At 72.6% G+C, this 115,343-nt stretch carries 92 protein-coding genes and 3 pseudogenes (2 of these 95 only partly in view); 45 read left to right on the top strand and 50 right to left on the bottom strand.

Annotated elements, in window-relative coordinates:
* The 4 genes in view from IE94_RS0105755 to IE94_RS0105770 are tightly spaced (at most 32 nt apart) and all read left to right on the top strand, a layout consistent with a single transcriptional unit that may run on beyond the window.
* Positions 1–897, top strand: the 3' portion of a protein-coding gene (locus IE94_RS0105755) for an aliphatic sulfonate ABC transporter substrate-binding protein (RefSeq protein WP_030179120.1). 207 nt of this gene lie to the left of the window's left edge; the window shows 897 of its 1,104 coding nt (coding positions 208–1,104); its start codon lies beyond the left edge, outside the window; its stop codon occupies positions 895–897.
* A 32-nt stretch (positions 898–929) separates the two neighbouring features.
* A complete protein-coding gene (locus IE94_RS0105760) occupies positions 930–1,724 on the top strand; it encodes an ABC transporter ATP-binding protein (RefSeq protein WP_030179122.1) in 795 nt (264 codons plus the stop codon).
* Positions 1,711–2,631, top strand: a complete 921-nt coding sequence (locus tag IE94_RS0105765) for an ABC transporter permease (RefSeq protein ID WP_030179123.1) — start codon at positions 1,711–1,713, stop codon at positions 2,629–2,631. The genes IE94_RS0105760 and IE94_RS0105765 overlap by 14 nt, the downstream gene beginning before the upstream one ends.
* An 8-nt stretch (positions 2,632–2,639) precedes the next feature.
* Positions 2,640–3,386 (top strand): sirohydrochlorin chelatase, encoded by a 747-nt coding sequence (locus IE94_RS0105770; RefSeq protein ID WP_030179124.1) that lies wholly within the window; start codon positions 2,640–2,642, stop codon positions 3,384–3,386.
* A 26-nt stretch (positions 3,387–3,412) separates the two neighbouring features.
* Here the strand turns inward: IE94_RS0105770 and IE94_RS0105775 are convergent, their stop codons facing one another.
* On the bottom strand, positions 3,413–3,961 hold the full coding sequence (locus tag IE94_RS0105775; RefSeq protein ID WP_030179128.1) for a DUF1697 domain-containing protein: 549 nt from the start codon (positions 3,959–3,961) through the stop codon (positions 3,413–3,415).
* A 25-nt stretch (positions 3,962–3,986) separates the two neighbouring features.
* Here IE94_RS0105775 and IE94_RS38975 point away from each other — a divergent pair.
* Positions 3,987–4,157, top strand: a pseudogene (locus IE94_RS38975) (MMPL family transporter); the annotation flags it as partial.
* 138 nt (positions 4,158–4,295) lie between these two features.
* Here IE94_RS38975 and IE94_RS0105780 read toward each other — a convergent pair.
* From IE94_RS0105780 to IE94_RS0105800, 5 genes are all read right to left on the bottom strand, one after another.
* On the bottom strand, positions 4,296–5,501 hold the full coding sequence (locus IE94_RS0105780; RefSeq protein ID WP_030179130.1) for a glycosyltransferase: 1,206 nt from the start codon (positions 5,499–5,501) through the stop codon (positions 4,296–4,298).
* 47 nt (positions 5,502–5,548) lie between these two features.
* Complete coding sequence (gene erm(O) / locus IE94_RS0105785) at positions 5,549–6,331, bottom strand: 23S rRNA (adenine(2058)-N(6))-methyltransferase Erm(O) (protein WP_030179132.1); 783 nt, start codon at positions 6,329–6,331, stop codon at positions 5,549–5,551.
* Positions 6,332–6,643: 312 nt separating this feature from the next.
* Complete coding sequence (locus IE94_RS0105790) at positions 6,644–7,936, bottom strand: ABC transporter substrate-binding protein (protein WP_030179134.1); 1,293 nt, start codon at positions 7,934–7,936, stop codon at positions 6,644–6,646.
* On the bottom strand, positions 7,936–8,769 hold the full coding sequence (locus tag IE94_RS0105795) for a carbohydrate ABC transporter permease (RefSeq protein ID WP_030179137.1): 834 nt from the start codon (positions 8,767–8,769) through the stop codon (positions 7,936–7,938). The genes IE94_RS0105790 and IE94_RS0105795 overlap by 1 nt, the downstream gene beginning before the upstream one ends.
* On the bottom strand, positions 8,766–9,716 hold the full coding sequence (locus tag IE94_RS0105800; RefSeq protein ID WP_030179139.1) for a carbohydrate ABC transporter permease: 951 nt from the start codon (positions 9,714–9,716) through the stop codon (positions 8,766–8,768). The genes IE94_RS0105795 and IE94_RS0105800 overlap by 4 nt, the downstream gene beginning before the upstream one ends.
* 150 nt (positions 9,717–9,866) lie before the next feature.
* Here IE94_RS0105800 and IE94_RS0105805 point away from each other — a divergent pair, with 150 nt between their 5' ends.
* Complete coding sequence (locus tag IE94_RS0105805; RefSeq protein WP_030179144.1) at positions 9,867–10,733, top strand: phosphotransferase enzyme family protein; 867 nt, start codon at positions 9,867–9,869, stop codon at positions 10,731–10,733.
* 28 nt (positions 10,734–10,761) lie between these two features.
* Here the strand turns inward: IE94_RS0105805 and IE94_RS0105810 are convergent, their stop codons facing one another.
* Complete coding sequence (locus IE94_RS0105810; RefSeq protein WP_030179147.1) at positions 10,762–11,496, bottom strand: 3'-5' exonuclease; 735 nt, start codon at positions 11,494–11,496, stop codon at positions 10,762–10,764.
* A gap of 114 nt (positions 11,497–11,610) precedes the next feature.
* Positions 11,611–12,858 (bottom strand): SAV2148 family HEPN domain-containing protein, encoded by a 1,248-nt coding sequence (locus tag IE94_RS0105815; RefSeq protein WP_030179149.1) that lies wholly within the window; start codon positions 12,856–12,858, stop codon positions 11,611–11,613.
* Between the two features lie 365 nt (positions 12,859–13,223).
* On the opposite strand from IE94_RS0105815, the gene glgX reads away from it, so the two are divergent.
* The gene (glgX, locus tag IE94_RS0105820; RefSeq protein ID WP_030179152.1) at positions 13,224–15,332 is read left to right on the top strand and encodes a glycogen debranching protein GlgX; all 2,109 of its coding nucleotides are present in this window, start codon (positions 13,224–13,226) and stop codon (positions 15,330–15,332) included.
* A gap of 85 nt (positions 15,333–15,417) precedes the next feature.
* A complete protein-coding gene (gene treY, locus IE94_RS0105825; RefSeq protein WP_030179155.1) occupies positions 15,418–17,814 on the top strand; it encodes a malto-oligosyltrehalose synthase in 2,397 nt (798 codons plus the stop codon).
* A gap of 120 nt (positions 17,815–17,934) precedes the next feature.
* Here treY and IE94_RS0105830 read toward each other — a convergent pair whose 3' ends face one another.
* Together IE94_RS0105830 and IE94_RS0105835 are read right to left on the bottom strand one after the other, a co-directional pair.
* Positions 17,935–19,260, bottom strand: a complete 1,326-nt coding sequence (locus IE94_RS0105830) for a M14 family zinc carboxypeptidase (RefSeq protein ID WP_030179157.1) — start codon at positions 19,258–19,260, stop codon at positions 17,935–17,937.
* A 238-nt stretch (positions 19,261–19,498) separates the two neighbouring features.
* Entirely contained in the window at positions 19,499–20,050 is a 552-nt protein-coding gene (locus IE94_RS0105835) for an FHA domain-containing protein (protein WP_030179158.1), read from the bottom strand.
* 176 nt (positions 20,051–20,226) lie between these two features.
* On the opposite strand from IE94_RS0105835, the gene treZ reads away from it, so the two are divergent.
* A complete protein-coding gene (gene treZ / locus IE94_RS0105840; RefSeq protein WP_030179160.1) occupies positions 20,227–21,972 on the top strand; it encodes a malto-oligosyltrehalose trehalohydrolase in 1,746 nt (581 codons plus the stop codon).
* Positions 21,973–22,022: 50 nt separating this feature from the next.
* On the opposite strand, the gene IE94_RS0105845 is transcribed toward treZ, so the two are convergent.
* Positions 22,023–22,964 carry an aminoglycoside phosphotransferase family protein gene (locus IE94_RS0105845; RefSeq protein WP_030179163.1) on the bottom strand — a complete coding sequence of 314 codons (942 nt, stop codon included), beginning with the start codon at positions 22,962–22,964 and terminating at the stop codon, positions 22,023–22,025.
* Between the two features lie 65 nt (positions 22,965–23,029).
* Positions 23,030–24,160, bottom strand: coding sequence for an aminopeptidase P family protein (locus tag IE94_RS0105850; protein WP_030179168.1), 1,131 nt, complete (start codon positions 24,158–24,160; stop codon positions 23,030–23,032).
* Positions 24,161–24,332: 172 nt separating this feature from the next.
* On the opposite strand from IE94_RS0105850, the gene IE94_RS0105855 reads away from it, so the two are divergent.
* On the top strand, positions 24,333–25,088 hold the full coding sequence (locus tag IE94_RS0105855; protein ID WP_030179171.1) for a metallophosphoesterase: 756 nt from the start codon (positions 24,333–24,335) through the stop codon (positions 25,086–25,088).
* Positions 25,089–25,128: 40 nt separating this feature from the next.
* On the opposite strand, the gene IE94_RS0105860 is transcribed toward IE94_RS0105855, so the two are convergent.
* From IE94_RS0105860 to IE94_RS0105875, 4 genes are all read right to left on the bottom strand, one after another.
* Entirely contained in the window at positions 25,129–25,740 is a 612-nt protein-coding gene (locus IE94_RS0105860) for a PDZ domain-containing protein (protein ID WP_030179173.1), read from the bottom strand.
* A 75-nt stretch (positions 25,741–25,815) separates the two neighbouring features.
* Complete coding sequence (gene cyc2, locus IE94_RS0105865; protein ID WP_030179175.1) at positions 25,816–28,026, bottom strand: germacradienol/geosmin synthase Cyc2; 2,211 nt, start codon at positions 28,024–28,026, stop codon at positions 25,816–25,818.
* A gap of 146 nt (positions 28,027–28,172) precedes the next feature.
* Positions 28,173–29,390 carry a damage-control phosphatase ARMT1 family protein gene (locus tag IE94_RS0105870; RefSeq protein ID WP_030179177.1) on the bottom strand — a complete coding sequence of 406 codons (1,218 nt, stop codon included), beginning with the start codon at positions 29,388–29,390 and terminating at the stop codon, positions 28,173–28,175.
* Between the two features lie 17 nt (positions 29,391–29,407).
* The gene (locus IE94_RS0105875; protein ID WP_030179178.1) at positions 29,408–30,055 is read right to left on the bottom strand and encodes a ScbR family autoregulator-binding transcription factor; all 648 of its coding nucleotides are present in this window, start codon (positions 30,053–30,055) and stop codon (positions 29,408–29,410) included.
* A 410-nt stretch (positions 30,056–30,465) separates the two neighbouring features.
* Between IE94_RS0105875 and IE94_RS0105880 the strand changes: the two genes are divergently transcribed.
* The 5 genes from IE94_RS0105880 to IE94_RS0105900 all read left to right on the top strand — a co-directional run bounded on the left by IE94_RS0105880 (position 30,466) and on the right by IE94_RS0105900 (position 35,467).
* The gene (locus IE94_RS0105880; RefSeq protein WP_030179179.1) at positions 30,466–31,479 is read left to right on the top strand and encodes a substrate-binding domain-containing protein; all 1,014 of its coding nucleotides are present in this window, start codon (positions 30,466–30,468) and stop codon (positions 31,477–31,479) included.
* Positions 31,480–31,548: 69 nt separating this feature from the next.
* Complete coding sequence (locus IE94_RS0105885; protein ID WP_030179180.1) at positions 31,549–34,092, top strand: sensor histidine kinase; 2,544 nt, start codon at positions 31,549–31,551, stop codon at positions 34,090–34,092.
* The gene (locus tag IE94_RS0105890; protein WP_003972853.1) at positions 34,089–34,508 is read left to right on the top strand and encodes a roadblock/LC7 domain-containing protein; all 420 of its coding nucleotides are present in this window, start codon (positions 34,089–34,091) and stop codon (positions 34,506–34,508) included. The genes IE94_RS0105885 and IE94_RS0105890 overlap by 4 nt, the downstream gene beginning before the upstream one ends.
* A gap of 1 nt (position 34,509) precedes the next feature.
* On the top strand, positions 34,510–34,869 hold the full coding sequence (locus tag IE94_RS0105895) for a DUF742 domain-containing protein (protein ID WP_030179184.1): 360 nt from the start codon (positions 34,510–34,512) through the stop codon (positions 34,867–34,869).
* A complete protein-coding gene (locus tag IE94_RS0105900) occupies positions 34,856–35,467 on the top strand; it encodes a GTP-binding protein (RefSeq protein ID WP_030179186.1) in 612 nt (203 codons plus the stop codon). Before IE94_RS0105895 ends, IE94_RS0105900 begins: the two co-directional genes overlap by 14 nt.
* A 21-nt stretch (positions 35,468–35,488) precedes the next feature.
* Here the strand turns inward: IE94_RS0105900 and IE94_RS0105905 are convergent, their stop codons facing one another.
* From IE94_RS0105905 to IE94_RS0105920, 4 genes are all read right to left on the bottom strand, one after another.
* Positions 35,489–36,451, bottom strand: a complete 963-nt coding sequence (locus IE94_RS0105905) for an ABC transporter substrate-binding protein (protein ID WP_030179189.1) — start codon at positions 36,449–36,451, stop codon at positions 35,489–35,491.
* Positions 36,452–36,525: 74 nt separating this feature from the next.
* Positions 36,526–37,191: an ABC transporter permease gene (locus tag IE94_RS0105910; RefSeq protein ID WP_030179191.1), complete on the bottom strand. Its 666-nt coding sequence runs from the start codon at positions 37,189–37,191 to the stop codon at positions 36,526–36,528.
* Complete coding sequence (locus tag IE94_RS0105915; RefSeq protein ID WP_030179194.1) at positions 37,188–37,889, bottom strand: ABC transporter permease; 702 nt, start codon at positions 37,887–37,889, stop codon at positions 37,188–37,190. Before IE94_RS0105915 ends, IE94_RS0105910 begins: the two co-directional genes overlap by 4 nt.
* Positions 37,886–39,040: an ABC transporter ATP-binding protein gene (locus IE94_RS0105920; protein ID WP_037921825.1), complete on the bottom strand. Its 1,155-nt coding sequence runs from the start codon at positions 39,038–39,040 to the stop codon at positions 37,886–37,888. Before IE94_RS0105920 ends, IE94_RS0105915 begins: the two co-directional genes overlap by 4 nt.
* Positions 39,041–39,269: 229 nt before the next feature.
* Here IE94_RS0105920 and IE94_RS0105925 point away from each other — a divergent pair, with 229 nt between their 5' ends.
* Positions 39,270–41,408 (top strand): ATP-binding protein, encoded by a 2,139-nt coding sequence (locus IE94_RS0105925; RefSeq protein WP_037921829.1) that lies wholly within the window; start codon positions 39,270–39,272, stop codon positions 41,406–41,408.
* Here IE94_RS0105925 and IE94_RS0105930 read toward each other — a convergent pair.
* Together IE94_RS0105930 and IE94_RS0105935 are read right to left on the bottom strand one after the other, a co-directional pair.
* Positions 41,402–41,863, bottom strand: coding sequence for a hypothetical protein (locus IE94_RS0105930; protein WP_030179202.1), 462 nt, complete (start codon positions 41,861–41,863; stop codon positions 41,402–41,404). The two genes, IE94_RS0105925 and IE94_RS0105930, sit on opposite strands and share 7 nt — an antisense overlap.
* Positions 41,860–43,119, bottom strand: coding sequence for a hypothetical protein (locus tag IE94_RS0105935; RefSeq protein WP_030179204.1), 1,260 nt, complete (start codon positions 43,117–43,119; stop codon positions 41,860–41,862). Before IE94_RS0105935 ends, IE94_RS0105930 begins: the two co-directional genes overlap by 4 nt.
* A 277-nt stretch (positions 43,120–43,396) precedes the next feature.
* Here IE94_RS0105935 and IE94_RS0105940 point away from each other — a divergent pair, with 277 nt between their 5' ends.
* From IE94_RS0105940 to IE94_RS41670, 3 genes are all read left to right on the top strand, one after another.
* Positions 43,397–46,624 carry an AfsR/SARP family transcriptional regulator gene (locus IE94_RS0105940; RefSeq protein WP_030179205.1) on the top strand — a complete coding sequence of 1,076 codons (3,228 nt, stop codon included), beginning with the start codon at positions 43,397–43,399 and terminating at the stop codon, positions 46,622–46,624.
* 175 nt (positions 46,625–46,799) lie between these two features.
* The gene (locus IE94_RS0105945) at positions 46,800–47,552 is read left to right on the top strand and encodes an outer membrane protein assembly factor BamB family protein (RefSeq protein WP_167343940.1); all 753 of its coding nucleotides are present in this window, start codon (positions 46,800–46,802) and stop codon (positions 47,550–47,552) included.
* A gap of 412 nt (positions 47,553–47,964) precedes the next feature.
* Positions 47,965–48,087: a hypothetical protein gene (locus tag IE94_RS41670; protein WP_342450745.1), complete on the top strand. Its 123-nt coding sequence runs from the start codon at positions 47,965–47,967 to the stop codon at positions 48,085–48,087.
* 358 nt (positions 48,088–48,445) lie between these two features.
* On the opposite strand, the gene msrB is transcribed toward IE94_RS41670, so the two are convergent.
* The 4 genes from msrB to IE94_RS0105975 form a co-directional block, all read right to left on the bottom strand.
* Complete coding sequence (gene msrB / locus IE94_RS0105960; protein ID WP_030179214.1) at positions 48,446–48,853, bottom strand: peptide-methionine (R)-S-oxide reductase MsrB; 408 nt, start codon at positions 48,851–48,853, stop codon at positions 48,446–48,448.
* A 19-nt stretch (positions 48,854–48,872) separates the two neighbouring features.
* Positions 48,873–50,261: a UDP-N-acetylmuramate--L-alanine ligase gene (gene murC, locus IE94_RS0105965; RefSeq protein ID WP_030179220.1), complete on the bottom strand. Its 1,389-nt coding sequence runs from the start codon at positions 50,259–50,261 to the stop codon at positions 48,873–48,875.
* Between the two features lie 63 nt (positions 50,262–50,324).
* Positions 50,325–50,798 (bottom strand): indole-3-glycerol phosphate synthase, encoded by a 474-nt coding sequence (locus tag IE94_RS0105970; RefSeq protein ID WP_209441029.1) that lies wholly within the window; start codon positions 50,796–50,798, stop codon positions 50,325–50,327.
* A 217-nt stretch (positions 50,799–51,015) separates the two neighbouring features.
* A complete protein-coding gene (locus tag IE94_RS0105975; RefSeq protein WP_030179226.1) occupies positions 51,016–51,819 on the bottom strand; it encodes a pyrimidine reductase family protein in 804 nt (267 codons plus the stop codon).
* Positions 51,820–51,949: 130 nt separating this feature from the next.
* Between IE94_RS0105975 and zapE the strand changes: the two genes are divergently transcribed.
* The 13 genes and pseudogenes from zapE (at position 51,950) to IE94_RS0106035 (ending at position 64,253) form a co-directional block, all read left to right on the top strand.
* The gene (gene zapE / locus IE94_RS0105980; RefSeq protein ID WP_030179229.1) at positions 51,950–53,062 is read left to right on the top strand and encodes a cell division protein ZapE; all 1,113 of its coding nucleotides are present in this window, start codon (positions 51,950–51,952) and stop codon (positions 53,060–53,062) included.
* 188 nt (positions 53,063–53,250) lie between these two features.
* Positions 53,251–53,649 (top strand): hypothetical protein, encoded by a 399-nt coding sequence (locus tag IE94_RS0105985; RefSeq protein WP_030179233.1) that lies wholly within the window; start codon positions 53,251–53,253, stop codon positions 53,647–53,649.
* A gap of 80 nt (positions 53,650–53,729) precedes the next feature.
* Positions 53,730–53,903 (top strand): annotated as a pseudogene (locus tag IE94_RS41675) (carbonic anhydrase); the annotation flags it as partial.
* Positions 53,895–54,164: pseudogene (locus IE94_RS41810) on the top strand (SulP family inorganic anion transporter); the annotation flags it as partial. The pseudogenes IE94_RS41675 and IE94_RS41810, both read left to right, overlap by 9 nt.
* Positions 54,165–54,278: 114 nt before the next feature.
* The gene (locus IE94_RS0105995) at positions 54,279–55,067 is read left to right on the top strand and encodes a slipin family protein (protein ID WP_030179241.1); all 789 of its coding nucleotides are present in this window, start codon (positions 54,279–54,281) and stop codon (positions 55,065–55,067) included.
* Positions 55,068–55,155: 88 nt separating this feature from the next.
* Entirely contained in the window at positions 55,156–56,538 is a 1,383-nt protein-coding gene (locus tag IE94_RS0106000; RefSeq protein ID WP_030179245.1) for a PhoX family protein, read from the top strand.
* Positions 56,539–56,609: 71 nt separating this feature from the next.
* Positions 56,610–58,133: an FAD-dependent oxidoreductase gene (locus IE94_RS0106005; RefSeq protein ID WP_030179249.1), complete on the top strand. Its 1,524-nt coding sequence runs from the start codon at positions 56,610–56,612 to the stop codon at positions 58,131–58,133.
* A 105-nt stretch (positions 58,134–58,238) separates the two neighbouring features.
* Entirely contained in the window at positions 58,239–59,111 is an 873-nt protein-coding gene (locus IE94_RS0106010) for a polysaccharide deacetylase family protein (protein ID WP_030179252.1), read from the top strand.
* Between the two features lie 18 nt (positions 59,112–59,129).
* Positions 59,130–59,348 carry a hypothetical protein gene (locus IE94_RS0106015; protein WP_030179254.1) on the top strand — a complete coding sequence of 73 codons (219 nt, stop codon included), beginning with the start codon at positions 59,130–59,132 and terminating at the stop codon, positions 59,346–59,348.
* 119 nt (positions 59,349–59,467) lie between these two features.
* Positions 59,468–60,211, top strand: a complete 744-nt coding sequence (locus IE94_RS0106020) for an aminoacyl-tRNA hydrolase (RefSeq protein WP_030179256.1) — start codon at positions 59,468–59,470, stop codon at positions 60,209–60,211.
* An 89-nt stretch (positions 60,212–60,300) separates the two neighbouring features.
* A complete protein-coding gene (locus IE94_RS0106025) occupies positions 60,301–61,617 on the top strand; it encodes an MbnB/TglH/ChrH family RiPP precursor modification enzyme (RefSeq protein WP_030179258.1) in 1,317 nt (438 codons plus the stop codon).
* Between the two features lie 117 nt (positions 61,618–61,734).
* Positions 61,735–62,532 (top strand): TIGR04222 domain-containing membrane protein, encoded by a 798-nt coding sequence (locus IE94_RS0106030; protein ID WP_030179262.1) that lies wholly within the window; start codon positions 61,735–61,737, stop codon positions 62,530–62,532.
* Between the two features lie 119 nt (positions 62,533–62,651).
* Positions 62,652–64,253: an alpha/beta hydrolase gene (locus tag IE94_RS0106035; RefSeq protein WP_030179265.1), complete on the top strand. Its 1,602-nt coding sequence runs from the start codon at positions 62,652–62,654 to the stop codon at positions 64,251–64,253.
* Positions 64,254–64,370: 117 nt separating this feature from the next.
* On the opposite strand, the gene hemQ is transcribed toward IE94_RS0106035, so the two are convergent.
* Together hemQ and hemG are read right to left on the bottom strand one after the other, a co-directional pair.
* Complete coding sequence (gene hemQ / locus IE94_RS0106040; RefSeq protein WP_030179268.1) at positions 64,371–65,102, bottom strand: hydrogen peroxide-dependent heme synthase; 732 nt, start codon at positions 65,100–65,102, stop codon at positions 64,371–64,373.
* Positions 65,103–65,106: 4 nt separating this feature from the next.
* Positions 65,107–66,591, bottom strand: coding sequence for a protoporphyrinogen oxidase (hemG, locus tag IE94_RS0106045; protein WP_030179271.1), 1,485 nt, complete (start codon positions 66,589–66,591; stop codon positions 65,107–65,109).
* 194 nt (positions 66,592–66,785) lie between these two features.
* On the opposite strand from hemG, the gene IE94_RS0106050 reads away from it, so the two are divergent.
* A complete protein-coding gene (locus IE94_RS0106050; RefSeq protein ID WP_051777286.1) occupies positions 66,786–67,790 on the top strand; it encodes a DUF4349 domain-containing protein in 1,005 nt (334 codons plus the stop codon).
* 15 nt (positions 67,791–67,805) lie between these two features.
* Positions 67,806–69,203, top strand: coding sequence for an FAD-dependent oxidoreductase (locus tag IE94_RS0106055; RefSeq protein WP_030179276.1), 1,398 nt, complete (start codon positions 67,806–67,808; stop codon positions 69,201–69,203).
* A 324-nt stretch (positions 69,204–69,527) separates the two neighbouring features.
* Here the strand turns inward: IE94_RS0106055 and IE94_RS0106060 are convergent, their stop codons facing one another.
* Positions 69,528–69,872, bottom strand: a complete 345-nt coding sequence (locus IE94_RS0106060) for a hypothetical protein (protein ID WP_030179279.1) — start codon at positions 69,870–69,872, stop codon at positions 69,528–69,530.
* A gap of 135 nt (positions 69,873–70,007) precedes the next feature.
* Between IE94_RS0106060 and IE94_RS0106065 the strand changes: the two genes are divergently transcribed.
* Positions 70,008–70,826, top strand: coding sequence for a rhomboid family intramembrane serine protease (locus IE94_RS0106065; protein ID WP_030179282.1), 819 nt, complete (start codon positions 70,008–70,010; stop codon positions 70,824–70,826).
* 18 nt (positions 70,827–70,844) lie between these two features.
* Here IE94_RS0106065 and IE94_RS0106070 read toward each other — a convergent pair whose 3' ends face one another.
* Genes IE94_RS0106070 through IE94_RS0106090 form a run of 5 tightly spaced genes read right to left on the bottom strand, consistent with a single transcriptional unit; the run spans position 70,845 to position 76,246 of the window.
* Positions 70,845–72,074, bottom strand: coding sequence for an MFS transporter (locus IE94_RS0106070; RefSeq protein WP_030179285.1), 1,230 nt, complete (start codon positions 72,072–72,074; stop codon positions 70,845–70,847).
* 6 nt (positions 72,075–72,080) lie between these two features.
* Entirely contained in the window at positions 72,081–72,650 is a 570-nt protein-coding gene (locus IE94_RS0106075) for a GNAT family N-acetyltransferase (RefSeq protein WP_030179293.1), read from the bottom strand.
* Entirely contained in the window at positions 72,643–73,851 is a 1,209-nt protein-coding gene (locus IE94_RS0106080) for a type III PLP-dependent enzyme domain-containing protein (protein WP_037921949.1), read from the bottom strand. The genes IE94_RS0106075 and IE94_RS0106080 overlap by 8 nt, the downstream gene beginning before the upstream one ends.
* Before the next feature lie 5 nt (positions 73,852–73,856).
* The gene (locus tag IE94_RS0106085; RefSeq protein WP_030179304.1) at positions 73,857–75,182 is read right to left on the bottom strand and encodes a DUF6271 family protein; all 1,326 of its coding nucleotides are present in this window, start codon (positions 75,180–75,182) and stop codon (positions 73,857–73,859) included.
* The gene (locus IE94_RS0106090; RefSeq protein ID WP_030179306.1) at positions 75,164–76,246 is read right to left on the bottom strand and encodes a phytanoyl-CoA dioxygenase family protein; all 1,083 of its coding nucleotides are present in this window, start codon (positions 76,244–76,246) and stop codon (positions 75,164–75,166) included. Before IE94_RS0106090 ends, IE94_RS0106085 begins: the two co-directional genes overlap by 19 nt.
* A 414-nt stretch (positions 76,247–76,660) precedes the next feature.
* Here IE94_RS0106090 and IE94_RS0106095 point away from each other — a divergent pair, with 414 nt between their 5' ends.
* Positions 76,661–78,181: a glycoside hydrolase family 3 protein gene (locus IE94_RS0106095; RefSeq protein ID WP_030179309.1), complete on the top strand. Its 1,521-nt coding sequence runs from the start codon at positions 76,661–76,663 to the stop codon at positions 78,179–78,181.
* A gap of 187 nt (positions 78,182–78,368) precedes the next feature.
* Here the strand turns inward: IE94_RS0106095 and hemE are convergent, their stop codons facing one another.
* A complete protein-coding gene (gene hemE, locus IE94_RS0106100) occupies positions 78,369–79,436 on the bottom strand; it encodes a uroporphyrinogen decarboxylase (protein WP_030179311.1) in 1,068 nt (355 codons plus the stop codon).
* Positions 79,437–79,631: 195 nt separating this feature from the next.
* Here hemE and IE94_RS0106105 point away from each other — a divergent pair, with 195 nt between their 5' ends.
* The 5 genes from IE94_RS0106105 (at position 79,632) to IE94_RS0106125 (ending at position 86,359) form a co-directional block, all read left to right on the top strand.
* Complete coding sequence (locus IE94_RS0106105) at positions 79,632–80,321, top strand: DUF3000 domain-containing protein (RefSeq protein WP_037921844.1); 690 nt, start codon at positions 79,632–79,634, stop codon at positions 80,319–80,321.
* A 289-nt stretch (positions 80,322–80,610) separates the two neighbouring features.
* Entirely contained in the window at positions 80,611–81,273 is a 663-nt protein-coding gene (locus IE94_RS0106110) for a response regulator transcription factor (protein WP_003972894.1), read from the top strand.
* A gap of 206 nt (positions 81,274–81,479) precedes the next feature.
* Positions 81,480–82,766, top strand: coding sequence for a ribonuclease D (locus tag IE94_RS0106115; protein ID WP_030179316.1), 1,287 nt, complete (start codon positions 81,480–81,482; stop codon positions 82,764–82,766).
* A gap of 249 nt (positions 82,767–83,015) precedes the next feature.
* The gene (locus IE94_RS0106120) at positions 83,016–84,233 is read left to right on the top strand and encodes a thiolase family protein (RefSeq protein WP_030179318.1); all 1,218 of its coding nucleotides are present in this window, start codon (positions 83,016–83,018) and stop codon (positions 84,231–84,233) included.
* Positions 84,230–86,359 (top strand): 3-hydroxyacyl-CoA dehydrogenase NAD-binding domain-containing protein, encoded by a 2,130-nt coding sequence (locus IE94_RS0106125; protein WP_030179320.1) that lies wholly within the window; start codon positions 84,230–84,232, stop codon positions 86,357–86,359. Before IE94_RS0106120 ends, IE94_RS0106125 begins: the two co-directional genes overlap by 4 nt.
* Before the next feature lie 85 nt (positions 86,360–86,444).
* Here the strand turns inward: IE94_RS0106125 and IE94_RS0106130 are convergent, their stop codons facing one another.
* The 5 genes from IE94_RS0106130 to IE94_RS0106150 all read right to left on the bottom strand — a co-directional run bounded on the left by IE94_RS0106130 (position 86,445) and on the right by IE94_RS0106150 (position 96,697).
* Positions 86,445–89,186 (bottom strand): bifunctional glycosyltransferase/CDP-glycerol:glycerophosphate glycerophosphotransferase, encoded by a 2,742-nt coding sequence (locus tag IE94_RS0106130; RefSeq protein ID WP_030179322.1) that lies wholly within the window; start codon positions 89,184–89,186, stop codon positions 86,445–86,447.
* A 50-nt stretch (positions 89,187–89,236) separates the two neighbouring features.
* On the bottom strand, positions 89,237–90,712 hold the full coding sequence (locus IE94_RS0106135) for a glycosyltransferase family 2 protein (protein WP_030179324.1): 1,476 nt from the start codon (positions 90,710–90,712) through the stop codon (positions 89,237–89,239).
* A gap of 21 nt (positions 90,713–90,733) precedes the next feature.
* Positions 90,734–93,487, bottom strand: coding sequence for a bifunctional glycosyltransferase/CDP-glycerol:glycerophosphate glycerophosphotransferase (locus tag IE94_RS0106140; protein ID WP_030179326.1), 2,754 nt, complete (start codon positions 93,485–93,487; stop codon positions 90,734–90,736).
* Complete coding sequence (locus IE94_RS0106145) at positions 93,484–95,274, bottom strand: stealth family protein (RefSeq protein ID WP_030179329.1); 1,791 nt, start codon at positions 95,272–95,274, stop codon at positions 93,484–93,486. Before IE94_RS0106145 ends, IE94_RS0106140 begins: the two co-directional genes overlap by 4 nt.
* Positions 95,275–95,569: 295 nt before the next feature.
* Entirely contained in the window at positions 95,570–96,697 is a 1,128-nt protein-coding gene (locus tag IE94_RS0106150) for a PLL family lectin (protein WP_030179331.1), read from the bottom strand.
* A gap of 340 nt (positions 96,698–97,037) precedes the next feature.
* Here IE94_RS0106150 and IE94_RS0106155 point away from each other — a divergent pair, with 340 nt between their 5' ends.
* Positions 97,038–98,147: an LCP family protein gene (locus IE94_RS0106155; RefSeq protein WP_209441030.1), complete on the top strand. Its 1,110-nt coding sequence runs from the start codon at positions 97,038–97,040 to the stop codon at positions 98,145–98,147.
* Positions 98,148–98,217: 70 nt separating this feature from the next.
* Here the strand turns inward: IE94_RS0106155 and IE94_RS0106160 are convergent, their stop codons facing one another.
* Positions 98,218–99,243, bottom strand: a complete 1,026-nt coding sequence (locus IE94_RS0106160; RefSeq protein WP_030179339.1) for a DUF8189 domain-containing protein — start codon at positions 99,241–99,243, stop codon at positions 98,218–98,220.
* A gap of 108 nt (positions 99,244–99,351) precedes the next feature.
* On the opposite strand from IE94_RS0106160, the gene IE94_RS0106165 reads away from it, so the two are divergent.
* Positions 99,352–99,729 carry a PIN domain-containing protein gene (locus tag IE94_RS0106165; protein ID WP_030179341.1) on the top strand — a complete coding sequence of 126 codons (378 nt, stop codon included), beginning with the start codon at positions 99,352–99,354 and terminating at the stop codon, positions 99,727–99,729.
* A gap of 64 nt (positions 99,730–99,793) precedes the next feature.
* Here IE94_RS0106165 and IE94_RS0106170 read toward each other — a convergent pair whose 3' ends face one another.
* Entirely contained in the window at positions 99,794–101,305 is a 1,512-nt protein-coding gene (locus tag IE94_RS0106170) for an amino acid permease (protein WP_030179344.1), read from the bottom strand.
* Between the two features lie 151 nt (positions 101,306–101,456).
* Positions 101,457–103,385 (bottom strand): 1-deoxy-D-xylulose-5-phosphate synthase, encoded by a 1,929-nt coding sequence (gene dxs / locus IE94_RS0106175; RefSeq protein WP_030179347.1) that lies wholly within the window; start codon positions 103,383–103,385, stop codon positions 101,457–101,459.
* Positions 103,386–103,753: 368 nt separating this feature from the next.
* Here dxs and IE94_RS0106180 point away from each other — a divergent pair, with 368 nt between their 5' ends.
* The gene (locus IE94_RS0106180; protein ID WP_030179350.1) at positions 103,754–105,277 is read left to right on the top strand and encodes a chitinase; all 1,524 of its coding nucleotides are present in this window, start codon (positions 103,754–103,756) and stop codon (positions 105,275–105,277) included.
* A 93-nt stretch (positions 105,278–105,370) separates the two neighbouring features.
* Here IE94_RS0106180 and IE94_RS0106185 read toward each other — a convergent pair whose 3' ends face one another.
* From IE94_RS0106185 to ngcE, 7 genes are all read right to left on the bottom strand, one after another.
* Entirely contained in the window at positions 105,371–106,675 is a 1,305-nt protein-coding gene (locus IE94_RS0106185; RefSeq protein ID WP_030179352.1) for a sugar ABC transporter permease, read from the bottom strand.
* Positions 106,672–107,463 carry an ATP-binding cassette domain-containing protein gene (locus tag IE94_RS0106190; protein WP_030179354.1) on the bottom strand — a complete coding sequence of 264 codons (792 nt, stop codon included), beginning with the start codon at positions 107,461–107,463 and terminating at the stop codon, positions 106,672–106,674. The genes IE94_RS0106185 and IE94_RS0106190 overlap by 4 nt, the downstream gene beginning before the upstream one ends.
* 161 nt (positions 107,464–107,624) lie before the next feature.
* The gene (locus IE94_RS0106195) at positions 107,625–108,728 is read right to left on the bottom strand and encodes an ABC transporter substrate-binding protein (protein ID WP_030179356.1); all 1,104 of its coding nucleotides are present in this window, start codon (positions 108,726–108,728) and stop codon (positions 107,625–107,627) included.
* Positions 108,729–108,861: 133 nt separating this feature from the next.
* Positions 108,862–110,073: an ROK family transcriptional regulator gene (locus IE94_RS0106200; RefSeq protein WP_030179358.1), complete on the bottom strand. Its 1,212-nt coding sequence runs from the start codon at positions 110,071–110,073 to the stop codon at positions 108,862–108,864.
* 202 nt (positions 110,074–110,275) lie between these two features.
* Complete coding sequence (locus tag IE94_RS0106205) at positions 110,276–111,199, bottom strand: carbohydrate ABC transporter permease (RefSeq protein WP_030179363.1); 924 nt, start codon at positions 111,197–111,199, stop codon at positions 110,276–110,278.
* Positions 111,200–111,202: 3 nt separating this feature from the next.
* The gene (locus IE94_RS0106210) at positions 111,203–112,129 is read right to left on the bottom strand and encodes a carbohydrate ABC transporter permease (RefSeq protein ID WP_030179364.1); all 927 of its coding nucleotides are present in this window, start codon (positions 112,127–112,129) and stop codon (positions 111,203–111,205) included.
* 85 nt (positions 112,130–112,214) lie between these two features.
* Positions 112,215–113,663: an N-acetylglucosamine/diacetylchitobiose ABC transporter substrate-binding protein gene (gene ngcE / locus IE94_RS0106215; RefSeq protein ID WP_030179368.1), complete on the bottom strand. Its 1,449-nt coding sequence runs from the start codon at positions 113,661–113,663 to the stop codon at positions 112,215–112,217.
* A gap of 437 nt (positions 113,664–114,100) precedes the next feature.
* On the opposite strand from ngcE, the gene IE94_RS0106220 reads away from it, so the two are divergent.
* Positions 114,101–115,343, top strand: partial view of a GH92 family glycosyl hydrolase gene (locus IE94_RS0106220; protein ID WP_030179371.1) — the beginning only. 2,561 nt of this gene lie beyond the right edge of the window; 1,243 of the gene's 3,804 nt are visible here — the first part of the coding sequence; the start codon lies at positions 114,101–114,103; its stop codon lies off the right edge, out of view.

Genomic DNA, 115,343 nt, shown 5'->3' on the forward strand with positions numbered 1-115,343 from the left:
CAGAAGGGCTTCTTCCAGAAGTCACTGGGCGCCACCGAGGCCAAGTACGCGGTCTTCAACGCGGGCCCGTCCGAGATCGAGGCGCTGAACTCCGGCTCCATCGACATCGGCTGGATCGGCCCCTCGCCCTCGATCAACGGCTACACCAAGTCCGACGGCAAGAACCTGCGCATCATCGGCGGTTCGGCCTCGGGCGGCGTGAAGCTCGTGGTGAACCCGGACAAGATCAAGTCCCTGAAGGACGTCAAGGGCAAGCGGATCGCCACCCCGCAGCTGGGCAACACGCAGGACGTGGCGTTCCTCAACTGGATCGCCGAGCAGGGCTGGAAGGTCGACGCCCAGAGCGGCAAGGGCGACGTGACGGTCGTCCGCAGCGACAACAAGGTCACCCCGGACGCCTACAGGTCCGGCTCCCTGGACGGCGCCTGGGTGCCCGAGCCCACCGCCTCCAAGCTGGTCGCCGAGGGCGGCAAGGTGCTCCTGGACGAGTCGACGCTGTGGCCCGACAAGAAGTTCGTGATCACGAACATCATCGTGTCGCAGAAGTTCCTCAAGGAGCACCCGAAGGCCGTGGAGGCGGTGCTCAAGGCGTCGGTGGACACCAACGAGTGGATCACGGCCCACCCGGACGAGGCGAAGGCCGCGGCGAACGCCCAGCTGAAGAAGGACTCCGGCAAGGCGCTGCCCGCCGACGTGCTGGACCCGGCCTGGGAGTCGATCAAGCTGACCGACGACCCGCTGGCCTCCACCCTCGACGCCCAGGCGGAGCACGCCGTGAAGGCCGGTCTGCTGGACGAGCCCGACCTGAAGGGCATCTACGACCTCACGCTGCTCAACAAGGTCCTCAAGGCCAAGGGCAGGCCCGCGGTCGACGACGCCGGTCTCGGCGTCGAGTAAGCCCGGATCCGACCACCCAGGAGGTGACGACCATGGCCACGACCACGACCCTCGCCAAGGCCGCCGACGGCACCGAACCGGCCGCGTACGCCGCCCGGATCGAGCACGTCTCGAAGTCCTTCGCGGGCCCCGCCGGGCAGCAGCTCGTCCTGGACGACATCACCCTCGATGTCGCTCCCGGCGAGTTCGTCACCCTCCTGGGCGCCTCCGGCTGCGGCAAGTCCACGCTGCTGAACCTGGTGGCGGGGCTGGACAGGCCCAGCGCCGGCGGCATCAGCACGGACGGGCGGCCGGCCCTGATGTTCCAGGAACACGCCCTGTTCCCGTGGCTGACCGCGGGCAAGAACATCGAACTCGCCCTCAGGCTGCGGGGCGTGCCCAAGGCCGAGCGCCGCGACAAGGCGGAGGAGCTGCTCGGGCTCGTCCGTCTGAAGGGCGCGTACGGCAAGCGGGTGCACGAGCTGTCGGGCGGTATGCGTCAGCGGGTCGCGCTGGCCCGGGCGCTCGCCCAGGAGAGCAAGCTGCTGCTGATGGACGAGCCGTTCGCGGCGCTGGACGCCATCACGCGGGACGTGCTGCACGACGAGCTGACCCGCATCTGGCGCGAGACGAAGCTGTCCGTGCTGTTCGTGACGCACAACGTCCGCGAGGCCGTGCGACTGGCCGAGCGGGTGGTGCTGCTGTCCTCGCGCCCCGGGCGCGTGGCGCGCGAGTGGACGGTCGGCATCCCGCAGCCGCGCCGCATCGAGGACACCGCCGTGGCGGAGCTGTCCGTCGAGATCACCGAGGAACTGCGTGGGGAGATCCGCCGACATGGCCAGCACTGACACGACCGACACGACGCGTCCCGCCGGGGACCGGGCCGCCAAGGACGGCGGCGACCTCGCCGGTCTGGAGGCGGGCCTGGACGCACTGGAGTCGGTGCAGCAGGGACGCACACCGCTGCGCCAGACCCTGGTCGAGAAGGTCCTGCCGCCCACCGTCGCGGTTCTGCTGGTCCTCGCGGTGTGGCAGGCCCTGGTCTCCTTCGAGATCGTCGACGACCCGAGCAAGCTGCCCGCCCCGTCCGACGTGTGGGACGTGCTCCAGCAGTCCTGGCTCCAGGGCGAACTGCTCGGCTACATCTGGACCAGCGTCTCGCGCGGCCTGCTCGGCTTCTGCTTCGCGCTGCTCATCGGCACCCCGCTGGGGCTGCTGGTGGCGCGGGTGAAGTTCGTGCGCGCGGCGATCGGCCCGATCCTGTCCGGCCTCCAGTCGCTGCCGTCGGTGGCCTGGGTGCCGCCTGCCGTGATCTGGCTGGGCCTGAACAACTCGATGATGTACGCCGTCATCCTGCTCGGCGCGGTGCCCTCCATCGCCAACGGCCTGGTGTCCGGCGTCGACCAGGTCCCCCCGCTCTTCCTGCGCGCGGGCCGCACGCTGGGCGCCACGGGGCTCAAGGGCACCTGGCACATCGTGCTGCCGGCCGCGCTGCCCGGCTACGTCGCCGGTCTCAAGCAGGGCTGGGCGTTCTCCTGGCGCTCCCTGATGGCCGCCGAGATCATCGCCTCCTTCCCCGACCTCGGGGTGGGTCTCGGTCAGTTGCTGGAGAACGGCCGCAACGCCAGCGACATGGCCATGGTCTTCGAGGCCATCCTGCTGATCCTGGTCGTCGGCATCGCCATCGACCTGCTGATCTTCAGCCCGCTGGAGCGGTGGGTGCTGCGCAGCCGCGGTCTGCTGGTGAAGGGCTGAGGTACGCCATGTCCACGCCGGTCCGCCCCGTCCTCCTGGTCGTCGCCCACGGCAGCCGCGACCCGCGGCACGCCGCGACCGTGCACGCCCTGGTCCGCCGGGTCAGGGCGGTGCGCCCGGACGTACGAGTGGAGACGGGCTTCCTCGACTTCAACGTGCCCTCGGTGCGGGGGGTCCTGGAGTCCCTGGAGACGGAGGGCGTGCGGGACGTGGTGGCCCTCCCGCTGCTGCTGACCCGCGCCTTCCACGCCAAGGCGGACATCCCCGCGGTGCTCGCGGCGGCGCCGCCGCGCCTGAGGATCCGGCAGGCCGAGGTGCTCGGCCCCTCGCCGCTGCTGCTGTCGGCGCTGGAGCGGCGTTTGTACGAGGCGGGCCTGACGCCCGCCGACAAGTCCTCGACCGGGGTCGTGCTGGCCTCGGCGGGGTCCTCCGACCCGGAGGCGATCGCAGTGATCGCTGACATCGCGCGGGAGTGGCGGCACACCGGTTGGTGCGCCGTGCGGCCTGCGTTCGCCTCCGCATCCCTGCCGCGCACCGAGGACGCGGTGCGGCAGCTGCGCGAGCTGGGCTGTGCGCGCGTCGCCGTCGCCCCGTACGTCCTGGCGCCCGGGTTCCTGCCGGACCGTATCGCGCGCGGCGCGGCCGGCGCGGACGTGCTGGCGGACGTGCTGGGCCCCGCGCCGGAGGTGGCGCGGGTCCTGCTGGAGCGGTACGACGCGGCGCGGCTGCCGGTGGCACTGGCGGTCGGGGCCTGAGAGGTCGACAACCCGTCAGGGGACCGTCAGGGGCCCGTCAGTTCCACGAGTTTGGTGACCGTGTTCCAGTTGCGGCTGGTGGCGATCAGCCCCTTGTTGACGCGGGGCCTGCCGAGGGCTTCGGCGAGCTTGGAGCGGCCCAGCCCGTCCGGTGCGTAGAGGTACAGGGCGCGGTCGCCGAGGCGGAACTCCTCGGGGTGGAAGGCCGGTGCGTCGATCGCCGCGAAGCGGTCCGCGTCGACGGGGGCGGAGAAGTAGGTGACGTGCAGCTGCCTGGCCTCCAGCTCGGCCGCCGGGAAGGGGCACGCCTCGACGATCCCCTTCAGGTAGGCGTGGTCGCGCACGATCACGTCCACCGGGAAGCCGAACCGCTTCTCGATCGCCGCCGCCAGCTCCGCGGCCAGGGAGTCCTCGTCGCCGTGGGCGGAGGCGAAGACGGCCTGGCCGCTCTGCAGATGGGTGCGTACGGCGTCATGGCCGAGGGAGGTCAGCAGCGCGCGCAGGTCGGCCATCGGGACCTTCCTGCTGCCCCCCACGTTGATCCCGCGCAGCAGCGCCGCGTACATCGTCGTCATCGGCACACCATAGAACGGCCGTCGGCCGCTGTTCCCCTTCGTGATCCTGTTCGGCCTGTCGACGGACCACCACGTGTTCGTGGTCTCCCGGATCCGCGAGGCGCGGCGGCGCGGTCGCTCCGGGCGGGACGCGATCCGGCACGGGGAGGTCACCAGGGCGGGAGTCGTCACCAGCGCCGCGGTCATGACGGTCGCGTCGCCGGAGCGGGACGGCGAGCGCGGACAGCGAGGAGAGCCGGTCGGTGTCCGACCGGCTCCGGCCGGAACGCCACCATCGCCGAAGGGCCCGTCGGTTCCGGGGGAATCGACGGGCCCTTCGGCGTACTGTGCCGGGTCAGCCGCGCGGCGCGGCGAGTTCGGCCTCGATGAGGTCGGCGGCCCGCCGGGTGCCGCCCTCCTCGGCCATCCCCGCCCGGACCTCCTTCAGGCGCCCCGCCACCTCCGGGTCGTCGACCAGGGCGAGGGCGGCGGTGCGCAGCGCCTCGGCGGTGGCCTCCTCGGTGAGCAACTTCCGGGCGACGCCGAGGCCCTGGAGCATGTCGGCGTTGCCGAACTGGTCCGCGGCCTGCGGTACGGCGATCATCGGCGTGGCGGCAGCCAGGCCCTCCTGGCTGCCGCCCGCACCCGCGTGGGTGACGAACAGGTCGGCCTGCTGGAGGATCGCCAACTGCGGCACCCAGGCGCGCACTTCCACGTTGTCCGGTACGTCGCCCAGCTCGGCGGGGTCGATGTGCCGGCCGATCTGGAGCACGGTGTGCCAGCCGGGCAGCTCGCCGAAGGCCCGCACGCACTCCCGGTAGAACGCCGGCTGCTTGGTGAAGGCGGACCCGAGGGAGACGAGGACGACCCTCTCGACGCCCTCGGGACGCGTCCAGTCGCCCTCGGCGGAGCGGTCTCCCTGGCAGGCGCCGACGAAGGTGCAGGCCGTCTCGTCCACCCGGTCGGCGTTCGGCTGGAGCGCCTTGGGGATCAGCACCAGGGAGCGGTCGGGGCGGCCGACGAAGGGGTCGGGGTGGTCGGTGATGCCGTTCTCCTCCAGCCAGGCGTGGAAGCGGGCGTAGTACGCCTGCCCGCGCTCGGTCTTCAGCGGCTCCTCCCACATGGGCTCACCGACCTCCTGCTCGTACCCCTCCCAGGCGACCATGCAGGGCGACAGGGAGATCACGGGCACGTCCCAGCGGCGGCCGAGCACGCGGGCGGCGTAGGAGGCGATGTCGTGCAGGACCAGGTCCGGCTCGTCCCCCTCGTACGCCTGGGCGAGCTGGGGGAGCGACTGGATCGCGTCGTCGAGGAAGGGCTCCACGTTGTCCAGCAGGGTGCTCCCCCACGCCTCCGGGTCGGCGTCGGGGCCGGGCAGCGTGCTGTGCCAGAGCCTGGGTTCGGCGCCCGCCCCGGCGACCTTGTCCGCGAGGAGCGGCGGGATCGCGTACGTCACCCGGTGCCCCCGTGCGACGAGTTCGCGGATCACCTCCAGGCTGGGGTTCACGTGGCCGTGGGCGGCGATGGAGAACATGGCGATGTGCGCGGGGCGACTGGTCATGCCCGCACCGTACGCGAGACGAGACGTCTCGTACAACCGATTTCGCCTCACGCCGTCAGCTCCTCGTGCAGCCGCAGCCACCGCTCGGGCGCGACCTCGCCGACGAGCACGCCGGGATCCAGCCGGGCCGCCCGGAACGCGGCGTCCACCCGGCGGCGCGGGTGGGCACGGCGCAGGGAGGCGTGCAGCGAGCCGCCGACCCCCGAAAAACCCAGCTCGACCAGGTCCGCCCAGGTCCGGCGGGCGGCGGCGCCGGTGAGCAGCGGCGTACGGCGCCGTGCGACGCGGAGGATGCCGGCGTCGACGCGCGGCGCCGGGCGGAATCGGTGGCGGCCCACCCGGCCCACCAGCCGCCACTCGTGGCCCGGCCAGGTCAGGATCGTGAGCAGGCTCCAACGGCCGTAGTCGCCGGTGCGTTTGCGGGCGTACTCGAGCTGGGTGACGAGGGTGGCGTCGGTGAGGCCGGGGGCGCCCAGGCACCAGTCGACGATGTCGGCGGTGCGCGAGAAGGGCACGTTCCCGGCGACCGAGAACGGCGTGCGCGGGGGCCGGGCGGTGAGGAAGTCACCGGCGACCACGTGGACGTGCGGGGTGCGCGCGAAACGGGCGCGGAGCGCGGGGACGAGCCGGGGGTCGATCTCGTAGGCGTGCAGTTCGCGGCTGCGGCGGGCGAGCGGCTCGGTGAGGGCGCCGTCGCCCGCGCCCACTTCGAGCAGGAGGGGCGGGCGCCGGCGGTCGGGGACGGCGAGCCGCGCGACCCGTTCGGCGGTGGCGCGGTCGGCGAGGAAGTGCTGCGAGAGCGTGCGGGCACGCGGGGTGGGGCGGGCCATGGCCTGCGGTCCTTGTCTTCCGTGACAGGAGGGGAAAAGGGCAGCCGAAGGCCCTGACCGGAAGACGAAGACGAAAGGGGATGCGAAGGCTCAGCCCCGCCGCACGCGCGTCGGACGCGTCGGACGCGTCGAGCGCGTCAGCGGCGGGGGGACCCCGGGCCGGTCAGGGCTCCGGGGCCGCGACGCATCCTGATGGAGTACGTCGCGCCCCGGCCGAGACCGGAGTTGAAGATCGCGTTGAAGGCTGCCACGGAGGCGACGCTAGGCGGGCGGGTGCCCGGCGGGCAAACCCTTTTCGCGCGGCGCCCGCCGTCAGCGCTGGTACCGGGCGAGCACCAGGTTCCCGTCCTCCTCCAGTCTGTGGCGCAGCTCGTCCATGCCGATGGCGCCGCTGTAGTACTCCTGGAGTGCCGGTGTCGCCACCTTGTCCTTCCACTCGGCGTACCCCCGCACGGACTGCGCGGGCGCGGAGCGCAGGTGTCCGGCGAGGGCGGTGCCGGTGGCCCAGCCGTGCTCGGCCGTGTGCAGGGCGGGGTCCTTCAGGGCCTGCTCGCCGGTGGGCAGCATCCAGTCGCCGAGGGCGAGGCGCACCATGCTGTCCGGCTGGAGGAGGAAGTCGAGGAACGCGGCGGCTTCCTTCTTGTGCGGGCTGTCCTCGGCGATCGACAGGGTCTGCGGACTGACCCCCTGGGCCGGCCCGTCGGCACCGGCCGGGGCGGGCAGCACCTGCCAGTCGAAGCCCTCGGGCGCCTGCTGCTCGATCTGCTGGCGGTAGGAGAAGCCGAGCGGCACCATCGCGTACTTGCCCGCGAAGAAGCCGGGCAGGGTGTCGGAGCCGCCGCTGCCCAGGGTGGTGGGCGGGGCGCTGCGATCGGTGCCGACCTGGTCGTGGATGGTGCGGGGCACCACCTGGTCGCCGTCCTCGAAGCGGACCGTCACCCTGCCGTCGGCGCCGCGGTGGAACAGCTTGCCGCCGGTGGACAGGGAGAGGTTGAGCGTGGCGGACACGGGCTCCTTGAGCGGCCAGGCCACCCCATAGGTCCCGTCGCCGCTCAGCTCCTTCGTCACCCGCCGGAACTCCGCCCAGCTCCAGGGGTCCGCGGGTGTCGGAACGCGGACGCCGGACTTCCCGAGCAGGGTGGCGTTGGCGATCAGCACCCGTGGCTCCTGGAGGAAGGGCACGCCGTAGACGCCGTCGCCGAAGCTGACCGTCTCCCAGCTGCGCTGCGGAATGTCCGACTTCAGCCGCGCGGGCAGGAGTTCGGTGAGGTCGGCGAGGTGGCCGCCGTAGGCGAAGTCGGCGAGGTCGTCGGAGGCGTCGTGGACGATGTCGGGTGCCTCGCCGCCCTCGAAGGAGGTGAGCAGCTGGTCGTGGACGCTGTCCCAGCTGCCCTGGACGTATTCGACGCGCACGTCCGGGTGGGTGGCGTTCCACTCCCGCACCAGTTCCCTGGTGGCCTTCACGGACTCGTCCTGCCAGGCCAGGGACTGGAAGCGGAGGGTGACCGCGCCGTCGTCCGCACCGTCGCCACCGCCCGAGCAGCCCGCCAGCAGCAGGACGGCACAGGTGAACAGGGTGAGGAGCTTCGTGGGCGTGCGCGTCATCAGCTCTTCACCGCCCCGGCGAGCATGCCGCCCGTGATCCGCCGCTGGATGAGCGCGAAGACCACCAGCGAGGGCAGGGTGGCGAGGAAGGCCGCCGCGGCGAGCGGTCCGAGGTCGGCGACGCCCTCGGCGCCGATGAAGTGGGTGAGGACCACGGGCAGGGTCTGTTTCTCCGGCGTTTTCAGCAGGACCAGCGCGAAGAAGAACTCGTTCCACGCGGTGATGAACGCGAACAGGGCCGTCGCCACGATCCCCGGGGCGAGCAGCGGCGCGGTCACCGAGACCAGGGTCCGCAGCCGCCCCGCGCCGTCGACCGCGGCCGCCTCCTCCAGCTCGCGCGGGACGGCGCGGACGTATCCGGCGAGCATCCACAGCGCGAACGGCAGCGACCAGACGACGTACACCATGACCAGGCCGGGCACGGAGTTGATCAGGCCGAGGTTCTTGAGGACCAGGAACAGCGGGATGATCAGCAGGACGAAGGGGAAGGCCTGGCTGACCACGACCCACCCGGTGGCCGCCTTGGCGAGCCGGCCGCGGCGGCGGGCCATGACGTAGGCCGTCGGGGTCGCGATCAGCACCGCGATCACGGCGGCGCCGAGCGCGGCGAGCAGGGAGTTGAGCCCGGCGCGCAGCAGCGGCTGCTCGTCGAAGGCCTGCCGGAAGTTGTCGAGGGTGGGGTCCTCGGGGATCCAGGTGGGATGCAGACTGGCCAGCTCGCGCGGCGGCTTGAACGCGATGGAGACCAGCCAGAGGAACGGGAAGGCCAGGAAGCACAGATAGGCCAGCAGCGCCGCGTACTGGCCCGTGCGGGCCGCGGTCGAGGTCCTCACGCCTCGTCACCTCCCTCGAAGTCGTCCCCCCGGAGCCGGCCGACGAGGAAGACGGCCAGCAGGATCGAGATCACGGCGACCATGACGCAGCCCATCGCCGCCGCGTAGCCGAACTGGCCGTAGCGGAAGGCCTCCTCGTAGGCGAAGAGCATGGGCAGCCGGGTGCGGCCGCCGGGGCCGCCGTTGGTCAGCACGTAGACCAGGGCGAAGGAGTTGAAGTTCCAGATGAGGTTGAGCGCGGTGATGGCGAGTGCGACGGGTCTGAGGGCGGGCCAGGTGACCGTGCGGAAGCGGCGCCAGGCTCCCGCCCCGTCCACCGCGGCCGCCTCGTGCAGTTCGCGCGGGGTGTTCTGGAGTCCCGCGAGCAGGGCGACCGTCGTCTGCGGCATACCGGCCCAGACGCCGACGACGACGACGGCGGGCAGGGCGGTGCCGAGGCCGCTGAGCCAGTCGTGGCCGCCGCCGAGGCCGAGGTCGCGCAGGGTCTCGTTGAGGATGCCCGCCTCCGCGTTGTAGACCAGCCGCCACATGATGCCGACGACGACCTCGGGCATCGCCCAGGGGATGATCGCCAGGGCCCGGGCCGCCCAGCGCATCCGGAGGTTCTGGTTGAGCAGCAGGGCGAGACCGAGGGCGAGCAGGAACTGCGGCACGCTCACCCCGACGGCCCACACCAGGCCGATCCGGAACGACTCCCAGAACAGCGTGTCGTGCAGCAGGTCCTGGAAGTTCAGGGTGCCGGTCCACCGGGTGGGCTCGGTGCGGCCCGACTGGGCGTCGGTGAACGCCAGCAGGACGCCGTAGAGCAGCGGCCCCACGCTGAGGACCAGGATCGGGATCAGCGCGGGCAGGACCAGGAACCAGGCGCCGTGGTCCGGCGTGCCCCGGGGGGCGTCCGGGCCGGGCGCACGGCGCGCCGGCCTTCTCGGCTCGGTCACCAATGTCACGTAATCAACCCCTTTGCGCGGCTCGGACGGGCCTGGTCATGGTCGTGAAGTGACCGCGTCCCGTCAAGGGGCCCGGACACGGTCCCACCTGTGCGAATGGGACACTGGCCGACGGACGGCGGGACGGTACGGACACGGAGGCGCGGGACGATGGACGAGGCACGGGCGCGGGAGGTGCTGGCCGAGGCGGGTGTGCTGCCGGGCCCGGCGTCGGGGGCGCGGCTGCTGGCACTCGGCGAGAACGCGGTGTTCGCCGCCGGGGACCTGGCGGTCAAGGTCGGCCGCGACGCCGAACTCCTCGGGCGGGCGCGCCGCGAACTGGCCGTCGCGCTCTGGCTGGAGGAGGCGGGCGTCCCGGCGGTGCGGGCGGCCGAGCCGACGGCGCTGTTCGTCGACGGCCACCCGGTGACCGTGTGGCGGCGGCTGCCCGAACCGGTGCGGCCCACCGAGCCCCGGGACGTGGCGGCGCTGCTCCGGCTCGTCCACGAACTGCCCCTCCCCTCCTCCTTCGAGCTGCCGCCCCGCGAGCTGCTGGGCGGGGTGGAACGCTGGCTGCGGCTGGCCGGCGACGTGATCGACCCCGCGGACGCCGCGTACCTGCGTGAGCGCCGGGACGGCTTCGCCGCGGCCGCCGCCGCGCTCACCCCGCACCTGACGCCGGGCCCCATCCACGGCGACGCGCTGCCCCGCAACGTGCACGTCGGTCCCGGCGGGCCGGTCCTGATCGACCTGGAGACCTTCTCCGCCGACCTGCGCGAGCACGACCTGGTGGTGATGGCGCTCAGCCGGGACCGCTACGGGCTGCCCGCCGAGGCCCACGACGCCTTCACCGCGACCTACGGCTGGGACGTGCGCGAGTGGGACGGCTGCGCGGTCCTGCGCGGCGCGCGGGAGACCGCGAGCTGTGCGTGGGTGGCCCAGCACGCGCCGAGCAACCCCAGGGCACTGGCGGAGTTCGAACGCAGGGTGGCGTCGCTGCGGGACGGGGACCCGACCGTGCGGTGGTATCCCTTCTGACCCGGCGCGACCGCCCCGGGAGGGAGCCTCAGACCCGCTCGTCGGCCGGCTCCCCGGCCAACTCGCGCAGGGGCCATCTCCCGTCGACGACGGCCGTGGCGTCGCCCTTGCGGCGCAGGAAGCTCTGGAAGTCCGCCGCCCACTCGGCGTACCACTCGATCTGGCGGCGGTGCAGGTCCGCCGGGCCGAGGGCCGCGACCTTGGGGTGGCGGCCGGCTATCGCGCAGGCCAGCCGGGCGGCGGCGAGGGCGTCGGCCGCGGCGTCGTGGGCGGCGTCGAGCGGGACGCCGTACTCCCGGCAGACCGCCTCCAGATTGCGCTTGCCCCGGCGGTAGCGGTCGACGGAGCGGTCGATGGTGTAGGGATCGATGACCGGGGCGGGGTCCAGGCCGCCCAGGCGCTCGCGCAGGGACGGCAGCCCGTGGCGCCGCAGCTCGGCGGAGAGCAGGGTGAGGTCGAAGGCCGCGTTGTAGGCCACGACCGGGACGCCCGCCTTCCAGTGGTCCGCGAGGACGTCGGCGATGGCGTCGGCGACCCGGTCGGCGGGCCGGCCCTCACTGGCCGCGCGTTCGTTGCTGATGCCGTGCACCGCGACCGCGTCCGCCGGGATCTCCACTCCGGGGTCGGCCAGCCACTCCCGCCGGCCGAGCGGCTCCGAGCCCCTGACCTCGATCACCGCTCCGGTGACGATGCGCGCCTCGCGCGGGTCGGTGCCCGTCGTCTCCAGGTCGAAGCCGATCAGCAGCTCCCGGTGCCAGCCCATGGGCGGTCCCCCTTCTTGGTGGTGCTTTCCCCCAGTGGTCTCCACCTTCCCACGGGCCACTGACAATCAGAGGATCGCATTCCGCTTACGCCCGCTCCGACCCCGGGGCGATGTTCAGGACACCGGGCGCGAATCCGCCCACATCAGCTCGAACTCCTCACGGTAGGTGGGGAAAAGTCCGCCTTCGTCGAGCCGGTCCGACTTCACGACCTTTCCCCCGTTCCGCCCGTTGCGCAGGACGAGGACCGGAGCCTCCATGCCCCGGGTGCGGCGCAGGTAGGACTGCACCACCGCGATGCCGTCGGCGCCGTCCCCGTCGACGAGGTAGGCCGTGAAGCGGGGCGTCTCGTCGAAGACCTGGATCTCGAAGGCGCCCGGGTCCCGCAGCCGGGCCCGCACGCGGCGCATGTGCAGGATGTTCATCTCCACGGCGCGGCTCAGCTCGCCCCGCTTGATGCCCAGTTCGCGCTCGCGGCGCTTGATCGCACTGGAGGCCGGGTTCAGGAAGAGCAGCCGCACCCGGCCACCGGCCTCGGCCATCCGCAGCAGGCGGCGGCCGGAGAAGTTCTGCACGAGCAGGTTGAGGCCGATGCCCAGGGCGTCCACCCGGCGGGCGCTGCCGAACAGGTCCTCGGCGGGGAACTGGCGCAGCAGCCGCACCCGGTCCGAGTGCACGGCGACCACGTCGGCGTAACGGTCCCCGACCAGGTCCTCCACGGCGTCGACGGGCAGCCGGCGCGCGGACGGCACGTCGCTGCCCGCGCCGAGGATCTCCAGCAGCCGGGCCGAGGCCCGCTCGGCCTGGTTCAGGACCGCCTCGGACAGGGCACGGTTGCGGGAGACGACGTTGCGGGTCACCTCCAGCTCGTCCAGGGCCAGTTCGACGTCGCGGCGCTCGTCCACGTAGGGCTCGAAGCAGGGCCAGTGCTGCACCATCAGCTCGCGCAGCTGGGGCAAGGTGAGGAAGCTGAGGACATTGTCGTCGGCCGGGTCGAGCAGATAGCCCTTGCGGCGGCTGACCTCGCGTACCGCGACGGCGCGCTGCACCCACTCCTGGCCCGCGGGACCGGCGGCGGCGACCACCCAGTCGTCGCCGTGGACCGGTTCGTAGACGGGCCGCAGGACGGCGGCCACGACGGCGCGCAGCCGCTGCTCGACGAGGTTCAGCCAGATGTAGGCCCGGCCCGCCCGCTGCGCACGCGTGCGCACCTCGTGCCAGGCCTCGGCGTCCCAGTCCAGCTCCGGACCGATCGCGCCCGCGTTCATCGGCCGCGCCAGGGACACCGCACCGGGCGGGACGTCCGTGGAGTTCCCCTCGTGACCGTCGTCACCAGGGGGCAGCTCCAGCCCTCCCGAGCCCACCCGAGTACCGCCTTCCGCTCCCCCGGACCCTGCCGGGGACTCCCCGTCCCAACGATCAAGGAAGGGTACTCCGGGAGCGGTCCGCGGTGCAGCCCGATGGACGGGCCGGTTTTGCCAACTTGCTTGATCCACAAAGGTGTTCCGGCCGTGCTCACACCGAGGAGTGAGCGGATTCATAGCGGTGACGCGGAAGGGGTACGGCGAAGGGGGCCGGGCGACTGCCCGGGGCTCGGACGGAGCAGATCGCCCAGGGGTGGGTAAGAGGACGTACGTGCTAGGTGGTCGCCTCACTTTCGGGGAGACTTCCGGGGGACTCGCAGCCAAGGCGTCCGCACCGGCGCCCCACACCTGAAAGAGTCGTGTTCATGCAGGTCTGGCCTGGAGAGGCGTATCCACTGGGTGCCACGTACGACGGCGCCGGCACCAACTTCGCGGTCTTCACGGAGGCCGCCGACCGAGTAGAGCTGTGTCTGCTGCACGACGACGGCTCGGAGACCGCGGTCGAACTGCGGGAGAGCGATGCCTTCGTGCGGCACGCGTACGTACCGGGCGTGATGCCGGGGCAGCGGTACGGGTACCGCGTGCACGGCCCGTACGCCCCGGAGCGCGGGCTGCGCTGCAACAGCGCCAAGCTGCTCCTCGATCCGTACGCGCGTGCGATCAGCGGGGCGGTCCAGTGGGGCGAGGAGGTGTACGGCTACCACTTCGGCGAACCCGAACGGCGCAACGACCTCGACTCGGCCCCGCACATGATGACGTCGGTCGTGGTCAACCCCTACTTCGACTGGGGCGACGACCGGCGCCCCCGGACGGAGTACCACCACACGGTGATCTACGAGGCCCATGTGAAGGGTCTCACCATGCGGCACCCGGGCCTGCCCGAGGAACTGCGCGGCACCTACGCGGCCCTCGCGCACCCGGCGCTCATCGAGCACCTCACGGGGCTCGGCGTGACCGCGCTCGAACTCATGCCGGTCCACCAGTTCGTCAACGACCACCGGCTGGTGGACATGGGCCTCAACAACTACTGGGGCTACAACACGGTCGGCTTCTTCGCTCCGCACAACGCGTACGCCTCCTGGGGCGACCGCGGGCAGCAGGTGCTGGAGTTCAAGTCGGCGGTCAAGGCGCTGCACGAGGCCGGGATCGAGGTGATCCTGGACGTGGTCTACAACCACACCGCCGAGGGCAACCACCTGGGCCCGACGCTGTCCTTCAAGGGCCTGGACAACCCCTCGTACTACCGGCTGGCCGACGACCCCCGCTACTACATGGACACCACGGGGACCGGGAACTCGCTGCTCATGCGGTCCCCGCACGTCCTCCAGATGATCATGGACTCGCTGCGCTACTGGGTCACCGAGATGCACGTCGACGGGTTCCGCTTCGACCTCGCGGCCACCCTGGCCCGGCAGTTCCACGAGGTGGACCGGCTGTCCTCGTTCTTCGACCTGGTGCAGCAGGACCCGGTGGTCTCCCAGGTGAAGCTGATCGCCGAACCCTGGGACGTGGGCGAGGGCGGCTACCAGGTGGGCAACTTCCCGCCGCTGTGGACGGAGTGGAACGGCAAGTACCGGGACACGGTGCGGGACCTGTGGCGCGGCGAGCCGCGCACGCTGGCGGAGTTCGCGTCCCGGCTGACGGGCTCCTCCGACCTCTACCAGGACGACGGGCGCCGCCCGCTGGCCTCGATCAACTTCGTGACCTGCCACGACGGCTTCACCCTGCACGACATGGTGTCCTACAACGACAAGCACAACCAGGCCAACGGCGAGGACAACCGGGACGGCGAGAGCCACAACCGCTCCTGGAACTGCGGTGTCGAGGGCGACACCGACGACCCGGCGGTGCTGGAGCTGCGGGCGCGGCAGATGCGCAACTTCATCGCCACCCTGCTGCTCTCCCAGGGCGTCCCGATGATCAGCCACGGGGACGAGTTCGCCCGCACCCAGCGGGGCAACAACAACGCCTACTGCCAGGACAACGAGCTGGCGTGGGTGGCCTGGCCCGAGGACGACCACGACCTGTTGCGGTTCACCCGCGCGATGGTGTGGCTGCGCAAGGACCACCCGGTGCTGCGCAGGCGCCGCTTCTTCCACGGGCGTCCGGTGCAGGGCACCCACGACGAGCTGTCGGACATCGCCTGGTTCACCCCGGAGGGTGCGGAGATGACCCAGCGGGACTGGAACTCGGCACGGGCGTCCGCGCTCACGGTGTTCCTGAACGGCAACGCGATCTCCGAGCCCGGCACGCGCGGGGAGCGGATCGCCGACGACTCCTTCCTGCTGATGTTCAACGCCGCGCCGAAGCCGCTGGACTTCGTGGTGCCGGTCGACCACGGCAGGCAGTGGGAGGTGGTCGTCGACACCGCCCTGGCGACCGGGGTGCCCGCGGGCACGGGCCCGAAGGTGCAGGCCGGGGACCGGCTGACCCTGGTGGACCGGAGCCTGACGGTGTTGCAGCGGCCGGTGTAGCGCGGCCGGCCGCCGCGGGCCGTCCCCCTGCACCCGTCAGGGGGACGGTGACAGGAAAGGCGGCGGGGCGGGTACGTAGGTTTCCATGACACCTGAGCGACCGGACCCCGCCTCCCCCGCCTCCGTCCCCTCGGCCACCTACCGGCTCCAGCTTCAGCCGTCCTTCCCCTTCAAGGCCGCTGCGGCGGCCGTGCCGTACCTGGCCTCGCTCGGCGTGTCGCACCTGCACCTGTCCCCGGTCCTGGAGGCGGTCCCGGGCTCGTCGCACGGCTACGACGTCGTCGACCACGCGCGCGTGCGTGCCGAACTGGGTGGTGAGGAGGGGCTGCGGGCGCTGTCGCGCACCGCGCGGGAGCACGGTCTGGGCCTGGTGGTGGACATCGTGCCCAACCACATGGCGATGTCGCCCCGCCACAACCGGGCCCTGTGGGAGGTGCTGCGCGAGGGGCCCCGCTCGCCCTACGCGCGGTGGTTCGACATCGACTGGCAGGCGCAGGACGGCCGGCTGCTGCTGCCGGTGCTGGGCGCCCCGGTCGGCGAGGTGCTGGCCGACCTCCGGGTCGACGGCGACGTGCTGCGCTACCACGAGCACGCCTTCCCGCTGCGGGACGGCACGGCGGACCTGCCGCTGCCGCGGCTGCTGGACGCGCAGTGGTACCGCCCGGTGTGGTGGCGGCTGGCCCGCACCGAGCTGAACTACCGGCGCTTCTTCAGCATCTCCGAGCTGATCGGCGTACGGGTGGAGGACCCGGAGGTGTTCGAGGCGACGCACGGCACGATCCTGCGGCTGCTGCACGAGGGCGTGGTCGACGGACTGCGCGTCGACCATCCCGACGGCCTCGCCGACCCCGACGCGTACCTGGATCGGCTGCACCGGGCGAGCGGCGGCCGGTGGACGGTGGTGGAGAAGATCCTCGCGGACGGGGAGCGGCTGCCCGCCGCCTGGCCCGTCGCCGGTACGACCGGCTACGACGCCCTGCGGCACGTCGACGGGCTCTTCGCGGACCCCGACGGGTACGGGCAACTCCTCGACCACTACCGCCGGTTCGCCGCCCCGCGGGGGGACGGGGGCGGGGACTGGGCAGCGACGGTGCGGCGCGCGGCGTACGGGGTGCTCACGCACGAGCTGGCCACCGAGCTGGACCGGCTGACCCGGGTGGCGCACCGCCTGTGCGCCGCCGCGCCCGACCCCGCGCTGCGCGATCGGGCGCCCTGGGCGCTGCGGACGGCACTGCGGGAGCTGCTGGTGCGGCTGGAGGTGTACCGGCCCTACACCTCGGTGGACGCGGCGACGGTCGTCACCGAGGAGGCGGCGGCCGAGGCGCGGCTCGCCTTCGCGGTGCCCGAGGAGGCGGGCGCGGTGGACGTCGTACGGGGTCTGGTGCTGGGGCGGTACGGGGACGGTCCCGATCACGCGGAGTTCCGGACGCGGTTCGCGCAGACCGCGTCGGCGCTGCGCGCCAAGTCCGTCGAGGACACGGCCTTCTACCGCTACGTGCCGCTGCTGTCGGCGACCGAGGTGGGCGGCGACCCCGGCCGTCCGGCCGTGTCGCCGCAGGAGTTCCACGCCTACTGCGCGCGCGTGCAGCGCGACTGGCCCGCCACGGGCACGGTCGTCTCCACCCACGACACCAAGCGCAGCGCCGACGTGCGCGCCGCGCTGGCGGTGCTCACCCAGTGCCCCGCGCGGTGGGCGGACGTGCTGGGGGAGGTCACGGAGCTCACCGGCCCGGACGAGGGTCCCCCGGACGGGCAGCTGGCGTGGGCGGCCTGGCAGACGGTGTTCGGCCTGGGCCCGGCGGACGGGGAGCGCGTGCGGGAGGCGCTGCTGAAGCATGTGCGCGAGGCGGGGACGCACACCAGCTGGACCGAGCAGGAACCCGCGTACGAGGAGGCGGTGGCGCGGTTCGTGGCGGCGGGTCCGTGCGGCGCGCCGGGCGGGCGGGTGGCCGCCCTCCGCGAGGCGCTCGCCCCGCACATCCGGGCCAACGTGCTCGGCACCGCGCTGGTCCACCTCACGATGCCCGGCGTACCCGACCTCTACCAGGGCACCGAGCACGAGTACCTGGCGCTGGTGGACCCGGACAACCGCCGCGCGGTGGACTTCCCCGCCGCCGGGGACGAGGGCTGGGCCGGGGGCCCCGGGGAGAAGGCGGCGGTGACCCGGTCGGCGCTGGCGCTGCGGGCACGGCGGCCCGGCACCTTCGGTGACGCGGGGACGTACGAGCCGCTGCCCGCCGAGGGTCCGGCGGCGGCGCACTGTGTGGCGTTCGTCCGCTCCGGCCGGGCCCTGACGGCCGTGACCCGGCTGTCGCTGCGGCTGGCGGAGGCGGGAGGCTGGCGCGGCACCACGCTCCCGCTGCCGCCCGGCAGGTGGGCGGACACGCTGGCCCCCGGACGGGAATTCACGGGGCACGCGCGCGTGGAGGACCTGTTCGCGGACACGCCCGTGGCACTGCTGGAGCGGGTGGACACGGCGTAGGCCGCAGGCCGTAGGCCGCAGGCCGCAGGCCGCAGGCCGCAGGCCGCAGGCCGCAGGCCGCAGGCCGCAGGCCGCGCAGGGTATGCCGAGGACACCCCCCGGGGGGGGCAACCCCGCGCGTCAGTCGTGGTGCATCGGCAGCGCGGCCTCGGCATCCCGGTCGGGGTCGCCCGCGCGGGAACCGGTGCCGATCCGCCGTCCGGCCAGTTCGAACGCGGCGAGCACCACTCGGGTCTGGTACTCCACCTGACGCCCGACCGGTATCCAGTGCGCCGCGCAGCCGTCGCGGTAGTCGGCGCAGCCCTCGTCGACGAGCCGGTCCACCTCGGACAGCACGCCCGCCGGATCGCCCCCGGTCCGGGTGACCAGCTGGTGCAGCAGGCCCGCGGTGCGCAGCGACAGGCGCCGGCCGGCCAGCCGCAGCGCGACCAGGTGGGAGGTGTTCATCGGCGGCAGTGAGCGGCCCGTCCCATCGTCGGTGTCCGGGTCCCACGCGTCGGCGAGCCGGGGGCAGACCAGCAGGTAGTCGTCGACCGGCGCGAGCAGGTGCGCCGCCTCGGGCACATCGGCGAGGTGGGGCCTGAGCCGGGCGAGGACGCGGTGCAGGCGCCGGGTGTCGTGGCGCAGGGTGCGGCTCACGGTGCGCAGCACCGCGTCGCGGTCGGCCGGGGACGAGGCGTCGGCGACGGCCGCCACTCCCCACATGGGCGCCTCGACGACCGCCGTGACGGTGCCGTGCCGCCTCGGGTGGCACCAGGTCGAGTCGACGGCGGCCTCGGTGATGGCGGCGGTGAGGTCGCCGCGGCGGGGCGGCGGGATGCGGTAGACGGCGGGTCCGAGGTCGGGCCAGTACAGGGTGTCGTAGGCGCCCAGTTCGCGGGGTATGCCGAGCCGGGCCGCGGTGTGGGCGATGCGCTGGGCGAGGCCCGGCAGGTCGTGGGTCAGCTCGACGAAGCCGCCGCCGACGTCCACGCCGTGCAGGGAGCACTGGAGGAAGGGCCGCAGCTCGTCCTGGAGCGCGAGCAGGGTGCGGGTCTCGGGGAGCGTGGCGCGGGCCGGGCCGTCGGGCAGCCACTCGGGCTGCTCCAGGAAGCCGGGCCGGAAGAAGTTCCGGGCGTAGCGGCCCAGGGTGTACGGGCCGGTGAGCCAGCCCTCGTTGCGGCGCAGACCGTCGGGGTCGACGCACAGCAGCAGGTTCCAGGTGGCGTCGGCGCCCTCGGTGAGCCGGGGGTCGGCGACGGCCCGCTCGGCCAGCCGCAGGGCGGTGGCGCCGCCCACGGGCTCGTTCGCGTGCGGCCCTGCGACGACGAGGACCTGGCGGCTGCCGTGGCCGACGGAGAGCAGGAGCAGCGGGCTGCCCGCGCGGGAGGTGCCGACGCGGCGCAGCCGGGCGTGTCGGGGATGCCGGGCCGCGAGTGCGGCGGCCCTGGCCCCCAGCTCGTCCACGGTCGGGTAGCGCAGGAGGGGCGGCAGGGCACACCTCCACGAAGCGGGCCGTCGTTTCACCTGGCGTGCGCGGTGTACGCACAGTCAGTCACGACTTGCGGGGTACGTCAACACCGCGAAAAGCAAAGGGGTTTGCGCCACAAAGACGATCGCGACTCCGAGTGAAGCGCGGGCCACGGATCTACCCGTCCGGCGCCGGACAGCCCGGCTCCGCGCCCCCGGGAGGGAGCCGGTCGCGTCAGTTCGCCGCGAGGCGGAAGGCCATCCCGCCGAAGCCGATCTGATCGCCCTCGCGGACGACGGCCGCGCCGATCACCCGCCGCCCGTTGACCGTGGTGCCGTTGGTGGAGCCCAGGTCACGCAGCACCCACATGCCGCCCTGGAGGGTGAGTTCCGCGTGCACCCGGGAGACCGTCTCGTGACTCAGCCGCAGCCCGCTGTCGGGGTCGCGCCCTATCCGCAGCGGATGCCCGGCGCCGGGGTGGGGCAGCAGCAGCTTGGGCAGCCGCTCGGCCCGCCACGCCCGGCCGAGCCGTACGCCGAACCCGGACACCGCTTCGACGGTGCCGAAAACCAGCCGCGACAGCCTGCTCTCGGTGGGCAGGTCGGCGGTGAGCACGGCCAGCTCCTCCAGCCGGCGGGCGGCGAGCGCCAGCTCCATCCGGCGGATGAACGTGTCGTGCGACAGGCGCCCCATGGCGACCCCGTCCCGGAGCACGTTCAGCGCCTTGTCGCGCTCCGCGTCGGACAACCGCGCGGGATACGTCTGGAACTCGAAGGACGACGTCACGCAGCTGATTGTCGGTCAGCGGCGCCGGGGTGTCCAGAAAACGGGAAAACGACGGCCGCCCCGCGCGCGTGCGGACGCGACACTCGCCCGGAGCCGGGCAATCCCCGGCGGAACGATCCCCGGTGGAGGACCATGGACCCGCTACATCACGGTGAGCAGACGAAGGGGAACCGTCCGTGCAGTTCGAGGTGTGGGCACCGCAGGCCGGCCGAGTGACGTTGCAGTGCGACGGCGCCACGCGCGCGCTGGAGCGCGATCCGGAGCGGCCGGGGTGGTGGTGCGGTGAGGCGCGGGCGCGGGACGGCTCGCGGTACGGCTTCGCGGTGGACGACGGGCCGGTGCTGCCGGACCCGCGCTCGCGCCGCCAGCCGGACGGTCCCGACGGGCTGAGCGCCGTCGTCGACCACGGGCGGTACACGTGGCGTGCCCCGTGGGCGGGGCGTCCGCTGCCCGGCGGGGTCCTGTACGAGCTGCACGTGGGCACGTACACGCCCGAGGGCACGCTCGACGCCGCCGCCGAACGGCTCGACCACCTGGTGCGACTGGGCGTCACCCACGTCGAGTTGATGCCGCTGTGCCCCTTCCCCGGGCGGCACGGCTGGGGGTACGAGGGGGTCTCCCTGTGGGCGGTGCACGAACCGTACGGCGGGCCCGAGGCGCTGAAACGGTTCGTCGACCGGGCGCACGCGCTCGGCCTCGGCGTGGTCCTGGACGTGGTGCACAACCACCTGGGCCCGTCCGGCAACTACCTGCCCGCCTTCGGCCCGTACTTCACCGACACCCACCACACGCCCTGGGGCGTCGCGGTGAACCTGGACGCGCCCGGCTCGGACGAGGTGCGGGCGTATCTGGTGGACAGCGCGCTGGCGTGGCTGCGGGACTACCGGCTGGACGGCCTGCGCCTGGACGCGGTGCACGCCCTGGCCGACACGCGCGCGTGCCACTTCCTGGAGCAGTTGTCGGCCGCCGTGGACGACCTCGCGGCCGATCTGGACCGGCCGCTCTTCCTGATCGCCGAGTCCGACCTGAACGACCCGCGGATCATCACCCCGCGCGCGGAGGGCGGCCTTGGGGTGCACGCGCAGTGGAACGACGACTTCCATCACGCGCTGCACACCGCGCTGACCGGGGAGTCGCAGGGCTACTACGCCGACTTCGCACGCGATCCGCTGGCGGCGCTCGCCAAGACGCTGACCCGGGGGTATTTCCACGACGGCACCTACTCCAGTTTCCGGGGCCGCTCGCACGGCCGTGCGCTGGACCGCGGGCGGGTCGCCGCGCACCGGCTGACCGGCTACAGCCAGACCCACGACCAGGTGGGCAACCGCGCCCAGGGAGACCGCCTGGCGTCCCTGGTCTCCCCCGGGCTCGCCGCCTGCGCGGCCACCCTGACGCTGACCGCGCCGTTCACGCCGATGCTGTTCATGGGCGAGGAGTGGGCGGCGGGCACGCCGTGGCAGTTCTTCACCGACCACACCGACCCGCAGCTCGCCGAGGCGGTGCGGCGGGGCAGGCGGCGGGAGTTCGCCGCGCACGGCTGGCGGGAGGAGGACGTGCCCGACCCGCAGGACCCGGCGACCCGCGAGCGCTCCTGCCTGGACTGGTCGGAGCCGGAGCGCGAGCCGCACGCGCGCGTACTGGACTGGTACCGGCGGCTGATCGCCCTGCGCGCCGAGCAGCCGGACCTGACCGACCCGGACCTGGCCGACACCAGGGTGGCGTACGACGGCACGGCGGGCTGGCTGGCCTTCCGGCGCGGTGACATCAGGGTGGCCGTCAACCTGGGCACCGAACCGGCGGCGATCCCCCTGGGCAACCGTCCCGCGCGGGTGCTCGCGGCGTGGGAGCCGGTCGAGGGGCCGGGCGCCAACGGGATACTGCGGGTGCCGGGCGAGTCGAGCGTGGTGCTGGTCCAGGAGTGAAACGGTCAGGCACGGACGGGCCGGGAACCGGGTCAGCCCGGAGGGCACGCTCAGGGGGCGGCGTCGTCCGGGTCGTCGTCGCGCAGTTCCGTCACGCGTTCCAGGAGGATCGGTTCCCAGGCGCGTCGCAGTCGCGTCCTGAGCGGGGGCAGGGGCGGCGGCGCGCCGGACCGGTCGGCGAGTGCCTCCGCGAGGTCCACCACCGCGTCGCAGCGGGCCAGCCACAGGCCCCGCAGGCACGGCCGGGCGCCGTAGCCGGCGAGGGTGGCGGCGCGGACGGCGGCCGGTGAGCCCACGGAGAGGGCGAGCCGCGCGATGTCCTCGGCCGGGTCGCCGAGGACCGCGTCGCTCCAGCCGAGGACGCCGCGCACCCGCCCGTCGGCGCTGACCACCAGGTGCCCGCCGGTCAGCCCGTGGTGGACGAGGACCGCCGCGCCCGCCTGGACGCCGAGCTGGGCCGCCGCCTCCCTGGTGAGCCGCTCCGGCCGCGCGGCGTCGAACTCGTCGGCGGCGGCGAGGCGGCGGGCGGCACGCTCGGCGGACTGCCGCAGGGCCTCCAGGGAGCGCGGGGCCGCCCGCGGCACGCCGAGCGTCTCCGCCTGGCGGACCGGCACCTCGCGCAGGCCGGTGAGCACCGCCGCGAGGTCCGCCTCGCCCAGCGCGGACACGTCGTGGTCCGCGCCCGACCCGCCGGCCACCCTGGCGTCCAGCGTGTACGTCAGGCCCGGTGCCCACTCGCCGTGCGCCACGCTCGTGGGCAGCGCGACCGGGACGTACGGCCGCACCAGTTCGCGCAGGCGCACCTCGCGGCGTCTGCGCACCGCGGTCTCCCGGTCCGCGGCCAGCCGCAGGACGTGCCGGGTGCCGACCCACCACGTGCCGCCCTCGGCGCCCTCGGCGACGGGCCGGACGTCGGGTTGCGTGCTGCCGCCCAGCAGGGAGCGGACCAGTCGGCGGACGGTGTCCGCGGTGGGTGTCGGTGCCTGGGTCATCTCGCGCCGTCGTCTTCCGGGTCTGCCGGGTCTGCCGGGGGCGTTGGGGGGCGGTCCGTCACCGGTCACTCGACGACGACCATCTCCCGGGTGGTGTCGTTGAGCCGTCGGCCGCCGTCCGCGGTGACCGTGACGATGTCCTCGATGCGTACCCCGAACCGGCCGGGCAGATAGACGCCGGGCTCGACGGAGAAGCACATGCCGGGCATCAGGGGCTGCTCCTCGCCCTCGATCATGTACGGCGGTTCGTGCGTGGTGACGCCGATGCCGTGCCCGGTGCGGTGGATGAAGTACTCGCCGTACCCGGCGTCGGCGATGACCGCGCGGGCGGCCCGGTCGACGTCCTGGCAGGCGGCGCCCGGCCGCACCGCGCGGAAGCCCGCCTCCTGCGCCTCGCGGACCAGGTCGTGCACCCGGCGCTCCTCGGCGGTGGGTTCGCCCACGTGGACGGTGCGGGAGGTGTCCGAGCCGTAGCCGTCCTTGAGGCCGCCGAAGTCGAGGACGACCATGTCGCCGTCCTCGATCGCGCGGTCGCCGACCTCGTGGTGCGGGTTGGCGCCGTTGGGGCCCGAGGCGACGATGGTGAAGTCGACCTGGGAGTGTCCGAAGCGGCGCAGCGAGTCGGCCAGGTCGGCGGCGACCTCCGACTCCCGGCGGCCGCCGAAGCGGACCTGCCGGATCTCCTCGAAGGCGGCGTCCGCGGCCGCGCCCGCCGCCGCCAGCAGCTCCAACTCCGCCGCGTCCTTCACGGCGCGGAGCATCGGCAGCGCCTCGGTGAGGGAGGCGTAGGACGTGTCGGGCAGGGTGCGCTGGAGGGCCAGCAGGTGCATGGCCCAGGCGTTGTCGCTGATGCCGAGGCGTCCGGTGCCTTCGAGGAGGGCGGCGGTGGCCGCGTAGGGGTCCTTGCCGTCGGTCCAGTCGCGCAGCGTCAGGGCGGGCGCGCCGGCCGCCTTCGCGGCGTCGGGGGCCTCCAGGGCCGGGACGACGAGCACGGGGTCGCGTCCCGGGGCGAGGACGAGCAGGGTGAGCCGCTCGGTCTCCGCCGTGGGCGCGTACCCGGTGAGCCACACCAGGTCGGGGCCCGGGGCCACCAGCAGCCCGGCCAGCCCGGCGTCGGCGGCCGCACGCGCGGCGCGCTCCATGCGGGTCCGGTAGTCGTCGGCGGTGAAGGGAGCAGCGGGCCTGCTGCCGGTCATCCGGGCCTCCCGGGGCGCAAGGGTGAAGGGACCACGGGCAGCATCCTGCCCCCGGGGCGGGGGCGACGCGAGCCGATTGGCGGGGAGCAACCCCGGAAACTAATGATTAGATGCCTTCCAAGCATTAGCAACGGGGCGTCCGCGGCCCGGACGCCCGGAGGAGGCCGACAGCGTGCTCGTACTCGCACACATCAGCGATCTGCATCTGGACACCGGCCCGCGGGCGACGGAGCGCGCCGAGCGGGTGCGCGACCTGCTCTGGCGGCTGCCGGGACGGGTGGACGCGCTCCTGGTCACCGGCGACATCGCGGACCACGGCACCGAGGCGGAATACGAGGAGGCCGCCGCCCTGCTCGGACTGCGCGACGGCTCCGCGCCGTTCCCCGTGCTCACCTGTCCGGGCAACCACGACAGCCGCGCGCCCTACCGCAAGGCCCTGCTCGGCCGTCCCGCGGCCGACGGCCCGGTCAACGGCATGCACGTCTTCGACGGCGGCGCGGTCCTGATGTGCGACTCCAGCATCCCGGGCAGCGACGAGGGCGAGCTGGACGAGGAGACGTACGCCTGGATCGAGGCGTCGCTCGACGGACTCGACGGCGACCGGCCGGCCCTGCTCGCCTTCCACCACCCGCCCACGCCCGTGCACCACCCGCTGCCCGACTCCTACCGGCTGCGCCACCCCGAGCGGCTCGCCGCGCTGCTGGAGCGAAGGGCCGGGATCGCCGGGCTGATCACCGGTCATGCCCACACTCCCGCAGCCACCGTGTTCGCCGGGCGGCCGCTGGTGATCGGCCCCGGGGTGACGTGGACGCTGCGGCTGCCCTGGGAGGGCGAGGAGGTCGCCGACCGGGACGCGCCGGTCGGGCTCGCCTTCCACGTGCTGGACGACGCGGGACGACTCACCAGCCATTTCCGTACGGTCGCGTGACGGCACGGTGGCGTGAGGGCACGGTGGCGTGAGGGCGGTGTCAGGTGACGACGCCCGGTACGACCGTCAGCTGCTGGTAGCCGCCGCTGCCGTGGCGCACCGTCAGCTTGACCTTCTTGCCGGGGCGGGCGCGGGCCACGGCGCGGGCGAGGTCGGCGGCCGAGTCGACGCGGGCCCGGCCGAACGCCAGCAGGACGTCGCCCCGCACCAGCCCCGCCGTGTACCCGGGGCCCGGCACGTGGACGCCCACGACCCGGGCGCCGGGCCCCTCGTCGTCCACGGCCTCCACCCCGAGGGTCGCGCCGACCGGCGCCGGTGAGGAGGACGGACCGGCCGACGGGTGCGCCGGGGCGGCCCGGGTGCCCGTCGCCCCTCCGGCGCCCCCTCCCGCACCCGCCGCGCCGCCCGGCCCCGCCGCCCCGGCCTGCTGCTGCAGTTCGGCCAGCTTGCTCATGCCGATCACCGTGGCGCCCACCGTGCCCAGTCCCACGCCCGCGAGGAGAAGGACCGCCGCGGCGAGCCCGCCGAGCAGCAGGGTGGTGAGCCGCCGGCGACGCCGCCCGGTGTGCGGACGCCGGGCGGGGCCGGGCTCGGTGCCGGGCCCCGGGTCCCGGCCGGGCATCGGCTTGGGACGCAACGCTGTCTGTTCCATGGATCGCCTCCGGCAGGTGCTCTACCCGGCGCACCGGCGCGTGACGAGCCACGAAAGAGTGAGACTGAAGCCCGCTCAGGGCGTCGGAACGGGGCTGCGCCTCCCCACGGGGACCTGCGCGGCGGCCCACGGGGACACCGGCGCGGCCGGGATCCGGTCCGGGAGGAAGCCATGGGTGCGGCTCGCCAGGTACTCGGCCTTGTAGCGCGGGACGCTCCGGTGCCAGTTGAGGATCCCGGCCATCCAGTTCTGCAGGTCGGTGACGTACCCGTGCATGACGGTCCGCGCCTCTTCGGACAGCTGGAAGTCGTCGTAGACGACGGGGAGTTCGTGCGCGACGACGTGTTCGAACTGGCGCATGCGCTGGTTCATCAGGTCCTGTACGACGCCCAGGGCGGCCGGGTAGTCGACGCCGAAGAAGTTCTGCACGACAAGGACGGCGTTGTGCACCTCGCCCTCGTACTCGATCTCCTTCTGGTACGAGAAGACGTCGTTGAGCAGGCAGGCGTAGTCGATCGCCGCGTTCTCCAGGGAGCGGACGGGTCCGCTGCGGTAGACCTCGGGCGGCACCGCCGGGCCGTGTCCGGCGCGGCACAGGCCGAGGGTGAGGTCGGAGCCGAAGGTGGCGCGCCGCATCTCCAGGTAGTCCACCGGGTCGGGGACCCGGTTCTGCATCTGGTTGGACAGCTCCCACACCCAGGCCTCGGTCATCGTGTCGACGGCCGTCCTCAGCGGGCGCCGCTCCTCCGGTGTCATAGCGGCCGTCGTGCGCGTCCACAGGTCGATCAGGGAGCGCTCCATGGCGTTGGCCGGCGGCGGGGCGGGCTCGCCGTCGAGCGGCATGCAGGCCGACAGCCGGGCGGTGGTCAGCCGGGCGGCGGCGAGGTCCCGGCGGTGGCCGTAGACGAGCGGGTAGTAGTCGTCGCCGTAGGTGCCGAAGGCCAGCCAGCCGGAGGCCAGGTCGAGTTGGTCCTGGGTGGCGTCCGGGTCGAGGCCGGCGGCGCACAGGGCGAGGTCGCAGCTCGCGAGCTTGTCCTCGTCCCAGACCCCCTCGCTGAGGATGCCCATCCGCGCGCACCACTCGGACAGGTGCCGCCGGGCGCCCTCCAGGGCGGGGCTCAGCTCCAGCGGGTAGGGCATGCGGATGTCGGGGATGACGGACGGGCCGACCTTCTGGAAGGGCACGTTGGTGTAGGCGCGGGCCCGCTGGGCGACCGCCGTGGCGAGCAGCGCGCCGACTTCCGCCGCGGAGGTGCCGGGGCCGGTCAGCGTCTGCCAGCCGGCCGGGGGGCGCTCGCCCTTGTTCATGTAGCGGCTGGAGCGCATGTGCCATTCGTGGCCGCCGGACTGCCAGTCCTGGAGGCCCTTCGTGTAGGCCGCGACGGCGGCGACCTCCGGCGGGGTCAGGCCGCTCTCCAGGGCGACGGCGGGCACCTCGGTGAAGGCGGTGTGCTCGAACTGGTGCAGGCGTGAGGTGAGGACGTCGTTGACCAGTTCGGCGGCCTCCTGGGTGGTGCAGCCGAAGAAGGTCTCCAGGACCAGCACCCCGTTGCTCAACTCGCCCTCGTCCTCGACCTCCCGCTGGTAGGAGAAGAGGTCGTTGCGCAGGTGCACGGCGTCGGAGAAGGTCTCCATGAGCACCCGCAGCGGCCTGGTCCCGGCGACGGCGGCGGGCACCTCGGCCGTCGCGTACTCCACGAGCCCGGCCGACCAGGGAGCGCCGCCGACCTTGCGCCGCATCTCGATGTACTCGACGGGGTTGGCGACGCGCCCCTCGTTGATGTTGGACAGCTCCCACAGGGACTCGTTGAGCAGGTGCTCGGTGGCGACGGCGAAGCGGCGGCGCCAGTCGGCCGACATCGCGGGCACCGTGCGGCTCCACAGGTCGGCGAGGCCGGCCTCCACCGGATTCTGCGGCTCGGGCATGCCGGTGGCGTCGTCGAGCGGCATGAACAGGGGGAGCCGGTCCAGGTGGGCCTTGCCGGCGAGGCGGTCCTGGCTGCGCTTGAACTTCTCCAGGAAGTGGTCGTCGAAGAAGAAGACCCACACGTACCAGTCGGTGACGAGGGAGAGCGCCGGCCCGTCGCAGTCGGGGTGGGTGTAGGCGCAGAGCAGGCCGTAGTCGTGGGCGTCGAGGTCGGACTGCTCCCAGACCCCTGAGCCCTCCAGCATGCCCATCTCGCGCGCCCACGTCGTCGAGTGGGCGCGGGCCTCGTCGAGATGCGGGTTGAGCCGCGCGGGGTGCGGCAGGTAGAAGTGCGGGAGTTGGAAGGGCTGTTGCGTCATGGCCGGGCCCTACCCGCGGCCCTGCGGACACATCCGCCGGGCCGCACATGATCACACCATCGCGTGAATCAGCCCGGAATGCGGGAACTTCTCCCGCGACACCCGACCCGGCTCGGCACCTCACCCGGCTCGGCACCCGACCCGGCTCAGCACCTCACCTGGATCAGCGCGTGCGTTCCGCTCGTCCGCCAGCGCCGCTCGCCACTCGCCTCCAGCGCGGCCTCGGTCTTCGCGTCGAGTCCGGTGACCACGTCGGACTTGAGGGTGCGCAGCGCGGCGACGGGGCCGGGGAAGTACGCCGTGACGTCCGCGAAGGAGGTGGTCGGCGGCCACCACCGGTCGCCCACCAGACGCCGGTAGTTGAGGTCGCCCTTGAGGACGGTGACGGTGGCCGCGGCGAAGTCTGCGCGCAGGTCGTCGGGCATGTCCGCGTACGGCAGCGGGGCGCAGGAGAAGGGGTGGGCGCGGACGGTGACGCGGCCCTCGGTCAGCGCGGACCAGAGCCGCTCGCCGTGGGCCGCCGCCGCGCCGCCCGCCGTGGCGAGCCGGCGCAGGGCGTCGAGCACGTCGGTGGGCGTGGCGTCGGAGACGTAGTACGGGTACGGCTTGACGTGCAGGACGGCCCGGTCGACGCGGCCCTCGGTGAGCAGGTGCGAGAGGAGGAGCAGGTCGGGGACGAGTTCGCGGCCGGCGTTGTCGGCGACGAGGCACAGCGTGGCCGGTCCCCGGCCCGGGGCGCGCGTGCCGGGCGCCGGGAGCAGGGACCAGAGCACGTCGCTGTCGTCGGCGACGAGGGCCGCCACCTCGCCCCCGGTGACCCCGCCCCCGTCGGAGAGGCGGAAGCCGAGGTCGGCGCGGTTGCCCCACAGCGAGCCGTGCAGCAGGGCCCGGGTCCGCTCGTCGGCGGGCAGGCGGTCGAGGCCGTCCAGCGCGGCCAGTTCCTCGTCCGTCTCCGGCGCGTCGAGTTCGGCGAGCTTGGCGGGCCGGAAGGGGTCGACGCCCTGCCATGCGCCGGGGCCGAAGTAGCCGACGGCGTCGAGGAGCCGGCGGTAGAAGTGGCTCTCGGCCCACAGCCAGGGCACGTCGTACCAGGAGCGGCCGGCGTAGGCGTCCATGCCCCACCGTGCCCAACGGTCCCGGTCGCGGCCGGTGGGGTCGGCGTCGGCGGGCAGCGGCTCGATGACGCCGTCGGCGCAGCTCGCGAGCAGCGCGTCGAGGGCGCGGCGCCGTTCGGGGTCGAGGGGGAAGGCGTCCCGCACCTGCCGCACGACGGCGGGGTGCCGCTCGGCCAGCACGCCGTGCGGGAAGGAGCCGGGTTCGTCGCCGAGGATGACCGGCGCGGGCGCGGACGGGGTGTCGGGCATGCACGTCACCGTACCGGTCAGGCGGTGACGGTCTCCCGTTCCAGGCGCGCCGCGAGGGTGAGGTAGCGGGCGCGCCTCGTCACCGGGACCATGCCGCGGATCAGGATGTGCCACATCTCGGCGAGGCGGCGGGGCTGGCGCCCGGCCGGTTCCAGGGTGCCGCTGACGACGCGGGTGCCGACGACGGAGCAGACGAGGGTGTGGGCGACGGAGTCGACGTCGATGTCCGGGTGCACGTCGGACTGCCGTACGGCGCTCAGCAACCGGGACGTGGCGATCTCCCGCCACTCGGTGAAGGGGTGCGGCAGCGGCGGCCGTACCGGCACCCCCGCGGTGGCGAGCCGCAGCCCGGCCCGCAGCACCGGCCCCTCCTCGCAGAGCCGGGCCATGCCGAAGGCGAGGCGCATCAGCGCCTCCAGCGAGGAGTACCCCCGCCCGTCCAGGTCGCTGGCCAGCCGGCGGATGGTGCGGGACTGGATCTCCATGATGGCGTGCGCGAGGTCTTCCTTCGCCGCGAAGTGGAAGTACAGGGCGCCCTTGGTGACCCCGGCGTGGGCGACGATCTCACTCAGGCTGGTCGACTCGTAGCCGTACCGGTCGAACAGGTCGGCCGCCGCGCCGACGATCGTCGCACGGGTCTGCTCGGCGCGTAGCTGCCTCGCCATCGGCTGGTCTCTCCTGGGCTGGAACTCGACAGACCGTGTCGCCTGCCTTTACCCCCTGTACACGATAACTCACTGACTAACTGCCCATCAGATCAGCCCCCGTGGAACCCGTGTACGCCGCGAAGACCACCACGCAGCGAGCACCCGGCCGACCGCGCGGCCGACCGTGGAGCCACCGCTGATCCGCCGGGCATACCGCCCGGCATTCCGCTTCGGCCCGCTTTAGCCTCCCTGTTCATCACGATGCGGCACCGACAACTCACAGCAGTTCGCTGGTCACTTGACTACCAGCGGTCACACACGGTTTGCTCCGGCCAGGCGAGTTTCACCCGGTTGGCGTACTGACCCGCGACTCCGGGCGCTCGCTCCGTTCCTCCTGCTCGGCCGCACAGCGAGGTGCCCCCGCCCCCATGAGTACAGCTCCCCCACCCACGCGCTCCCCCGGACCCCTGCGCGCCGCGGCCCTCGCCACGGCCGTCATTCTGCTGGTGGCCGGCTGCTCCGCCCTCGGCGGGGGCGAGGACGGCTCGGCGGCGGACGCCGCGGGCGGGTCCGGCGGCGACCGGATGAAGATCGTCATGGTCACCCACGGCGGTGAGGGCGACGCCTTCTGGGACCAGGTGCGCAAGGGCGCCGAGGCGGCGGCGGTCAAGGACGGCGTCGACCTGACCTACGCCGGGGACGCCGACACCGCCGACCAGGCCGACCTGGTGCGGGACGCGATCCGCGACAAGGCCGACGGCATCGCCGTGACCCTGGCCAAACCGCAGGCGATGAAGGCGCCGGTCGCCGAGGCCAAGGCCGCCGGCATCCCCGTGGTCGGCCTCAACTCCGGTATCGACGCCTGGCGTCCCACTGGGCTCCTGGAGTACTTCGGGCAGGACGAGAGCGTCGCGGGCCGGGCCGTCGGCGACAAGCTGAACGACCTCGGGGCCGAGCACGCCCTGTGCGTCATCCACGAGCGCGGCAACGTCGCCCTGGAGGCCCGCTGCGCCGGGGTGAAGAAGACCTTCCGGGGCGAGACCGAGATGCTCTACGTCGAGGGCACGGACATGAAGGCGGTCGGCGCGGCCGTCACGGCGCGGCTGCGGCAGAACCCCGGCATCGACGAAGTCGTCATGAACGGCGCGGCGTTCGCCCTCACCGCCGTCGAGTCGGTCGACGAGGCGGGCAGCAGCGCCCACGTCGCCACGTTCGACCTCGACGAGGACCTGGTCGCCGCGGTCAAGCGCGGGGACGTCCAGTTCGCCGTGGACCAGCAGCCCTACCTCCAGGGCTACCTCGCCGTGGACGCGCTCTGGCTGTACCGCACCAACGGCAACGTCAGCGGCGGCGGGGTGGCCCCCGTGCTGACCGGCCCCGCGTTCGTGACCCGGACCAACGCCGACTCGGTCGCCAGGTTCGCCGCGGGCGGCACCCGGTGACCGGGCCCGGCGGCCGACGGCGTCCGCCCGCCCCCGCTCCCCTCCCTCCACTGACCGCCTAGGACGACGATGTCTGCACGCAAGACACCCAGGGCCCGTCAGACGCGGCGCAAGGGCGTCCGGCGCCGCCTCGGCTCCATACGTCTGTCCCTGATCCTCCTGGCCCTGGTGCCCGGCGTCACCCTCGCGGCCGTCTGGGGCGTCACGACGATCCAGATGCTCTCGGAGGGGCTGCGGCTGCGCGCGCAGACGGAGCTGAGCCGCGACACCGGTGCCATGGGCACCGAGGCCGCCCTCGCCCTGCAGAAGGAGCGCAGTCTGTCGGCCGCCTGGCTGTCCGCGCCGAACGGCGACCGGGCGGAGCTGGACGCGCAGCGCAGGAAGACGGACGAGGCGGTCGCCCAGCTCGTGGGTCAGTCGGACGCGATCGAGAGCGCCCCCGCCCGGATCTCGGACCGGCTGTACTCGGTGCTCGGTTCGGTGGGCAGCCTGGAGTACTACCGCGACCAGGTGGACGACCCCAGCGACATCACCGCCGAGCAGGCGCTCGACCAGTACACCTCGATCGTCGACGAGCAGATCCACGCCTTCCAGGAGCTGTCCCAGGTCGACGACGGGGATCTCACCTCCCGGGCCGGTCCGCTGGTCGCCCTGGAGCACGCCGCCGAGCTGGCCTCCCAGGAGGACGCCCGGCTCACCCTGGCCTGGCCGTCCGACCGGATGGGCCAGGAGCAGTGGACGGACTTCGCCCAACTGGTGCACACCCGCCGCTGGCTGGTGCAGGACCAGATCCTTCCCTCCCTGACGGGCAGCGCGAAGACGCAGACCGAGCGCATCCTCGCCAGCTCCGAGTGGAAGTCCCTGCAGGACGTCGAGGACCAGGTGCTGGAGGCCCGTTCGGCGGGCGGCGACGAGCGCATCGACCTGCCGGACGCGCGCCAGCGCTGGAACACCGCCTTCGACGCGATCTCCGCCCAGTACACCCAGCTCGTGCGGCAGCAGACGGACGGTCTCCTGGACCGCAGCGCCGAGGAGGCCCGGGGCCTGCTGATCAAGTCCGGGATCCTCAGCGCGGGCGGCCTGATCGCGCTGGTGCTCTGCATCGTGATGTCCTGGCGCATCACCCGCTCGCTGTCCCGGCGGCTGCGCGGGCTGCGGCTGGCCACCCTCAGCCTGGCCGAGGAGCGGCTGCCCGACGTGGTGGCCCGGCTGGAGCGGGGCGAGACGGTCGACGTGGAGTCGGAGACCCCGCCGCTGGACTACGGCCAGGACGAACTCGGCCAGGTCGCGCAGGCGTTCAACACCGCGCAGCGCACCGCCGTGCACACCGCCGTCGAACTCGCCGACACCCGGCGCGGCTTCCAGAAGGTCATCCTGGGCATCGCGCGGCAGAGCCAGAACCTCGTCAACATGCAGCTGGGCAAGCTGGACGCCCTGGAGCGCGAGCACACGGACCCCGAGATCCTCAAAGGACTCTACGAACTGGACTCCACGGCCAGTCAGTTGCGGCGCTACGAGGAGAACCTCGTCATCATCAGCGGGGAGCAGCCGCGGCGCACCTGGCGCGAACCCGTGTCACTGGTCGACATCCTGCGCAGCGCGGTCGGCGAGGTCGCCGAGTACCAGCGGGTGGAGCTGCACGCCGACGAGGAGGTGGCCCTCGCCCCGCCCGCGGTGGCCGACGTGATCCACCTGCTGGCCGAGCTGATCGACAACGCGACCGCGTACTCCCCCGCGCCCAACCCGGTCGGGGTGCGGGCGGCGCTGGTGGCCAAGGGACTGGCCGTCGAGATCGAGGACCGCGGGCTCGGCCTGTCGGAGGAGGACTACGCGTCCTTCAACGCCCAGTTGGCGGTGGCTCCGCAGTTCGACGTGGTGGCGCTCGCCGACGACCTGCGGCTCGGCATGTTCGTCGTCGCCCGCCTCGCGCACCGGCACGGCATCACCGTCACGCTGCGCCCCTCGCCGTACGGCGGGACCACGGCGATCGTGCTGATCCCGCACGAGATCGTGGTGCGCGAGCCGGTCGGCGGGGCGGGCGGCACCGACGCCGCGATGGCCGGCGCGTGGGACCGCCGGGTCGCCGGGGCCACCGCGGGAGACTCGGCCGGCCAGGTCGCGCTCGCCGATCGGGCCGCCCCGGTCACCGCTGCCGAGGGAACCGCCCCGGCCGACCGGTCCCCCGCGTCCTTCGGGCCGGAGGGGGACCCGCCCGGCGGTGAACGGTCCCTGCGGCCCGTACGGGCGTCCCGGCCGGCGCCCGCGAACGGGTCCGCGTCCGCGGCGGGCTCCGCCGGCGACTCCCCCGGCGAGCACGGCGGCCCCGCGCCGCTGCCCCGCCGGGTGCCGCAGACCAGCCTCGCCGCCGAGCTGCGCGACGAGGACCCGGGTGGCCGCCGGAACGGCTCTCAGGGCGCCGTCGACGACTACGCCGACTTCACGGCCGAGCGCGCCGCCTCGTCCCTCGCCGGTTTCCAGCGCGGCACGCTGCGGGCCCACACCGACGAGGGCCGGGACGACGCCGACGCCGACGCCGACGGGCCCCTGCTCTCCTCCGCCGCCCCCACGACCCCGACCGCCGACCGCAGACCGCCGACGAAGGACACCCGATGACCCGACCCTCCCCCGCCACGCACACCGAGCTGGACCAGTTGCTCACCGGACTCGTGGAGCGGGTCGCCGACGTGAACCAGGCCGTGGTGCTCTCCGAGGACGGACTGGTCGTCAGCAAGTCCACCGGGTTCCTGCGCGACGACGCCGAGCGGCTGGCGGCGACCGCGTCGGGCCTGATGAGCCTCAGCAAGGGCGTCAGCATGGACTTCCGGGGCGGCCCGGTGCGCCAGGCGCTGATCGAGATGGCCAACAGCTACCTGATACTCACCTCCGCGGGCCCCGGCGCGCACCTGGTCGTGCTCACCGGTCCGAACGCCGACGTCGGCGTGGTGGCGTACCAGATGAACATGCTGGTGAAGAAGATCGGCGAGCACCTGAGCGCGGCACCGCGGGCCACCGCCGGCCCCGGCGAGTGACGTGACCGGAGGCGACGCGGGGGGCCGGCTCGTGCGGCCGTTCACCCTGACCGGCGGCCGGACCCGGCCCAGCCGCGCCGACTTCACCCTCATCACGACGGTGACGGCCCTCGACCCGCAGCCCACCCGGGCGGCACGTCCGCAGCCCGAGCACCTGCGGATCCTGCGGCTGTGCGCCCGTCCCCTCGCCGTGGCGGAGGTCGCGGCCCGTCTCGACCTGCCGGTGAGTGTCGTCGTCATCCTGCTCTCGGACCTGCTGGAGGCCGGCCGTATCACCGCGAGGCCGCCGCATCCCGTCTTCCGCGCGACCGAGGATCTGGACCTGCTGCAGAAAGTGAGGGACGGCCTTGGCCGGCTCTGAGCGCGTCGCCGAGACGCCCACGGCATCCGCCCGCTCCACCGCGCCCGAGGCGGTGAAGATCCTCATTGCCGGCGGTTTCGGCGTCGGCAAGACCACCATGGTCGGGTCGGTCAGCGAGATCGCCCCGCTGCGCACCGAGGAACCGCTGACCGCGGCGGGTTTGGACGTCGACGACCTGGCCGGCATCGAGGAGAAGCGGGCCACGACCGTGGCCCTGGACTTCGGCCGGATCACCATCGGCGGGGACGTGGTGCTGTACCTCTTCGGTACGCCCGGTCAGCAGCGCTTCTGGTTCATGTGGAACGACCTGGCGATCGGGGCGCTCGGCGCGGTGGTCCTGGTGGACGTCCGCAGGCCCGAGTCGAGTTTCGCCGCGATCGACTTCTTCGAGCGGCGGGGCATTCCGTTCGTCGTCGCCGTCAACGGCTTCCACGGCCGCCACCCGTACCCGGCGGCGGAGATCCGCGAGGCCCTCGCGCTGCCCGAGCACGTGCAGGTGCTGCTGTGCGACGCGCGGGAGCGGACCTCCAGCCGGGACGTCCTCATCGCCCTGATCGACCAGCTGATCGACGCCGCGACCGGGGCCGCGGCGTCGTGACCGGCCCTCCTCGGGCGCCCGTCAGAGCAGACCCGCGGACTCCAGCCAGGCCTTGGCCACGTCCAGCGGGTCCTTCTTGTCCAGCTGGACCTGTGCGTCCAGGTCGAGGAGCGTCTCGGTGTCCAGCTTGGCGGAGAGCGCGTTCAGGGCGGCCACACCCTCCTTGTTCAGCCCGTCCTTGGCGACCAGCGGGGTCACGTTCGCGTGGCCGAAGAAGGTGTCCGGGTCCTTCAGGACGACGAACTTCTCCTTGATGATGGTCGGGTCGGTGGTGAAGATGTTCGCGGCCTGCACGTCGTTCTTGGTAAGTGCCGACTGGGTCAGCGGGCCGCCGGCGTCGAGGGCCTTGAACGACTTGAACTTCAGCCCGTACAACGACTCCAGCCCCTTGAGCCCGTGCTGCCGCGTCTGGAACTCGGGCGGTCCGCCGATCACCAGGTCCGGTGCGACGTCCTTGAGGTCGGCGAGGGTCGACTCGGCGGTGAGGCGGTACTTCTTCGCGGTCTCGGCGTTGACGCTCACCGAGTCCTTGTTCTCGGCCGGTGACGACTCCAGCAGCGTCAGCTTCTTGTCGAGCTTGGCCTTCGCCGCCTCGTTCACTTCCTCGACGGACTTCTGCTCGGCCTTCGGGTCGAGATAGGCGAGCAGCGAGCCGTTGTACTCCGGCAGCACCGTGACGGAACCGTTCTTCAGCAGTCCGTACGTCGTCTCGCGGCTGCCTATGTTGTGCTGGTAGGTGACCTTGAGGCCCTTGGCCTTGAGCGCCTCTCCGTAGATGTCGGCGAGCAGCGTGCTCTCGGCGAAGTTGTTCGAGCCGACGACGACGGTGCCGGCCTCCGCCTTGTCGCCCGCGAGGGGGTTGTCGGAGGTGTCGTCGGAGTCGGAGGAACAGCCCGCGAGAAGCGCCGCGGCGGCGGCGAGCGCGAGGGCCGCCACGCCGGTGTGCCTCGTCCTGGATCTGCTGTTCTTCGCGGTGAAAGTCATCCGTCGATCCAAACGATCCGGTCGCCGCTCAGTCAAGAACGGCCTGGTTACGGTTTTTCCGCCCCGGTGCGCCGTCACCGTCGGCGCACCCCCGGCGAGACGGCCAGCCGCCCCGCCGCCCAGAACACCGCGAGGGTGACGAGCGCCATCAGGGCGACCAGCGTGGCGCCGCCGACGACCTTCTCGAAGTCGCGCTGGTAGAGGCCGTCGATGATGTAGCGGCCGAGTCCGCCGAGACTGACGTACGCGGCGATGGTCGCCGTGGACACGACCTGGATGGCGGCCGAGCGCAGCCCGCTGAGGATCAGGGGGAGGGCGACGGGCAGTTCGACCCGGAACAGGATGCCCCTCTCGTGCATGCCCAGGCCCCGCGCGGCGTCCACCGGGGAGGGGTCGACGGAGCGGACGGCCTCGTAGGTGGTCACCAGGATCGGCGGGACGGCGAGCACGACCAGCGGGATCATCACGGGCAGCAGGCCGATGCCGACGGCGACGGCGATCAGCACCAGCAGGCCGAAGCTGGGCAGGGCGCGGGCGGCGGTGGCGACGAAGGCGACGGCGTTGCCGCCGCGTCCGGTGTGCCCGGTCAGCAGCCCGGCGGGCAGCCCGACGGCCGCGGCGAGACCGAGGGCCAGCAGGGTGTACTGGACGTGTTCCAGCAGGCGGGCGGGGATGCCGTCGTAGCCGTGCCAGTGGGCGCTGTCGCTGAAGAAGGCGTTGACGAAGTGGAGCACGTTCACCGGGCCGCCACCTCCTCCGGCTCGGGCCGCGCGGCGGCTTCCTTCGGGCGTTGCCGCCTGCCCCGCGGCATCCACGGGGTCAGCAGGTTCCGGAGCAGGACCAGGAGCGCGTCGCACAGGATCGCCAGGACGGCGGTGGTGAGGACGGAGTTCACCGCCAGCTCCGGCCGGCCGTACTTCTGGGCGTCCGCGAGCAGGTTGCCGAGGGCGCCCTGGTTGCCGATGAGGGCGCCGACGCTGACCAGGGAGATGCTCGCCGACACGGCCACCCGCAGCCCGGCGAGGATCGCGGGCACGGCGATCGGCAACTGCACCTGGAGGTAGCGCCGTACGGGGCCGAAGCCCATGGCGGTGGACGCGGCCAGGGTCTCCTCGGGCACCGAGCGCACACCGTCGACGATGGCCGGGACGAGCACCACCAGGCTGTACACGGCCAGCGGGATCATCACGGTCAGTTCGGTCTGGCCGGTGTAGTCGATGAGGACCACGAAGACGGCCAGCGAGGGGATGGCGTAGAAGACGGTCGTCACCCCGAGCACCGGCGGGTACAGCCAGCGGAAGCGCACGCACAGCTGGGCCAGGGGCAGTGCGGCGAGCAGGCCGGCCAGGACCGGCAGCAGCGCCTCGCGCAGATGCAGGCCGATCAGGCCGAAGTAGGTGTTGTCGAGGTCGCTCGGTATGTCGAAGAAGCCGTTCACGGGGCGACCTTCGTGCCGTCGGCGGGCTCCTCGGCCCGCGTCTCGGCGGGGCCCGCCGCGCCGTGCGCGGAGCGGATCGCCTCGCCGATGGTCTGCTGGGAGACGACGCCGGTCACCCGGCCCTCGCCGTCCACGGCGACGGCCCAGCCGGTGGGCGAGAGCACGGCGCAGTCGAGCGCGGCCCGCAGCGAGTCGGCGCCGGGCACGAACGGCCGCCCGTGGGACAGCAGCCGCGCGCCCGCGAGGTCCCCCGCGGCCAGGTCGCCCGGCTCGGCCCAGCCCAGCGGCCGGTCGTCCGCATCGGTCACCAGGAGGTGGGGGGCGCCGTCGGCGGCGGCGAGCTGCTCGGCGGTGGCGTCGGCGCGCACGACGGGTCCGGTGGTGGTCTCCAGGGCGGCGGAGGAGAAGAAGGAGAGCCGCCGGATGCCGCGGTCGGCGCCGAGGAAGTCCTCCACGAAGTCGTCCGCGGGGGCGGACAGCAGCTCGGCGGGGGGTGCGAACTGGGCGAGCCGGCCGCCGGTGCGCATCACCGCGACCATGGTGCCGAGTTTGATGGCCTCGTCGATGTCGTGGGTGACGAAGACGATGGTCTTGCCCAGTTCGTCCTGGATGCGCAGAAGTTCGTCCTGCAACCCCTTGCGCACGACGGGGTCGACGGCGGAGAACGGCTCGTCCATGAGCAGGACGGGCGGATCGGCGGCGAGCGCCCGGGCCACCCCGACGCGCTGCTGCTGACCGCCGGAGAGCTGGTACGGGTACCGCTTGGCGAGGGAGGCGTCGAGGCCCACCCGCGCCATCAACTCGGCGGCCCGCTCGCGGGACTTCTGCTTGCCCCAGCCGATCATGCGGGGCACGGTGGCGATGTTGTCGAGGATGGTCCGGTGCTGGAAGAGCCCGGCGTTCTGGATGACGTACCCCATCGACCGGCGCAGCGTGGTGACGGGCTGCTGCTGGAGGTCCTCGCCGTCGAGCAGGATCGTGCCCTCGCTGGGCTCGACCATTCTGTTGATCATCCGCAGGGTGGTGGTCTTGCCGCAGCCCGAGGGACCGACGAGGACCGTGATCGAGCGGTCGGGTATCTCCAGTGACAGCCGGTCGACCGCCACGGTGCCGTCCGGGTACCGCTTGGTGACTGAGTCCATCCGTATCAAAACGCCGAATACCCTTCGGGTCTGGCAGAAGCTGCCCGCTCCGGCCGCGGTCGGTGGGGCCGTCGCCGGTCGAGTGTAGACGGCTGCTCCGCGGGGCCCGACGTTGCTCCGGGGCGACTCCTTCCCGGTGCTCGGGCGTTCACACCGTGGTTTTCGGGGATATCGGCGGGCCCGCGCGGAAAGGATTCGTCGAGGAACCGTTACTCACACGCACGGGGCGGGGGCGCGGGTGCGCGGCGGCGGGCAGGAGTCGAGCAACGAGCTGAGCGGCACGGTGCACGGACCCGTCGTCCAGGCGGGTTCCGTGTACGGCGGCATCCACATCGCATCCCGGCCGGACGGGGCCGAGCGGACGCCCTGGCAGTTGCCCCCGCTGGTGCGGGTGATCGACCGGACCCGGGAGCTGGCGGTGCTGGAACGGCACCGTGTGCGTGCCGCGCGGGAGGACCGGCCCGTGCTGGCCGCACTGAGCGGGCTGGGCGGCGTCGGCAAGACCACGCTCGCCCTGAGCTGGCTGTACGCCCTGCGCTCCCGGTTCCCGGGCGGGCAGCTCCACGCGGACCTCGGGGCCCAGTCGGCGGACGGGCCGGAACACCCGGCCGAGGTGCTCGCCCGGTTCCTGCGGGCCTTGGGCGTTCCGGCCCAGCAGGTCCCCGCGCGCCTTGCCGAACGGACGGCGCTGTACCGGTCGCTGACCGCGATCCGACGCCTGGTGGTCCTGCTCGACGACGCGGCGACCGCGGCCCAGGTGCGGCCGTTGCTGCCCGCGGGTGGCAGCGTGACCGCGGTCACCAGTCGCAGACGGCTCCCGGGTCTGACGGTCGACGGCTGCTGTCCCGTCCATCTGGAGCCGCTGGCCCCCGAGGCGGCGGTCGAACTGCTCGCGGACACGCTGTCGGACGGCCGGGTGGACGAACAGCCCGAGGACGCGCGTGCCCTGGTCGAGCTGTGTGCCGGGCTGCCCCTGGCGGTCCGGGTCGCCGGTGCCCGGCTGGCCACGCGTCCCGGGCGGCGCATCGGCACGATGGTCCGCGCGCTCGGCGAGGAGCGCCGAAGACTGGAGGCCCTGGCCATCGACGGCGACCACGACGTCCTGGCGACGCTCGACGTGTCCTACCGGGCCCTGCCCGGCCCGGCTGCCCGGCTCTACCGGCTGCTGGGGCTGCACCCGGGCCGGGAGTTCGACGGTTCGGCGGCTGCCGCGCTGTGCGCGCCGGACGGGGCCGCGGCCGCGCACCTCGACGTGCTCCACGACGCGAGCCTGCTCGTCGAGGCACCGGGAGAGCGTTCCCGCTTCCACGACCTCGTACGACTGCACGCGGCGGCGAAGGCCGAGGAGGACGAGCCGGCCGGCGAGCGGACGGCGGCGGTGCGGCGGCTCGCCGACCACTACCTCGCGAGCGCCACCCGCGCCGAGGAGATCCTCGACCCCCAGCACCGGACCATGGCGCGGGACTACGGTCCCACCCCCGTGGTGGTCGCGGAGGTGGGCCCGGGGCCCGAAGCCGCCCTGGACTGGCTGGAGCGGGAGCTGCCCACGCTGATGGCGGTGCTCCAGCAGGCGTCCGGCGCGGGCTCGCCCACCGTGTGCTGGCAGCTCGCCGACGCCCTGTGGCCGCTCTTCCTGCGCCGCAAGTTCCACGCGGAGTGCGCCGCCGCGCACCGGGCGGGGCTGACGGCGGCGCGGGAGCTGGGGGACGCGGTGGCCGAGTGCCGGATGCTCACCTCGGGCGGAGTGGGGGAAATGGGCGCCGGAAACCCCGGTCGCGCCCTGGAGATGTTCGAGCGGGCCGCGCGCCTGTTCCTCTCGGCCGACGACCCACTCGGTCATGCCCGCACCCTCAACTACCGGGGCCTCGCCCTCCAGCGGCTCGGACGCCCGCGCGGGGCCGCGGAGTTCTTCCGGCGCGCCACCGCCGAACTGCCGGTGCACGGAGACCGCCGGGCGGGCGGACTGGCCGCGCTCAACCTCGCCGCCCTCGCACTGGACGAAGGGCGCGCCGAGGAGGCCCTCCGGCACGCCGGTGCCGCCCGCGGAACGCTGGACGAGTCGGGCGACACGTACAACGCGGCGCGCGCGGCCACCTGCGTGGGCCGCGCGCACCTCGCCCTGGAACGGCTCGGCCCGGCCGAGGACGCGCTGACCGCGGCGTTGGCGGCGCTGCGGGACGTGTCGGCGTACGAGGCCGCGCGTGCCCTCGGCGCCCTGGCCGAGGTCTCCGAGCGGCAGGGACGGCGCGACCTCGCCCGGGAGCGCTGCCGACAGGCACTGGACCTGTACGCCTCGGCGGGCCGGTCGGGGTCGAAGGACGCCGAGGCGCTCCGGCGCCGGCTCGCCGCCTTGGAGCACGAGGAGTCGGCTCAGTAGTCCGGCCCGGCCCCCGCCCGGCCCGGGAGGACGCCCGCCGGCCCCAGGTGCGTGAGCGGCAGCCCCGCCACCAGGCACGAGTGCGCCAGCGAGGCGAGCCGGTCCCACCTGCCGTGCGGGCGCCCCGGCCCCCGGGCCTCGAAGAGCAGCACCGGACCGAGGGGGCCCGACCGCAGCCAGCACCGGGTGCCTCGGTGCACCGCCACGACCAGCGCCCCCGGACAGGAGCCGGCCAGCCGGGCCGCCCCCCGGGCTCCGGAGCCGGGCGCGACCAGCACGTCGCCCAGCGCCGTCCACCCGGTCGGCGCGGAGCACCGCACCCTGACGTGCTCGTCCACGGACAGCGTCCCGGACTCCGGGTGCAGCAGCACGGTGCGCACCCGGTGGGCCTCGGCGTCGCCGCCCTCCACCGCCAGGGTCAGCGCCGTCAGGGACACCACCGCCGGGGGCGTCATCGCGACACCCCCGCGCCGGGGTCGTCGTACCGCACCGTCACCGGCAGGCTCGCGGGTTCCACGGCGGGGCACCGTGCGGCGGGTGCGCGCAGGCGCAGCTTGCGGTAGAGCAGCGCGCGCATCCGGCGCCCGAACCGGCCGGGCTCCGAGGTGATCCGGGCCGCCACCCGCTCGTACCGGTGCGCACGACGGAGTACGGAACTCCGTCTGAGCTGCTGCGGCACCGGGCGGTCGTCGCGCCACCGGGGCGCGAAGGACATCAGCTCGGCCATCGGGGAACTCGGGTCCAGGGCGGCGTCGGAACGGCCGGCCATCAGTACCGGTGCCCCCGTCATCGCGCCGTAGAGCGAGACCGAACCGTGGTCCCCCACGATGTGGTCGGCGGCCACCACCGCCCCCGTCCAGTCGGCGTGCGGGCTGAGCAGGAGCAGGCCCGCGCGCACCAGTTCGGCGAGCCAGGCGCGGACCTGCCAGTCGCCGTGGGCGTTCCAGACGTGCGGGTGCAGCAGCGCGGCGATCCGGTACTCGTCCTTGGGGACCTCGGTGACCAGGCGTTCCAGGGTGTTCCACCCGTGTCCCAGCAGCGAGTCGGGCCCCCAGGTGGAGCAGGCCAGGACCAGGCGCCGACGGCCCTTGACGCCCAGGGCCTCCCGGTACAGGGCCCGGAAGGGCAGGCTCGCCGCCATGCGGTCGAAGCACGGATCGCCCACCACCTCGGCGGCCGGCACGGCTTCGGGACAGTCCCGTCCGAGCCGGGCCAGCTCCTCCTGGTGGGCCAGCACGATCGCCTCGGGCACCACGGTGCCGTCCCGCATCAGGCGCTGCCTGCTGAACCCGTGGGCGCCGGCGCGCGCCGGCGGGTGGGCGCCCGGCAGCACCGGGACGACCTTGTTGTGTCCGGCGCCGTGCGGGAGCACCACCACGGGCGCCTGCACATCGTGCAGGTTGCCGTGACCGGCGGCCAGTGCGAGGTCGAAGTGCGTCTGCACCGCCTGGCTCCAGGGCAGCACGAGGCCGCCCAGCCGTTCGAGGAAGGCGCCCACCCCGTTGCTGAACACGTCGGGCGCCTGGGTGAAGAAGGTCTGCACTCGGGTGTCGCCTTCGAGCGGGCGTATCGCGTCGAGCAATCGCTGGCCCGTGACGACGGTGTGCACCACGACCAGGAGCCGGCGGCGGCTGCGGTGCGTGGCCCAGCGTTGGACGTCCAGACGCACCGGCACGTGCCGCGCGTGCGGCTCCGGCACTGTCAAGCTCATCGTTGAGATCCCCCGGTCCTTCCGTATGGTCTTCGCGGCCGGTCTGCACGGCGGCGCCACGGCGCCGCCGGTACCGGGGTAATGCCCGGGCGGCTGGACGGCGGGCTTGCAGGAATCCTGCACTCCCGTGGGAATCGGCCGCCTCGTCCGTGCGCCCCGTCGCTGCTCCCGTGCGCCCGCGGCTCCACCCCTGACTCCTCCGCGCGACCGTAGAACAGTGGTTCGCATCACACCCTTGCCATGACCGTGGGAAGCGGCGCACCCATCGGGGGAGACGGTGGAACTTCTCGTTCTGGGACCTCTTGAGCTCTGGCACGACCAGCGGCAGCACGAACTGGGATCGCTGAAGGAGCGCTGTGTGCTGGCCGTGCTGCTGCACGCCCGTGGTGAGCCGGTCGCGGTGGACACGCTGGTGGATCGGGTCTGGGACGGTGAGCCGCCCCCGAGCGCGCTGGACACGCTGCACAGCTACCTCTCCAGGCTGCGGGGCAGGCTGCGGCGTGCGGTCGGGGACGAGCTGGTGCGGGTGGTCCGGCCGTCGTCCCGGCAGTACCAACTGCGTGCCGACCCCGACGACATCGACCTGCTGCGTTTCGGCCGACTGCGCTCGGAGGCGGTGGCCGCGGCCGCGCGCAACGACCGCGAGTTGGCCGTGGGGCTGCTGCGCACCGCCGAAGCCCTGTGGCGCGGCGAACCGCTGGCCGAGTTCGCCGACAACTCCTGGGCGCAGACGGCCCGGGTACGGCTGGCCGAGGACCACCGCCGGGTCCGAGAGGAACGGATCAGCCTGGAAATGGAGTTGGGGCGGCACGCGGACCTGGTGGGTGAGCTCCAGGAGCTCGCCTCGCAGAACCCGTTCGCCCAGCGGGTGATCGGCTCCCTGATGCTGGTGCTGTACCGATCCGGTCGCCACGACGAGGCACTCGCCGTCTTCCGGGACACCCGCACGCGCCTGCACCGCAGTCAGGGCATCGAACCGACCGCCGAGCTCCAGCGGCTCCATGTGCGCATGCTCGAACAGGATCAGGCACTCCTGCGGAGCGAGGCCGCGCCCCCCGCTCGCCTCGTGCCTTCCTCCTCACCGGCCCCTTCGGCCGCTCCCCCGGCTCCCGACCGGTCGGCGGAGCCCCGCAACTGCCTGCCCCGCGACACCCCGGACTTCGTCGGCCGGGTGAGCGAGCTGCGGATCCTGCTGGCCGAGGCCGCGACCGGCGACGACGCGCGCACCGCGCTGCCGGTCACCGTGATCCACGGGATGCCCGGCATCGGCAAGACGGCCCTGGCCGTGCACACGGCGCACCTGCTGACCCCCGCCTACCCGGACGCGCAGCTCTACGTCGACCTGCGCGGACACAGCGGTCAGCGGCCGCTGGAGCCGGCCGACGCCCTGGCCGGCCTGCTGCACGCCACCGGCCGGCCCGGTGAGCTGCCGACCACGGTGGACGAACGGGCCGCCCGTTGGCGCGAGTGGACCGCCCGGCGTCGTGCGCTGGTGGTCCTGGACAACGCACGGGACGCCGCCCAGGTGGCCCCGCTCCTCCCCGGCTCCCCCGCGTGCCGCGTCCTCGTGACGACGCGGAACCGGCTCGCCGGGCTGGAAGGGGCCGCGTCGCTGTTGCTGGACGGCCTGTCGGGGCAGGAGGCGGCGTCCCTGTTCGCCCGGGTCGCCGGGGCGTCGCGGGTGGCCGCCGAACCGGAAGGGCTGGAGCGGGTCGCGGACGCCTGCGCCCGCCACCCCCTCGCGCTACAGGTCCTGGCGAGCCGTTTCCGGCACCGTCAGGCGTGGGACGTGCAGCATCTGCTCGACCGGCTGACGCGCGCGAGCCGGCCCCTCCAGGAATTCGACGCGCTGATCGACGCCGTCTTCCACTTCTCGTACACGGAGCTCAGCGCCCGGACACAGGAGTTGTTCCGGCTGCTGGCCCTGCACCCCGGGCCGGACCTCACCCTGTCCGCGGCCGCCGCGCTGGCCGGCCCGGACTTCGGCGGCGGACCCGCCCACCTCGAACGGTGCGTCGAGGAACTGCTCGACTGCAGCCTCCTGGAGGAGCCGGTGCGCGGCCGCTACCGCCTGCACGACCTCACCCGCTCGTACGCCGCCCAGGTCGGCGTGGACACGGATGCCGAAGGGGTCCGGCGGTCCGCGACCGACCGCCTCGCCGCCCATTACCTGGCCACGGCACACCGGGCCGACCGGCTGGCCCGCCCGCACCGCCGCGCCGTACCCCTGCCGCTGCCCCAGGACACCGGGACCTGGTCCGGAGCCGCCGTCGCCCTCCGCGACGCGGACGAGGCCTCGGTGTGGCTGACCGTGGAACGCGCCAACCTCACGGCGGTCGCGCGTCTGGCCGCGGCGGAGCACCCGCGGTACGCGGTGCTCTACCCCTGCGTCCTGGCACGGAGCCTCAAGCTGTGGGGAGCGTGGGGCGTCGCCTCCGAACTCTTCGAGGCGGCACTGCCCGCCCTGCGCGCGACCGGCGACCGTGCCCTGCTCGCGCAGACCCTGACGGCCCGAGCCGATCTCCTGGCACAGCGCAACCACGGCGAGGCCCTGGAGTGTGCGACCGAGGCCCTCTCGATCCACGAGGAACTGCGCGACGCGCACGGCCGTGCCGAGGCCCTGTTCCAGTCCGGCCGCGCCCGGCTCGCGGCGGGCCACGGCGACACCGCGCTGCCCGTCCTGGACCAGGCGCTCGCGCTGTACCGCACCGTCGGCGATCCCGCCGGGGAGGCCGACTGCCTCAACGTGCAGGGGGCGGCCCTGTCCTACGCGGGGAGGTACGACGAGGCGCTCGGCAAGGTACAGCGCATGGAGGCGATCTACGAGCGGCTGCCCGATCCGCACGGGCTGGCCCAGGCGCTGAACAACCGGGGCGAGCTGCACTTCCTGAAGGGGCGCTACGAGGAGGCCCGGGACTGCTACGAGCGGTCCCTGGTGCTGATGCGGCAGTACGGCGGCCGGGTGGACCTGGCGATCCTGTCGACCAATCTGGGCGGTGTGCACCAGGCGATGGGCCGCACGGACGAGGCGCTCACCCACTTCGAGCGGGCCCTCGCCGCCCACCGCGCCAGCGGCGACAGCCTGGGCGAGGCCGACGCGCTGATCCGCACCGGGACGGCCCACGCCCGCTCGGGGCGACGCGGCGAGGCCCTGCTGCACTTCACGATGGCGGAACGGATCGCCGTCGGCATCGACAACCCGTACGAGAGGCTGCGCGCCTTGATCGGCGCCGCGGACGTCCAGCGCGAGTCGGGGCGGCTCGACCTCGCCTCGCAGGGCTACGAGCGGGCGCTGGAGGTGGCGGAGCGGGCTCAGTTCGCCCTGGGAGCCGCGCAGGCGCTCGCGGGACTGGCCCGGACGGCCGCGCTGTCCCGCCCCGCGGGCCCCGCCGACGGATACGGCGCACAGGCCGCGGCACGCTACCGTTCCCTGGGCGCGGAGACGGAGGCGACGGACCTCCTCCGCTTCCTGGCGAGGCACCGTGCGAGGACCGCCACCACCTGATCGGGTGGGGGTGCGTGGACGCCCGGCGCCACCGGCTCCCCCCTCTGCCCGCTGCCCGGTGACCCCCCGCTGTGCCGTCATGAACCTTTTCCAGGCTCCCAGCCGTCTGTCGGGCGGAGAGCCGCAGCCGCGCCTCTCCGTCTCGGATCTGGTTCCAGCACGTGTGGAGGACAGCATGACGCGAGTGAGAGCGGTTCCCCGGGGGCCCGGCCGGCTCAGACGGGTCGGTGCGCTGGTCGCGGCCTCGGTCGTCGCCTCGGCGGTGGCCGCGTTACCCGCCACCGCCGAGGCCGCCGAGCCGCCCGTCGCCCAGGGCGCCACCGCGAGCGACTGGACGTCGGCCGGGGCCAACGGGCACAACACCCACTCCACCGGCACCGAGACGGCCATCTCGCCGTCCACCGTGGGGAAGCTGACGCCCAGGTGGACGGTGACGACGGGCGGGGACGTGTCCGCCACGCCGACCGTGGTGGGCGGCTACGTGTACGCGCCGGACTGGGGCGGGAACCTGTTCAACCCCGCCGCTCTGGTCACCGGTTCCCCGGTGGTGGTCGACGGAGTCGCCTACGTGGGGATCTCCTCGAAGTCGGAGATCCTCGGCACCGAGCCCACCTTCCGCGGCAGTGTCGTCGCGCTCGACGCCCTGACCGGCAAGCTGCTGTGGAAGAGCTACACCGTGCCCGAGGGCTCCACGGGCGGCGCGGTGTGGGGCAGCAACCCGGCGGTGGACGAGAAGCGCGGCCTGGTCTACGTCGGCACGGGCAACAACTACAGCGTGCCCGACGGCGTCTGCAAGGCCCCCGAGGAGACCGGCTGCGAGCCCGCGGACCCGGCCAACCACCAGGACGCGGTCGTCGCCCTCGACACCGCGACGGGTGACATCCGCTGGGCCACCCTCAGCTCCGACACGTGGACGCTGAACGGCTGAGTGCCGGCCTTGGGTCCGACGGCGCCGGTCCTCGTACAGGACCGCGGAGAACACAACGGGGGGGGAGCCGCCCTCGCGGCTCCCCCGGCCCGTCAGCCGGCCAGACCGTTCTCGACGACCCACATCCACCGGAACGCCACGAACATCGTGGCGGCGGCCGGTGCGGCGAGGAGGGCGAGGACGATGGATGTGCGCTTCACGGTTCACGTGCTCCTTGTACGGGGATGGCTCAGACGCCGGCGCTCTTCCTTGATCAATCCGACGACGAGCACACAACGTAGCGGCAGAGGCACCCTCGGGGGGCGGAACCGAGGAATTTAATCGGATCATCCTCTCGATGCCGGCGGGGCGCGCCTACGCTGGACGGCCTGAGCGACGGACGGAGTCCCCGGGAAGCAGACGAAGGAGTCCCGTGGAAGCAGAACTCATGGCGCTGATCGGGACCGGAGCGACCACGGTGGTCGGTCTCATGGTCACGGACGCGTGGGGGCAGGCGAAACAACGCGTGGTGGGGGCTCTTCGCCCCGGGCGGTGAGTCCGAGGCGAGCCCGGCGGCGTGGCCGGCGAGTTGGAGGAATCCCGTACGGCCCTCGTCGCGGCCGAGGGAGCGGCCGGCGAGGAGGACCTCAGGTCCGACGTGACCGCGTCGGTGCGGCTGCGGCTCCGCCGCCGGCTCGAGCAGGACCCGGGGCGGCCGAGGAACTCCGGCGCCTCGTCGACGAGTTCGCCCCCGCTGCCCCGCCACCGGGCACCGTGCACAACAGCATCACCGGTGGCAGGCAGGACGGCCCCGTCGTCCAGGGGCACACCTTCACCCATCTGACCTTCGGCACGGCCGGGGGTACGGCGCGCGATCAGGCCGACTGAAGGCAAGGGCCTCGCTCGGCCGGGGATCAGTCCCCCGCGGGCGTCAGCCTGAGCGAGATGCTGTTGATGCAGTACCGCTGGTCGGTCGGGGTCGGGTAGCCCTCGCCCTGGAAGACGTGGCCGAGGTGCGAACCGCAGCGGGCGCAGCGCACCTCGGTGCGCACCATCCCGTGGGAGCGGTCCTCGATCAGCTCCACCGCGTCGGTGTCCTTCGGGTCGTAGAAGGACGGCCAGCCGCAGTGCGACTCGAACTTGGTCGTGGAGGTGAACAGCTCCGCACCGCAGGCGCGGCAGGAGTAGACGCCCTCGGTCCTGGTGTCGGTGTACTCACCGGTGAAGGCCGGCTCCGTGGCGGCCTCGCGCAGCACGGCGTACTCGGCCGGGGCCAGCTCCGCCCGCCACTCCTCGTCCGGCTTCTCGACGTCGTACGACATGAGTTCTCAGCCCCTTACTTCACTTCGACAGCTCGTCCAGGATGCGCGGTCCGAGGTCGGTGACGTCGCCCGCGCCCATGGTGAGAACGAGATCACCGGCCTTCGCCATTCCCGCGACCAGCGCGGGCGCGGCGTCCTTGTCGTGGACCGGGGTGACGTCCGCGCCCGCGGCCCGGGCCGCCTCGACGATCAGCTCGCTGGTGATGCCCGGGATCGGGTCCTCGCGGGCCGGGTAGATGTCGAGGACGACCGAGGCGTCCGCGAGGGAGAGGGCCTGGCCCATCTCCTTGCCCAGCTCCTGGGTGCGGGAGAAGAGGTGCGGCTGGAAGAGGACCAGGATGCGGGCGTCGCCGACCGCGGCGCGCATGGCCTCCAGGTCGGCGGTCATCTCCGTGGGGTGGTGCGCGTAGGAGTCGACGACCTGGACGCCGGCCGCCTCGCCCTTGAGCTGGAGGCGCCGCTTGACGCCGGTGTAGGCGGCCAGCGCGGGGGCCAGCTCGGCGGCGGGGATGCCGAGGGCCGCGCCCGCGGCGAGGGCGGCCACCGCGTTGTGGGCGTAGTGGCGGCCGGGGACGGAGACGGCGAAGGTCAGCTCGGTGCCGTCGACGACCACCGTGACCTCGCTCCTGAGGCCCTGCGGGACGACGGACAGGATGCGCACGTCGGCGTCCTCGGACTCCCCGTACGTCACCGTCCGCACCGTGCCGGACAGGCGCCGGGTCAGCTCCCGGGCGCCCTCGTGGTCGGCCGCGATCACCAGGGTGCCGCCGGGGACGATCCTCGCGGCGAAGGTCTCGAAGGACTCGTAGATCTCGTCCATCGACGCGTAGTTGGCGTGGTGGTCCAGCTCGACGTTGAGGACGATGGCGACCTCGGGGGCGTACTTGTGGAAGCTGCGGTCGCTTTCGTCCGCCTCGGCGACGAAGATCTCGCCGTCGCCGTGCAGGGCGTTGGAGCCGGGCGCGTCCAGGTCGCCGCCGATCGCGTACGAGGGGTCCAGGCCCAGCTCGGACAGGGAGACCGCCAGCATCGAGGTGGTGGTGGTCTTGCCGTGGGTGCCGGCCACGGCGATGGGGCGCAGGCCGTGCATCAGGGCGGCGAGGGCGTCGGAGCGGTGCACGACCGGGATGCCCAGCTCGGCGGCGCGGGCCAGCTCCGGGTTGTCCTCGCGGATGGCCGAGGAGACGACCACGCAGCTCGCGTCGTCGGCCAGGTGCTGCGCCGCGTGCCCGATGTGCACGGTGGCGCCCAGGGCGCGCAGCGCCTCGGCGGTCGCGGACTCCTTGGCGTCGCTGCCCGCCACCGCGGCGCCGCGCTGGGCGAGGATCTTGGCGATGCCCGACATTCCGGCGCCGCCGATGCCGATGAAGTGCGGTCGGTCCATGGCGGTAGGAAGGCCGGGTGCCATGCGCTGTTCTCCCAGGGTGGTCCGTCGGTGGGCGCGCCCCCTCGGCGGGGGCGCGGCACCAGCCTATGCCTTGCTGTGGGAGAAGAGTTTCAGGACCGGTACGCCGACCTTGTGCCGTGCCCGCGAGGCCCAGTCCCGGTGGAAGAACTCCTCCACGTAGTGCGGGTCGGTCAGGACGATCACCTCGTCGGCGGCGATCTCCATGACCACGGCCTTGAGCTCGTCCAGCGGGTGGTCCTCGATCAGCCGGCCCTCTGCCTGGGCGCCGGACGCGCGCAGGGCCGTGAGCGACACCTCCAGGGCCCGCTCCCCGACGCTCTGCGCCTCCTGGCCCTCCGGGGTCTCCCCCTCGCGTACGGCGTCGTCGAGCTCGCCGAGCGCGACGTCGTCGATGGCCCGCAGCAGCCGGTCCGCCTGATCGCCGCGCGGCTGGAGCAGCACGTGGAAGCCGACCTGCTCGTCCCCGTGCAAGGTGGTGACGAACTCCACGTCGGCGGACGTCAGGGCCTTCTCGATCATCAAAACGCTTGTGAACACCAGGCGCCCCTTCTCCTTCGAGGGCCCGTGGGCCCACCCTCCGTGGGCCGTCTCCAGACCCTGCGGAAACCATCCTTCCCCGTGCTCGCACGGGTACTGCCGGAATCAGTGTGCCCGGCGCGGACTAAACGGAACGGAAGATTCCGCCGATTCCCGGATGTGCGGTAACGACCGAACGCCTGTCCGGTCGCCGCCGCCACACCTGCCCGGGATCGCCCTAGTCACGCCGGTAACGACTGAAGAGGAAACCTTCCTCCTCCAAGAGGGACGCCAGTACGAACCGCCGCGGCACCTCGACCGCCGGTCCGCCCGCGATCCGCTGCGCGTCCCCCGCCGTCAGCATCGGGGAGACGGTCAGGCACAGCTCGTCGAGCACACCGGCCGTGACGAACTGCCCCAGCAGCCGTGGACCGCCCTCGGTGAGCAGCCGGGTGTGCCCCAGCTCCGCGAGCGCCCCGAGGGCCCGTGCCGGGTCCACACCGACGCCGTCACCCGCGATCACCACCCGGGCCCCGGCCCGCTCGGCGGCCGCGATCCGGTCCGGGGCCGCGGCGGCACCGGTCAGGACCAGGGTGGGCACGAGCGGGGAGGTGAACAGCGGCAGGGAGAAGTCCAGCTCCAGACTCGCGCTGACCACCGCGATCGCCGGCACGGGCCCCTGACCGGCCGACCGCCGCGCCTCGGCGAGCTCCGCCCGCGCCCGGGCCGGCCGGTACCCCTCCTGCCGTACGGTCTCGGCCCCGGCGATCACCACGTCCGCGAGGGCGCGCAGGGTGCCGAAGACGCGCATGTCGGCCGCGCTGGAAATGGGCTGGGAGCGGCCGTCGTGCTGGGCGGCGCCGTCGAGGGTGGAGACCATGTTGGCCCGCAGCCAGGTCCGAGGGGGCCCGTCCGGCTCGGGGTACGCGTAGGCGGCGGCCAGCTCGGCCAGGCTCCACTCCCGATCGGTCTCGGCGCCGCCCGGGCCGACGGCCGGATCGGTCGCGGGGGGCGCGGGGGGCACGGGGAACAGGCGTCGCATGGGGTGCAGTGTTCCACGCACCCGCCACCCCAACCGCGCAGGCCGACGCCCCGACGACCGCCTCGCACCCCGCCCGCCCGCCGCCCCGGCGACGACGGGGCCCCGCGGGGAGGCCCTACCATTGAGTACCGTGTCGTCCTCCTCCCCCGCCCCCGTTCCCGCGCCGATAACCGGGACGGCTCCGGCCACGGTCTCCCTGTGCGCCCGCGAGCCCCGTGTCCCCGCGGACCGTCTGGTCGCCGAGATGGTGCCCCCGCCCCGTTTCGACTCCGTCCGCTTCGGCACCTACGTCCCGGACCCGAACCAGCCCAGCCAGAGCGAGGCCGTACGGGTCCTGGAGGACTTCGCGGGCGCACTGGGCGAGGTGTCCGGCGCGGCGGGCGGCAGGCGCGGGTTCTTCGGGCTGGGCCGCGGCAGGGCACCGAAGGCCCCGGCGGGACCGCGCGGCGTGTACCTCGACGGCGGCTACGGCGTCGGCAAGACCCACCTGCTGGCCTCCCTGTGGCATGCCACCCCCGCCGAGCCCTCCCGCAAGGCCTTCGGCACCTTCGTGGAGCTGACCAACCTCGTCGGCGCCCTCGGCTTCCAGCAGACCGTGCGGACCCTGTCCGGGCACCGTCTGCTGTGCATCGACGAGTTCGAACTGGACGACCCCGGCGACACCGTCCTCGTCTCCAGCCTGCTCGCCCGGCTCGTGGAGGCCGGGGTGGCGCTCGCCGCCACCTCCAACACGCTGCCGGGCAAGCTCGGCGAGGGCCGGTTCGCGGCGGCCGACTTCCTGCGGGAGATCCAGAGCCTGTCCGCCCACTTCCGCGCCCTGCGCATCGACGGCGAGGACTACCGCCACCGCGGTCTGCCCGAGGCCCCGGCGCCCTACTCCGACGAGCAGGTGACCCGTGCGGCGCGGGCCACCGAGGGAGCGTCCCTGGACGACTTCCCCGCCCTCCTCGACCACCTCGCCCGCGTCCACCCCAGCCGCTACGGGGCCCTGACCGACGGTCTGACCGCCGTGTGCCTCACCGGGGTGCGCCCGGTGCCGGACCAGTCGACGGCGCTCAGGCTCGTGGTGCTCGCGGACCGGCTCTACGACCGCGAGGTGCCCGTCCTGGCCTCCGGACTGCCCTTCGACCGGCTGTTCAGCGAGGAGATGCTGAAGGGCGGGTACCGCAAGAAGTACTTCCGGGCGATCTCCCGGCTCACCGCGCTGGCCCGGGACGCCGGGAGCCTGGTCGACACGCCCTGAGAGGACGGTCGGTTCCCGCCACGCACCCGCCATTTCGAGGCTCTCTCGGCCCCGTAACGTCCCGTTGACCCTGCAAACTCCTTCGCAGGGTCAACGTGCTTCTTGACCGTGCATTGACCCTGCTTTTGCCGGGCTTTGACCTGTTCCCCGGCATATACCAGCGACAGGAACTGCCTGGAGGGGGCCGCGTGTACCGACGTACGGCGGCCCGGGCCGTGGTCGCGCTCCTCGCCCCCGTCCTGTTCGCACTCCAGTTCTTCGCTCCCACCGCTTCCTTCGCATCCGCGCATACGAGCGGTGATGCCGTGGCCCACGCCCGCCCCGGAAGCGTCCCCTCCAGCACTGCGCCGTACGAGGAGACCGCCACCTGCCGCGAGGACGGCCGACCGGGCGAGCCGACCACCGCGCCGCGCGACCGCCACCGCACCACCGCCGCGCCCCAGTCCGGCACCCCCCCCGGGCACCCGTTGGCGCGGCAGGCCAGCCCGCAGGCGCCCGGCTCCGTCACGTCCGGCCGTGCCACCGAGCATCGGCCGAGATCCACGACGGACCACGCCCCCGAGGCACTCCAGGTCTTCCGCTGCTGACGGGACCACCGGCACAACCCCCACCTCTGCCCCACCCGTCCGACGCGCACCCCACCGCGCGCCAGGAGGAATACCGCATCATGCAGCCCCTCATCGACAACGCCCGCACGTTCGGACAGCGCCCTGAGGAGTTCGCCGGGCACGCCGAAGGCCAGTCGCCCGAAGTCCTGTTCATCACCTGCTCCGACTCCCGGGTCGTACCGGCCCTGATCACCGGCGCCCGGCCCGGCCGGCTCTTCGAGCTGGAGGCCTCGCACCTCGGGCTGGAGATCGTCGACAAGGGCGCGGGCCCCGTCCAGGCCCACCTGACCGGCAACGCGACCTTCCTGCGGCTCCCGAAGATCCTGGAGGGCCTGGAGGCGCTGCCGCGGGACCGCCCGGTCGAGCTGGACCTGTCCGGGCTGCACCACCTGGACCACGCCTGCCGCACGGCCCTGGAGAACTGGGCCGAACGGCACAGCGCCACCGGCTCGGACCCGGTGAAGGTCACGAAGCCGGAGAAGGCGGGGGTGTAGCAGGCCGGCGCACAGCGGGAAGCCCGCCGCCGGTCCCGGGCATGGCCCCGGGACCGGCGGCGGGCCTATCGTGACAGAAAGGGTGAAAACCGTCCTCCGAGTGAGGAGGCCGCCATGGTCCAGGAGCTTCTGACCGCGGTTGCCGCCGTCGGCAGCGCGGGCGTCCTCTACGTCGCCGCGGCGGCGCGGGTCGTCCGGCAGTACGAACGCGGGGTGGTCTTCCGGCTCGGACGGCTCGCGGGTGAGGAGCGCGGCCCCGGCTTCACGATGATCGTGCCGTTCGTGGACCGGCTGCACAAGGTGAACCTGCAGATCGTCACGCTGCCCGTGCCCGCTCAGGAGGGCATCACCCGCGACAACGTCACCGTGCGGGTGGACGCGGTCGTGTACTTCAAGGTCGTCGACGCGGCCAACGCCCTGGTCCGGGTCGAGGACTACCGGTTCGCCGTCTCGCAGATGGCGCAGACCTCGCTGCGCTCCATCATCGGCAAGAGCGACCTGGACGACCTGCTGTCCGACCGGGAGAAGCTGAACCAGGGGCTGGAGCTGATGATCGACAGCCCCGCGGTCGGCTGGGGCGTGCAGATCGACCGGGTGGAGATCAAGGACGTCTCGCTGCCGGACACCATGAAGCGCTCGATGGCCCGCCAGGCCGAGGCCGACCGGGAGCGGCGCGCCCGGGTGATCAACGCGGACGCCGAGTTGCAGGCGTCGAAGGTGCTCGCGGAGGCGGCCCGGCAGATGTCCGAGACGCCCGCGGCCCTGCAACTGCGGCTGCTCCAGACGGTCGTGGCGGTGGCCGCCGAGAAGAACTCCACCCTGGTGCTGCCCTTCCCCGTGGAGCTGCTGCGGTTCCTGGAGAAGGCGCAGGAGCACCAGGTCGAGCACCCGGTCGAGCGGTGACACGAGCGACACGCGTGGTTCCCGGGACTCCTGACAGGTGATAGACACGGCGGGTCACAGTCCTGTCCGCCAGCAGGAAGGTTTCCCCATGTCCACGTCCCACAGCGCGGCGACCCGCCGCCAGGTGCTCGCCCGTACCGGAGCCCTGGGCGCAGGCATCGCCTTCACCGGCGCCCTGTCCGAACTCTTCGCCGGCACCGCCGCCGCCCAGTCCCTGGGCCACACCGGCTACGGCCCGCTGGTCCCCGACCCCGACGGCCTGCTGGATCTGCCCGAGGGCTTCCGCTACCGGGTGCTCTCCCGCGAGGGGGACCGGCTGCGTTCCGGGGAGGGCCCGGTGCCGTCCAACCACGACGGGATGTCCGCCTTCCCGGGCAGACACGGTCGCACCCACCTCGTCCGCAACCACGAGAACCGCGCCAACGGCCGCGTCCCGGTCCCGACCGTCGAGGGCCTGACGTACGACCCGCAGGGCAAGGGCGGCTGTACGGCGCTGGAGCTGGACTCCCACAACCGCGTCCTGTCCGAGCGGGTCGCCATCGCCGGCACGGCCGTCAACTGCGCGGGCGGGCCCACGCCCTGGCACACGTGGCTGACCTGCGAGGAGACCGAGGACCGGGCCGGGACCAACGGCTACACCAAGGACCACGGCTTCATCTTCGAGGTCGACCCGGTCGACCCGCACCGCACCGGAGCGGTGCCGCTGACCGCGATGGGCCGCTTCCAGCACGAGGCGATCGCCGTGGACCCCGGGCGCGGTGTCGTGTACGAGACGGAGGACGCCTTCGAGCGGCCGTTCGGCCTCTTCTACCGCTTCCTTCCCGTAAAGCCGCTGGGCGGCCGGGGCTCGCTGCGGGCGGGCGGCAGGCTCCAGGCCATGCGCGTGCCCGGCGTGCCCGACCTGTCCTCGATCCAGGAGACCGGCGCCCACTTCGACGGCATCGAGTGGGTGGACGTGCCCGACCCGCTGGCCGACGGGACGCCCATCCGCTTCCAGGACTTCGGCCGGGGCGGCATCACCCACGCCCAGAAGCTGGAGGGCTGCTACTGGGGCGGGCGGAGCGTGTACTTCGTGTCGTCCTTCGCGCACAGCGCCGAGGGCTCGGCCGCCGACCACTTCGGCCAGATCTGGCGCTACGACCCCGAGCGGCGCCGGCTCACCCTGGTGATCGTCTTCGGTCCGGACACCGACGTGCGACTGCCGGGCGAGTCCCCCGACAACATCTGCCTCGCCCCCAGCGGCGGCCTCATGGTCTGCGAGGACGGCAACGGCGCGCAGCACGTCTTCGGCGTGACCCGGCGCGGCGAGGTGTACGCCATGGCCCGCGGCGCGCAGAACATCGGCACCGAGGAGGAACCCGAGTGGGGTGAGTTCGCCGGTGTCACCTTCTCCCCCGACGGCGACACGATGTACGTCAACTGCTACACGCCCGGCACCACCTTCGCGGTGACGGGGCCCTGGCGCAGGTAGCGGCGGCCGGGCCCCGGGGCGGGGCGCACCGTGGGGTCACTGAAGCCGCGGCCACGGGGTACCCGGGCCGCATGACTCGGAACGTGCAGGTCAACGGCTCGTACTGGCTTCAGACGGCACCGGGCGGTGCGCCCCGTCCCGCGCTCGCGGAGGATCTCGACGTCGACGTCGCCGTGATCGGCGCCGGCGTCGCGGGGCTCAGCACCGCCTGGGAGCTGGCGCGGGCCGGGCGGAGCGTGGCGGTCCTGGAGGCCGGGCGGGTCGCCGCCGGTGTCACCGGCCACACCAGCGCCAAGCTGACCGCCCAGCACACCCTGGTCTACGACAAGCTGCGCCGCACCCGCGGCCCCGAGGGTGCCCGCCTGTACGCCCGCTCGCAGTCCGAGGCGATCGAGCGCGCCGCCGGGATCGTCGCCGAGCTGGGCATCGACTGCGACTGGGAGACGCGCGACGCGTACACCTACGTCCGCGACCCGGGCCGCGTAGAGGAGGTACGGGCGGAGGCCGCCGCCGCGAAGGAGGCGGGGCTGCCGGCGTCGTTCGTGACCGAGACCGGGCTGCCGTTCCCGGTGGCGGGCGCCGTGAGGGTGACCGGACAGGCCCAGTTCCACCCGCTCAAGTATCTGCGGGCCCTCGCCGCGGACCTGGAGGCGCACGGCGGGCGGATCTTCGAGGACACCGTCGTCCAGGGCCTGGACGAGGGCGAGCCGTGCCGGGTGAGGACCGGGGCGGGAGCGACGGTCACCGCCCGGGACGTCGTGGTCGCCACGCACTACCCGATCTTCGACCGGGCGCTGCTCTTCGCCCGTCTCTCCCCGCGCCGTGAGCTGGTCGTCGCCGGAACCGTCGAGGCGGACCGCGACGTCGACGGCATGTACATCACGCCGGAGGAGAACACCCGCTCGGTGCGTACGGCGCCCCTGGACGAGGCGGGCCGCCGTCTGCTGGTCGTCACCGGCGAGCACTTCACGCCGGGCACGGGCGACACGCGTGAGCGCTTCGAGCGCCTGGCCTCCTGGGCGGACGAGCACTTCCCCGGCGTCGAGCGCACCCACGCCTGGGCCACGCAGGACATCGACCCCACCGACACCGTGCCGATGGCCGGACCGCTGCACCCGGGCGCGCACCACACCTACGTCGCCACCGGCTTCGGCGGCTGGGGACTGAGCGGCGGCATGATGGCGGGCCGGCTGCTCACCGCGCAGATCACCGGCGAGGAGTGCGCCTGGAGCGGGCTGTACGACCCGCGCCGGCTGCGCACGGCGGTGCGGGAGGCGCCGGCGCTGCTCAAGACGCAGGCCGAGGTGGCGCGGCACTTCGTCGGGGACCGGCTGCGGCCCGCGCCGCCGGTGGACGCGCTGCCGCCGGGCGAGGGCGCGGTGGTCCGGGCGGGCGGCGACCGGCTCGCGGTCTACCGGGACGAGGCCGGCGCCCTGCACGCCGTCTCGCCGCGCTGCACCCACCTCGGCTGCCTGGTCGACTTCAACGCGGCCGAGCGCGCCTGGGAGTGCCCCTGCCACGGCTCCCGCTTCGACACGGACGGCAAGGTGCTGGAGGGACCGGCGACGAAACCGCTGGAGCAGCGGGACATCTGACACCGCACTGCCCGACTCCGGGGGGCCTGGGCCGGGCGGGTGACGGGTCGGCACGCCACCCCTCATAGTCATACAAACCGACCATCCCACTCCTACGTTCGTACGGTGATCACTCTCGTACGACGCGCAGCCGCGCTCTGTGCCCTGGGCGCCGCCCTCGCCGCCTGTGGAACCACCGGGACCGAGCAGACCCCCCACCCCGCACCCTCGGCCCCCGCTCCGTCCCCGTCCTCCTCCGCGATGCCCACCCTCGCCCCCGGCCCGGCGGGCCTCACCCCCGTCTTCGAGCACGGCCCGCGCACGGACGGCACGAAGGGCGGCGCACGGGACGGCAAGCCGGTCGCCCTCACCTTCGACGCCGACATGACCGCCGACCAGGGGCCGCGGGCGGCGGCGGGCGAACGGTTCGACAACCCCCGGCTGATCGCGACGCTGCGCAGGCTGAAGGTGCCGGCCACGGTGTTCATGACCGGCCGCTGGGCCGAGGAGTACCCGGACGAGGCCCGCTCCATCGGCCGGGACCCGCGGTTCGAGATCGCCAACCACTCCTACAGCCACTACGCCTACACCGACGACTGCTACGGCCTGCCGACCGTGTCCGAGGGCCGGATGCGCGCGGACCTGGAACGGGCGTACTCCGCGTTCGAGAAGGCCGGGGTGCCGAACCCGATGCCGTACTTCCGCTTCCCCGGCGGCTGCTACGACGAGGCGGCCCTCAAGGAGCTGTCGGCCACCGGGGTCACCGCCGTGCAGTGGGACGTGGTGAGCGGGGACGCCTTCGCCACGGACGCCGACGCGGTGACCCGGCAGGTGCTCGACGGGGTGCGGCCGGGGTCGGTCGTCGTCATGCACTGCACGCGCAGCGCCGCTCCGGTGACCGAGGAGGCGGTGCGGGCGGTGGTGCCCGAGCTGCGTCGCCGGGGCTACCGCTTCGTGAAGGTCTCGGAACTGATCGGCGCCGTGAACGGGCGCGGCTGACGGGCCTACGCTGGACCCATGAGCAGCGACCACGACCAACACCCCGACGGCTCCGGCCGCGAGCCCGGCGGCTACTGCCTGATCGACGCGACCCGGCCGCCCAAGGCCGACGGCCCGCCGTACGCCGAGTGCGTGCAGTGCCGGGAACCCACCGAGTACCCGGAGTCGTACAAGGGCGTCACGCTCTGCCCGGTCTGCGAGTGGCAGGAGGCGCAGCGCACCGCCTGCTCGGGCTGACGACCCGGGCGACCTCGACGGGCAGGGGCGGCCCCGGCGGGCTTCGGGTCCGGGGAGTGGCAGACCTCCAGTCCGAGGCGGGGCGGGCCTCCGGTCGGCGGCTTGGCAGACTGTAGGGCGTGAGCAACGACCCGACGACGCCCGTTTCCGTCCCCGAGAGCCCCTTCCGTCCCGAGCCCGGAGACCGCGACCTCGCGCCGCAGTTCGTGCTGCCCCTGGTCGTGCGCATCGAGCGGGCCGCGCCGCCGCCGCGCACCGACGCGCTGGAGACCGCGGCCCGTGCGGTGCTGGTGATGCTCGCCGACGAGCGGTCGGCCGGTGAGGGCGAGTGGGCGCGGGCGATGCGGGACTGGCAGGACGCCCGCATCCGCAAGGTCGTACGGCGGGCCCGCGGCGCGGAGTGGCGGCGGGCCGAGGCGCTGCCCGGCATCACGGTCACCGGCGGGACGGCCGAGGTGCGGGTCTTCCCGCCCGTACCGCTGGACGGCTGGCCCAAGGACCTGGCCCGCCTCCAGGTCTCCGGCACCGACCTCGACGACCCCGAGCCGCCGGCCGGCGCCGACCCCACCGCGCCCGTGCTCTGGATGAACCCGGACCTGGAGATGTCGGCGGGCAAGGCGATGGCCCAGGCCGGCCACGGTGCGCAGCTCGTCTGGTGGGAGCTGTCGGACGGCGAGCGGACCGCCTGGCGCGACGCGGGCTTCCCGCTGTCGGTGCGCACCGTGGACCCGGTCCGCTGGCCCGGCCTCACCACCGGCGGTCTGCCGCTGGTGCGCGACGCCGGGTTCACGGAGATCGCCCCCGGCTCGTGCACGGTGGTGGCGGACCACCCGGTGCTGCGGCGGCGGCAACCTCAGATGTAGCTCTGAACATGCCCCGCCCGGGGTTCGGCCCAACCGGGGTGGGCGATACCCCCGACATGTGCGCTGGAGGGGAGGCAACCATGAAGCGCTTGGCGCGGCTGGGCACCGGCATCGGATGGCGGCCGGAGATCGCGGACGTCGTCGAGTCGATGCCCGGCATCGACTGGGTCGAGGCCGTCTCCGAGAACCTGTGTCCCGGGCATCTGCCCACCTCGCTGCTGCGGCTGCGCGAGCGCGGGGTGACCGTCGTACCGCACGGGGTCTCGCTGGGGCTCGGCGGCGCGGACCGGCCGGACGCGGGGCGGCTGGCGGCGCTGGCCGAGCGCGCGGAGGCCCTGGGGTCGCCGCTGGTCACCGAGCACATCGCGTTCGTCCGGGCGGGCGGGTCGCTCACCGCCACCGCGCTCCTCGAAGCGGGTCACCTGCTGCCCGTCCCCCGCACCCGGGACGCCCTGGACGTGCTGTGCGAGAACGTGCGCATCGCCCAGGACGCGCTGCCCGTGCCGCTCGCCGTGGAGAACATCGCCGCGCTCGTCTCCTGGCCGGGCGAGGAACTGACGGAGGGCCAGTTCCTGTACGAACTGGCCGACCGGACCGGTGTGCGGCTGCTGATCGACGTGGCGAACCTGCACACCAACCACGTGAACCTGGGTGAGGACCCGGCCCGGGCGCTCGGTGAGCTGCCCCTGGAGGCCATCGCCTACGTCCATGTCGCGGGCGGCTTCGAGCGGGACGGCGTCTGGCACGACAGCCACGCCCACCCCGTACCTCGGCCGGTGCTGGACATCCTGACCGACCTCGCCTCGCGCGTCGCCCCGCCGGGCGTCCTGCTGGAGCGGGACGAGAACTTCCCCGACGGCGAGGAGTTGCGGGGCGAGGTGGAGGCGATCCGCCTCGCCGTGGAGAAGGGGCGGGCGGCGGCCGGCGGGAGCGCGGCGAGCGCCCGCACCTCGCCTGCCGGTACCGGTGCGGACTCCGGCGCCGACGACGCCGTACGGCAGCGGCTCGGGCTGGAGCAGGCCGCGCTGCTGTCCGCGCTGGTCGCCGGGACGCCCGTGCCCGAGGGGTTCGACGGGGAGCGGCTGGGGGTGCAGGCGCGGGCGCTGGCCGGGAAGCGGGCCGACGTGGTCGGCAAGGTCGCGCCCGAGCTGCCGGTGATCCTGGGCGCGCGGTACCGGCCGGCCTTCCTCGCCTACGCGCAGGGCCGTCCGATGACCGGCGGCTACCGGCGGGACGCCCTCGACTTCGTCGCGCACGTGCTGCGGAACGCGCCGGGAGGCGAGGACCCGGGGGTGCGCCGGGAGTTGCGGGAGTGGTGGCTGGAGCGGTCGGGACCGGTGCCGCGTTCGACGCGTCCCGGGGTCCGGCTGGCCCGTGCGACCAGGCGTCTTGTGCTGCGCCGCTGAACCGGGGGACGGTCTCGGGGGACATCACCAAGCGGAACGTCACATACCCACAACACTGCGTCCCGGAATGTGAACAAGGCATGGCGCCGGCGAAAGCCCTTGGCATAGAAGTACGGCATGTTCTGGGTCCTCTTCCTCCTGTCGGCCTGGGCCGTCGCCGGCCTCGCGTGCCTGCGGCTGTGCCTGGCCGCCGTGCGCGCGGCGGCCGTCGAACCGCGGGCCGCCGTCCCCGAGCACACGCTGACGCTGTACGAGGCGGCGTTCCTGTCCGGTGGCCCGCGGCGGGTGGCCGACCTGACGCTGGTCTCGATGGCCCGCCAGCGCCGGCTGCTGCTCGCGCACACCGGATGGGCGACCGTCGTCGACCCGTGCGGCCGGGACGACATGGAGCGGTCGGTCATAGGGGCGATAGGACCCGGCGGGCAGTCGCGGATAGCGCCGGTACGGGCCGCCGCGGCCGCCGCCGACGCGGTACGGAGCCTGGCCGACCGGCTGGTCGGAGCGGGCCTCGCGGTCCCCGACGGCGGCGCCGGTGGCGTCGCGGCCGGGGTGCGGCGGGTGCGGGTCGCCGCGGTGAGCGTGTGCGCGCTCGGCCTGGTCGCCCTGGCGCTGCCGCTGCCCGCCACCGAGCCGCGTGCGCTCATCGCCCTCTGGTTCGCGCTGCCGCTCGCCCTGACCCTGGGGTGCCTCGCCATCACCCGCATGGAGATCCACCCGTACGCCCGCTGGGCCTCCCCGGCCGGGCAGCGGCTGGTCGGCGCCCTCGTCCGGCAGGCCGACGGCACGGCCGACGACCGGACCTTCCTCACCTCGGTCGCCCTGCGCGGCGTCCACGCGATCGGCGAACCGGACCTGCGCGCGGCCTTCGCGCACCGCGGGAGGTACGCCGCGGACCCCGGGGAGCGCCGGGCCTGACCGCGCCGGGGGCGCACGGAGGCACTCGGCGGCGACATGCGCCGGCGGTGCTTGCCCCGCCCGGCCGGTGAACGAAACATCCCTGGTGTCACTCCCCCGTGCCACCGAAGGGATACGCGATGCGAGCTGCCGCCCTCTACTCGGCCGCCGGGTCCTTGCTGCTGACCGCCCTTGTCGCCGCCCCGGCCCAGTCGGCGCCCCCGGCGGGCCCCGGGTCCGCCGAGGCGCGCGGTACCGCCGTGGCCGCCCGGCGCGCGGCGGCGGCCGGAATCGAGTTCGGGAGGTGCCCGAAGGCGGAGGAGCTGCCGGGCGGCATGCGCTGCGGCACCGTGTCCGTGCCGCTGGACTACGCCCACCCCGACGGCAGGCGGATCGCGCTGTCCGTCAGCCGGATGCGGGCCACCCACGTCGACCCGGACGACGGCGGGCGCGAGGTCCCCGGCCAGGGCGCCCTCCTCTTCAACCCCGGCGGCCCCGGCGCCTCCGGGCTGTACTTCCCCCTGGTCGGCATGGTGCCGGAGTGGAAGCGCATCGCCGCCGCCTACGACCTCGTCGGCTACGCGCCGCGCGGGGTCGCGCCCTCCGCGCCGCTGTCCTGCCAGGACCCCGGGGACTTCTTCAAGGGGCCCCGCCCCGCCCCGGAGCAGCCCTCGGACGCGTACAAGAAGGAGCGCGCCGCCGAGGCCGAGGCGTACGCGCGCGGCTGCGCCGAGCGGGGCGGGGCGGCGCTGCGGCACTACCACTCGCTCAACAACGCCCGCGACCTGGAGGTCGTCCGCGCCGCGCTGGGCGAGCGGCGGCTCACCTTCATGGGCGCGTCGTACGGCACCTACCTCGGCGCGCTGTACGCCGAGCTGTTCCCCGCGCGCGTCCGGCGGATGGTGTTCGACGCGGTGGTGAACCCGGACCCGGAGCAGGTCTGGTACCGCAACAACCTGGACCAGTCCGAGGCGTTCGAGGACCGCTGGGACGACTTCAAGGAGTGGGTCGCCGAGCACGACGACGTGTACGGGCTCGGGGACACGGCGAGGCAGGTGCAGGGCGGCTACGAGGAGGCGAGCGCGCGGCTGGGGGCACGGCCCGCGGGCGGGACGGTGGGGCCCGCGCAGTTGCAGGGGGCGTTCCTGAAGGCCGGGTACTACGACGACTACTGGCCGCGCCGCGCCGAGGCGCTGTCCGCGTATCTGAAGGGTGATCCGCAGCCGCTGATCGACCAGGTGGGGACGCGGACCGCCGAGGACGCGACCGGGGCGGAGAACGCCAACGCCGTGTACACGGCCGTGGAGTGCAACGACGCGCCCTGGCCGACCGACTTCGAGGTCTGGGACCGGGACAACACGCGGCTGGCCCGCCGGGCGCCCTTCGAGACCTGGGACAACGTCTGGACGAACCTGCCGTGCGCCTACTGGCGGGTGCCCCGGCAGCGGCCCCTCGACGTGCGCACCGCGTCCGGTGAGCTGCCGCCGACGCTGATCCTGGCCGCCGAACGGGACGCGGCGACGCCGTACGAGGGGGCGCTGGAGCTGCGGCGGCGGCTGGCGGGCTCGGTGCTGGTGACCGAGCGGGACGCCGGGACGCACGGCATCGCCGGCGGCCCCAACGCCTGCGTCAACGGCCACCTGGAGGCGTACCTGCTGGACGGCCGCCTCCCGGCGCGGGACACGTCCTGCGCCCCGCGCCCGGAACCGGAGCCGAGGCGGGCCGCGGCGCCGAAAGCCTGACGCGGAAGGCTGGGCCGGCCCGGCGACCAACTCGCCGATGTCCCTGCGGCGCCCCGTACCCCATCTCCCGGGGGACAACCCCCGGCCCCCCGGCCGACCCGCAACCAGGCCAACCGATCAGGCCAACCCGGCGACCAGCTCGCCGATGTCCCTGCGGCGCCCCGTGAAGAACGGGATCTCCTCGCGGACGTGGCGGCGGGCCTCGGAGCCGCGCAGGTGGCGCATGAGGTCGACGATGCGGTGCAGTTCGTCGGCCTCGAAGGCGAGGATCCACTCGTAGTCGCCCAGCGAGAAGGAGGCGACCGTGTTGGCGCGCACGTCCGGGTAGCCGCGGGCCATCTTGCCGTGATCGGCGAGCATGCGGCGGCGGTCCTCGTCGGGCAGCAGGTACCAGTCGTAGGAGCGCACGAACGGGTAGACGCTGATGTAGTTCCGCGGCGTCTCGTCGGCCAGGAAGGCCGGGATGTGCGAGCGGTTGAACTCGGCGGGGCGGTGCAGCGCCATGTTCGACCAGACCGGCTCCAGCGCACGGCCCAGCCTGGTGCGGCGGAAGGCGTTGTACGCCTCCTGCAACTGGTCGGCGGTCTCGGCGTGCCACCAGATCATCAGGTCGGCGTCGGCGCGCAGCCCGGACAGGTCGTAGGTGCCGCGGATCGTCACGTCCTTCGCCGCGAGCCGGTCGAACAGCTCCTGGACCTCGTCGGCGTATCCGGCGCGGTCCTCGGGGAGGGCGTCCTTGAGCTTGAAGACGGACCAGAGGGTGTAGCGGATGACCTCGTTGAGGTCCTTGGCCAGCTTGCCCTTGTTGGGGATGCGCTCGGCCGCGGGGGTGGAGGCGTCGTCACTCATGGCCCTATTCTCCCGCTCCGCCGTGCAGGCTCTGCACCGGGTGCGCCGTGAGCTGCTCCACACCGCGCAGGTCGCCCCGGATCTGGTCGGCGGCCGCGTAGGCGCTCGCGATGCTCGCCGGGATGCCGACGCCGTCGTACGCCGCGCCGCACACCGCGAGGCCCGGGAGTTTCGCCACGTGCTCGCGGACGCGGACCACGCGCGCGTGGTGGCCGACGGGGTACTGCGGCAGGCCGTCCTGCCAGCGGGTGACGCGGGTGGCGACCGGCGCGGCGGTCAGGCCGGTGGCCTCCGCGAGGTCGTGCCGGGAGACGGCGACGAGGCCCTCGTCGTCGCGGCCGAGGATCTCCGTGTCGCCGTACCGGCCGACCGAGGCGCGCAGGACGACCAGGTCCGGGTCGTCGTCGGCGATCCAGCCCCACTTGCGGGAGGCGAAGGTGGACGCCTTGATGGTGTGCCCGTCGACCGGCGGGACGAGGAAGCCGCTGCCCTCGGGAAGCGCGGCGGCCTCCGAGCGGCGGTAGGCGAGGGTGATGAGGGCCATCGAGGCGTACTCGACGGCGGACAGCTCGGCCGCGGCGGCGGGCGCCTCGGCACGCAGCAGTTCGGCGGCGGGGCGGGCGGGGACGGCGACGACGACCGCGTCGGCCCGCACCACCCGGCCGCCGGCGACGATCCGCCAGCCGTCGGAGGCGGTGCGGCGCAGCTCGGTGACGGGCGCCTCGGTGACGATCTCGCCGCCGCGCGCGCGGACCGACTCGGCGACCGCGGGCGGGAGGGTGCCGATGCCGCCCGCGATGCCCATGAACACCGGCCCGCTCGCCGGGGAGGTGGCGGTGCGGCCCTGGAGGGCGCGGACCGCCTCGGTGAGGGAGGTGTGGGTGCGGGCGGCCTCGAAGAGCTGGGGCACGGCCGAGCGCAGCGAGATGCGGTAGGCGTCACCCGCGTAGACGCCGCCCAGGAGCGGTTCGACGAGGCGGTCGACGACCTCGCGGCCCAGGCGCGCGGCGACGTACTCCCCCACCGCCACGTCGTCGCCGACCTCGGTGCGGGGCAGCTCGGCGTCGCGCTCGATGCGGGCGAGGCCCTCCTCGGAGAGCACGCCGGACAGGGCGGCGGCGGTGCCGGGGACGCCCATGACGTGGCCCTTGGGCATGGGGCGCAGGGCACCGCGGGTCCACAGGGAGGCCGTCGCGGTGGACGGCGGCTGGAGGCGGTCGGCGAGTCCAGCAGCGCGGGCCAGGCCGACGGCCTCGGGGCGGCGGGCCAGCATCGACTCCGCGCCGAGGTCGACGCGTACTCCGGCGATCTCGCCGGGCAGCAGCTTGCCGCCGACGCGGCCGGACGCCTCCAGGACGGTCACCCGGGCGCCACCCTCCAGGAGGCGGTGGGCGGCGGCCAGTCCGGCGATACCGGCTCCTACGACGACTACGTGTCCGGGTCCCCGTTCCGGGGGGCACCCACCCGCGGGGGTCTCGCGTGCGCTCATGTCCCCAGCGTCTCAGACCCCGCCGGGACCGCCCCGGGCCGCATGGCCCCGGTGCCGGCACCGGCACCGGCACCGGACCCACGGGTCGCGCGAGTCCGGACCGTGATCTCTTCGGGACCGTTCCGCGCCGTCGTGCGGGCCCCTGCGCGCGTCGTAGAGACATCAGTCCGCTACGACCCGGGGGGATTCCCACGATGCAGGCACGACGGACCACGACACGAGTGTCCACACCACCCGCCCGCGCCCTGGCCGGCCTGCTGCTGGTCACGGCGCTCGCCCTGACCGGGTGCGGGGCCTCGGACACCGGCTCCGACTCGGGGGCCAAGGCGGCCTCGCCGCAGAAGGGCTCGCAGGCGGAGGGTGCGCAGGCCGACGGCAAGGCCGGCGCGTCCGGTGGGGCCGGGGCCGACGGCGCCAGGGCGAGCGCCCCGCCGAAGCTCGCCCCGAGCCACATCATCCGCACCGTCTCCCTGAGCGTCCAGGTCGAGGACACGCCGAAGGCCCTCGACGCGGCCCGCACCGCGACCGAGAACGCCGGCGGTTACGTCGGTGACGAGTCCACCACCCGGGACGCGGAGGGCCACGAGCGGACCGAGGTGACGCTGCGCGTGCCGGTGGAGCGGTACGAGGACGTGCTCGACGAACTGGAGGGCGCCGGGAAGCTGCTCCGGCGCGATGCGAAGGCCGAGGACGTCACCGACCAGGTGGTGGACGTGGACAGCCGCGTGAAGTCGCAGCGCGCCAGTGTGGCCCGGGTCCGCGCGTTGATGGACCGGGCGACGAAGCTGAGCGACGTGGTGACCCTGGAGGGCGAGCTGAGCACCCGTCAGGCGGAACTGGAGGCGCTGCTCGCGCGGCAGGCGGCCCTGAAGGACCGCACGAGCCTGGCCACGATCACCCTGTCCCTGTCGGAGACCCCGGTGGAGCACGAGGAGAAGAAGGACGACGACCCCGGCTTCATGGACGCGCTGGCCGGCGGCTGGGACGCCTTCGTGACGATGCTGCGCTGGGTGGCGGTGGTGCTCGGCGCCGTGCTGCCGTTCGCGGCGGTGGCGGCGCTGCTCGCGCTGCTGTGGCTGCGGGTCGTACGCCCCCGGCTGCCGCGCCGTCCGGCACCTACGGCGCCCATGGCACCCATGGCACCCACGGCGCCCGGCGGGGAGGGCGGCGGGCGGGACCGGAACGCCCCGCCCGCGTAGCGTGTGCGCATGAGCATGGGCATGGGCACTGCGGGCGGTACGAGGGAACGGCTGGTCGTCGTCGGCGGCGACGCCGCGGGGATGTCCGCGGCGTCGCAGGCGCGGCGGATGAAGGGCCCGGACGAGCTGGAGATCGTGGCGTTCGAGCGCGGTCGCTTCAGCTCGTTCTCGGCGTGCGGCATCCCGTACTGGGTCGGCGGCGACGTGCCGGAACGGGACCGGCTCGTCGCCCGCACGCCCGAGGAGCACCGCGCCCGGGACATCGACCTCAGGATGGGCACCGAGGTCACGGAGATCGACGTGGCCCGGGGGCGGGTCCGCGCGCGGGACGCCGCTTCCGGGGCCGAGTCCTGGACGTCGTACGACAAGCTCGTGATCGGGACCGGGGCGCGGCCGATCCGGCCGCAGCTGCCGGGTGTCGACGCGCCCGGTGTGCACGGGGTGCAGACGCTGGACGACGGGCAGGCGCTGCTCGACACGCTGGCCCGCACACGGGGCCGTCGCGCGGTGGTCGTCGGCGCCGGGTACATCGGCGTGGAGATGGCCGAGGCGCTGATCAACCGCGGCTACGAGGTGACGGTCGTCAACCGCGGCCGGGAGCCGATGTCGACGCTCGACGCGGACATGGGCCGCCTGGTGCGCGGGGCGATGGAGGGTCTCGGCATCACCATGGTCGACGACGCCGAGGTCACCAAGGTGCTGACCGGGGACGACGGCAGGGTCCGGGCGGTGGCGACCGAGGACGCCGAGTTCCCGGCGGACGTGGTGGTGCTCGGCATCGGCGTACGGCCCGAGACGGGGCTCGCCGGGGCCGCGGGGCTGCCGCTGGGCGCGCACGGCGGGCTGCTGACCAACCTGGCGATGCGGGTGCGCGGCCACGAGAACATCTGGGCGGGCGGCGACTGCGTGGAGGTGCTCGACCTGGTCTCCGGTCAGGAGCGGCACATTCCGCTGGGCACGCACGCCAACAAGCACGGGCAGGTCATCGGCACCAACGTGGGCGGCGGCTACGCCACCTTCCCGGGGGTGGTCGGCACGGCGGTCAGCAAGGTGTGCGACCTGGAGATCGCGCGGACCGGCCTGCGGGAGCGGGACGCGCTGCGGGCGGGGCTGCGGTTCGTGACGGCGACCATCGAGTCCACCAGCCGCGCGGGCTACTACCCGAACGCCTCCCCCATGACCGTGAAGATGCTGGCCGAGCGGCGCACCGGGCGGCTGCTCGGCGTGCAGATCGTGGGCCGCGAGGGCGCGGGCAAGCGGGTCGACATCGCCGCGGTGGCCCTCACGGCCCGGATGACGGTCGAGCAGATGACCGCCCTGGACCTGGGCTACGCGCCGCCCTTCTCCCCGGTGTGGGACCCGGTACTGGTGGCCGCGCGCAAGGCGGCGAGGGAGGTCGAGCGCCAACGCTGAGCGGCTCCGCCGGTCAGCCCGTCCCGTTGACGCGGTCGGCTCCCTGCCACGCCTGCTCGGCCGGGAGAGCACCGAACCCGCAGCGGACCCCGGCACCAGGACGGTTGCCACCGCGGGCGGCTGCACACCGGGCGATCGAACGGCACCGCTGCGGGGCACGCTCCGCCGGTCAGCCCGTCCCGCTGACGCGGTCGGCTCCCGGCCGCGCCTGCTCGGCCGGGAGAGCACCGAACCCGCAGCGGACCCCGGCACCAGGACGGTTGCCACCGCGGGCGGCTGCACACCGGGCGGTCGAACAGCACCGCTGCGGGGCGGCTCCGCCGGTCAGCCCGTCCCGTTGATGCGGTCGATGGCCTGCCGCGCGCGCTCGGCCGGGGGGCGGGCCGGCAGGGAGGACACCGAGGCCGGAGCGGTCCCCGGCACCGGGGTGCTCACCGCGGGCGGCTGCTCACCGGCCGGCCTGGCGTGTGTCGCGGTCCGCGTGGAGCGCAGCCGGTGGCTCACCGCCTCGTCCAGGGTGACCGGCCGCCGCGTCTGCGCGGCCAGCCGTCCCGCCTCCTGACCGAGCCGGGCGACGTCCTCCCAGGGCAGCCGCAGCACGAGGGCGACCTCGGCCTCGCCGTCGGGCAGGGCGTGCAGCGCCGGAGCCGGTGTGACCCGTTCGTTCATCGCCTGTTCCTCACGTCGTCCCCGCGCCCCGCCTTCCCCGGACCGCGGGCGGTTGAGAGGGCATACGTACACACGGACGGGGGCGTTCAACGGGGCGAACCGATTCGCCGTCCGCCGGGTGGGCAGTAGTGTCTCGTGGTCATCCCCGTCCATGACGTGAACCCGGCGCGCCGCACCCCGTGGGTGACGTACGCCCTGATCCTCGCGAACGTCCTGGTGTTCCTGTTCACCCCCGGCATGACCGGGTCCGCGACGGGCGACGGCAGCCTCGCGCAGATGTGTGACCTCCAGGCCTTCCTGGACCACTGGGCGGCGGTGCCGCAGGAGCTGCTCCAACACCGGATGCCCCGCCTGGTGCCCACGGGTGCCGTCGGGGTCGGCCCGCAGGGGCCCGGCTGCGTCCTCGGGCCGCCGGGCTACGACAAGTCGCCGGAGCTGAGCGTCCTGACGGCGATGTTCCTGCACGGCGGCTGGCTGCACCTGCTGGGCAACATGCTCTTCCTGTGGATCTTCGGCAACAACGTCGAGGACCGCATGGGCCACGTCCCCTTCCTGCTGTTCTACGGCGTCTGCGGCTACGCGGCGACCTACGGCTTCGCCCTCCTCGACGCCGAATCGGGCGCCCCGCTGGTCGGCGCGTCCGGTGCGATCGCCGGTGTGCTGGGCGCCTATCTGGTGCTGTATCCGAGGGCCCGCGTCTGGGTGCTGGTGCCCTTCCTGATCTTCCTGCCGCTGCGGCTGCCGGCCTGGCTGGTGCTGGGCTTCTGGTTCGGGCTCCAGGCGGTGTACTCCTCCGGCGGGGCGGTGTCCGACGCGGGCACCGTGGCGTACGTGGCCCACGTCGTCGGCTTCGTCGTCGGCATGCTGATCGCCTGGCCGCTCAGGCGCGGCACGCCGCCCCCGCCGGAGCCGCGCGGGCTGCTGTTCGGGCGGCGGGCGCGGCCCGGGTGGTGAGCGGCGGGCGGGGTGTGCTCAGGCCGGGGTTGCCTCGCCGCGTGCGACCGGGATCGGCGTCCAGCGGATGCGGGTGCTGCACAGCGCGACGGCGCCCGCCGACGCGGCCACCGCGCCCATGCCCCACGCCAGGTTGCTCGCCCCCGCGACGAAGCCGATGAGCGGCGGTCCGGCCAGCAGCCCCGTGGTGCCCATGGCGGCGACCAGCGTCAGCGCGTCCGAGCCCTGCCGGGCGGCGGCGGCGTAGACGCAGGGGGTCACGGCCGCGATGCCCAGGCCCATGCAGGCGAAGCCGGCCAGCGCCGGTGCGACGCCGCCGCTGACCAGGGCGAGGGCGAGACCGGTACCGGCCACGGCGCTGCCCAGCAGGACGACCCGCCCGTCGCCCCAGCGGCTGCGCCAGCCGTCGGCGAAGAGGCGGGCGACGACCATCATCCCGGACACCACGGCGATGCCGAGCGGGGCGAGTTCCGCCGACGCCTCGGCGACGTCCTTCAGGTAGAGGGCGGACCAGTCGTTCATGGCGCCCTCGGCGACCGTGCCGAAGACCATGGCGCAGCACATCCACAGGGTCGGGCGGGAGGGGACGGTCCAGCGGCGGCGGGCCGGTTCCGGGGCGGCGGGGGCCGGTGAGCCGGGCGGGGCCGCCGCGTCGGCCGGGTCCGTACGCTCGGCCGGAGCGTCCTCGTCGAGCAGTCCCGTGCGGGCCGTCGCGCCCAGCGCGGCGAGGAGGACGACGGCGACGCCGAAGTGCGCCGTGACCGATCCGGTGGCGGCCGTCATGCCGGAGGCGAGCAGGGCCGCGAGGAGTGAACCGGCGCTGAAGACGGCGTGCAGCCGCGCCATCGTGTTGCGTTCGTGCCGTGCCTCCAGGGCCGCGCCCTGCGCGTTCATGGCCACGTTCAGGCAGCCCGCGAGGACGCCGTCGGCGCACATCACCAGCAGCGCCACCGGGTAGTTCGGCGCCGCCGCCAGGGCGAGCAGCAGCAGGGCCAGGCCCAGTTGGGACAGCAGGGCCAGCCGCCGCGAGCCGATGCGGCGCATCAGCCACGCCACCGCCGGGAAGGACACCGCCGCACCGACCCCCGCGGCCATCAGCAGCACCCCCACCTCGGCCGCGCTCAGGTCGAGGCGGGTCTTGACGGCGGGGATCCGGGCGGCCCAGGTGGCGTACTGGAAGCCGAGGGACAGGAACAGCGCGGCGATCGCCAACTGGCCGCGCCGGAAGGGGTCGTGCAGACGGGACACGCGCCATCAGCTCACTTCGCGCAGGGTGGGGGCGGGCGGGGAGGGGGACGGGCGGACCCGGGTCGGCCGGGTGGCCGCCACCGGCCTGGACATGTAGACGGCGCCGTCGCCGTACGCGCCGGCGGGCACCACCCCCGGCTCGGCCACGAAGCCGCGCGCCGACCAGAACCGCTCGGTGCCGCCCACGGCGACCAGGGAGATCCGCCCGTCCCCGCGGGCCCGTGCGGTGTCGGTGAGGCGGTGCAGGAGGTGCCGGGCGAGCCCCCTGCGGCGCAGCTCCGGGGCGACGACGATGTCGTGGAGGTGGAGGTTCCCGGGCTCGGGGACGCCCCGGGGCGCCTCCGTCCGCGTCAGGTCCGGGTAGCGGTGCGGCGGGTAGGGCAGCGCGAGCAGGTAGCCGGCCGTACGGGCGCCGACGTCCACGACGTAGCAGGTCTCGGGCGACGCCGCCGCCCTGGACTGGAGCGCGGCCCGGCCCTCCGACAGGCCGAGGCCGGTGTAGGCGTCCCGCTCCAGCGCCACCACCGCGTCCCAGTCCCCGTCGGCGAGGGCGCGGACGCGCACGGGCTCAGTCATCGGCGCCGCTCCCCTCCGGGCGGCCCGCGAAGGCGTACGGGAGCGGGGCGAAGCCGTTGAAGCCCCGGGTCGTGTAGCTGGTCGCGTAGGCGCCGCAGGACAGCACCCAGACCGGGTCGCCGGAGGCCAGCGCCTCGGGCACCGGGACCATCCCCTCCTCGTGGGAGTAGGCGTCGTCGCTGTCGCAGGTGGGACCGGCGACGACGGCCGGGACGAACGGTCCGTCCGGGTGGCCCGGGAAGACCAGCCGGTACTGCAGGGCGTCCATCTCGTAGAGACCGTTGAACTTGCCGCAGCTCAGGTAGAGCCAGTGCTGCCGTACGCCGTTCGCCGCCCGGCGCTCGGCGAGGCGGGCGACGTGGGCGCGGATCGCGCCGTGGTCGGCGACGAGGTGCCGCCCGGGTTCGACGACGAACTCCAGGGGGCCGCCGTGGATCCGGCGCAGCTCGTCCATGCCCTCCCTGATCACCGCGAAGATCTTGTCCAGCGGCGGGTCGAGGGGATTGCCGCGCCGGTCGCGGTAGCCGAGCGCGGGCAGGCCGCCGCCGAGGTTGACGTGGTCGACGCGGATGCCGCGCCGGCCGAGTGCGGGCAGGACCTCGCCCAGGTCCTCGACGGCGGTGTGCCACGCCTGTCCGGTCATCTGCTGCGAGCCGACGTGCACGGACAGGCCCGCGGGGACGAGTCCGGCGTCGCGGGCCGCCGCCAGCACCCGCACGGCGTCGCCGGGCGGGCAGCCGAACTTGTCGCTCAGCCCCCACACCGCGCCCGCCCCGCCGGTCGCCACCCGGCAGAACACGCGGGCGCCGGGTGCGTGGGCGGCGAGCGCGGCCACGTCCTGGAGGCTGTCGGTGGCGAAGGTGCGCACGCCCAGCCGGTACGCCTCGGCGATGTTCCGGTCGGACTTGACGGTGTTGCCGTAGTGCACGCGCCCGACCGGCACCCCGGCCCGCAGCGCCTGCTCGACCTCGCCGGGGCTCGCCGCGTCGGCCCCGGCGCCCCGGCGGGCCAGGGCGGCGAGGACCTCGTCGACCGGGCAGGCCTTCACGGCGAACCGCACCTGGACGCCGGGAAGTTCGCGGCGCAGCGTGTCGTGGCGGGTCTCGATGCCGGCCAGGTCGTACACGAGCCGGTCCTCGGTGGCGGCGGCCAGCGCGGCGGCCAGCGGTTCGCCGAGGTCCGTGGCCGTCACCGCACTCACCGCGCTCACCGCGGCCCTCCCTCGGCCGGGGCGACGGGAGTGGTGCGGGCCGCGGCCACCATCGACTCCCACGCCTCCGTCAGCAGCGCGAAGTCCGCCATGTCGCCGCGTGCCTCGTCGAGGAGGCGGGCGCGGCGCCCGGTCAGGAGGTCGGCGAACTCGGCGTACGGGCCGCCGAGTCGGCGGTAGGCGGCGTCGAGGGCGTCGAGCCGGCGGGCGTTCTCGGCGGTGTCGAGGCCGGTGCTCTCGCGGGCCAGGGCGGCGACGGCGGCGGGGCGGGCCCGGCCCCGCTCGTCCAGCAGGGCGTCGCCCGCCTCGGCCATGCGGTCGTAGACGTGGTGGAAGTAGAGCATCGACAGCAGGAACTTGGCGAAGCGCGTCTGGTAGGCGAGGAAGCCGGGGCCCGTCCGGCGTTCGCCGGTGTAGTAGTTGACGATGTTCCGGTTGTGCAGCACGCCCGGCAGCCGGGCGTCGTGCACGAGGTGGATGAGGAAGTAGTCGCTGCCGATGGTGTCCCGGGCGGGCGGCAGCGGCACGCGTTCGCTGACCGTCGCGCCGTGGAAGGCGATGTTGCACATGTCCACGCGCATCGGGTCGACCACGGCCAGCAGCGAGTGGTCCGCCGTGAAGGGCTCCGTGCCCGCGCCGGTGAAGGACTCCTCGACCAGCGCGCGTTTCCGCCCGGCGGACCAGCCCTCCGGGGCCCAGAGGGAGACGACGTCGTGGTAGACGGCGGGGTCGGCGTCCCGTATCCGCGCGATGTCGACGGAGAGTTCGCCCACGAAGGAGCTGCCGACCATGGCGACCCGCCGCTCCAGCAGGTGCTCGGGCAGTGTCGACCCGGTGACACCGGCCAGGGCGTCGGCGGCGCGTTCGCCCAGCGACAGCACTTCGTGGTGGACAGGGAAGACGGTACGGCCGTCCACGCTCTGGTAGCGGCTGTCGGAGTCCCGGCGGTGGACGGACGCGCAGCCGAGCGCGGCCGCGATCAGGAAGGCGCGGTTGGTGCAGGCGCCGTAGGACAGTCCGTCGGGGAGCATCAGGTCGAGGAGGAGTTCGGGCTTGGTGCTGCCGGAGCGTGCCGTGACCCGGGTCAGGAAGTCGCGCTGGGCGGCCTCGTCGAGGTGGTGGGCCGTGATCCGGGGGTGCGCCGGCAGGCTCCGCAGGGCGGCGGCGTGGGCGGCGCGGTCCGCGGGCGGGCAGGAGTCGAGGATCAGCAGGTGGACGTCGATGTCGAAGTGGTCGGCGGCATAGGCGGCTTCCTCGCCCAGGGCCGCGACGGTGTCCGGGCAGTGCCGGTTGGTGGGCAGGGTCAGGCAGATGCTGCGCATGCGCCGTCCCCGGTGGCCTGGTGCTCTTCGCTGCCGTCGGTACCGGTGCCGGGGTGCCAGGACTTCAGGCCCAGCAACTTGGCTCCGAGTTCGGTGAGTTCGGCGGGGCCGTAGCGCTCGGCCTCGGGCCGGCGGGCGTCGCCGAGGAGGGTGGCGTTCCAGCCGGGGGTGGCGAGGGTGCGCCAGGATTCGGTCCGGGAGTCGCGCAGGGTGCGGTGGGTCTCCAGCGCGGGCATCATCGACAGGTACTGCACCGCCCGTACGCCTTCGCCGCTGACGTTGGGCGCGACGCCGTGCGCCAGCAGGCCGTTCCAGATGAGCAGGTCGCCGGCCTCCAGGTCGGGCCGTACGACGGGCATGTCCTCGCGGTCGATCGCGGGCCTGATGGGGTCGCGGTCGTCGGGCTGGAGCGCCTTCCAGCGGTCGAAGCGGCGGAACAGCTCGGGGCAGCACTGGAAGCCGCCGTGGTCGGGCTTGGTGTCGTTGAGGGCGATGATGCCCTGGACGCGCTGCGGCAGGACGCCGAGGGAGGTGTCCACGTCCCAGTGCAGCTCGATGTCGAAGCCCCGGTCCGGCTTGTCGATCAGGGCGCGGTCGCGGTTGCCCACGTTGGGCGGGTTGAGGTTGAGCCGGTCCAGGGTGACCCACAGCTCCTCGCAGTCCCACACGTCGACGAAGGCGTCGTACACGCGCTGCGTCTGGCGGCTGTCCCAGATGAGCTGGTGGTGGTAGGCCTCGACGAAGCCGTAGATGTGCAGCTCCCGGTCCAGGTCACAGCGGTACTCGCGGTCCTGGTACCAGGTGTCGGGGCGTTCGGGGTCGAGCCCCTGGAAGTCCCAGGCGAAGTCGAGGAGTCGGCGCGCGGAGTCGGCGGGTATCGCCTCCTTCACGACGACGTAGCCGTACGTCTGCCAGTGGGCGAAGTCCTCCTCGGACAGCACCCGCAGCGGGCGGGTCTTGTCGAGGTCGCGCAGCGGGGTGCGGGCCAGGTAGGTGTCGGCGTCCGCGCTGAAGTAGGGCAGGTCCGACGGGGCTCGGTGGAGGTAGGAATCGGGCGTCGCCATGTGGTGCTCCAGATCCTCGCCGTCGCCCCGTGCGGGCAACGGCGGTGCGTACGACGGTGGTCGGGCCGTCGCACTGAGGTCGGGTGGTGGCAGCGGGGCCCGCTCGCGGCACGGGGCGGGAGCGGGGCGAGGTCCGGGGTGGTCGTCACGGAGGTCGTGGTACGGAAGTCGTCGCCGCGGCGGCGGTCGCGCAGTCCGGCCGCGGCAGGCGTCCGGCGCGGAAACTGGTGTCACATCCGTCCCTCGCCGAACTTGCGCCTCACAATGGACTAGACCAAGTGAGGGTGTCAACACCCGTTTCCCCTGGGCGAGTTGTTACTTCCCAGTTCAGCGGAGGGGCCTCTTGACACGTCTGGGTAACCTGAACGCGCACCGACTTGGTCTATACCAAGAACCATCCGAAAGGCGCGGCCGATGTCCTCCAGCAAGCACAGCAGCGAGTTGCGTCGGCTCGCGCTCTCCGTTCTCCAGCCGGGGTTCACGGGCACCGAGGCCCCCGACTGGATCCTGCGCGACATCGGCGACGGACTGGCCTCCGTCGTGCTCTTCTCCCGCAACATCGTCTCCACCGAGCAGGTCGCCCGGCTGACCGCGCGACTGCGCGCCGAGAACCCCGACCTGATCGTCGCGATCGACGAGGAGGCGGGCGACGTCACCCGCATCGAGTCCGCCACCGGGTCCTCCCGGCCGGGCAACTTCGCCCTGGGCACCGTCGACGACGCGGCGCTGACCGAGGCCGTCGCCGCCGACCTCGGCCGACAGCTGCGCACCGCCGGGGTGAGCCTCGACTACGCGCCGAGCGCCGACGTCAACTCCAACCCGGACAACCCGATCATCGGTGTGCGTTCCTTCGGCTCGGACCCCGAAGTGGTCTCCCGGCACACCACCGCGTGGATCCGCGGGCTCCAGTCGTCGGGCGTCGCCGCCTGCGCCAAGCACTTCCCCGGCCACGGGGACGTCGCCGTCGACTCCCACCACGACCTGCCCGCCTACCCGGCCGGGCGGGACGAGATCGCCGCCCAGGCGCTGCCCCCGTTCCGGGCCGCCGTCGCGGCCGGCGTGCGTGCCGTCATGAGCGGCCACCTGCTCGTGCCCGCCTACGATCCCGACCTACCGGCCACGCTGAGCCGTCCGATCCTGCACGGCCTGCTCCGCGGGGAGTTGGGCTTCGACGGCCTGATCGTCAGCGACGCCATCGAGATGGGCGCCGTCACCCGCCGGTACGGCATCGACGGCGCCACCGTGAAGGCGGTCGCCGCCGGTGTGGACGCCGTCTGCGTGGGCGGCGAGAGCGCCGGGGAGGACACCGTCGCGCTCCTGGTCAAGGCGCTGACCGCCGCGGTGACCGGCGGGGAGCTGCCCCAGGAGCGGCTGGCCGAGGCGGCGGACCGGGTAGGGGAGTTCGCCCACTGGTCGGCCGGGCTGCGGAGGGCCGGGGCTGCCCAGGAGGCGGCCGGGGACGGCATCGGCCACGTCGCCGCCCGCCGGGCCGTGCGGCTCACCGGCGCCGCGCGGGCCGCCCTGCCGCTGACGGCCGCGCCGCACGTGGTCGAGCTGGCGCCGGTGACCAACATGGCCATCGGCAAGGAGACCCCGTGGGGCGTGGCGGAACCGCTGCGGGAGCGGCTGCCGGGGACGACCTCCGTGCGGGTGCGCGGGCAGGAACTGGAGGAGGGCACGGTGGCGCTGGACAGCTGCGCCCTCGAACCGGCCGTGGGACGCCCGCTGGTGATCGTCGCCCGCGACGCGGCCCGGCACGCCTGGATGAACCGTGCGGTGGCCGGTCTGACCGCCGCCCGCCCGGACGCCATCGTGGTGGAGATGGGCCTGCCGGGCACCACCACCGCCGCGGCAGCCCAGATCTTCACCCACGGCGCGAGCGCGGCCTCGGGGGTGGCCGCGGCGGAGGTTCTCACGGACGTGGCCCCGGGCTGAGCCGAGGCGCCCGCAACGGAGTGCGCCGGCGCGGCGAGGCACTCGGACCGGAGTGCGCCCGGCACGGCGACGCTCTCGCACACCCTGCCACCGGCCGGGCCCCAGCACCGCGGACAGAGCGCGCCGGCACGCCCCGCGCCCACACACGTGGCCGCGGGCCGGACCGGAGCGCCGGCAGTGGAGTGCGTCAGCGCGCGGTCTGCGTGTGGACGTACTCCACGAGACGGGTCAGCGCGTCCGGGTCGGTGGTCGGCAGGACGCCGTGGCCGAGGTTGAAGACGTGGCCCTCCAGGCCCGCCGCCGCGTCCAGGACCTCGCGGGCCTTGGTCTCGACCGCCTCCCGGCCGGCGAAGAGGACGGCCGGGTCCAGGTTCCCCTGGAGCGCCTTGCCGGGGCCGACGCGGCGGGCCGCCTCGTCCAGCGGGACCCGCCAGTCGACGCCGACGACGTCCGCGCCCGCCTCGCCGAGGAGGCCGAGCAGCTCGCCGGTGCCGACGCCGAAGTGGATGCGCGGCACGCCGTGCCCGGAGACGGCGTCGAAGACCTTGCGGGAGGCGGGCAGCACCGAGGCGCGGTAGTCCGCGGGGGACAGCGCGCCGACCCAGGAGTCGAAGAGCTGGACGGCGCTCGCGCCCGCCTCGATCTGCACCTTGAGGAAGGCGGCCGTGATGCCGGCGAGGCGGTCCAGGAGGTCGGCCCACAGCTGCGGGTCGCCGTACATGAGGGCCTTGGTGTGCTCGTGGTTGCGGGACGGACCGCCCTCCACGAGGTAGCTGGCGAGGGTGAACGGCGCGCCCGCGAAGCCGATCAGCGGGGTGGCGCCCAGCTCGCGGGTGAGCAGGCCGAAGGCCTCGGTGACGTAGCTGACGTCCTCGGGCGTGAGGTCGCGCAGCCGTGCCAGGTCCGCGCGGGTGCGGATCGGGTTGGCGATGACCGGGCCGACACCTGGCTTGATGTCGAGGTCGATGCCGATGGCCTTGAGCGGGACCACGATGTCGCTGAAGTAGACCGCCGCGTCCACGCCGTGCCGGCGCACCGGCTGGAGCGTGATCTCGGCGACGAGTTCCGGCCGCATGCAGGACTCGAGCATCGGGATGCCCTCGCGCGCCTTCAGGTACTCCGGCAGTGAGCGCCCGGCCTGCCGCATGAACCACACGGGGGTGTGCGGCACCGGCTCACGCCTGCACGCCTTGAGGAACGCGGAGTCGTACGTGGCGGTCGGCTGCTGGCCCGCGGGGCTCTGGTTGGCACTCACACCGGCAAGTCTCGCATGCCCCCCGGACGGCACCGGACCACGGGTGGGCGCGCTCCCGGGGCACGATCGGGCGGCCCACCGCGTACGGGTGGGCGGCTCCCGCGCGCCCCCGCGGGACCGCGTGATCCGGACATCGCGTCCGCACGCGGGTGTCCCTCCCTGCGCGGGGCCGCCGTTCCGCTTAATGTTCCCCGCATGGCTGCGGCTCAGGGACGACTGTCGGACGGCGCTGGCGGAATGGACGACGCGAAGGGGACCGAGGAAGAGGCCCGGCACAAGGGGAGTCACAACGGGAGTACGACACCGCCGGCCTTCACGGCCGCCGTGGAGGCGCTGCGCGCCGCGCGGCTGCGGCCGCAGATCGAGGTGGAGGCGACCCGCGCACCGCAGCGGCTCGCCCCGCACGCCTACGCGCTGGAGGCCGCGGTCGTCGACGGCGACGAGGATCTGGCCGACGGGCGGCTGGTGCTGCTGCACGACCCGGCCGGGCACGAGGCCTGGCACGGGACCTTCCGCCTGGTGACGCTGGTCCGTGCCGAGTTGGAACCGGAGATGGCGGCGGATCCGCTGCTGCCGGACGTGTGCTGGTCCTGGCTCACCGGCGCGCTCCAGGCGCGCGGGCTGACCTACGGCGAGGCCAGCGGCACGGTCACGCGTGCGAGTTCCCACTACTTCGGCGGGCTCTCGGCGCGCCCGTCCGCCTCGCAGATCGAGATCCGGGCGTCCTGGACACCGCGCGAGGGGCTGGGCGGCGTCCCGGACACCGCGGCGCACCTGTCCTCGTGGTGCGATCTGCTGGCCCAGGTCGCGGGCCTGCCCCCGGCGGCGCCGGGCGACGCCTCGATCGTGACGCTGCCGCAGCGGCGCGGTCCGCAGTCGCGCTGACTCCACCAGCCGTCGTTCATCGTTCCGGGCGGGGGGCCCGCACGCCCGGAGGAGGTTCCGTCACTTTGTCGACACGGCCACTTTCGGGCTCGTATCGACAAAGTGCGAAACCGTTCGATCTTCGAATGATCGACAGCGTGTCCGAATTGCTCGGATTGTTACTCACCAGATCGTGATCATTCTCTAAAGGCGGACGCGTTCGGTGCCGAAGACGACTGTGACCTTGAAAGCACGGTTCGTCCCGGCTTCCCCCATGAGCCGGCCCCGTCCCCGCACCCCAGGAGGCCTGGTGTCCGTTCTCCTCGAGCAGCCTGCAAGCCTGGTCGCCTACCGCCCGAACAAGCCGACCGCCATGGTGGTCGTGGCCGACCCCCGCGTCCGTTCCACCGTCACCCGCCACCTGTGGGCGCTCGGTGTGCGCGACGTCATCGAGGCCTCGTCCGTCGCGGAGGCTCGTCCCCGCATCGGCAACCCCCGCGACATCTGCGTCGCGGACGTCCATCTCCCCGACGGCTCCGGCCTGACCCTGCTGTCGGAGACCCGCGCGGCGGGCTGGCCCAACGGGCTCGCCCTGTCCGCCGCCGACGACATCGGCGCGGTCCGCAACGCCCTCGCCGGCGGCGTCAAGGGTTACGTCGTCACCGGCACCCGTACCAACGTCGGCCTCCCCACCCGGCCGGGCGCGGCTCCCATCGGCGCCGCCGCCGCCCGTCTGCACCGCCGCCCCCCGGGGGCCCCGAGCCACCCGGGCGGCTACCGCGAGCTGTCCGGCCGCGAGGTGGAGGTGCTGCGGCTGGTTGCCGAGGGTCAGTCGAACAAGGCGATCGGCGTCTCCATGGGCCTGTCCGCCCTGACCGTCAAGAGCCACCTGGCCCGCATCGCCCGCAAGCTCGGCACGGGCGACCGTGCCGGCATGGTCGCGGTGGCCCTGCGCACGGGCATCATCCACTGACCGCCTCCCTCCGCCCCCACGGCCCGCCCACTCCCCCGTTCCGCTCCCCCACTCCCCCCACTCCGCCTCTCTCCCTGTTCCCCCACTCCCCGACCCGGCTTTGTGAAGCCGAGGTTTCACCGACCTGACTGGTTTACGACCCCCCGAAGCCCGCCGACGGAACGTTCCGTCGGCGGGTTCGGTCGATCCACCGATACCCTTGACAGGTGACCGACGCCCACGAAACCGCAGCAGACCGTCCACTGCGAACCACCGGAGGCGCCCCTCCGGACGACGCCGGATCTTCTGCGAGTCAGGCGCCGACCCCCTTGCTCGAACCGCGCGAGGGCATTCCGCCGGTGATCGCCGACGCGGACGCCCTCGCCGAGGTGACCGCCGCCTTCGCCGCCGGGAGCGGCCCCGTCGCCGTCGACGCCGAGCGCGCCTCCGGGTACCGCTACGGCCAGCGCGCCTACCTCGTGCAACTGCGCCGCGCGGGTGCGGGCACGGCGCTGATCGACCCCGTGGCCTGTCCCGATCTCTCCGGTCTCGGCGCCGCGATCGCCGACGCGGAGTGGGTGCTGCACGCGGCCACCCAGGACCTGCCGTGCCTGCGGGAAATAGGGATGGTGCCCACCCGCATCTTCGACACCGAGCTGGCCGGGCGGCTCGCCGGGTTCCCGCGTGTCGGCCTCGGCGCGATGGTGGAGAACGTCCTGGGCTTCGTCCTGGAGAAGGGGCACTCGGCCGTGGACTGGTCCACGCGCCCGCTGCCCGAGCCCTGGCTGCGCTACGCCGCGCTCGACGTGGAGCTGCTGGTCGACCTGCGGGACGCCCTGGAGAAGGAGCTGGACCGCCAGGGCAAGCTGGAGTGGGCCCGGCAGGAGTTCGACGCGATCGCCTCGGCCCCGCCGCCCGAGCCGCGCAAGGACCCGTGGCGTCGTACGTCCGGCATGCACAAGGTGCGCAGGCGCCGCCAGCTGGCCGTGGTGCGGGAGCTGTGGCAGGCCCGGGACCGCATCGCGCAGCGCCGTGACGTCTCCCCCGGCAAGGTGCTCGGGGACGCGGCCATCGTCGAGGCCGCGCTCGCGCTGCCGCCCAACGCGCACGCGCTGGCCGCGCTGAACGGCTTCGGGCGGGTGAACCGCCGGCAGCTGGAGCAGTGGCAGGTGTCGGTCGACCGGGCCAGGGCGCTCTCCGAGTCGCAGCTGCCGCAGCCCGGCCAGCCGGTGACCGGCCCTCCGCCGCCGCGGGCCTGGGCCGACAAGGACCCGGCCGCCGCCGCCCGGCTGACCGCGGCCCGCGCGGCGGTGACGGCGCTGGCCGAGCGCCTCGGCATGCCCCAGGAGAACCTGATCACGCCGGACACGGTGCGCCGGGTCTGCTGGGAACCGCCCGCGACGGTCGACGCCGAGTCCGTGGCCGCGGCACTGGCCGGACACGGGGCCCGGCCCTGGCAGGTGGAGCAGGTCACCCCGGTGCTGGTGACGGCGCTGAGCCGGGACGCGGTGTAGCAGGAGCGGCGGATTCCGGCCAAGCTCCCGGGACCCGTCCCGGGACAGGCGCCCGGCCGGCCGGTCTCCCGCCGGTGCGACGATCGGCGTGCCGGTGGTGTGCCGATCGGGTGCCGGTCGGTGTGACCTTCACCGCTCCCGCCGGGGGGACTGGGCAGCTACGTTACTCATAAGTAGCATGGGGCTGAGCGCGCGCTCAGTGCATGCGTGCCGCAGCAGTGCCATCCCGCACCCTGGAGGAGAGCCATCGTGCCTCGTACCGTCAGGGACGTCGTCTTCGTCGACGGCGTCCGCACCCCGTTCGGCAAGGCGGGCCCGAAGGGCATCTACCACGAGACCCGCGCCGACGACCTGGTCGTGAAGGCGATCCGGGAGCTGCTGCGCCGCAACCCCGGTCTCGACCCCAAGAAGATCGACGAGGTCGCCGTCGCCGCGACCACGCAGATCGGTGACCAGGGCCTGACCATCGGCCGCACCGCCGGCATCCTGGCGGGCCTGCCCACCTCGGTCCCGGGCTACTCCATCGACCGCATGTGCGCGGGCGCCCTGACCGCCGTCACCACCGTGGCCGGCTCCGTGGCCTTCGGCGCGTACGACGTCGCCATCGCGGGCGGTGTCGAGCACATGGGCCGCCACCCGATGGGCGAGGGCGTGGACCCGAACCCGCGGTTCGTCAGCGAGAAGCTGGTCGACGAGTCCGCCCTGTTCATGGGCATGACCGCCGAGAACCTGCACGACCGCTACCCGAGCATCACCAAGCAGCGCGCCGACGAGTACGCGGTGCGCTCGCAGGAGAAGGCCGCCAAGGCGTACGCCAACGGCCGGATCCAGGCCGACCTGGTGCCGATCTCGGTGCGCCGCACCAACGAAGAGGCCGGCGAGACGGGCTGGGGCCTGGTCACCGCCGACGAGCCGATGCGCCCCGGCACCACGCTGGAGAACCTGGCGGGCCTCAAGACGCCGTTCCGCGTGCACGGCCGGGTCACCGCGGGCAACGCGGCCGGTCTGAACGACGGTGCGACCGCCTCCCTCATCGCGAGCGAGGACTTCGCCCGCGAGAACGGCCTGCCGGTCAAGATGCGTCTGGTCTCGTACTCCTTCGCGGGCGTCGAGCCGGAGGTCATGGGCTACGGCCCGATCCCGGCCACCGAGAAGGCCCTCGCGCAGGCGGGCCTGTCGATCTCCGACATCGGCCTGTTCGAGATCAACGAGGCCTTCGCCGTCCAGGTCCTCGCCTTCCTGGAGCACTACGGCATCGCCGACGACGACGCGCGCGTCAACCAGTACGGCGGCGCCATCGCCTTCGGCCACCCGCTGGCCTCCTCGGGCGTCCGCCTGATGACGCAGCTGGCCCGCCAGTTCGAGGAACAGCCGGACGTCCGCTACGGCCTGACCACCATGTGCGTCGGCTTCGGCATGGGCGCGACGGTCATCTGGGAGAACCCGCACTTCGAGGGGGACAAGTGAGCACCACCGCAGAGCTGCTGAAGGGTGCGGCCGAGCTGTTCCCCGGCGAGGTCGTCACGCAGGCGCACGTACGCCACTTCGACCTCCCCCTGGGCGTCGGGCGCTTCGCCCTGATCACCCTGGACAACGGCCACGACCACACCAAGCCGACCACGCTCGGCCCGCAGTCGCTGGCGAACATCGACGCCGCCCTCGACCGGGTCGAGAAGGAGGCCGCGGACGGCGACATCGTCGGCGTCGGCGTCACCGGCAAGCCGTTCATCTTCGCCGTCGGCGCCGACCTCAAGGGCGTCGAGCTGCTGAAGCGGCACGAGGACGCGCTGGCCATCGGCAAGGGCGGCCACGACGTCCTCAAGCGCCTGGCGAACCTCGCGGTGCCGTCCTTCGCGTACTACAACGGCGCGGCCATGGGCGGCGGCGTGGAGATCGGCCTGCACTGCACCTACCGCACGGTCTCGGCGGCCCTCCCGGCCTTCTCCCTCCCCGAGGTCTTCCTCGGCCTGGTCCCCGGCTGGGGCGGCTGCACGCTGCTGCCGAACCTGATCGGCGCCGACAAGGCCGTCTCGGTGATCATCGAGAACAGCCTCAACCAGAACAAGCAGCTGGGGGGCAAGCAGGTCTTCGAGCTGGGCATCGCGGACGCGATCTTCGAGGGCGCCGACTTCCTGGAGCAGTCGCTGATCTGGACGGCGTCCGTCCTCAAGGGCGAGATCACCGTCGAGCGTCCGCTGATCGACCGCGGCGAGGCCTGGGACCAGGCCGTCGCCAAGGGCCGCTTCATCGCCGACGGCAAGGTGCACGGCGCCGCCCCGGCCGCCTACCGCGCCCTGGACATCGTCGCCGCCGCCAAGAACGGCGACCTCCAGCAGGGCTTCGACGCCGAGGACCAGGCCCTCGCCGACCTCATCATGGGCGGCGAACTGCGCTCCGGCATCTACGCCTTCAACCTGGTCCAAAAGCGCGGCAAGCGCCCGGCGGGTGCGCCCGACAAGTCGCTGGCCCGCCCGGTCACCAAGGTGGGCGTCGTCGGCGCCGGCCTGATGGCCTCGCAGCTCGCGCTGCTGTTCCTGCGCCGCCTGGAGGTCCCGGTCGTCCTGACCGACATCGACCAGGAGCGCGTCGACAAGGGTGTGGGCTACGTCCACGGCGAGATCGACAAGCTGCTCGGCAAGGGCCGGGTCAACCAGGACAAGGCCAACCGCCTCAAGGCCCTGGTGACGGGTGTCCTGGACAAGGCCGAGGGCTTCGCGGACGCCGACTTCATCATCGAAGCGGTCTTCGAGGAGATGGGCGTCAAGCAGAAGGTGTTCGCGGAGGTCGAGGCGGTGGCGCCCGCGCACGCCGTCCTGGCCACCAACACCTCGTCCCTCTCCGTGTCGGAGATGGCGTCGAAGCTGAAGCACCCCGAGCGGGTCGTCGGCTTCCACTTCTTCAACCCGGTCGCGATCCTCCCGCTGCTGGAGATCGTCCGCGGCGAGCAGACCGACGACGCGGCCCTGGCCACGGCGTTCGGCGTCGCCAAGAAGCTGAAGAAGACCGCGGTGCTGGTCAAGGACGCCCCGGCGTTCGTGGTCAACCGCATCCTGACCCGCTTCATGGGCGAGATCCAGAACGTCATCGACGAGGGCACCCCGGTGCCGGTGGCGGAGAAGGCGGTGGAGCCCCTCGGCCTGCCGATGTCCCCGCTGGTCCTGCTGGAGCTGGTCGGCCCCGCGATCGGCCTGCACGTCTCGGAGACCCTCAACCGGGCCTTCCCCGAGCGCTTCACGGTCTCCCCGAACCTGAAGGCGGTCGTCGAGGCGGGCAAGCGCGGCTTCTACGTCTACGACAGCGGCAAGCCGGAGCTCGACCCGGAGGTCGCCGCGCTGCTGAAGCAGGGCGACACCGTCCTGACGGAGGAGCAGGTCCGCGCCCGCGTCCTGGACGCGGTGGCCCAGGAGATCGGCCTGATGCTCGACGAGGGCGTCGTCGCCGAGGCCCAGGACATCGACCTGTGCCTGATCACCGGCGCCGGCTGGCCCTTCCACCTGGGCGGCATCACGCCGTACCTGGACCGCGAGGGCGTCTCGGAGCGGGTGAACGGGAAGCCGTTCCTGGAGGCGGGCGTGGCGAGCGTGCCCGCGTAGCGGTTCCGTCACCGAAGGGCGTGGGGCGCCCGCGGACCGGCTGTGGCCGGTCGCGCGGGCGCCCCACGCCCCTTTTCGCCCCCTTCTAGCCGTCCGACGCGGCGAGTTCGGCGATGGCGGCCGTCGCGCGGGCGCAGTTGTCGCGGTCCTCGAAGGCGAAGAAGGCGCGCGCCCGGTAGTCGTACTCCGGTTCGCGGACGCACCCGTTGCCGAGGTAGCGGATCACCTCGGTCACCACTTCCTCGACGTTGCCGCACACCGGGCCGAACCCGTCGTACGCGGCCTCGAAGTACCCCTTCCTGGCGTGCTTCGCCCAGTACTCGTCCGGGTCGAACCGGGCGTAGACGAGCGGCGTGCCGAGGTAGGCCATGTCGAAGTGGACCGAGGACCAGTCGGTGATGAACAGGTCGCACTGGCGCAGCGCCGTCTGCACGCTGACCTTGGTCTGGTCCAGGCGCTGCACCCGGGGATGGTCCGGGACCACTCCCTCGATCATGTTCCGCATCTCGTAGTGCGGGAGGAAGTCGAGCACGTAGTCGTAGTGCTCCAGTGCCTCCATCAGCTTCGGGTGGCGCAGCAGCTGCACCATGAACGCGCGGTAGGTCGACTCCCGGAAGATCTCGTCGACCGCGTCCTTGTCGGCCCCGTCCTGCTGGAGGTAGGAGGGGATCGTCAGGTACTTGCGCCAGGTGGGCATCAGCAGGATCCGCCTGCGGCCGCGGTCCGGCTGGAGGGCGTCGAAGCGCGGGAAGCCCAGCGCCTTTGCCTGGTCGCCGTAGTGCATGTGCTCGGCGAAGTACTGGGCCTCCCGGTCACTGGTCGCGAACACCAGGTCCACACCGGTCCGGTTGCGGTGCAGCGCCTTGCTGCCGTCCTCGTCCGTGACCCCGTGCTGGAGGAAGACCCGCCGGGCGCCGATGCGCCAGTTGAGGTGCTTGAGGTACTTCGTGCGGTCCCAGCCGTCGGGGAGCATGTACGAGTCGATGTCGTAGGCGTTGATGAGCAGCGAGGCGTGCAGCATGAGGAGCTTGTGCTTCCAGGAGCTGTGCGCCACCACGTTCCCCAGGCGCTTCAGCTTGGCCCGGTCGGCGCTGCCCTTCTCGATGACGTAGTAGGCCTTGCGGCGGCGCTCGTGCTGACGCAGGTAGGTGAACAGGTGCAGGCTGTTGTCCTGCGCGGTGTCCCTGCGCTCGCCGATCAGCCAGATCTCCTTGCGGCGGTAGAACCGGAGCGTGGCCCGCCGGATGGCGCGAGCGCGCCAGAAGGGCGCCTTGCGCTTCTTCTGGTCCTGGTCCAGGCCTTCGAGGAACTCCTCCCAGTCCTTGTCCCCGTCCCGGCCCCGCGCCTCCCGTACGACCAGTACGGCGTTGTCCTTGCCCTTCGACAGCGGAAGGACCCAGCGGTCGGCGACCTTCATGGGCCGGGCGCTCCGCAGCATCGCCGTGGTGGTCATGCACGGGCGCGAGACATCACGGCCGGAGGTGCAGAAGACCAGCTTCAGCGGGAACTCGCCGTCCCCCAGCGCGCCCGCGGGTACGACCGCCTCGAATCCGCCCCAGGCGAGGTCGTCGCGGGTAGCCAGCAGGTCACTGCGCCAGACCTGCCGTGCGGGCACCATCTGACCGCTCTTCTCCACCCACAGCTGCATGCGGTTGCGCATGGGCCGGCCCATCGGGAGCCCGTTGAGGACGAACCGCCCGGCGACGAGGACTCCGCCGGACTCCGGGTCCGCCTGGATGCGTTCCACGTGCACGCTGGTGGAGGAGACCTTCGTGAGCGGCAGCAGCGCGCTCGGCACCGCCACGTCGAGGTAGAGGTCGCCGCCTCGTCCGTACACGCCGCCGATCGCCTGGTCCGGACGGGCGAAGAGCTCGTACCAGTTCATGTACATCGCGAGGAACGGCACCCGGTGGCGTGCGTCGTGGGTGGAGGCCAGGACCGCGTCGGGTGTCACCAGCGTGTAGACCGCGCGGGCCCGCTGGAAGAGCTGGAAGAGCTCCTCCTCCGGCAGGACCTGCGGCGCGCGCAGCGCGAACCCCTGGTAGCTGCGCACCAGGAACCGGTTGAGGACCTCCTGCCGGTGGCCGGAGAGGCGGGAGCGGAGGGTCATCAGGTACTCCTCCAGGAGGAGGTGGTCCCAGTAGTTCGCCGTGCGCTCCCACAGCTTGTCCATCGTGGAGTCCTCGGCGGCGCGCTTGCGGTACTTGTAGACCGTGCTGGGCACCATGGCGATGCGATCCGCGAGCAGCATGGCGGGCACCGAGAAGAACGCGTCCTCGAAGTGCACGCCTTCGCGGAACCTGATGTTGTTCGCGCGGATGAACTCGATGTCGAAGAGCTTGTGGCAGGCGCTTCCGCCGTGGATCATCTCCGGGATGTTCTCGATCCCGGGGTGCACCTGGACCTGCTTGCCGAAGTAGCGCAGCCAGGGCCAGTTGGTCTCCTCCGGGAAGGTCTCCATCCGGCCGATGGTGAGCGGCACCCGCTCCTTCACCGCGGTCCGCCACATGGTTTCCAGGGCGTCCTCGGGCAGTACGTCGTCGGAGTCGCAGAAGGTGATGTAGCGGGCGCTGACCAGGTCCATCCCCGCGTTCCTGGCCCCGCCCGCCTTGCCCTCCGCGTGCACGAACGCCCATACGTTGGGGTGCCGGGCCGCGAATTCGGCCGCGATGGCGGCCGAGCTGTCGCTGCTGCCGTTGTCGACCAGGACCACCTGGCAGCGGTCGAAGATCGTCTGCCGGGCCAGCGAGTCCAGGCACTCCGGGAGGTATCTCTCCACGTTGAAGATGGGGACGACGACGGCGACGGCGTAGAGGGGTTCGAACACGAATGACTCCTGATTTCTGACGAATACCCCATTTCTGGAGCGGGCGCTGATCAGTGCTGGCCGGACTCGACGACCAGGTGGGCGTTCCCGCCCTCGGCAGTGATCCGCGCGAGGCCGTGGAATCCGTTGACGGGCGGGTTCTGGGCCAGGGCCGGGGAGACGGCGCAGGGGCGCGAGACGTCCCGGCCCCGGGTGCACACCACGAGGCGCACGGGGAAGGAGCCGGCCGGGAACTGCCGGGGGTCGACCGTGACGCTGAAGACCGCTCCCGCCTGGTCGGGCCGGTCGTGGGAGTGCCCGTGGTTCACCGCAGGAAGGGTCGTTCCGCTGCGTTCGAACCAGACCTGCAGTTCCAGCCCGGCCAGCAGTTCGTCGGGGATGCCGTTGACCGAGAAGCGGCCGTGGATCACCGCCGTCCCGCCGTCGCCCGCGGAGACGCCCTCGATGTGGGCCGGGACGGACGTGACCTTCGTGAGCGGCAGTCCCCACGAGGTCCCCGGGTAGTCGACGTAGAGGTCGCCCTCACGGCCGTAGACCGGGCCGAGCACCGAAGCAGGACGGTAGAAGAGGTCGAAGTCGCCGAGGTGCAGCGCCAGGTACGGGAGCCGGTGCCTGGTGTCGTGGGTGCTGCGCGCGAACTGCTCGGAGGTGATCCCCCAGTAGAGGGCGCGGCAGCGCTCGAAGAGCTGTCGGCAGTCGGCCTCCCCGAAGACGTGCGGCGCCCTCAGCAGGAAGCCCTGCATGCTGCGGATGAGGAACCGTTCCAGCGTCTCCTGCTGGTACGGGGTGAGGGTCTGGCGCATGGCCGCGAGGTACTCCAGCATCACCAGCTGGTCGGCGTAGTTCTGCGGGAGGTCCCAGATGGTGTCCATGACGGAGGTGCCGTCGCCGCGCCTGCGGTACTCGTAGACGGGAGCGTCGACCAGTGCGATGCGCTCCGAGAGCAGCAGCGCGGGCTGCGAGACGTAGGCGTCCTCGAAGGCGGTGCCGGTACCGAAGCGTATGCCCTGGGAACGCAGCAGATCGAGGTCGAAGATCTTGTTCCAGCAGGATGCCGAGTGGATCAGGTCGGGGATGTCGACGACGCTGCTCACGGTCTTGACGTTCTTGCCGAAGTACTTGTGCCACGGTGCCTTGACCGGCTTCGGGACGTGCTTCTCCCGCCCCACCACGACCGTGGCCCTCGTCTTGACGATGGTGTTCCGGAGCACTTCCAGGGACCGCTCGGGCACGATGTCGTCGGCGTCCCAGAACACGATGTACGGCGTCGTCGCCATGTCCATGCCCAGATTGCGCGCGTCCCCGGCCCGGCCCTCGGGCTGGGCGACCAGGTCGACGTTGGCGTGCCGGTCGGCGAACTCGCTCGCGATCGCCACCGACTGGTCGGTGCTGCCGTTGTCGACGAGGATCACACGGGCACGCGCCAGAGCCGTCTGCGCGGCCACCGACTCCAGGAACGCGCCGAAATGGTTCTGGACGTCGCGGAACGGCACGACGACCGTCACGTCACGGTTGGCCTGGGACATATTTCCTCCTGGAACACCACATCAGTGCCTCGCACCCCGAATGAGGCCGTCGATCGCTTCCGAGGCCCTCGCATTGTTCTGCCGGTCCCGGTACTCGAAGAACTTCTCCGCCCGTCGCAGGTACTCGGGCTCTGGCGCACACCCGGCCCGCAGGTAGCGCACCACTTCGGCGACGGTCTCCTCGACGCTTTCGCACACCGGCCCGAAGCCGTCCCGGCGGGCGTCGAAGTAGCCCTTCTGGTAATGCCCGTCCCAGTACTCCTCGGCGTCGAACTGCGCGTAGACCAAGGGAGTCCCCAGGTACGCGACGTCGAACGCGGTCGACGACCAGTCCGTGAGGAAGAGGTCGCAACGGCGCATGGCCTCCTGCACACTGGTCTCGTTCTGGTCGGCGACCCGGACGCGTTTGCGGTCCGGCACCATGTCCCCGACCATCGCGCGCATTTCGTAGTGCGGCAGGAAATCCAGGGTGTAGTCGTAGCGGTCCAGGGCGGCGAGCAGGGCCGGGTCGTTCAGGAAGCGGACCATGAACTCCCGGTAGCCGGAGGCGAGGAACCGGTCGCGCGCGGCCTGCCGCGCCTCGCGGCCACCGCCGTCCCGGCTGTACGAGGCGACGGTCAGATAGGCGCGCCACGTCGGCATGAAGAGGATCGTGCGGCTGCCGCGAGCGGGGGTCAGCGCGTCGAAGCGGGGGAATCCGCTGACCTCCACCTGCCCGTCGTAGCCGAGTTCCCGCGACAGGAACCGCCCCTCGTCCCGGCTCACCGCGAGGATGAGATCGACACCCGTGCGGTTGCGGTGCAGGCCCTTGCTGACGTCCTTGTCCGTCACCCCGTGCTGGAGGAAGACCCGGCGGGCGCCCACCCGCCAGTTCAGGTGCTTGAGGTAGCGGGTCCGGTCCCAGCCGTCGGGCAGCATGTACGTGTCGATGTCATAGGCGTTGACCAGTGCCGTCGCGTGCAGCATCAGCAGCTTGTGCTTCCAGGAACTGTGCGCGACGACGTGCCCGAGCCCCGCCAGGCGGGCCCGGTCCGGGCTGCCGGACCGGATCACGTAGTACGCCCCGCGCCGCTTCGCGGAGGTGCGCAGGTGGCGGAACAGGTGCCAGCCGTTGTCCTGCGCGGTGTCGCCCCGCTCGCCCAGCAGCCAGATGTCCCGACCCAGGAGCAGCGGCTTCAGCGGCTTCGTGAGCAGCCGGAGCAGGCGCTGCTTCCAGAAGGGCCGCCGGCGCAGTACGTGTTTGGCGTCCTTGGCGACGAGGCCGCCCAGCAGGGCGCGCGCGCCGGGCCGGCGGGCCGGACCGAGGACCATCAGGATCGCCCGGTTCCTCCCCTTCCAGTGCGGCACCACCCGGGTCCCGCCGTGTTCGACGACGCGTGCCCCGCGCAGATAGCCCGCGGCGACCAGACACGGGGTGACCACCTGGCCGCCCTCGGCGTCGACCGCGAACTCCAGGTCGTGCACGCCCTGCCGCAGGGCGTCCAGCGGAAGGTCGGCGGTGAAGCCGCCCCACTCGGTGTCCGGCCGCGTGTTGCGCATGTCCCGCCGGCGCACCTGGGTGGCGGGGACGCTGAGCCGGCTTCCGCGTACGCGCAGGCTCAGGTGCCCCTCCAGCGGCCGGACCAGCGGCATGCCGCCCACTTCGAACCGCCCGGCGAGCCTCAGCATTCCGGTCCCGGGCACCTCGCGGACGTGCTCCAGGTGGGCGGTGAAGGGCGTGGCCCGGGCCAGCGGGGCCAGCCGGTCGGGAAGGCCGCCGACGAGGTGGGCGCCGCCGTCCCGGACGGAGAGCTTGTGCAGCCGGGCCGCCCGGTCGGCGAAGAGGCCGAAGTCCCCGGTGGCGAAGGCGAGGTAGGCCACGCGGTGACGGGCGTCGGCGGTGGCCCTGAGGATCAGGTCGGGGTCGACGTCCTGGTAGACCGCGCGGCACCGCGCGTAGATCTCTTCCAGTTCGGCCCCCTGGAAGAGGTCGGGCGCCCGCAGCGCGAAGCCCTGGTAGCTGCGGACCAGGAAGAGGTCGAGCACGGCCCGCGAGAGGTCCGGCAGTCCCGCGCCCATCCGGTGCAGGTACTCCACCAGTTGCAGGTGGTCCCAGTAGTTCTGCCGCCGCGTCCAGATCGCGTCCATGGTCGAGTTGCCCGCCGCGCGCTTGCGGTACTGGTAGACGCACTGGTCGACCAGCGCGAGGCGGGTGGCGAGGACGAGCGCGGCCACGCCGACGTAGGCGTCCTCGAAGTGCACGCCCTCCGCGAAGCGGATGCCGTGGGAGCGCAGGTAGGCGAGGTCGAAGAGCTTGTTGCAGGCACTGGCGCTGTGCACCAGCTCGGGCATCTCCGCCACTGCGGCGAACGTCCGGTCGCCCTTGCCGAAGTACCCCTTCCACGCCCAGTTGGTCGGCTTGGGGAACGTCTCCATCATCCCCACCACGACCTGGGCACCGGTTGCCGCGGCGGCCTCCAGCATGCGTTCCAGCGCGGTGGGCGGCAGGACGTCGTCGGAGTCGCAGAAGGTGATGCGGGCACCTGTCGCCCGGTCCATCCCGAGGTTGCGGGCCGCTCCGGCACCCCCGCCGCGGCGCACCAGCACCGTGGTGTTGGCGTGCCGGCGGGCGAACTCGGCGCACAGCCGGTAGGAGCCGTCCGTGCTGCCGTTGTCGACGAGCAGCACCTCGCAGCGCTCGAACACGGTCTGCGCCGCGATGGAATCCAGACATTCCTGGAGGTACTGCTCCACGTTGTACACCGGCACGACCAGCGTGACGTCATAGGCGTTCATGTGCGGTGCGGCTCACTCGCGGGCTCGATGGCGTTCCTCCGGTCCGTCACCTCGTACGGACTGGGCACCGGGAAGTAGGCCCTGAGGAAACGATCCAGCATGGTCCGTTGCGCTTCCGGGTCGGCCGCTTCGACCGTGTCGTTGAGGCAGAAGGTGTCCATGTTCCGGTGGGCGAGGAGCGTGTTGAGGCGCCGGTCGGCGAGGTCCGCCGAGAGGTCGATGTACCGGTACTGGATCTCCCCCACCGTGGCCCGTGCCGAGTGGTACGCGAAGTAGTGGTGCAGCGAGGAGGCGATCGGCACGTCGTCCGGGGACCGGAAACGCGAGTGCTGGGTGGCGGCGTGCTCCTGCGTGAAGGTCTCCTCGATCTCCTGGAGCACACTCCGGCGCAGCGCGTGCGGGGTGTGCTTCATCTTCTGGGAAATGGCGGTACCGAATTTCTGGGCGATGAGCCAACGGCTGTTCTTGCCCGCGGCGTTGACCGGGAGGTCGTCCGGGGAGGCGGGCCCGCCCGGTATCAGCGCGGGCGAGGTGAAGAACTTGGTGATGCCGTTCGGGTGGAAGAAGTGCGCGGGCGTGACCGGCCGGCCGAAGAACACGTCGTCGTTCAGGTAGAGGAAGCACTCCGAGAGCCCCGGAATGTGGTGCAGCTGGCTCTCGATGGCGTGGGAGTTGAACGTCGGCAGGGCGGCGGCCTCGGAGAAGATCTCCCGGTGGTCCACCACCCGGAGGTTCGCGTGCTGCGTCTGGAGCCAGGACGGCACCTGCCCCGCCGTGACGAGGTAGATGTTGCGCACCCAGGGCGCGTTCTGGTGGAGCGAGCGCAGCGAGTAGCGCAGTTCGTCGCGGCTGGTGAACCGCGAGTCGTTCGCCGCCTGCTCGTGCAGCCCGTCCGCGGTGAACCCCCGGCGCGCACGGTCGCGCGAGGCCCGCCAGACCGGGTCCGAGTCGTCCACCCAGGTGTAGACCACATCGATGGGGAACTGGTGGTCCTCGGGGAGCGGCACGGCGAACTCGGCCAGCGTCCGGGCCGTCCCCGTGCGGTACGCGGGAGGTATGGGGCTGAACAGGCTCTGCGGCGCCGACTTGCGCGCGGCGTCCACCGGGACCGCGTCGATGACCCGGTTGGGCCGCGGGGCGCGCAGCTCCCCCTCGCGCTCCGTCCACATCTCGATGTCGCATCCGGTGGCCGCGCCGAAGACCAGTTGCTGGGTCGGGTCGCACACGTACCAGGCGACCCTCAGCACCTTGTGGTGGCGCAGCTGCCGCCAGGAGCGCTCCTCGTCGCCGGGCTCCATGCGGGCCTCGCCGCCCGTGGCCGGCCCCACGTAGCCCGGGGCCTGGTCGAAGGCCAGCCGGAGCATCTCCTCCACCAGCGGGCGGGAGGCGGCGGGGACGGCGACGGCGGGCAGTCCGCTGCTGGTGCCGCGCACACAGAAGTAGTCGATGCCCGCCGATTCGAGGACGGAGACCACGATGTTGAGATTGCGGGCCCGGGCCGCCCAGTCGGTCGCCCCCTCGACCAGCATCGCGCGCATGTGGCGGCGGCCGACCCGGACGACTCGGCGGGTGTGGGCGGGGCTGTGCCGGGGAGCGTTGCGCTTGCCCCCCATCGCCCAGACCACCGCGGCGGAGCGTACGGAGTCGGCCGCGGTGAGCGAGGACTTCACCGCTTTGCGGACGGGGGTGGGCACCCCGCGGACGATGCGCCGCCTCGCGCCGGTCGGGACCGCGGACCGGTAGGCCGAGATCAGCGCTCCGGCTTCAGGGTTGTCCGAGCCACCCACGAGGCATTCACCATCCGTACCCAGCAGCTCTGCCCTCCAAGGGCTGCCGCACCTCGCTGTGCGGGACCTTGGACTCGAAGAAGCACGCATTTCCAGACACGGGGGCCCAACACCCCCGTTTCGACTGCGATCGCCTCACACCGGCAATCCATCAAACTTTCACATAATGGTTTCCTAAAAGTCCAGATCAAGACAGCCGACAGACAGCTTGCGGCGCGTGACGATGACCACATGCGACGGGTACAACCATTTAATATTCTGGACTTTCAGCGCGGTGTGCTGTAGTGGCGCGCTCTCAACTACCCGACAGGCGTTCCCAGTCGGCCAGGGTCAGTCCCGGCTCCGACCGCTGCCTGTTCACCAGGACGGCGCCGTCCGCGGCGACCACCGCCATCACGATCCGGCCGAGCCCGTCCAGGGCCAGCGCGGGGGTGCCCGCACAGTCCACCCCGGTGTCCGTCCACCACAGCCCGCCGGACTCGGCTCCGGTGCCGCACACGCCCAGCACGGCCGTTCCCGTGCGCCCCTGGTGGGCCAGGACCGTGCAGTCGTAGCCGTCGACGGCGGCGCGGAGCGTGGCGTGCGGCCCCTCCCCGGGCGCCCCGCCGGCCGGGAAGGCCCACTCGCCGGGGCGCTGCGCGTAGACACCCGTCCCGCTCTGCTCGGACCAGTACGCGGTGAACACCCCGGGCGCCGTCTCCAGGAGCGCGGCCGAGCCCGGTGCGGGAGCGGGGGTGAGGTCCTGCGCCCGGCGCAGATCCGCCCCGGGCTCGGTCTGCACCCAGCGCATGACCGAACGGTGCCCCGGCGCGAGCAGTTCGACCAGTCCGGCCGAGTTCGCCGCGGCGCTCAGCCCGCCCGCGACCGCGCCGCCGCGCAGGTCCTTCCACGCCTCCCAGGCCCCGCTTCTGGCCTCGCGCCGCAGCATGACGCCGCCGGGACCCCCGGAGACGAAGACGTGGACGGTGCCCTGAGCGTCGACGGCGGCGGTCGGCGCACCGAGGCTCGCCGCGTCCCTGGGATCACGGAAGGGGTTGCCGAGGGAACGCCAGTCGCCGAGCGTCCGCCCGGTCTGGTACTGCACGGCGTAGACCAGATCGGTCTTCGGTCCGCCGCCGCCGGACCGCTCCCGGCGCCCGAGGAAGTGCGCGTAGCGGTTGGCCCCCTGGGCCACGGCCAGGGACGTCAGCCCTTCGACGGGGAAGAGGTCCGGTCCGTCGAAGCGGCCGCTGCCCACCGCGGTCTCCGTCCAGCGGTGCACACCGGCTTCGACCAGCGCGTAGACGCTGAGGCGGTCGTCGTTCCCGCGCAGCAGCCACGAACCCGTGGGCGCGCAGGCCCCGGACGGGCGCCCAAGCCGTGCCTCGGCCGCGACACCGGATCGGGTCTCCCGGTCCACCGCCTGGGCACCTCTGCCGCGCATGTGTGCCGTCCCCTCCCACGCCGGGCCTGGTGTCCACAGATGACTCCAGAATTCGCCACATCATACGCACGACCGAACACCTGTCCCAGGGCCCTGCCGGTACCGCACCGGCCTCGTACGACGGCTTCTCCGGCGGGCGCCGGCGGGCGCGCGGCCACGGGCGGACCGGACGGCGCGCCCGCCCGGCGGCGCACACACCGGGCACATCGGTCGTACGCGTGCTCGACCGCGTGTCTATAGTTCAATGCCAACCAAGCGTCAGCCGAGCAGCACCGACCCGGCCCCTCACGGGAGCGGCCAGCTGCCCCTGCCCTCCGGGCACGAGTTGCGAGGACCCGCCGTGAGCCACGACCTGAGTACCCCCGTGCCGCCCGCCCCTCGATCGCCGAGCGAGGGGCGCGGGAGCCGCAGAGCCGGGAAGAACGGGAAGAAGAAGCGCCGCACCGGCCGGAAGGTCCTGCTCGGCCTGGCGGTACTGGTCGTCGCCGCGGCCGGCACCGGCTACTGGCTCTACAGCGACCTCAACGGCAACATCAAGGGCGTCGACATCAACGACGCGATCGGCAAGGACCGGCCGGAGAAGCTCCCCACCTCCGGGCAGAACATCCTGATCCTCGGCTCCGACTCGCGCGCGGGCGACAACGCCGAACTCAACACCGGCAAGGTCGCGGGAGCCCGTTCGGACACCGCCCTGGTCATGCACATCCCCGAGGGGCGCAAGGAGGCCGTCGCCGTCAGCATCCCGCGCGACACCCTGGTGACCCGGCCCGAGTGCACCAAGCCGGACGGCTCCGAGGTGGCCTCGGCGGAGCGTGTGATGTTCAACTCCGTCTACTCGCAGGTCGGTCCGGCCTGCGTGGTCAAGACGGTGGAGAAGATGTCCGGGGTCCGCATGGACCACTACGTGGAGATCGACTTCGCCGGCTTCAAGGACCTGGTGGACGCGATAGGCGGCGTCACCGTCACCGTCGACCAGGACATCCACGACAAGTCCAGCGGACTCGACCTGACGGCCGGCACGCACAGACTGAACGGCACGGACTCCCTGGCCTTCGTGCGCACCCGGCACGGCATCGGTGACGGCAGCGACCTCGGGCGGATCGGGCTCCAGCAGGAGTTCATGATCGCCCTGCTGAGCGAGATCAAGAAGCAGGACCTCCTGGGCAGCCCGACCAAGACGTACAAGATCGCCGACACGCTCACCGCGGCCCTGACCACCGACTCCGAACTCGCCTCGCTCACCGCGCTCGCGGACTTCGGACGCAGCCTGAACGGGGTCGACCCGTCCACGATGGAGACCATCATGCTGCCGGTGGCCTACGACAAGATCGACCCGAACCGGGTGGTGGCCGCGGAGCCGCAGGCGTCCACGCTGTGGAAGGCGATCCGCGGCGACAAGGAGATCCCGGAGTCGGCGAAGAAGTCCCCCGCGGGCGGCAAGACCTCCTGAGGGGCCGCCGGCCCGATCCGCCGGGGAGGGACGGTCTCCGGGTTCCCTCCCCCGGGTCGTCGCCGTCCCGTCAGACCGCCGCCCAGGCCCCCAGCGCCAGCCCGGCCTCGTCCTTCCGCCGGGACAGCAGCAGTTGCCCGTTCGACGGGGAGAGCGACGCCGCCACCAGGCGCCCGTCGGGGTCCAGGGCCAGGGAGACGGTCGCGTCGGCCGGCAGTGCGGGGCCGGACTCGGTCCAGGCCGCGCCCATCTCCTCCAGCTCCGTGGGGTAGGCGGCGAAGGAGACACGGCCGCTGCCCGCCGAACGCTGGGCGAGCAGCGTGCAGTCGTGGCCGTCTATGACGGTGCGGACGGCGGCCACGGGTCCGGGGCCGACGGCGGTCGCCAGGGGCGTCGGCTTGCCACCGGGGCGCCAGGCGCACAACTCCCCCGTGCCGGCGTCGGTGTAGAAGACCGTGGTGTGCTCCGCGGAGGTCGCCAGGGCGCGCAGGGTGCCCGGGCGGACGGCCGCGTCGAGGCGCTCCCCCAGCACCGGGCGCGCGCCCGGTGCGTCCTGGCGCCAGTGCAGGATGCCGCCCTCGACGGGCGCGTACAGCTCGACCAGGCCGGAGTCGGCCGTCACGGCCGCGGGCGACTCCTGGACGCCGCGGCCCTTCAGGTCCCGCCAGGGATCCCAGCCGCCCTTCTCCTGCTGGGCCACCATGCTCATGCCGCCGCCTCCGTTGCGGACGAAGACATGGGCGCGTCCCTGCGCGTCGACCGCGACGGCGGGGGTCCCGGTGCGGTCGCCCTGCTTGTTGGGGTGGCCGGCCGACTGCCAGTCCAGGGGCGCGAGCAGCGGCCGGAAGTGCGTGGTGTGCACGAGGCCGCAGCGGTCGGCACCGGTGGGGCGCCAGGCGACCAGGTGGGCGTACCCGTCGGGGCCCCGTCCGACCGCGAGGCCGCCCGGGCGCAGCTCCTGGTCGCCGCCGATACGGCGCGGCGCCTCCCAGGGGCCCGCGGGCGCGCGCTCGGCACGCCACAGGGCGGCGTCGTTGGACGGGAGGTACACACTGAGGCGGCCGTCGCGGCCGAGGAGAAGCCAGTCGCCATTCACCGGATCACTCTAAGCGGGACCGTCGGCCGCGTGTCGCTCGGGTAGGGCCCCGCACGGCCGCGGGCGGCGGTGGGCGGCGGGCCGGCCGGTGCGTGCGACCCTGGCGGGATGGAAGAGAACGCGTCCCCGCTCGTGGTCGTCGACGCCGCGAACGTCGTCGGTTCGGTGCCCGACGGCTGGTGGCGGGACCGGCGCGGGGCCGCGGAGCGGCTGCGGGACCGGCTGGCGGCGGACGGGGTGCCGGGGCGGCCCGGGCCGCTGGAGGTCGTGCTCGTCGTCGAGGGCGCGGCCCGCGGGGTGGACTCCGTGGCCGGTGTCCGGGTGGAGTCCGCGCCCGGCAGCGGGGACGACCACATCGTCGAGCTGGTCGCGCGGACCGCGGGCGACCGCCCCGTCCTGGTCGTGACGGCCGACCGCGGGCTGCGCCGCCGGGTGGTGGAGCTGGGTGCCGAGGTGGCGGGGCCGAGGACGGTGCGGCCCGGGTGAGGGACGGAGCGCGCACGGGCCGACGACGGCCGCGCTCCGCCGCGTCGCACGGGCCCGCGACGGACTACGGCCCGTTCGGGGCGGCCGGCTCGGCCGGCTCCTCCTCGCCGCGGGCCAGGCGGCTGTGGGTGCGGCCGTAGAGGAAGTACACGACGAAGCCGATCGCCATCCAGATGGCGAAGCGGACCCAGGTCTCGGCGGGCAGGTTCAGCATCAGCCACAGCGAGGCGGCCACGGAGACGATGGGCAGCACCGGGACCAGCGGGGTGCGGAAGGCGCGGGGCAGGTCGGGCCGGGTCCTGCGCAGGATGATCACGCTGATGGCGACGACGACGAAGGCGAAGAGCGTGCCGATGTTCACCAGCTCGGCCAGCTCGCTGAGGCTGGTGAAGCCGGCGACGATCGCGATGACCACGCCGAGCAGGATGGTGGGCCGGTAGGGGGTGCGGAACTTCGGGTGGACGTGCGAGAAGAAGCGCGGCAGCAGTCCGTCGCGGCTCATCGCGAAGAACACCCGGCTCTGGCCGAGGAGCAGGATCATGCAGACCGTGGTCAGGCCGACGGCCGCGCCGAAGCTGATCACGCCCGAGAAGAAGGGATGCCCCGTGGCCTTGAAGGCGTCGGCGAGCGGGGCGTCCACCGAGAGCTCGGTGTAGTGCTGCATGCCGGTGACGACGATCGAGACCGCGACGTAGAGGATGGTGCAGATGATCAGGGAGCCGAGGATGCCGCGGGGCATGTCGCGCTGCGGGTTCCTGGTCTCCTCGGCGGCCGTGGCGACGATGTCGAAGCCGATGAAGGCGAAGAAGACGACCGAGGCGGCCGTGAAGATGCCCATCACGCCGAAGTTGGCCGGAGCCCAGCCGAACATCAGCTGGATCAGTGGTGAGTGCAGTCCCCCGCCCGCCTCGACGGGCTGCGACTTCGGGATGAAGGGGTCGTAGTTGGCGCTCTTGACGAAGAAGGCGCCCGCGATGATCACGATGAGGACGACCGCCACCTTGATGGCGACGACGAGCGAGGTGATCCGCGCCGACAGCTTCATGCCGAGCACCAGGACGGCCGTGAGCACCAGCACCAGGGCGGCGGCGAGGATGTCGAAGCCGAAGCCCTCGGCACCGTCCCTGCCGCCCAGCTCGGCGGGCATGTGCCAGCCCGCGTTGTCCATCAGCGAGCGGATGTAGCCCGACCAGCCGACGGCCACCACCGCCGTGCCGAGCGCGAACTCCAGGACCAGGTCCCAGCCGATGATCCAGGCGGGCAGTTCGCCCAGCGAGGCGTAGGAGAAGGTGTAGGCGGAGCCGGCCACCGGCACGGTGGAGGCGAACTCCGCGTAGCACAGCGCGGCCAGCGCGCAGACGACTCCGGCGACGACGAACGCCAGGGCCGTGGAGGGCCCGGCGTTGTTCTTGGCGACGGTGCCGGTCAGTACGAAGATGCCGGTGCCGATGACGACGCCGATACCGAAGACGGTCAGGTCCAGCGCCGACAGGGATTTCTTGAGCGCGTGTTCCGGTTCCTCCGTGTCACGGATGGACTGCTCGATCTTCTTGGTCCTGAAGAGGGTGTTGCTCACGGGAACCTCCCACGCTTGTCGTCCTCGACATGATCGAGAGGGGGCGTACTGCGTATGCCCCGGCGTGGGCGATTTCACGCGGATGGGCCGGTTCCGCCACTGCAACGAGTGGTGGAACCGGCCCATCCGGCTCAGTGCGGAGTGCGCGGTGTCAGTCGCGCGCGGCCTCCACCTGGTCCGCCTCGGCGCCCGCGCGGTCGTACCTGCCGTCGAGCCTGGCGACCAGACCCGTCACCTGGCGCGCGATGTCGGGCGCGGTGAGCCCGATCTCGGCCAGCACCTCGGCGCGGGAGGCGTGGTCGAGGAAGCGCGGCGGGATGCCGAAGTCGCGCAGCGGTACGTCGACGCCGGCGTCGCGCAGGGCCTGGGCGACGGCGGAGCCGACACCGCCGACGCGGGAGTTGTCCTCGACGGTGACGACCACGCGGTGGCGCTCGGCGAGCGGGGCCATGGCCTCGTCGACGGGCTTGACCCAGCGCGGGTCGACCACGGTGGTGGAGATGCCCTGCTTGTCCAGCAGGTCGGCGATCTCCAGGCACATCGGCGCGAGGGCGCCGACGGAGACCAGGAGCACGTCGGGCGTGTCGGTGCCGGGGGCGCGCAGCACGTCCATGCCGCCGACCCGGCCGACGGCGGGTACGGCGGGGCCGACGGCGCCCTTGGAGAAGCGGACCACGGTCGGCGCGTCGTCCACCGCGACGGCCTCGCGCAGTTGGGCGCGGACCTGGTCGGCGTCGCGCGGGGCGGCGAGCCTGAGGCCGGGGACGACCTGGAGGATCGACATGTCCCACATGCCGTTGTGGGAGGCGCCGTCGGTGCCGGTGACACCGGCCCGGTCCAGCACGAAGGTCACGCCGCACTTGTGCAGGGCGACGTCCATCAGGACCTGGTCGAAGGCGCGGTTGAGGAAGGTGGCGTACACGGCGAAGACCGGGTGGACGCCGCCGTGGGCGAGGCCGGCCGCGGAGACCGCGCCGTGCTGCTCGGCGATGCCGACGTCGTAGACCCGGTCCGGGAAGGCCTTGGCAAACTTGTCGAGGCCGACCGGCTGGAGCATGGCCGCGGTGATGGCGACCACGTCCGCGCGCTCCTTGCCGAGCTTGAGCATCTCGTCGCCGAAGACGCTGGTCCAGTCGGCGCCGGAGGTGGAGATGGGCAGGCCGGTGTCGGGGTGGATCCTGCCGACGGCGTGGAAGCGGTCGGCCTCGTCCTGGAGGGCGGGCTGGTAGCCGCGGCCCTTCTCGGTGAGGCAGTGCACGATGACGGGCCCGCCGAAGCGCTTGGCGCGGGTGAGGGCGGACTCCAGGGCCTCCAGGTCGTGGCCGTCGATCGGGCCGACGTACTTGAGGCCGAGGTCCTCGAACATGCCCTGGGGGGCGATGAAGTCCTTCAGGCCCTTCTTGGCGCCGTGCAGGGTGTCGTAGAGGGGGCGCCCGACGACCGGGGTGCGCTCCAGGACCTCCTTGGTGCGGGCCAGGAAGCGCTCGTAGCCGTCGGTGGTGCGCAGGGTCGCCAGGTGGTTGGCGAGGCCGCCGATGGTGGGCGCGTAGGAGCGTTCGTTGTCGTTGACGACGATGACGAGGGGGCGGTCCTTGGCGGCGGCGATGTTGTTCAGCGCCTCCCAGGCCATGCCGCCGGTGAGGGCTCCGTCGCCGATGACGGCGACGACGTGGTCGTCGCGGTCCAGGACCTGGTTGGCCTTGGCGATGCCGTCGGCCCAGCCGAGGACCGTGGAGGCGTGGCTGTTCTCGATGACGTCGTGCTCGGACTCGGCCTGCGAGGGGTAGCCGGACAGGCCGCCCTTCATCTTCAGCTTCGAGAAGTCCTGGCGGCCGGTGAGCAGCTTGTGGACGTAGGACTGGTGTCCCGTGTCCCAGAGCACCTTGTCCTTCGGCGAGTCGAAGACCCGGTGCAGGGCGAGGGTGAGTTCCACCACGCCGAGGTTGGGGCCGAGGTGGCCGCCGGTCTTGGACACGGCGTCGACGAGGAAGGTACGGATCTCCTCGGCCAGCTGGTTCAGCTCTTCCAGGCTGAGCCGGTCCAGATCGCGCGGTCCCGTGATGCGGGTCAGCAGCGGCACCCGTGCCTCCTTGCAGTAGAGCTGTTGCCGGGCTCGTCGAGTCTAATGTTCCGCTCCGGCCGGACGTGTCCGGGCGGTGCGTCGTACGTCACGCGTTCGGCCTTACCCAGGGGCGGGCCGTTCTACGTCTTCCCGGTCCGCGCCCTGCGGCACGCCGCCCGTCCGGCTTGGGGACACCTTTACCCGGGTGGTCCAGTCCACCGGGCGCACGGTGTCCAGGCCGGGTGGCGCCCGGTCCGGCCGATTGGTCTAGCCCCATTCTGGTCCAGACCATTGCGCTCCCGATGCTCCGGCGATATCCCCGTATCCGGCAACACCCCTGCACGGCAAGGGAATCGACGTTCCTCCCCACACACACCGGGACTGACATGAGACGCATGCGTTCCATCCGGGCCGCCCTCACCGCGGCCGCCACCACCGTGGCCGCGGTGGGCCTCGCGCTGTCCGGCACCGGCGCGGCCCAGGCGGCGACCCCGCTGCCGGACCGGGTCTTCGCGCCGTACTTCGAGGCCTGGACCGGCGAGAGCCCGGCCGCGCTGGCCGCCCAGTCGGGCGCCAAGCACCTGACCATGGCCTTCCTCCAGACGGCGACGCCGGGTTCGTGCACGCCGTACTGGAACGGCGACCCGTCGATGCCGATCGCGCAGTCGACCTTCGGCGCCGACGTCGACACTATGCAGGCGAACGGGGGCGACGTCATCCCCTCGTTCGGCGGCTACACGGCCGACACCACCGGCACCGAGATCGCCGACAGCTGCACCGACGTCCAGCAGATCGCCGCGGCCTACGAGAAGGTCGTCACGACCTACGACGTCTCCCGGCTCGACATGGACATCGAGATCGACGCGCTGGACAACATCGCGGGCATCGACCGCCGCAACAAGGCCATCAAACTGGTCCAGGACTGGGCCGCCGGCAACGGCCGCGACCTCGAGATCTCCTACACCCTGCCCACCACCACCCGCGGCCTCGCGGACAACGGCGTCGCCCTGCTCGAGAACGCGGTGAAGAACGGCACCAGGGTCGACGTCGTGAACCTCATGACCTTCGACTACTACGACAACCAGCAGCACGACATGGCCCGGGACACCCAGACGGCGACCCAGGGCCTGCACGACGTGCTGGCCCGGCTCTACCCCGCGAAGTCCTCCGCCGAGCTGTGGCACATGATCGGCGTCATCGAGATGATCGGCGTCGACGACTTCGGACCGGCGGAGACCTTCACCCTGGACAACGCCCGCACGGTCTACGACTGGGCCCTGAAGCAGGGCGTCAACACCCTCTCCTTCTGGGCGCTCCAGCGGGACAACGGCGGCTGCGCGGGCGGTGGCGCGGCCGACAACTGCTCGGGCATCCAGCAGAACACCTGGGACTTCTCGCGCGTCTTCGCGCCCTTCACCAGCGGCAGCACCGCCCCGGAGAACGACTTCTCCCTCTCCGCCGCCCCGGCCTCCGGCACCGTGACCGCGGGTGCCTCGGCCACCACCACGGTGAAGACCGCGGTGACGAAGGGCCGGGCGGAGACGGTGCAGCTCAGAGCGAGCGGGGTCCCGGCGGGCGTCACCGCGTCGTTCGGTCCCGGCTCGGTCACGGCGGGCGGGCAGTCGACGCTCACCCTCGCCACCACCTCCCAGGCCGTCTCGGGGACCTACTCCGTCACCGTCACGGGCACCAGCCCGTCCGGCAGCCACAGCACCACGTACACGCTGACCGTCACCGGCGGCAACGGCAACCAGTGCACGGCCACCCCGTGGGCCTCGGGCTCGATCTACACCGGCGGGCAGCAGGTCTCCCACAAGGGGCACACCTGGAAGGCCAAGTGGTGGACGACCGGCGAGGAGCCCGGGACCACCGGCGAGTGGGGCGTGTGGGAGGACCTCGGCGCCTGCTGAGGTCGGCACGCCGCACATCCGTACACAAGCGGTCCGCCCGCCCGCCGGGCTCGGCCGGGCGGGCGGGCGGACCTTTGTCGGCCGTGCGGGACGCTATGCGCGGCCGGCCGTCTTCTGGGTCTTGCGGGTGATCGCGTCGATGACGACGGTCACCAGCAGCACGCCACCGGTGATCATGTACTGGACCGGGGAGGCGACACCCTGGAGTGCGAGGCCGTACTGGATCGAGATGATGACCAGCACGCCGAGCAGCGCGTTCCAGGTGCGGCCCCGGCCGCCGAAGAGGGAGGTGCCGCCGATGACGGCTGCGGCGATGGCGTTCATCAGCAGGTCGCCGGCGCCCGCTCCCTGGTTGGCGGAAGCGATCTTGGACGTGATGAACAGACCGCCGATCGCGGCGAACGTTCCGGAGATCGCGAACACCGAGATGCGCACCGCCGTGACGTTGATGCCGGCGCGGCGGGAGGCCTCGACGCTGCCGCCGAGCGCGAAGACCTTTCGGCCGTAGGCGGTGCGGCGCAGCACGAAGTCGGTGACGAGCAGCACGACGACGAAGATCAGCACAGCCAGCGGCAGGCCCTTGTACTGGTTGAAGACGATCGCGACGGCGAAGGCCACGACGGCCAGTAGGACAGTACGGACGATGATCTCACTCAGCGGCCGTGACGGAATGCCCACGGCCGCGCGGCGCCGGTTGTCGAAGTAGGCGTTGAGGAAGTAGCCGACCACGGCCACCACGGCGAGTCCGTAGGCGGCGGCGACATCGGCGAAGAAGTAGCCGGTGAGTTTGGCTACGACACCTTCGGGGTCGATGTTGATGGTGCCGTTGGCGCCGAGCACCTGGAGCATGAAGCCGTTCCAGAACAGCAGGCCGGCCAGTGTCACGGCGAAGGCGGGCACGCCGATCCGCGCGAAGAAGAAGCCGTGGATGGCGCCCGCCACCGTGCCGGTGAGTACGGCCAGCAGCATGGCCAGCCACTCGTTCATGCCGTGGGTGACGCTGAGCACCGCGAAGGCGGCGCCCGCGACACCGCTGACCGAGCCGACCGACAGGTCGATCTCGCCGAGCAGCAGGACGAAGACGATACCGACGGCGATCATGCCGGTGCCGACCATCGCCACCGACATGTCGGAGAAGTTGCCCGCGGTGAGGAAGTTGCTGTTCAGGCTGGCGAAGATGGCCCAGATGATCAGCAGACCGACGACGACCGGGAGGGACCCGAGGTCACCGGCCTTCATCTTCCGCTTGAACTCGCCTATGTAGCCGGCGAGGCCCTGCTCGCGCACCAGAAGCCTGGGGTCCACGGCGGTGACCGCGGCGGCTGCGGCGTCGGGGTTCTCCACCGCGACCTGGTCGGCGCTGTTCTCGGCGGGGGTGGAGGTCTTGTCGATGCTCACTTCTTGATCTCCCCAGTGGTGCGCGCCGCACGACGGGTCACGGCGTTCTCCGTGGCACCCGTGATGGCGGAGATGATCTCTTCCTGGGAGGTCGTCTTGACCTCGAAGGTGCCGTTGTTGCGCCCCAGGCGCAGCACGGCCACCTTGTCGGCGACCGCCTTGACGTCGGCCATGTTGTGGCTGATGAGAATGACGGCGTGGCCGCGCTCGCGCAGCCGCTCGACCAGGTCGAGGACCTGCGCGGTCTGCTCGACGCCGAGGGCGGCGGTGGGCTCGTCCAGGATGACCAGCTTGGGCTCGCCGAGCATGGAGCGGGCGATCGCGACGACCTGGCGCTGACCTCCGGAGAGCGAGGCGATCGGGATGCGGACGCTCGGGATGCGGATGGACAGCGTGTCCAGCAGCTCGCGCGAGCGGCGCTCCATCTCCACCTCGTCCAGGACGCCGCGCTTGCGGATCTCCCGGCCCAGGTAGAGGTTTCCGACGACATCGATGTTGTCGCACAGCGCGAGGTCCTGGTAGACCGTCGCGATGCCGAGGTTCTGGGCGTCGTTCGGCTTACTGATCGAGACGGTCTTGCCGTCCCACTCGATGGCACCCTCATCGATGGGGTGCACGCCGGCGATCGTCTTGACCAGCGTGGACTTTCCGGCGCCGTTGTCACCCACCAGGGCGACCACCTCACCGGCGTGGACCTCAAGCTCTACCTCGGTGAGCGCCTGGACGGCACCGAATCGCTTGGAGACCCCGCGCAACGCCAGCACGGGCGTAGCGGACACGTGAACCATCTCCTTCGCCGCCTGACCCGGCGGGAGGTTGTGCAGAAGAATTGGGGGGTTGTTCCGTCCGGCGCCCCGCGTAGCTTGCGGGGCTGTGGAGTGCGGGGCGCCGGAGGAGACCGTGGGCAGCCGGCCCGTGCGCGCTCAGGCGGTACGGGCGGCGGGGCTGCTTACTTGAGGCCGAGCTTGTCGCAGGCGGCCTTGTAGTTGCCGCTGCAGATCTGGTCGATCGTGTAGAAGCCGTCCTTGATGACGGTCTCCTTGATGTTGTCCTTGGTCAGTGAGACGACCGGGACGATGACCGCGGGGACGCCCTTGGTGGTGCCGCTGTCGACCTTGTCGTTGGCGAGGCCGTCGAGCGACTCGCCCTTGGCGAGGCGGACGGCCATCTCGGCGGCGACCTGGCCCTCCTGCGGGTAGGACTTGAAGACACTCATGTACTGCTCACCGGCGACGATACGCTGCACGCCCGCCAGCTCAGCGTCCTGGCCGGTGACCGGGATGTTCTTGATGCCGGCGGCCTTCAGGGCGGTGATGATGCCGCCCGCCATGCCGTCGTTGGCGGAGTAGACGCCCTGGATCTTGCCCTTGCCGAGGGCGGAGATGGCGCCCTCCATGTTGGCGTTGGCGTTCTCCGGCTTCCACTCCTTGGTGTCGTACTCGCGGCCGATCTTCACCTTGCCGTCGAGCGCGGCGTGTGCGCCCTGCTTGAACTGGGCGGCGTTGGGGTCCGTGGCGGACCCGTTCATCATGACGATCTGGCTGTCCTTGGCCTTGTCGCCCAGCGCCTTGAGAAGGGCCTCGCCCTGCGTCTTGCCGACGGTGACGTTGTCGAACGAGGTGTAGGCGTCGATGGGGCCCTCCGCCAGGCGGTCGAAGGCGACGACCTTGATGCCGGCGTCCTTGGCCTTCTTGACCGAGCCGGCGATCGCCTTGTAGTCCACCGCGTCCACGATCAGCACGTCGACCTTGTTGGTCACCATCGTGTCGACCTGCTGGTTCTGGAGGGTGGCGTCCTGCTTGGCGTTGGCGTAGATCACCTCGCCCTTGTTGTTCGTCAGCTCCTTGACCTTCTTCTCGATCACGGGCTTGTCGAACTGCTCGTACCGCGCGGTCTGGTTCTCCGGGAGGAGCAGGCCGACCTTGATGTCGTCGCCCTTCTTCGCGGCCGAGTCGGACTTGTCGGCGCTGTCGCCGGACTCCTTGGCGCTGCCACAGGCGGCGAGCGAGACTGCCATGGCACCGGCGGCGATGGCAACGGCGGCACGACGCATACGCGTGTTCACTTCACAAACCTCCCTGACGAGGCCGCGTCGTTGCGGCCGAGGTGGCTGGAAGTCAACTCGGCCACACGTGCGACGTCAAGAAGTAAATCCTTAACGAGATGACAACGGTGCCATCCGTGCTCTAAGTGAAGGCAGGCGTGGACACCGACAGGGAGCCGGTCACAGATCCGTCCAAAAGGGTCGAATCGCCCATTTCACTCAAGGCGAGGGCGAGGGCCCCCAGCACCTCCGCACGTCCCCCAAGTGCCCCGGGGAGTACGGAGAGTTGACGCGCCGCACTGGGGATGGCGTAACGCCCGACGGACTCTCTTATCGGCCCGAGCACCAGCTCACCGGCCTCGGCGAGATCGCCGCCGAGGACGACCCGGCTCGGGTTGAGCAGGTTGCAGAGGTTGGCGACTCCACTGCCGATGTGGCGGCCTACGTCGGCGATCACCCGACGGCAGCCGGGGTCACCGTCCCGTGCCAGCCGGACGACGCCCTCCATCGTCAGATCGGTGCCGTGGCTGGGCTGGAGGAGCGGAAGCACATAGCGTGCTGCCGCGAACGTCTCCAGGCAACCCCGGTTTCCGCACCGGCAGACGGGACCGGCTTCGTCGAGGGTGATGTGTCCGATTTCACCCGCCGTGCCGCCGGGTCCGCGATAGATCTTCCCGTTGATCACCAGACCGGCGCCGACGCCGCTGGCGACCTTGATGTACGCCAGGTCCCGCACCCCCCGGCCGCTGCCCCAGACCAGCTCGCCCAGGGCGCCCAGGTTGGCGTCGTTGTCCACGTGCACCGGCACGCCGAGCCGCCCCCGCAGCTCCTCGGCGGGCCGGGTGCCGCCCCAGCCGGGCAGGATGGCGGTCGAGCCCAGCGTCCCGGACTCCACGTCGATCGGGCCGGGCACGCCCAGACCTACCCCGGCGATCTTGGCGCGGTCCACGCCGGTGGCCGCGATCAGTCGGCTGACCAGCCGTTCCGCCCGGTCGAAGCCCTGGTCCGAGGACGCGTCCACGTCCAGTGGCTCGGACTCCTCGGCGAGCACCTGGTGGGCGAGGTTGCCGATGGCGACGCGCAGGTGGGTGTGGCCGAAGTCCACGCCGATGACGATGCCGGCGTCTCCGCTCAGCGAGACGCTGCGGGCCCGCCGGCCGCCCGCGGAGGTGGGCGTGACCTCGACGGTTCCGCCGTCCTTCAGTTCCCGGACGATGTTCGAGACCGTGGCCGCGGACAGGCCCGTCGTCCTCGCGATCTCCGCCTGCGTGAGCGAACCGGCGAGCCGTACCGCCCGTACGACGCGTTCCAGGTTGGCTCGGTGCAGCGACGACTGCGACCCCGGAGTCTCCACGACGACCTCCTGCGCGCGGGGCCGCTTCGATGAGGCCCCTTCCATGTCCAACTAGTGAACTCTAAGCTGAGCCGTTCGGGTCACCTCCCGTCAAGAGGTTGAACCGCATCCGGGCGTCCGGCGGCCGCTGCCGCACACGCGCGCATGCCGCCCCCGGGCTCCGGGAGCGGCATGCGCGCGAGGTTCCGCGGGGGTGGCGGCGTTACTTCAGGGCGCCCGCCGTGAGCCCCTGCACCACCTGCCGCTGGAAGATGATGTACGCGGCCAGCACCGGCAGCATCGCCATGACCAGGCCGGCGAACAGGCCCGACCAGTCGCCCTTGTACCCCTGGCTGACCGCCAGCTGCACCAGGCCCTGGGTGAGGACGTGTTTGTCCGGGTCCGTGTTCAGCACGGTCGGCAGCATGTACTGGTTCCACTGGCCCAGGAAGTTGAAGATTCCCACGCTGATCAGACCGGGCTTGGCCATCGGCAGCATGACCTGGAAGAAGGTCCGCGAGTGGGAGGCGCCGTCCACGAAAGCGGCCTCCGCCACCGAAGTGGGCAGGGTGCGGAAGAATCCGGTGAGGAAGAACACCGTGAAGGGCAGTGAATAGGCGATGTAGACCAGGATCAGCCCGTGGATGGTGTTCAGCATCCCCATGTTGTCCACCACGTAGAACAACGGGACCAGTGCGAGCATGATCGGGAAACTCATGCCGGCGATGAACAAGTAATAGATGAACCGGTTGCCGGGAAAGTCGAACCGCGCCAGTACGTATGCCGCCATGGAACCCAGTACCAGGGTGCCGACGAGCGAACCGCCCACCACCAGAATGGTGTTGAGGAAATAGTCGCTCATGTGCGCCTGGGACCAGGCGCGCGACCAGTTGTCGAAGTTCAGTTTGTCGGGCAGCGACCAGGGCGAGCCGAAGATGGAGGCGTCGTCCTTGAAAGAGGTCATCACCGCCCACACCAGCGGCAGGCCGACCATGATCGCCCAGATGACGAGGACGCCGTGGGAGAAGACGTTGAGGGTGGTGCCCTCCTTCTTCCCCTCCTTCGGTCCGCCGGGAGCGGCCCGGGTCTTGAGGACGGGTGTACCGGGTTCGGCCGGCACGGGGGCGGGGGTCTCGGTCGTCTTCATTGCTCAGTACTCCAGCCGCTCGCGCCGGCCCAGCCGCATCACGACGGCGGCGAAGGCCAGCGTGACGACGAGCAGGGCGACGCCGATGGTGGTGGCGTAGGCGGCCTGACCGTCACGGAACGCCTTCTGGTACACGTACAGGACCATGACGGTGGTCGAGTAGTCGGGTCCGCCGGGCCCGGTCGTCATGATCTGCACGACCGCGAAGGACTCGGCGCCCAGTGCGAGGATGCCCATGTAGACCCAGCCGGACTGCACGGTGTCCCACAGCAGCGGCAGGGTCACCTTGAAGAAGGTGGTGGCGCGGTTCGCGCCGTCCAGCAGCGCGGCCTCGTACAGCTCCGCCGGGATGGAGGCCATGCCCGCGGAGAACAGCACCACGAAGAAGCCGACCGTCGACCAGACGAGCACCGCCATCACGCACCACAGGGCGATGTCGGGGTCGCCCAGCCACAGCGGCTGGACGGAGTCCAGACCGATCCCGCGCAGCAGCGAGTTGATGGCGCCGCTGTCCGGGTTGTACGCGAACTGGAACAGCAGGGCGACGATCGCGATCGACAGGACCTGCGGGAAGAAGTACACGATCTTGTAGAAGCCGGAGCCGCGCACCCCGGTGATCGCCGGGCCGCCGCGGCGGCGCCGTCCGCCCACGTTGATCATGAAGGAGAAGAACAGCGCCAGGCTGAGTGTCACCAGCGGCACCAGCAGCGCGAACATCACGCTGTGCTGCAACGACTTCCAGAAGATGTCGTCGTCGAGCATCCGCGAGTAGTTGTCGAAGCCCACCATCTTGAACTCGGGACTCAGCCCCGTCCAGTCCGTGAACGAGTAGTAGATGGACTGGATGAACGGCCAGATGACGAAGAGCGCGTACAGTCCCAGGGGAACCGCCAGGAACCCCACGATGAACCGGTACTTGCCGTGCTGCATTGCTACCGACCCCGATCTGCGCGCGGGTGGCGCCGCCAGGGCCCGCCCGGCGCGGTGGCGCCGGACAGGCCCTGGTGACGCGTCCTCACTGGTGCTTGTAGTGCTTGATCGACGAGTCCTTGGCGGCTTCGTCGGCGTAGCCCTGGATCTTCTTGATGGTCTCCGCCGGGGTCATCCGGCCCGCCATCATCTCGCCCAGGCAGGAGACGCCGATCTTCTCCTTCTGGAGCTGCACGTACCAGTCCTGCATGCGCGGGTTGACCACGTTGTCGCCGGCCAGTTCCAGCGCCGCGACGCCCGACTTGAGGCCCGGGGTCAGCTCGATGCCGTCGGTGCCGCCGTTGTAGGCGCTCAGCGACTTCACCTTGCTGGTGAAGTTCTTGGAGGACGCCTCGCTGAGCATGATGCGCAACTGCTCCATGCCGCCCGCGCCGTTGGCCGCCTTGGCGGGGACGATGAAGGGCTCGCCGCCGGAGGCCCAGATGGTGCCGAAGGGCATCTTGTCGGAGTCGTCGATGCCGGGCGGCGCGGAGACGGCGAGGTCGAAGTCGGCGGGGATGACCTTGGCCGACTCGTTCTCCACCCAGGAGCCGTTGGGGATGAACAGGGCCTTGCCCTTGGCCCAGGCGGTCTGCGACTGGATGTGGTCCAGGCCCGGGGTGCCCTTGAGGACGTAGCCCTTCTTGTACAGCTCGTACCAGGCCTCGAAGACGGTCTTGACCGCCGGGTGCTTCCAGGCGTTCGGCTCCAGGTTGTCGATGGCGTCGAGCACTTCGCGCCCGCCGACCTTGGCGATCATCGGCGACATCGAGAAGGGGATGTAGTACGGGTACTTGCCGGCGTAGGTCCAGCCGGCCACGCCCTTCTTCTTCGCCTTCTCGCACAGCGCGAGCATCTCGTCCCAGGTCTTGGGGTACTCCGCGTCCAGGGAGTCAAGGGCCTTCTGCGAGTACCAGTTGCCGTACACCGTGTAGGCGTAGTACAGGATCCAGACCGGTTCGCCGTCGAACTGGCCCATCTCCACGATGCCGGGGCGCAGCGTGTCGCGGACCTTCTTGGCCGGGTCGTCGTAGGACGGGGCGTCGAGCAGCGGGGTGAGGTCGGCGAGCTGCTTCTTGCCGACCAGGACGCCCATGTCCATCTGCTCGGCGCCGGAGTTGTCGACGAGGTCGGGCGGGTTGCCGCCGTTGAAGCGCGGCTGGAGGGTGGACTGGATCTTCTGGGTGGCGGCGAACTTCACCTTGGCCTTCGGGAAGGCCTTCTCGTACAGCTTCACGGCGTCCTCGGCGTACTCCTTGCCGAAGCCGCCGTCGAAGAGGACGAATTCCATCTGGGCGCCGTCGTTGACCGCGAGCGGGTTCTTGGCGGACTTCTCGCCCGCCTCGGCCTTCTTCTGGTCGTCCCCGCCGCCGCTCGCGCAGGCGGACAGGAAGCTCATCGTGGGTACGGAGATCAGGCCGAGCGCGGCGGACCGCTTGATCAGATCGCGGCGGCCGACGCCCGTACCGTTGTTCTCGGCGGAAGTGGATCCCATGCTCAAGTCCTCGCCTTCTCCAGGACTCAGGCGGTGAACCGGATCCTCCCGGCACCGCGATCGGGTCACGCTGGGTCGTGCAGGTTCGTGCGGGAATTGCGGGTACTGCCGTGCGGTCACGGATACGGTCACCGCTGTTCGGGCGCCTTGGGCGGTTCCTCGTCGTGGTTCCCCCCGTATCCCCCGGTGGCCGACAGGTATAGTCCACTTTCCGTCGGCGGAGCAAGATCGAATGCAAGGTTCGCGGTACGTCTTTTCCGAGTTGAGACCTCCCGGAAATATGAGCGGCCTGTGCGCCGCATGCCGTAGGAATCCCGGCCATAAGCCCCGAACGCCACATCCAACACCCTTGACATCACATGCCCCTTGACCCCTACTGGTCCTTGCGCAGTTGATTTGACAACGTTGTCCCAAGCGCCGGGGAGGGTGGCCAGGACATGCAGTACAGAGTTCGGCACAGATGGGGTCCGGCGGTCGTCATGACGACCGCCTTCGCTTTGGCGGTGGGCTCGCAGGGGGCGGCTGTCGCCCTGCCGGGTGCGCCCGCGAAGCCCGACCGGGAGTTCTCTTCGTCCTTCGAGGCGGACGACCCGGTTCCGGACTGGACCAACACCGTGGACACCGGCCGGGACGGGCACAAGCGGGCCTCCGGCGTGGACGGCGGCTACAGCACCGGCATACCGGGCGATGTCACCGACCACGTCACCGCGGTGCGGGCGAGCGCCGAGAACACGGGCGGCGGCGAGGTGAAGGAGAACCTCGCCGACGCCGAACCGACCACCAAGTGGCTGGCCTTCGAGAAGACCGGCTGGGTCGAGTTCGGCCTGGACGCGCCGACGCGGATCGCCAAGTACGCCCTCACGTCGGCCAACGACGCCGACGAACGCGACCCGGCCGACTGGACGCTCAAGGGCTCCGCGGACGGGAAGACCTGGCAGACCCTGGACACCCGCTCGGGCGAGTCCTTCGGGGAGCGCTTCCAGACCAAGACCTACGAGCTGGCCGAGCCGGCCGAGTACCGGCACTTCCGGCTGGAGATCACCAGGAACCACGGCGCGGACATCCTCCAGCTCGCCGATCTGCACCTGGCCACCGATGCCGGCCAGACGCCCGTCCCCGAGGACATGCTCTCCCTCGTGGACCGCGGGCCGAGCGGCTCCCCGACGGCGAAGGCGGGCGCCGGGTTCACCGGCACGCACGCCCTCAAGTACGCGGGCCGGCACACCGCCGACGGGCGGGCGTACTCGTACAACAAGGTCTTCGACGTCGACGTGAAGGTCGACCGCGGCACCGAACTCAGCTACAAGATCTTCCCGTCGATGGCCGACGGCGACCTCGACTACGACGCCACCAACGTCTCCGTCGACCTCGCCTTCACCGACGGCACCTACCTGAGTGACCTCGGGGCCACCGACCAGCACGGGTTCCCGCTGACCCCGCGCGGTCAGGGGGACGCCAAGATCCTCTACGTCAACCAGTGGAACAGCGTGAAGTCGGGGATCGGGTCGGTCGCGGCCGGCAAGACCGTCGACCGGATCCTGGTGGCGTACGACTCCCCCAAGGGCCCGGCGAAGTTCCGCGGCTGGCTGGACGACGTGGAGATCGAGCAGGCGAAGCGGGTGCGGCCCGAGGCCCACCTGTCCGACTACGCGCTCACCACCCGCGGCACCAACTCCACCG

Origin of the sequence: Streptomyces violaceorubidus, assembly GCF_000717995.1 — a bacterium.
Lineage (GTDB): Bacteria > Actinomycetota > Actinomycetes > Streptomycetales > Streptomycetaceae > Streptomyces > Streptomyces violaceorubidus.

What these genes read in the sequence shown, in the direction of transcription:
- IE94_RS0105975 (WP_030179226.1), bottom strand. Translation starts at nt 51,819, where the DNA reads ATGCGACGCCTGTTCCCCGTGCCCCCCGCGCCCCCCGCGACCGATCCG.
- IE94_RS0105945 (WP_167343940.1), top strand. Translation starts at nt 46,800, where the DNA reads ATGACGCGAGTGAGAGCGGTTCCCCGGGGGCCCGGCCGGCTCAGACGG.
- hemG (WP_030179271.1), bottom strand. Translation starts at nt 66,591, where the DNA reads ATGAGCGCACGCGAGACCCCCGCGGGTGGGTGCCCCCCGGAACGGGGA.
- IE94_RS0106090 (WP_030179306.1), bottom strand. Translation starts at nt 76,246, where the DNA reads ATGGCGACGCCCGATTCCTACCTCCACCGAGCCCCGTCGGACCTGCCC.
- IE94_RS0105810 (WP_030179147.1), bottom strand. Translation starts at nt 11,496, where the DNA reads ATGGGCTGGCACCGGGAGCTGCTGATCGGCTTCGACCTGGAGACGACG.
- treY (WP_030179155.1), top strand. Translation starts at nt 15,418, where the DNA reads ATGACACCTGAGCGACCGGACCCCGCCTCCCCCGCCTCCGTCCCCTCG.
- IE94_RS0105905 (WP_030179189.1), bottom strand. Translation starts at nt 36,451, where the DNA reads ATGACTTTCACCGCGAAGAACAGCAGATCCAGGACGAGGCACACCGGC.
- IE94_RS0106055 (WP_030179276.1), top strand. Translation starts at nt 67,806, where the DNA reads ATGGGCATGGGCACTGCGGGCGGTACGAGGGAACGGCTGGTCGTCGTC.
- IE94_RS0105780 (WP_030179130.1), bottom strand. Translation starts at nt 5,501, where the DNA reads ATGACCAGTCGCCCCGCGCACATCGCCATGTTCTCCATCGCCGCCCAC.
- IE94_RS0105995 (WP_030179241.1), top strand. Translation starts at nt 54,279, where the DNA reads ATGGTCCAGGAGCTTCTGACCGCGGTTGCCGCCGTCGGCAGCGCGGGC.
- IE94_RS0105890 (WP_003972853.1), top strand. Translation starts at nt 34,089, where the DNA reads ATGACCCGACCCTCCCCCGCCACGCACACCGAGCTGGACCAGTTGCTC.
- IE94_RS0105790 (WP_030179134.1), bottom strand. Translation starts at nt 7,936, where the DNA reads ATGACGCGCACGCCCACGAAGCTCCTCACCCTGTTCACCTGTGCCGTC.
- IE94_RS0106095 (WP_030179309.1), top strand. Translation starts at nt 76,661, where the DNA reads ATGTCCTCCAGCAAGCACAGCAGCGAGTTGCGTCGGCTCGCGCTCTCC.
- IE94_RS0106135 (WP_030179324.1), bottom strand. Translation starts at nt 90,712, where the DNA reads ATGTCCCAGGCCAACCGTGACGTGACGGTCGTCGTGCCGTTCCGCGAC.
- IE94_RS0105875 (WP_030179178.1), bottom strand. Translation starts at nt 30,055, where the DNA reads ATGGCGAGGCAGCTACGCGCCGAGCAGACCCGTGCGACGATCGTCGGC.
- IE94_RS0106205 (WP_030179363.1), bottom strand. Translation starts at nt 111,199, where the DNA reads ATGAAGACGACCGAGACCCCCGCCCCCGTGCCGGCCGAACCCGGTACA.
- cyc2 (WP_030179175.1), bottom strand. Translation starts at nt 28,026, where the DNA reads ATGACGCAACAGCCCTTCCAACTCCCGCACTTCTACCTGCCGCACCCC.
- IE94_RS0106085 (WP_030179304.1), bottom strand. Translation starts at nt 75,182, where the DNA reads ATGCGCAGCATCTGCCTGACCCTGCCCACCAACCGGCACTGCCCGGAC.
- IE94_RS0106015 (WP_030179254.1), top strand. Translation starts at nt 59,130, where the DNA reads ATGAGCAGCGACCACGACCAACACCCCGACGGCTCCGGCCGCGAGCCC.
- IE94_RS0106075 (WP_030179293.1), bottom strand. Translation starts at nt 72,650, where the DNA reads ATGACTGAGCCCGTGCGCGTCCGCGCCCTCGCCGACGGGGACTGGGAC.
- IE94_RS0105885 (WP_030179180.1), top strand. Translation starts at nt 31,549, where the DNA reads ATGTCTGCACGCAAGACACCCAGGGCCCGTCAGACGCGGCGCAAGGGC.
- murC (WP_030179220.1), bottom strand. Translation starts at nt 50,261, where the DNA reads ATGGCACCCGGCCTTCCTACCGCCATGGACCGACCGCACTTCATCGGC.
- IE94_RS0105860 (WP_030179173.1), bottom strand. Translation starts at nt 25,740, where the DNA reads ATGGAACAGACAGCGTTGCGTCCCAAGCCGATGCCCGGCCGGGACCCG.
- IE94_RS0105935 (WP_030179204.1), bottom strand. Translation starts at nt 43,119, where the DNA reads ATGAGCTTGACAGTGCCGGAGCCGCACGCGCGGCACGTGCCGGTGCGT.
- msrB (WP_030179214.1), bottom strand. Translation starts at nt 48,853, where the DNA reads ATGTCGTACGACGTCGAGAAGCCGGACGAGGAGTGGCGGGCGGAGCTG.
- IE94_RS0105930 (WP_030179202.1), bottom strand. Translation starts at nt 41,863, where the DNA reads ATGACGCCCCCGGCGGTGGTGTCCCTGACGGCGCTGACCCTGGCGGTG.
- IE94_RS0106050 (WP_051777286.1), top strand. Translation starts at nt 66,786, where the DNA reads ATGCAGGCACGACGGACCACGACACGAGTGTCCACACCACCCGCCCGC.
- ngcE (WP_030179368.1), bottom strand. Translation starts at nt 113,663, where the DNA reads ATGGGATCCACTTCCGCCGAGAACAACGGTACGGGCGTCGGCCGCCGC.
- IE94_RS0105765 (WP_030179123.1), top strand. Translation starts at nt 1,711, where the DNA reads ATGGCCAGCACTGACACGACCGACACGACGCGTCCCGCCGGGGACCGG.
- IE94_RS0106180 (WP_030179350.1), top strand. Translation starts at nt 103,754, where the DNA reads ATGAGACGCATGCGTTCCATCCGGGCCGCCCTCACCGCGGCCGCCACC.
- IE94_RS0105870 (WP_030179177.1), bottom strand. Translation starts at nt 29,390, where the DNA reads ATGCCCGACACCCCGTCCGCGCCCGCGCCGGTCATCCTCGGCGACGAA.
- IE94_RS0105770 (WP_030179124.1), top strand. Translation starts at nt 2,640, where the DNA reads ATGTCCACGCCGGTCCGCCCCGTCCTCCTGGTCGTCGCCCACGGCAGC.
- hemQ (WP_030179268.1), bottom strand. Translation starts at nt 65,102, where the DNA reads ATGAGTGACGACGCCTCCACCCCCGCGGCCGAGCGCATCCCCAACAAG.
- IE94_RS0106195 (WP_030179356.1), bottom strand. Translation starts at nt 108,728, where the DNA reads ATGCGTCGTGCCGCCGTTGCCATCGCCGCCGGTGCCATGGCAGTCTCG.
- IE94_RS0105760 (WP_030179122.1), top strand. Translation starts at nt 930, where the DNA reads ATGGCCACGACCACGACCCTCGCCAAGGCCGCCGACGGCACCGAACCG.
- IE94_RS0106060 (WP_030179279.1), bottom strand. Translation starts at nt 69,872, where the DNA reads ATGAACGAACGGGTCACACCGGCTCCGGCGCTGCACGCCCTGCCCGAC.
- IE94_RS0105850 (WP_030179168.1), bottom strand. Translation starts at nt 24,160, where the DNA reads ATGACCGGCAGCAGGCCCGCTGCTCCCTTCACCGCCGACGACTACCGG.
- IE94_RS0105880 (WP_030179179.1), top strand. Translation starts at nt 30,466, where the DNA reads ATGAGTACAGCTCCCCCACCCACGCGCTCCCCCGGACCCCTGCGCGCC.
- IE94_RS0106190 (WP_030179354.1), bottom strand. Translation starts at nt 107,463, where the DNA reads ATGGTTCACGTGTCCGCTACGCCCGTGCTGGCGTTGCGCGGGGTCTCC.
- IE94_RS0106005 (WP_030179249.1), top strand. Translation starts at nt 56,610, where the DNA reads ATGACTCGGAACGTGCAGGTCAACGGCTCGTACTGGCTTCAGACGGCA.
- IE94_RS0106105 (WP_037921844.1), top strand. Translation starts at nt 79,632, where the DNA reads ATGGCTGCGGCTCAGGGACGACTGTCGGACGGCGCTGGCGGAATGGAC.
- IE94_RS0105805 (WP_030179144.1), top strand. Translation starts at nt 9,867, where the DNA reads ATGGACGAGGCACGGGCGCGGGAGGTGCTGGCCGAGGCGGGTGTGCTG.
- IE94_RS0106035 (WP_030179265.1), top strand. Translation starts at nt 62,652, where the DNA reads ATGCGAGCTGCCGCCCTCTACTCGGCCGCCGGGTCCTTGCTGCTGACC.
- glgX (WP_030179152.1), top strand. Translation starts at nt 13,224, where the DNA reads ATGCAGGTCTGGCCTGGAGAGGCGTATCCACTGGGTGCCACGTACGAC.
- IE94_RS0106150 (WP_030179331.1), bottom strand. Translation starts at nt 96,697, where the DNA reads ATGCGCGGCAGAGGTGCCCAGGCGGTGGACCGGGAGACCCGATCCGGT.
- IE94_RS0106030 (WP_030179262.1), top strand. Translation starts at nt 61,735, where the DNA reads ATGTTCTGGGTCCTCTTCCTCCTGTCGGCCTGGGCCGTCGCCGGCCTC.
- IE94_RS0106000 (WP_030179245.1), top strand. Translation starts at nt 55,156, where the DNA reads ATGTCCACGTCCCACAGCGCGGCGACCCGCCGCCAGGTGCTCGCCCGT.
- IE94_RS0106165 (WP_030179341.1), top strand. Translation starts at nt 99,352, where the DNA reads ATGGAAGAGAACGCGTCCCCGCTCGTGGTCGTCGACGCCGCGAACGTC.
- IE94_RS0105845 (WP_030179163.1), bottom strand. Translation starts at nt 22,964, where the DNA reads ATGACCCAGGCACCGACACCCACCGCGGACACCGTCCGCCGACTGGTC.
- IE94_RS0105775 (WP_030179128.1), bottom strand. Translation starts at nt 3,961, where the DNA reads ATGACGACGATGTACGCGGCGCTGCTGCGCGGGATCAACGTGGGGGGC.
- IE94_RS0106140 (WP_030179326.1), bottom strand. Translation starts at nt 93,487, where the DNA reads ATGAACGCCTATGACGTCACGCTGGTCGTGCCGGTGTACAACGTGGAG.
- IE94_RS0106210 (WP_030179364.1), bottom strand. Translation starts at nt 112,129, where the DNA reads ATGCAGCACGGCAAGTACCGGTTCATCGTGGGGTTCCTGGCGGTTCCC.